A 112,518-nucleotide genomic window follows, 5' to 3' on the forward strand; every position below is an offset into this window, starting at 1 on the left:
CCCCGTCACGGCGCCAAACAACGCGCCACCGATTGCTCTCAGTGCATCACCAGCCATGATTCCTCGCTCGACACGGGCCTGACTGAACCCGCTGCGAGGAGATCATTCACGCCACGACACTGTTAAAACCCAGCGCCGCACGCTACTCCGTTTTGGTGCCGATGAGAGCACGAATTTAATATTTCGTATTAATGTGAGTTGCGTCGATCCTACTGATCTTCATTTGAATTTTTTGCGATATACGGGGCGGTGATGGGCGTGTAGGCATTCGTGCCCCGCCCACCTGACCGCGCCCCTACGTGCGCCCTTACGCCTTACTCAAACGCCTCATCATTCGGATGTGCGTAAGCCTTCTTGATCTGATCGCTCTCCGGCAGGTCGAAGCTGATGTTCTTTGGCGGCACCGGCTTCATGAACCACTTGGCGTAGAGCGTGTTGATCTCGCCGCTGCGCATCAGGCCGGTCATCGCGCCATCCACCACCTGTTTGAAGCCCGGATCGTCCTTGCGCATCATGAAGCCGTACGCTTCGAACGACTGCGGCGTGCCGACCACCACCCAGTCACTGGGGTTGGGCGCCAGCATGCGCGAGCCGGACAGCAGCACGTCGTCCATCATGAACGCGGCCACGCGGCCGGACTGCAGGATCAGGAACGATTCGCCATAATCCTTGGCGCTCTGGATTGTGATGTTGGCGCTCTTCTCGTCGTTGAGCTTGCGCAGGATGCGTTCCGATGTGGTGCCGGCGTTCGTCACCACGGCCTTGCCGGAAAGGTCGCCGAAGTCATGGATCGGGCTGCCCTTCTTGACCAGCAGCCTCGTGCCGGCCACGAAGAACGTCGTCGAGAACGCCACCTGCTGCTGGCGCGATTTCAGGTTGGTGGTCACGCCGCATTCCAGGTCCACCGTGCCGTTCTGCACGAGCGACTGCCGGTTCTGCGATGTCACCGGCACCATGCGCACCTGCAGGTTCGGCGTGCCGGTTTCCTTTTTCACCGCGTCGATCACGCGATCGCAGATGTCCTGCGAGAAGCCGATCACCTTCTGGTTGGCGTCGTAGTAGGAAAACGGGATCGACGACGTGCGGTGGCCGATCGAGATCGTGCCGGTCGACTTGATCTTGCTGAGCGTCGGGCTGGCGGCCACGTCGACTGCCAGCGCCGATCCGGCGCCGAACGACACCGCCATCAGCACGGCGGCACGGATCAGGGAAGACTGGTTCATGGGAACACTCCTGGTGAATGAAAGCGTCAGGTGTTGCAATGCTAGGCATATAGCAACAAGTGTTCCATCATGGATAACCATGAAACAAATGAATTTTCCCCGACTTCGGGCATTGGCTGGCCAATATTGCCCGATGTCGGGGAATGAACGCACCGGCTGATGCCGCTGGTGCGGCTGGAAGGTTAGCGCGCCGGCGGCGTGCGCGGCACCCCCTTCCACATCGCCAGTCCGCTGGCCAGCAGCAGCCCGGCCAGCAGGTACAGCGCGTTGTCCATGCTGCCCGTATGCGCCTTGATCTGGCCGATCACCCAGGGGCTGACGATGCCGCTGGTAATGCCGATGCTGGAAATAAAGGCGATGCCGGTGGCCGCGGTCTGCGCGGGCAGATGGCTTGGCGGCAGCGCCCAGAAGATCGGCAGCGCGGCGAAGATCAGGACGGCAGCCACCGAAAGGATTGCCAGCGACACCCCGAGGCTCGGCACATGCAGCGTCAGTGCCGCCAGCGCCAGCGCACCTCCCGCAGTGCAGCAGAGGAAATGGCCATGGCGTTCGCCAAGCCTGTCCGAGCGCCGCGCGATCAGGATCAGGCCGACCGCACCGATCGCATTCGGGATCACCGAGTAGAGGCTCACGGCCACCACGTCCTGGATACCGAAGTCGCGGATCATCAGTGGCATCCAGAACGACAGCGTCAGCGATCCGCATGTCAGCGCAAAGTAGATGAACGCGAACAGGTACACGCGCGGATTGCACAACGCCTGCCGCAGCGCCTGCATCGAATGCGCGTGGCCACCTGTATTGCGTGACTCCGCCGCATGCTGGGCCACCAGGTAGTCCTGCTCGGCCGGCGTCAGCCAGCGCGCCTGGCGCGGACCGTCAACCAGGCACGTGGCGGCGATCAGCCCGAGCAGCACCGCCGGGGCGCCTTCTATCGCGAACATCCATTGCCAGCCGTGCATGCCAAGCACGCCGGCCATGTCGCGCATGATCCATCCCGACACCAGTCCGCCGAGCACACCCGCCACGGCCACACCGGCAAAGAAGATCGCCATGACAGCCGCACGGCGGCGCGCAGGGAACCAGTAGGTCAGGTACAGCACGATGCCCGGGAAGAAGCCCGCTTCGAACACGCCAAGCAGAAAGCGCAGCACGTAGAAGTGGGATGGCTGCGAGACCAGCATCATGCCGACCGACGCAACGCCCCAAAGCAGCATGATCCGTGTGAACGTGCGGCGCGCGCCGAAGCGCGCCAGCAGCATGTTGCTGGGCACCTCGCACAGCACGTAACCAACGTAGAACACCGCTGCGCCAAGCCCATACATTGCATCGCTGAAGCCGAGGTCCTGCTTCATCTGCAACTGGGCGAAGCCGATGTTGATACGGTCCAGGAACGACACGACGTAGCAGATGAACAGGAACGGGATGATGCGCAGCCAGACCTTGCGATACAGCGCGTCTTCCTGCTGCGTGGGCAGTGCGTGCGGCGCGGTGTGGGGCGAAGCTTCGGGCAAGGCGGGGGCGGCGCCCAGGCTCTGGGTATGCATGGTTGTCTCCGGATAGGGTCGAGTTGGCCCCGGGACGTCTGTCGCGTCCCTGTCGGGTCATCGATGGAAAGGAAGGTCTGGCTAGCTGGCGGCCGGTTCGGCGGCGGCTTCGCGCGCCAGGCGCATTGCCTCGCGCAGTGTGTCGAGATCGCCGATATGGTTGGCCAGCAGCAGGATCAGCCGCGCGTTGACAGCCTGGCTTTCGCCGTCGTCGAGATCGCGGTGCATATCGATCAGCGCCTCGTAGAAGTCGTCGGGGCGCGCAAGATTGGGGGCGGTGTTGAGCGGCATGGGCCTGTCTCCTTGTTGCTGACGATCAGGCCAGTGCCGGCGCGCGTGCCGCGGCTGGCGATTGGGCTGCGGCGGTTGCCGCCGTATTGCATGTGGCGCGTGCGATGGCCTCGGCGATCTGGCTGGCATCAACCGTCCGCCAGCGCGCACAGACATGCTGGTCCGGGCGGATCAGGTAGCAGGTGCCCGCGCGCGCGTCGTAGCGGCTGGCGGCAACACCTTCCGCGTCGCGCAGCACGATCGCGCCGGGCCAGGCTTCGGCCGATGCCGAGATGGCCGCATCGGTCACGAACACCACGCGCAGCGGAATGCCACCCTGCTGCAATTGCATCAGCGCCTGACGGCACGCGACGTCGATACCGGCCGGCGCACCGAAGATCAGCGCGACGAAGTCGTCGCCCAGATGCGGCAGCAGCCACGGCTTGCCTTCCGCGCCCGCCACGGGCGCATCGACGCACGCAGTGCCCGGCACCATCCGGCCGGCGAACGGCTCGGCATCAGCAGTGTTCAGCGGTGAGTCGTGCAGCACCGCAGGCACTGACAGCCGACCGCTGTTGACGAGCTGGCGCGCGAATGCGTGGTCGCGTGCCAACGTCAGCACGGCATCCCGGAAGATACGGCTGACCGCGCTCTTCGGCGTGATGAAGTCAGTCGAACGTGTCGAGTTGAGGATGTTCTCGTCGGCGGCGAACTCGCGCTCGCTGGCGTACGTATCGAGCAGGCTGTCCGGCGCCTTGCCTTGCAGCACGTAGGCGAGCTTCCAGGCGAGGTTCTCGGCATCCTGCACGCCGCTGTTCGCGCCACGTGCGCCGAACGGCGAAACGCAGTGCGCCGCATCGCCCGTGAACAGCACGCGGCCATGGCGGAAGCTGTCCATGCGCACGCACGAGAACGTGTAGACGCTGACCCATTCGAGTTCGAACTTTGCATCGGGCCCCAGCAGCGCCTGCACGCGCGGAATCACGCGCTCGGGCGTCTTCTCGAACGCGGGGTCGGCATCCCAGCCGAGCTGGAAATCGATGCGCCAGACGTTGTCGGGCTGGCGATGCAGCAGTACCGACTGGTTCGGATGGAACGGCGGATCGAACCAGAACCAGCGTTCTGCCGGGAACGGCGCATCCATCTTCACATCGGCGATCAGGAAGCGGTCACGGAACGTGTGGCCGTGGCTTTCCAGACCGAGCATCTTGCGCAGCGGGCTGCGCGAGCCATCGGCGGCCACCACGTAGCGGCCACGCAGCGTGTAGCAGCCGTCTGGCGTCTCCACGGTCAGCGCCACGTGATCCGCCTGCTCCTCGATTGCCACGGCACGGCTCTTCCAGCGGATCTCGATGTTCGGCAGCGCCTGCGCACATTCCAGCAAATAGCCTTCAACGTAGTACTGCTGCAGGTTGATGAAGGCCGGACGCTGATGGCCAGACTCCGGCAGCAGATCGAACGAATACACCTGGCGGTCCTGCAGGAAGACCTTGCCGAGGTGCCAGCGCACACCCTTGTCGACCATGCGGTCGCCGCAGCCAAGCCGATCGAAGATGTCCAGCGTGCGCTTGGCGAAGCAGATTGCGCGCGAGCCGGTAGACAGCGTGCAGTCGTCGTCCACCAACACCACCGGCACGCCGTGGCGGGCCAGGTCAATCGCGGTAGCCAGGCCAATCGGCCCGGCCCCGACCACGATCACAGGATGCGGATTCGCGGCGGCATCCGCCTGTTGCTCGGCGCAGGGGACGTAGTCGTACGTCTGGCGCTGGTAGTCGATCTCGACTTCTGTACTGCTCATGGTGTCTCCGTCCACTTTTAATGTGTGGGTATCTATGCTGTGCGCGCGGGAGACGCCAGCAAAACGAAGCGAAGCGGTTCTGGCTAGGCGCGCGGCCGCAGACAGTACAAGTGGTACGGCAAGGCCGCGCAACGACGCCAGAATCGTTTTGCTGGTGTCTCCTAGTCTTGCAAGGCTGCCCACATCTCCTGGTCACGCTGCGCCGTCCAGATGCGCGGATGCGTGATGCCCGATGCTTCATCGAAAGCGCGCGAGACGTCGAATGGCAGGCAGTGTTCGTAGATGAACACCTCGCCGAACTTCGGGTCCATCGATATGCGCGTATGCGCCATCGCGGCCTTCAGGTCCATCTTGCCGGCCACGGCTTCCTTGCCTGCCTGGAGCAGGGTGGAAACGAAGTCCTTCGTATAGGCCAGGCCTTTGGCCACTTCCTCACGCGTGGTCAGTGCGGGGCCACGGCCCGGTACGAGTTTTTCGGCCTGGAGCGCAGCCAGTGCATCGAGCGTGGCCGGCCATTGTTCTAGCTGGGCGTCGCCGCAGTAGCAGGCTGCGTCGTACTCGACGAGGTCACCCGAGAACAGCACCTTCTGTTGCGGCAGCCACACCACGGTGTCGCCCTTCGTGTGGCCTGCACCCAGATGGGCAATACGTACTTCGAGCTTGCCCATGAACAGCGTCATCTCGCGCTCGAACACGAGCGTCGGCCACGTCAGGCCCGGCACGGTCTCCACGCCGGCGAACAGGCGCGGGAAGCGTTCGATCTCCGACTTCATGTCGGCTTCGCCGCGCTCGACGATCATCTCGTACGTGCCGCGGCTGGCAATGATCTGCTGCGCGCCTTCTGCAAAGTAAGCCGAGGCGCCAAGCACGCGCACCGCGTGGTAGTGCGACAGCACCACGTACTTGATCGGCTTGTCGGTGACCGAGCGGATCTTGGCGATCAGGTCCTGCGCCATGGCCGGGGTGGCCGTGGTGTCGATGATCATCACGCCGTCGTCGCCAATGATCACGCCGGAATTGGGATCGCCCTCTGCCGTATAGGCGTAGGCGTTTTCGGAAAGTTGGGTGAAGGTGATCTGCTTGGCCTCAAGGTCGGCCTGGGATGCAAAAGCTTTTGCCATGTCTGCCTCGTATTGGAATCTTGCGGGGGAATCGTGCGGGGGAAGCGGTAAGGGAATCTTAGGAATACGGCTATTTTTAGTCAATGGCAAATGTAGTTGCTATTTGCTAAATTACCCGCAAAGCCTTGTACGCTCGTGACGTACCTCGGGAAAACCCCCATCCGATGCGACTACCAGGGGCGACTCGCAAGGCGCATCGATTACCATTTGGGCTTTTGAGGCAAGGCACACAGCCATGGCACGCACCCCGGGTGAGGTTTCCGGCAAGACGCAGCGCGGCATCCAGAGCGTGGAGGTCAGCGGCCGCCTGTTGCAGGCGCTGGCCGACGCGCGGCGCCCGTTGCCGCTGGCCGAACTGGCCGCCGCGGCCCAGCTGGCGCCGGCGCAGGCGCATACGTATCTGGTCAGCCTGACCCGGCTCGGCCTGATCAAGCGCGAGCATGTCGATGGCTACTACGAACCGGGCCCGCTGGCGCTGCGGCTCGGCATGCTGCACCTGGACCATGAACCGGCCTACCGTGCCGCCGTGCCGCGCGTGCGCACGCTGGCGGCCGGCATCGGCTTCAATGTGGCGATCAGCCTGCCCACGCCGCAGGGGCCCACCATCGTCCACTACGCAACGGCGGGTACATCGCTGCACGTGAACCTGCACGTCGGCACCGTGATGTCGCTGGCTGCCACCGCCACGGGCCGCACCTATTGCGCGTTCCAGCCCGAAGCGCACTGGCAGCCAATCTGGACCCGCCAGCAGACGCCAGCCACGGCATCCACGCTTCCCGCATTTCTCGACACGCTGGCGGCCATCCGTGCGCGCGGCATGGAACGCAGCATCGATTCCCCGAGCCCGGCCGTCAGCAGCCTGGCAATGCCGCTGATCGACGACGACGGCGCGCTGCGTCTGGTGCTGACCGCGATCGGTCCCACCGGGGCAATCGATGTTGCGTGGGACGGCCCGGTGGCCGGCGCGCTGCGTGCTGCGATTGCCGACATCGCGCACACGATGAAGCAAGGCGACGCATGACTGACGAACCGCAGGCGGACGCCGCCAAACCCCAACGTGGCATCCAGTCGCTCGACAACACGGGGCAACTGCTCGGTGCGCTCGTCGATGCAGGACGGCCGCTTTCGCTCGGAGAACTGGCGCGCGCCGCAGGCATGGTGCCGGCCAAGGCCTTTCCGCATCTGGTCAGCCTGCAGAAGATTGGCCTGCTATCGCGCAACGCCAACGGGGACTTCCAGGCTGGCCCGCTGGGTCTGGAACTTGGATTGATTGCGCTGCAGCGACTCTCGCCAACGCGCGAGGCCGAGCCCGAAGTGATTGCGCTGGCGCACGCCACCGGGCTGTCGGTGGCGATGGCCGTCCAGGGTCCGCTTGGGCCAACCGTGATCCGGCTAGAGGAATCGGCCCGCCCGCAGCACGTGAGCCTGCGCGTGGGCACCGTGCTGTCGATGGTCAATACTGCAATCGGCCGCATGGTCGCCGCGCATCTGCCCGACGATGTCCTGTCCGACGCACTCGCGCAGGACGCAATCCGCATGGCGGGCACGAGGTTCGACGGGACACTACAGACCGAGTACGCGGAGCGGTTGCGCACGATTCGCACCGGCGGCATCGACCACGCCGTGAGCCGGCCCGTGCCCGGCATCGACACACTTGCGGCGCCGGTGTTCGATCACACGGGCGCGCTCGCGCTGGTCATCGCGGTCATGGGCAGCAGCGGCAGCTTTGACAGCAGCCTGGGCAGCGATACGGCTCAGCTGGTCAAACAGGCGGCACAACGGCTGTCCTGGCGATTCGGCGCAAGCGGACCGGCAGGCGCCTGATTCCGCCCACGCAGTTTCCTAGTGCGAATGACGGTGGTGCACGTCCGGATAATGCGGATGCTTGTGCACCATGACCTCATGCTGATGCCAATGCCGGTGCGGCTCCTTGCCATCCCACGGAAAATCGTGCGTGTGCTGGTGATGCGCGTCGTGCCGGTGCGAATGGCTGTGCGCGAGCGGTTCATGCGTGTGCTCGTGCTCGTGCCGCTCGCGCAGATGCAGCCAGACACCCACCCCCATCAGCAGCCCGGCGAGCCAGAACACTAGCCCCGGCATTTCCGGCCACAGGATCAGCGAAATCAGCACGCCAAACAGCGGGGCGATAGAGAAGTACGCGCCTGTGCGCGCGGTGCCAAGCACGCGCAGGCCCACCACGAACAGCACCAGGCTGATGCCGTAGCCCGCGAAGCCAATCAGCATTGCGCTGGCGATGGCCGGCACCGACGGCGCCGCCGCGCCGTACGCCAGCGCCAGGCCGGTGTTGCAAACCCCGGCCACAAGCCCCTTCAGGCAGGCAATCAGCAGCGCGTCGTTGCTGGACACGTTGCGGGTCAGGTTGTTGTCGATGGCCCAGCACAGGCATGCGCCGACGATCAGCAACGCGCCGCCCGACATCCGCATGCTGCCCGGCTGCCACGACAGCAGCAGCCCGCCAACGACGATCACGATCATGCCCAGCACGATCTGACGGTCGGTGTTTTCCTTGAACACCAGCCACGCAATCAGCGCGGTGAACACGCCTTCCACATTGAGCAGCAGCGACGCCGACGCCGCGCTCGTCGAGGCCAGGCCGCTCATCAACAGTGCCGGACCTGCCACGCCGCCAGCGACGATGGCGCCGGCCAGCCACGGCAGTTCGGCGCGCGGAATTCGGGTATCACCGTGCTCCGGTCCCGCACGAAACCACGTGTTGCGGACCAGCAGCACCAGCCCAAGCCCGATGCCACTGCCCAGATAGAGAAGCCCCGCCAGCAGCAGCGGAGACACCGCGCCAATCAGTGCCTTGGCAAGCGGCGTGCTGGCGCCGAACAGCAGCGCCGCCAGCAGTGCGGGGGAAGCCGTACGAATCGACATGACGCGAATCCGGAATGCGTTTCGGAGATCGTTATTGTCGCGCTGCAACGCTCGCGCGTCACGGCATGAATCGGCCATCCACCAGCACTGCAGTCTCGTCGCCAGCACACAACATCAGTAATTCCCCGGGGGATTCGCACCTCGGCAGGAAAGCCGGATGAAGGCTTCGCCCCACTACGATCCAACGGACTGCCCACAGACGGACCTGCCATCGCAAATCCCGCCCGCGGACAGCACGACCGCACCCACAACAAAGCAGAGCCCGAGGAGAAAATCTTGAAGAGCAAGTACACAGCGCTGGCACTGGCCGTCGGCGCCGCCTGCGCCGGCCAGGCGCACGCCCAATCCACCGTCACGCTGTACGGCCTGATCGACTCGACCCTGAGCACGATCAGCAACGCCGATGCCCAGGGCCACCGCCTGACGGGCTATCACCAACCCGCATGGTTCAGCGGCAACCGCTGGGGCCTGACCGGCTCCGAGGATATCGGTGCCCATACGTCAGTCATCTTCAGGCTCGAAAGCGAATTCCAGAGCTATGACGGGGCGATGGACACCCCGGGCGTGCTGTTCAACCGCGACGCCTGGGTCGGCATCGCCAACGACACCGTCGGCAAGATCACGTTTGGCCGCCAGAACGCCATCGCGCGTGACCCCATCGCGTCCGCCATCTATTCCGATCCCTATACCTCGGCCGTGCTGACCACGGAGGAAGGCGGCTATACCAACAACAACAACTTCAAGCAGCTCGTCTTCTACGCGGGCAGCGCCACCGGCACGCGCATGAACAACGGCGTGGTGTGGAAGAAAATCTGGGACAACGGCCTGGTTGCGGGTGCCGGCTACCAGTTCGGCGAAGTGCCGGGCAACCCGTCGACCGGCACCACAGAAAGCGTGACGCTGGGCTACAACGGCAGCAACTTCCACCTGTCCAGCTTTTACACCCAGGCCAAGATCGGCGAACAGTGGCACCGCGCGTATTCGGCTGGCGGCAACTACATCTGGGGCATCGTGCGTGCCAACGCCGGCTACTACCACTACACGGCCGACCAGGGCGCGCTGGGCACGCGCCGGGACGATGCCTACACGGTGTCGTTCAAGATCGCGCCGAAGGGTGCGTTCGACTACGCCATCGGCTACCAGATGATGAAGGCCGGGAATGCCGCGCTCAACGCCGACGGCTTCACGCTGAATGCGTTCACGAACACGTCGGCGTCCACCGCCACGGACAGCGGCCGCAAGAACACGGTCTACGGCTCGATCTTCTATCACTTCTCCAAGCGCACCGAGGTCTACCTGGCGGCCGACTACATGTTCCTGCAGCACGGCTACCACGCTTCGCAGTCCAACGGCTTCGCGCACCAGAGCGAGTTCGCGGTCGGCATGCGCACCCGCTTCTGATCCGACGGCGGCACACGCCGCCTCATGTTTCGGTGCTTCCTTGTCTTTCCTTGTCCCCGGCCCAAAAGGCCGGTTTTTTTATGCGCGGCGCGCCGAAACGCCGCTACAGCCAGCGCCAGATGCCCGCCGCCATCCCACTGAGCGGCATATGCGCCCATGTCGCCACGAGCCAGACCACCAGGCCGCCCAGCAGTGCGTGCAGGCCGAACCCGCCCAGCCGCGCGCGCCCGGCGATGATCGCGGCGAACGGCAGATAGCTCGTCTTCGATTCCCACGCGCGCCAGCGTTCCGGCAGCAGTTGCTCCTTCTTGCGGTCCTGCAATGCGGCGCCGACAAGCGCCAGAACGACAAGCGCCGACGCAAGCACGATGCTCTTGGCTACCGGGTACACCGCGATATGGCACAGACCCCAGAGCGCGAACGCCCACATCATCGGATGCCGCGTCACCGCAAACACGCCCAGTGCCGCTTCTGGCAACGGGCCGGGTCGGCCGGCGGAAACAAGCGCAGGATTGCGAACCAGGGAGCCCATGAAAAGGATCGATGCGATCAACATGACCACGGTCACGATCGCCCAGATACCTTCCCCTACCGGCCATAGCGGCGCCGAAAGCGGTGCGCGGCCGTAGGCTCTGACCATCCAGACGAACGTTACAAGCGCAACTAGCGAATACACACCCTGGAATGGTCTTTCACCAATCGCGCGGACCAGCGGTGCGCGAAGCGGGTGGGACAAGAGAAAGTGGCTGCCCACGAAGGCGGCCGCGGCCACTGCAACTGTGTAGGTGCTTCCCATTGGTACGGCTCCCCAGTCAAGTCGACCCGGCGATCTTATCCCAGTTGCAACGAAAAAAATCCCACGCCTGCAGCCACGGGCGTGGGAAATTGAAACAGAGGTGGAGATGAAAGTGAAAACGAAAGCGGAGACGACCGGAATGCGTTTTAGAGCATGTCTGCGTGGCAGGCGCCTCAGCCTAGCGGGTTCGGCCTCCACTTGAGCAGACGCTTCTCCAGGCTGGTCAGCAGATAGTCCGCGGCAAGCGCCACCACGGCCAGCACGATCATCGCCGCGAACACGCCGCTGGCGTTGAACGCGCCCTGTGCCGTGGCAATCAGCAGCCCGATGCCCTGCTTGGAGCCGAGGAATTCACCGACCACCGCACCCACCAGCGCAAAGCCAAAGCTCACATGCAGGCTGGCCAGGATCCAGCTCAGGGCCGACGGCACCACCACCGAGAACGTAAGCTGCCGCTTCGACGCACCGAGGATCTGCGCATTGGCGATCAGGTAGCGGTCGGCCTCGCGCACGCCCTGGAACGCATTGCCGAACACGACGAAGAACACCATCACCACCGCCAGCGCCACCTTCGACGCCATGCCCAGGCCAAGCGCAATGACGAAGATCGATCCAAGCACCACGCGCGGAATCGAGTTGGCAATCTGGATATAGATGCTGAACACATCGGCCAGCAGCTTGTTGCGCCCCAGCACGATGCCGCACAGCACGCCAGCCACCGAGCCGATCAGGAAGCCCAGCCCGGTTTCTTCCAGCGTGACCCACACCTGGGTCAGCAGCGGCCCTTGCGAGGTGCCGTTCACGAACCAGTCCTGGATCTGGTCAACGATCAGCGATGGCATCGAGAAGAAGAACGGGTCGATCCACTGCAGCCGTCCGGCCAGTTCCCAGCCGCCCAGCACCACCACCAGCAGCATGATGCGCAGCGTGAAGATCACCCAGTAGCGGCGGCGCGCGCGCGCCTTGGCTTCCGCCTCGAAGGCCGCGTCTTGCGCGGCAAATGCGATATTCGCGTCCATGGTCATGTTGTTGGCGTCAGTCAATGTGGACCTCTTCGCGCAGGTCCGCCCAGATTTCCCGTGAAAGCTCCACGAAGCGTTTGTCATAGCGGATCTCGGAGGTCACGCGCGGGCGCGGCAGGTCGATCTCGTAGACCCGCTTGAGCGTGGCCGGGCGCGCTGTCAGCACCAGCACGCGGTCCGCCATCGCAATCGCCTCTTCCAGATCGTGCGTGACGAAGACCACTGAGCCCGCGGTCTGGGACCACAGCTGCAGCAGCTCGTCCTGCATCAGCGTGCGCGTCTGCATGTCGAGCGCGCTGAACGGCTCGTCCATCAGCAGGATCTGCGGGTTGTTGATAAAGGTCTGCGCCAGCGCCACGCGCTTGCGCATGCCACCCGAAAGCTGGTGCGGATAGTGATTGGCGAACTTCGCCAGCCCCACCTTGCGAATCCACTGCTCGGCCAGGTCGTACGCGGCGTCACGCGCGCTGCCACGAAACAGCGGGCCCGCCGCCACGTTGTGCAGCACCGTGCGCCACGGGAACACGGCATCGGCCTGGAACACGAAGCCGATGCGCGGATCGATTCCGCTGACGCGCTTGCCCATCACACGTACTTCGCCGGAACTGGGGCGCAGCAGCCCGGTGATCATGCTCAGCGTGGTGGACTTGCCGCAGCCGGTCGGTCCGACGATCGCCACGAACTCGCCGTTGCCGACGGTCATCGAAAAGTCGCGCAAGGCGACCGTGGCGGAGCCGTCCGGTGCGATAAAGCGACAGGAGACGCGATCGAACTCGATGGCCGGCGTGTCCTGCAATACTGGTTCAGTCATGAAGAAATCCTTGTGGCCGGCCCTCACCGGCTACGCAATCGTGGGTATGGCAATGACAGTGCCGGTGGCGATGGCCTACTTGATCTGGTCGACAAACGCGTTGGTATAGGTGCGGCTCAGCTCGATGTGCTTGCCCTTGACCGTTGGGTCGAACGAGGCCAGCACCTTCAGAACAGTCTCCGGGCCGCCCGCCGGCATCTTTCCGTCGGCTGTGAACATGGGCATCGACGACGCCAGCGCCTTGACGTACAAGTCGCGGTTGTTGCCGTAGTAGTCCTTGGGCATCTTTTGCGCGATCTCATCGGCGGAATGGGTCTTCATGTAGTGCAGCGTTTTGACGAAGGCCCGTGCCAGCTTCTGCACCTGGTCCTTGTGGCTATCGACCCACGCCCGCTGCATGTAGAGGCTAGACGCCGGATAGAGCCCACCCAGTGCCTGTGTGGTGCCCTCCGCGGTGCGCAGATCCACCAGCACCTGCGCCTCGCCGGTCTTCAGCAACTGGGAGACGGTGGGTTCGGTGGTCATGCCCGCATCGATGCGGCCCTGGCGGATCGCGGCGATGAACGTGGTGTCCGCGCCGACCGGCAGCACCGTGAACTGGCTCGATGCCACGCCCGCTCGGAATGCCAGGTACTGCGTCAGGAAGTTGGTGGACGATCCGAGCCCGGTCACGCCAAGCGTCTTGCCCTTGATGTCGGCCATGCTTTTGATCTGGCCTGCAGACCGCGTGGCCACCATCTCCACCTCGCCCGGTACCTGACCGAGCACGACCACGGCTTCGACTTCCTTGCCCTTGCTCTGCAGGTCGATGGTGTGGTCATAGAAACCCACCACGCCCTGCACGGCGCCGGCCAGAAGCTCGTTCTCCGCATCGACGCCGGCCGGCTGCGACTGGATCTCGACGTCCAACCCTTCCTCCTTGAAATAGCCGAGCTGTTCGGTCAGCTTGGCTGGCAGGTAGATGATCTTGGTTGCGCCACCGACCATGATCGTGAGCTTGCCGCTGCCATCCGCTGCAAGTGCAGTACCAGACACCGCCATCAAGGACAGCACGGCGACCAGCGCTTGGGTCCGCAAGAGTTTCATGCCTGTCTCCATCCTTTTCTGTTTTTTGATGTGCGCCGCACAGGAACTGCACGGCGAGGGCCATTCTAGGTAGCCGAAACCTTCACCAAGCTTTCCTCGCGTCCAAGGGAAATCCCCGGTACACCGACCGGCCCTTCCGGGCGTTCACTGTGGGTCCGGAACACGTCCCCCACGTCCCCCCAGAATGCAGAGCGGTTCATGAAGGTATTGCTGATCGAAGACAACGACTCGCTTGTCCACTGGCTTGTCCGGCTGCTGAAGGAAGAGCGTTTCGTGGTCGATACGGCACTTGACGGCGAAGTCGCCGACCAGTTGCTGCTGACCCAGCAGTACGACGTGGTGCTGCTCGACCTGCAGCTTCCCCGGCTGACCGGCAAGAGCGTGCTGCGCCGCCTGCGCGCGCGGCACAACAACGTGCCGGTGCTGATGCTGACCGCCAGCGGCTCCGTCGACGAAAAGGTGGAATGCCTGGGCCTGGGTGCGGACGATTACCTCGTCAAGCCGTTCGAAGTGCGAGAGCTGCTGGCGCGCATCAAGGCCCTTGCACGCCGCCAGCTTGGTGAAAAGCAGGCCGAACTCAGTTGCGGCAACCTCACTTACAACAGCGACACGCGCCAGTTCTTCGTCGAGGGGCAGTTGCTGCCGCTGCGGGTCAAGGAACACGCCACGCTGGAGATCCTGATGCAGCGCCAGGGCAAGACCGTCTCGAAGTCCGCGCTGATGGACGGCATCTACGCCATCGAGGAAGACGCCAGCGAAGATGCCGTGGAGATCTACATCCATCGCATCCGCAAGAAGCTGGAAGGCTGCCAGGCCACCATCATGACGCTGCGCGGGCTTGGCTACCTGCTGCAGCAGAAGCAATGATCCACAGCCTGCGCGCCCGGCTGCTGCTTTGGCTGCTGCTGCCACTGGCGGCGTTCGTCGTCGTTACCGGCTACGCGTCATACCTGCGCGCGGTGGACACCGCCAATCGCGTGCAGGACCGCGCGCTGCAGGCTTCGGCGGAAGTCATCGCCGGTCAGGTCAACTGGTTCGACGGCCGGCTTGTGGTGCATGTGCCCCCGGCAGCCTTGTCGCTGTTCGATTCACCGTTCGGCGACCAGGTGTTCTACAACGTCATCGACGACGCCGGGCGGGTCCTGGCGGGCAACCCGGGGCTGGGGCCGCCGCTTGCGGGTGCCGCCAATCCCGTGTTCTACCCCACCACGTTCCAGGGCCTGCCGGTTCGCGTGGTCCAGCTTTCGCGCCTGATGTTCACCGACGGCCATGCGTACAAGGTCATTGTGACGGTGGGACAGACGCTCAAGGGCAACCGGGACCTGGTTCGCACGTTGAGCACCCCCGCGCTGACGCGCGAGGTCGCCCTGCTGCTGCTGGCGGCGCTGCTGGCGGTGTGCGGCCTCACCGTCGAGCTGCGCCCGCTGCTGCGCGTGCGCGACGAAGTGGCCGGGCGCGATCCGATGGACCTGGAACCGGTCAGGGCCGGCGACCTGCCGCAGGAGCTGCGTCCCATCGTCGAAGCCATCAACCAGTGCATCCAGCGGCTCAACGAACACGTACTGCGGCAGAAGCGCTTTATTGCCGATGCCGCCCACCAGATCCGCACCCCGCTGGCCATCCTCGGTACGCAGCTGCAATACGCCACGCAGATGCAGGACGACAGCCGGCTGCGCGAGATCATCGGCTCGGCCGAGGGCAGCACGCAAACCATGACCGACCTGGTCAACAAGCTGCTGCTGTTGTCGCAGGCAGAGGCACAGAGCGCCAGCGGCCCGGGCATGGGCCAGGCGGTGGCGGACGTGGTGCCGGCCGTAACCGCGGTACTGGAAGACCTGGTGGTGCTGGCCCAGCGCAAGCAGATCGATTTGGGCGCCGACATGCCCGCCGACAGCGTCAAGGTACGCATCAACGAGTGGATGCTCGTTGCGGTGATATCCAACCTGGTCGACAACGCCATTCGCTACACGCCGGACGGCGGCGAGGTCACGGTGGCCGTCTCCGTGGCGCAGGGCTTTGCCATGTTGTCGGTCAGCGACAACGGTCCCGGCATTCCTCCCGAGGCGCGACCCAAGGTGTTCGACCGCTTCTACCGCCACGCCCAGCCGCACCAGCAGGGCAGCGGCCTGGGCCTGGCCATCGTCAAGGAGATCGTGGTGGCGGCGCAGGGCAATATCAGGCTGTTGCCGGGCATCGACGGCAACGGTGTCACGTTTGCGGTAAGCCTGCCGCTGGCGGGCTGAAGCGGCGGCCTACTAGCCGGGCAATGCGAAGCAGGTGATTGCCGGTGCGGTATCCCCGGCCGGATAGGGGCCGCGCGGGCCCGACAGCAGCCGCAGCCGCTGCGTGGCAAGCACCTCAGCTTCCACGCGCTCGTCGGTGGTAAGTGCCGGGGTCGGTACTGGCGGATAGTGCGGTGGCTCGTTCACTGCGCATTGCACCGTGCGGCCATCCCGAATCTGGACGTTGACGGTGTACACGAACTCGCGCGGCACCGCGCTGGCTGGCATCGCGGCAAGCAACGACACGCCCGCCGCGCCCGCAGCACAGAGCGCGTGAACGGTATGCAGTGCAGTGCTGTTCATGACTGACGATCCTTGCGGCCGGCGCCCGGATGGCCTGGCCGCCCTGCAATCAGTCTAGGCAAGAAATCCTGCCCGATACGGCAGCCAGTCGCTGCATTGCGGCACGAAAGCCAGCCTATTCTTAATTCGCGGAAAGCGATCGTTCGCGTGCCGGGGGCCCGCTCCCGGTCACGCGCGCCCCCTGACATCGCAATCCCGTTCGAGGTGATTGCCGTGCGAGGTGCGCAAAATGCCCAACGTTCGATCGATGCTTGTTGCTGCCGGCATTCACGCACTCGCGGGGCTGGCAATGGCGTCTTCAGGACTTTCGCTCGCGGCTGCGCCGCCTGCGCCTGCACCTGCACCCGCTGTGGCCGCGCCCACCGAGAAGCCTCTGGCACCGCCACGTCAGCTTAGCCTGAGCATCAAGCCCTGGACCGGGGATTTCGACGGCATGGTGGAGCGCCGCATGATCCGCGTTCTGGTGCCATACAGCCGCACGTTGTACTTCAACGACCGCGGACGCGAGCGCGGGGTGACGGCTGACACCGTGCGGGACTTCGAACGCTACATCAACAAGACGATGGCCGCCCGTCTCGGCAATCGGCCGATTACGGTCGTCATGATTCCGGTCACACGCGACCGCCTGCTGCCCGACCTGAACGCAGGCCTTGGCGATATTGCCGCCGGCAACCTGACGGTCACCGACGCGCGGCTGAAGCTGGTCGACTTCGTTGCCGGGCAGACCAGCAAGCCAATCCGTGAGCTTGTTATCACGGGCCCAAGATCGCCCACGCTTGCCACGCTCGACGACCTCGCCGGCAAGACCGTGCACGTGCGCCCCAGCAGCAGCTATCACGAAAGCCTGGTGGCGCTGAACAACCGTTTCAAACAGGCCGGCAAGCCGCAAATGCATCTGGTGCTGCTGCCCGATGCGCTGGAAGACGAGGACGCGATGGAAATGCTGAACGCGGGCACGCTGCAGATTCTGGTGGTCGATGACTGGAAAGCGCGCACCTGGGCGCAGATCCTCCCCAAGATCAAGGTCCACGAGGATCTCGCGGTACGGGAAGGCAGCAAGATCGGCTGGGCATTCCGCAAGGGCAGTCCGCAGTTGAACGCCGTCATCACGGACTACTACGTGAACTTCATCAAGAAGCAGGGCCTGGCCGAATATCGGCTGAAGCAGTACATGAAGGTCGTCAAGCAGATCTCGGATAACACCAATGGTGCCGAGATCAAGCGGTTCCAGGACACCATCGCGTTCTTCGAGAAGTATGGCAAGGCCTACCATTTCGACCCGCTGATGCTTGCCGCACAGGGGTACCAGGAATCGCAACTCAACCAGGACGCACGCAGCCACGTGGGAGCGATCGGGATCATGCAGGTGATGCCGGCCACCGGGAAGGAGCTTAACGTGGGCAGCATCAAGGTCACCGAGTCCAACATTCACGCCGGCGCAAAGTACCTGGACCAGTTGATGTCGAAGTACTTCCCCGATGCGAAGTTCTCGGACACCGACCGGCCGCTGTTCGCGTTTGCAAGCTATAACGCCGGCCCGGGAAATATCGCCAAGATGCGCAAGGAAGCGAAGGCACGCGGCCTGGATCCGGACAAGTGGTTCAACAACGTCGAAATCGTGACGTCAGAGCGGATCGGCATAGAGACCACCACGTACGTGCGCAACATCTACAAGTACTACGCGGCCTATCGCCTGATCGAAGACGCGCAGGCCGAGAGAAGCCGGGCCATGCAGAAGGTTGCCAAGTGAGGCCCTGGCGGGTTGCGGTCAGCCATCTGGGCGCCTGTCCCGGCTGGCCTGACGGGCTCCGAGTCATGCCGCCGGGGCCCATAGAGCACGCGACCACGCCGCGACCTTTCCAGGAAAATCCCGAACCAGCGATTGTAGATATCTCTACAACATTGAAGCAGTGACTACGTCCAGCTAAGCTGGGCGCATGAACCCGCTTCCATCCATTTCCGAAACCGCCTGGCTACTGCTCGTCGTCAGCCTGCCGACATCAGCCGCGACGCCACGCATGCGACTCTGGCGCGGCATCAAGTCGTTGGGCGGCGCGGCGTTGCGCGATGGCGCCTACCTGCTGCCCAATCTGGCGGGCTTGCGCGCCCAGCTCCAGGCACTGGCACAGGACGCCGCTAGCGAGGACGGCAAAGTCTGGATTCTTTCAGTTCAGGCTGCCGATGCACAGGAAGATGCCGAGTATCGCGCACTGTTCGACCGCCGCCCCGAATACGCGGCATGGATGGCGGAGCTTTCGGGCGCCCGTGCAACGCTGGGTAGCGCGGACGAAGCGGAGCTGCTGCGCATTGCTCGCCGCCATGGCCGCGGATTCGACGCGATTCGCAAGATCGATTTTTTCCCCAACGACGCATCGGCCCGCGCAGAAGCGCAATGGCGTGATTTCAATGCAGCCATCGACATCATGCTGTCGCCGGGTGAGCCGCACGGCGTGGCGGGCAGCATCCCGCGACGCGACCCCGCCCAATATCAGGGCCGACGCTGGGCGACACGGCGGCACCTCTGGGTCGACCGCGTCGCCTGCGCCTGGCTGATCCGGCGCTTCGTCGATCCCCATGCCACCTTCCTCTGGCTCGATGACGTCCGCGAATGCCCGGACGACGTGCTCGGTTTCGACTTCGATGGCGCGACGTTCACGCATATCGGCGATCGCGTTTCCTTTGAAGTGCTGCTTGCCAGCTTCGGGCTCGATGAGGACAAGGGACTGGCGCGCCTTGGCCAGATGATCCATGTGCTGGACATCGGCGGCACGCCCGTTGCGGAAGCGAGCGGCTTCGAAGCGGTGCTGGCTGGCGCGCGTGAGCGCCTGCCCGATGACGATGCACTGCTGGAAGAAGTCGGCCAAGTCCTCGATTCCCTCCACACGCATTTCTCCAGCCCGCGTAAGCGCTAGGCCGTTGCCAATCCCGGCAGAGTCAGACTTCCCATTCCAAGAGACAAGATGAACTCGCCCCAACCAACTGATACCTCGCCAGTTCCATCACCACACGAACACCCCAGCTACACGTTGCGGCAACTGGTGATGTACTTCCTGCGGCTTGGCGCCATCGGCTTTGGCGGCCCGGTGGCGCTTGCCGGCTATATGCACCGCGATCTGGTGGATGCGCGGCAATGGATCACCGATGGTGACTACAAGGAAGGCCTCGCGCTGGCGCAACTGGCACCCGGACCGCTAGCGGCCCAACTGGCGATCTACCTCGGCTATGTGCACTACCGCATCCTGGGCGCAACGCTGGTCGGCATCGCCTTCGTGCTGCCATCGTTCCTGATGGTGGTGGCGCTCGGTTGGGCCTACGTGCGCTTCGGCGGCCTGACCTGGATGCAGTCGGTGTTCTACGGCGTGGGGGCCGCGGTGATTGGCATCATCGCAATCAGCGCCTACAAGCTGACCAACAAGAGCGTGGGCAAGGACAAGCTCCTGTGGTTTGTCTACCTGGTTCTCGCCGCAGTGACGGTGGTCACCGAATCGGAGGTGGCCTGGCTGTTCCTCGCGGGCGGCATTCTGGTCTGGTTCTGGCGCGCTCCGCCCAAGTGGATTCGGCAAGGCAGGATGAACGCCATTGCGGCGACGCCACTGCCGGCGGCAAGCGGCATGCTGAGTACGGTGGACTGGCCATTGCTTTCGCAGATCGGTGTGTTCTTTACCAAAGCCGGGGCCTTCGTCTTCGGATCCGGGCTTGCCATCGTGCCGTTTCTGTATGGCGGCGTGGTCACCGAACACCATTGGCTGAATGACAAACAGTTCGTCGATGCCGTGGCAGTGGCGATGATCACGCCGGGTCCGGTCGTCATCACGGTTGGCTTCATCGGCTACCTGGTTGCAGGCCTGCCCGGTGCGTGCGTCGCGGCGGCAGGCACGTTCCTGCCGTGCTACCTGTTCACGATCCTGCCGGCACCCTACTTCAAGAAGTACGGCAAGTTGCCTGCGATCCTGGCGTTTGTGGATGGCGTGACGGCTGCGGCAATTGGCGCCATCACCGGTGCGGTCATCGTGCTGGCAAAACGTTCGATCGTCGATATCCCGACCGCGCTGCTGGCGCTTGTCACCGTCGCGCTGCTGCTGAAGTTCAAGAAGCTGACCGAGCCCATGATTGTGGTGGGCGCGGCGTTGATTGGACTGGTGGCCTATCCGATGCTGCACCACTGAGATCCCACAGGAGATTCCTCCCATGACCTATCAGATGAAGCCGCTTGGCATCGCCCGCAAGACCGGTGCGATTCTGTAATCGCGGCCATCCGCATGAAGCTCGCGGGCCTTGTGCTTCCGCCAGGTATCGACGCAAGCGTGATGCCGCTTCTTGTTGGGCGAGCGCTACGCGGATTGTGCGACGGCTATGTTGCGGTACTTTTGCCGGCGTACCTGCTGGGTCTTGGCTTTGGCCAGTTTTCCGTCGGGCTGATCAGTAGTGCCACGCTAATCGGCTCCGCACTCGCCACGATCCTGGTCGGCCTCATTGGTAGTCGCTTTCCACAACGCCGTCTGCTGATCCTGGCAGCAGTGCTGATGGCGGCGACCGGGGCGGGCTTTGCTGGGCTGACGTCGCTCTGGCCACTGTTGATCGTAGCCTTTGTCGGTACGCTGAACCCAAGCTCGGGCGATGTCAGCGTGTTCCTCCCGCTGGAGCAAGCTCGGCTTGCCGACGCAGCGATACCCACCGCGCGTACGGCGCTGTTCGCCCGCTATAGCCTCGTTGGCGCCTTCTCCGCAGCCATCGGCGCCCTGGCCGCCGCCCTGCCGGCCTGGCTCTCCGTGAACGCTGGCGTGTCGTACCTGGCCGCGATACGCCTGATGTTTGTCATCTATGCCTTGACCGGCGTTGTCCTCTGGGCCCTATATGCCAGACTCCCCGCGCACCATCCCCAATCGATTGCAGCAACCACTCCCCTGGGTCCGTCAAGGCGCATCGTCATGCGTCTGGCAATGCTGTTCAGCGTCGACGCATTTGCGGGCGGCCTGGTCGTCAATGCCTTGCTGTCACTCTGGCTGATACAGCGCTTCGGGATGACGCCGGGCGCGGCGGGCCTGTTTTTCTTCTGGGCCGGATTGCTGACAACGGCCTCCCAGCTCGTGGCGGTGCCGCTGGCTCGGAAGATCGGTCTGCTGAACACAATGGTGTTTACGCACATCCCCTCCAGCGCTTTCCTGATCGCCGCTGCCTTCGCACCGTCGTTGACACTGACCCTCCTGCTGTTGCTTGCGCGCAGCGCACTGTCACAAATGGATGTGCCGACCCGGACGGCGTATGTGATGGCGGTGGTGACGCCCGCCGAGCGCACTGCGGCCGCAGGCCTGACAGCAGTTCCCAGGAGCCTGGCCGCTGCCATCAGCCCGGTGCTTGCAGGCGGCCTGATGGCCATGGGCTGGATCGGGGCACCGTTGCTGGCCTGCGGATTGCTGAAGATCGGCTATGACATCGCCATTCTGACTGCCTTCAGGCGTGTCAGGCCACTTAACTGAACAGACATTGGCGTCGAGCCAGGCTCGCTCTATCGACCTGAGGTGTGGGTAATGAAAAAGGCCCGTGTCCTTTCAGAGCACGAGCCTTAATCAACAAGAAAACAATGAAGCAGGTTTTAGAACGGGATGTCGTCGTCCATGTCCTCGAACCCGTTCGACGGGGCTTGCTGCTGGCGGCGCTGGCCGCCTTGCTGGCCACCCTGGCCGCCCTGGCCACCACCCTGACCACGGCCACCGGCATAGCCACCGCCACCACCGCCTTGCGATTCGCGGCTGTAGCCGCCGCCAGCACCACCACCGGCGCCGCCGCCGTAGCCGCCTTCATCGCCACCGCCACCCTGACCGCGGCCGCCCAGCATCTGCATCTGGTCCGCCACGATTTCGGTGCTGTACTTGTCCTGGCCCGCCTGGTCCTGCCACTTGCGCGTGCGGATGCGGCCTTCGATATAGACCGACGATCCCTTCTTCAGGTACTGGCCGGCGATCTCGGCCAGCTTGCCGAAGAACGCGATGCGGTGCCACTCGGTGGCTTCCTTGAATTCGCCGGACTGCTTGTCCTTGTAACGGTCGGTCGTCGCCAGCCGGATGTTGGTCACGGCATCGCCGCTGGGCATGTAGCGTGTTTCCGGGTCGGCGCCCAGATTGCCGACGAGAATGACTTTGTTGACCGATGCCATGTAGATCTCTCCAGAGGACCGCGCCCTTTCAGCGCGGCAATAAACGTAAGGAACGTGTAAATAAAAGACGCTATCAAAATGATTCTGGCGTCGTTGCGCGGCCTTGGCCGTACCACTTGTACTGTCTGCGGCCCCGCGCCTAGCCAGAACCGCTTCGCTTCATTTTGATAGCGCCTCTAAAAGCCGGGACGTAAACGACATCACGCGCCCTTCGGAAAAGTCCGTCAGGCGCGTGTTCATGCTAACGCCAATACAGCGGAAAAGCGTTTCGGGCAGATACCGATACGCAAAATTCTGTGACTAGGCCGCCACCGCAGAAGTGCCGCCATGCCCGCGGGCCGGCGGCGCCTTCATGCTCCACGCGATTATAAGCCAGAGCACCAGTACGACCGCGCAGCCAATGAAGACGGCGCTGCGGCCTTCGTGCTTGAGCAGCCAGCCGCCGACCACGCCGCCAAGGAACAGTCCCATGGCCTGGGTCGTGTTGTAGATCCCCAGCGCGGCGCCACGGCTGGCGGCCGCGTAGCGCGACACCAGCGACGGCTGCATCGCTTCCAGCACATTGAACGCGACGAAGAACAGCAGCAGCACGCCGACGATCGGCCACAGGCCGTGCACCGATGCGAACAGGATCTGGACGACGGTCATCAGCGCCACCGAAGCCAGCAGCACCGGGCGAACCTTGCCGTAGCGCTCGGCGGCCATCATCGGCGCCAGCATCAGCAGGAACGACACCAGCACGACGGGCAGATAGACCTTCCAGTGCTGGTCCAGCGGCATGCCCGCGTCGGTCAGCATGGCCGGGACCACCATGAACATGGCCACCTGGCTTGCATGCAGCGCCAGCACGCCAACGTTCAACCGGACCAAGTCGGCATTCATCAGCACCTGGCGGAACGGAAGCTGCACCGGATGCGGCGGCGGCGGGGTCGGCACCAGGAACAGCGTCACGCCGATCGCCACCACGCCCAGCACGGCCATCAGGCCAAAGATGCCGGACATGCCGATCGAGTGCAGCAGCGGCGAGGCAATCACCAGCGACAACGCGAAGGTCAGGCCGATACTGCCGCCGACCATGGCCATGGCCTTGGTGCGATGGCGTTCACGCGTCAGGTCGGCGATGCAGGCCGTGATGGCCGCGGAAATCGCGCCCATGCCCTGCAACGCGCGGCCGATCGTGATGCCAGTCAGTGTGTCGGCGAACGCCGCGATCAGCGCGCCCGCCACGAACAGCAGCAGCCCGCCGACCATGACCGGCTTGCGCCCGATCCGGTCGGACAGCCAGCCCAGCGGAATGTGCAGGAAAGCTTGCATCAGGCCGTAGATACCCATCGCCAGGCCCACGCGCTGGGCGTCATGCCCATCGGGCAGCGTGTGCGCGTATTCGGCAAAGACCGGCAGGATCAGGAACAGGCCCAGCATGCGCAGGGCAAAGATGCTGGCCAGCGAGAGACTGGCACGCAACTCGCCGCGGGTCATGCGGTCGCGTGCGGCTTCCGCCTGGGCGGGCTCGTTGGCAAGGGTAGCGGGCTGTGGGGAAGGCGGGATCGACGGCATTGCGGTCGTATAAGGAATTCTGGTTCGGTCGGCGACAGCTTCGATCGCCCGAGGGCCGGGAAGTTGCTGACATCGCGCTGTCTCCACCCCGCTGTCATCCCTGTCTGGCGCCGGGCAACCCCGGAAACCGAAGTTCGGTATATTAGCAGGTTTGCTTCCCGCGATTTTCGGATCACCCGCAGCACTTTGCGGTCCGCAAAACGCGTGTCGCGGCAGGCTGGCCGCCGCTTCGGGCGCCACTAGCGCAGCGCAAGGCACTTTGACGGATATGGAAGAAATCAAGATCCGTGGGGCGCGTACCCACAACCTCAAGAACATCAATCTCGACCTGCCGCGCAACAAGCTTGTGGTGATCACGGGGCTGTCGGGGTCCGGGAAGTCGTCGCTGGCGTTCGACACCCTCTACGCCGAGGGCCAGCGCCGCTACGTCGAATCGCTGTCCGCCTACGCCCGCCAGTTCCTGCAACTGATGGAAAAGCCCGACGTCGACCTGATCGAGGGGCTGTCCCCGGCGATCTCGATCGAACAGAAGGCCACCAGCCACAACCCGCGCTCGACCGTCGGCACCGTCACCGAAATCCACGACTACCTGCGCCTGCTCTACGCCCGCGCGGGCACGCCGCACTGCCCCGACCACAATATCGCGCTGCAGGCACAAAGCGTGTCGCAGATGGTCGATGCCGCACTGGCGTTGCCGGAAGACACGAAGCTGATGATCCTTGCGCCCGTGGTATCGGACCGCAAGGGCGAGCACACCGATCTGTTCGAGACGATGCAGGCGCAGGGCTTCGTGCGCTTCCGCATCCGCTCGGGCGGCGGCACCGCCCACGAGGCCGAGGCGAAGGTCTACGAGGTGGACGCGCTGCCCAAGCTCAAGAAGACCGAAAAGCACACGATCGAGGTAGTGGTCGATCGCGTCAAGGTGCGCGCCGATATCAAGCAACGCCTGGCCGAATCGTTCGAAACGGCACTACGCCTGGCCGATGGCCGCGCGATTGCGCTGGAAATGGACACGGGCCGCGAGCACCTGTTCAGCTCGCGCTTTGCGTGCCCGATCTGCTCGTACTCGCTGCAGGAGCTTGAGCCGCGGCTGTTCTCGTTCAACAATCCGATGGGCGCCTGCCCAAGCTGCGACGGCCTGGGCCAGATCACGTTCTTCGATCCGAAGCGCGTGGTGGCCTTTCCGAACCTGTCGCTGGCCTCGGGCGCGATCAAGGGCTGGGACCGGCGCAACCAGTTCTACTTCCAGATGCTGCAGAGCCTGGCGGCGTTCTACGAATTCGATACCGAGACGCCATTCGAGGAACTGCAGCCCGAAGTGCAGCAGGTGGTGCTGCAAGGCTCCGGCGAGCAGGAGATCCCGTTCACCTATATCAACGAGCGCGGCCGCACCACGGTGCGCGCCCACGCGTTCGAAGGGATCATCCCCAACCTCGAACGCCGCTATCGCGAAACCGATTCGGTGGCCGTGCGCGAGGAACTGGCCAAGTACCAGAACAACCAGGCCTGCCCGGCCTGCGAAGGCACGCGCCTGCGCACCGAGGCACGCCACGTGAAGATTGGCGAGGACGACCAGGCGCGCGCGATCTTCGAGATCAACGGCTGGCCGCTGCGCGATGCGCTGACGTACTTCCTGACGCTGAACCTGCACGGCGCCAAGCGCGAGATCGCCGACAAGATCGTCAAGGAGATCACCGCGCGGCTGAACTTCCTGAACAACGTCGGGCTCGATTACCTGTCGCTCGAACGCAGCGCCGATACGCTTTCCGGCGGCGAGGCGCAGCGCATCCGGCTGGCGTCGCAGATCGGCTCGGGCCTGACCGGCGTGATGTACGTGCTGGACGAGCCGTCGATTGGCCTGCACCAGCGCGACAACGACCGGCTGATCGGCACGCTCAAGCACCTGCGCGACATCGGCAACTCGGTACTGGTGGTGGAGCACGACGAGGACATGATCCGCGCGTGCGACTACGTGGTGGACATCGGCCCCGGCGCGGGCGTTCATGGCGGCATGATCGTGGCCGAAGGCACCCCTGACCAGATCGAGGATTCGGCGGCATCGCTGACAGGCCAGTACCTGTCCGGCAAGCGCCGTATCGACGTGCCGAAGAAGCGCGCCTCGCCTGACGATGAGCGCCTGCTGCGCATCGTCAACGCCACGGGCAACAACCTGCGCAACGTCACCGCCGAAGTGCCCGTGGGCCTGCTCACGTGCATCACCGGGGTCTCCGGCTCGGGCAAGTCGACGCTGATCAACGACACGCTCTATCACGCGGTGGCACGCCACCTGTACGGCTCCGCGGCAGAGCCCGCGCCGCACGATCGCATCGAGGGCCTGGAACACTTCGACAAGGTCATCAATGTCGACCAGAGCCCGATCGGCCGTACGCCACGCTCGAACCCGGCCACGTACACGGGCCTGTTCACGCCGATCCGCGAGCTGTTCGCAGGCGTGCCGGCGGCCAAGGAGCGCGGCTACGACCCCGGGCGCTTCTCGTTCAACGTGAAGGGCGGCCGCTGCGAGTCATGCCAGGGCGATGGCGTGATCAAGGTGGAAATGCACTTCCTGCCGGACGTCTACGTGCCATGCGATGTCTGCCACGGGCAGCGCTACAACCGTGAAACGCTGGAAGTGCAATACAAGGGCAAGAGCATTTCTGAAGTGCTCGACCTGACGGTGGAGCAGGCGCACGAGTTCTTCAGCGCCGTGCCTGTGGTGCGCCGCAAGCTGCAGACGCTGCTGGACGTGGGCCTGGGCTACATCCGTCTTGGCCAGTCGGCCACCACGTTGTCGGGCGGCGAGGCGCAGCGCGTCAAGCTGGCGCTGGAGCTTTCCAAGCGCGACACGGGCCGCACGCTCTACATCCTCGACGAGCCGACCACCGGCCTGCACTTCCACGATATCGAGCTGCTGCTGAAGGTCATCCAGAAACTGCGCGACCACGGCAATACGGTCGTGATCATCGAGCACAACCTCGACGTCATCAAGACCGCCGACTGGCTGATCGACATGGGCCCCGAAGGCGGTGCCGGCGGCGGCCAGGTGATCGCAAAGGGAACGCCGGAGGCGGTGGCGGCCAGCAAGGCAAGCTTTACGGGCAAGTACCTGGCGCCGTTACTGCAGCGGAGTTGAGACCGGCAGCGATCGAGACGCCATCGCCCTCCGCTATGCGCTCCCCTCGCCCACGTGCGGGCGATGGGAGCAAACCATCCGCGATCCCTACCCTGCCTCCGCCACGTCGAGCTTCTCCCCCGCATCCTCTTTCATCCTGCTGCGGTTCATCAGCCCCGCCTGCTCCAGCACCGGATACGCCGTGGCACAGAACAGCGAGTTGAGTCGCTTCAGCTCGGCAATCAGATCCAGGTGCAGCGAGCTCGTCTCAATGCTTTCCACGGTCTGCACGGCCACACGCTGCAGGTGCGAACGCGCCAGCTCGCGCTCCAGGTCGCGGAAGGCGGCTTTTTCCCCCATGAGCTGTTGCGCGCTGCGCAGGTCGCCGGTCAGGAACACCGACATTCCGAGCCGCAGGTTAGCCACCACGCGCGCGTGCATCTCCGCGATTTCCTGCATGCCCGCCTCGGAGAACGACAGGTTGTGCGCGATCTTCTTTTCCCTGGCGTCGATGATCACACGCTCGATCAGATCCCCCGCGTGCTCCAGGTTGATCGTCAGCGAAATGATCTCGGTCCAGCGCTGGCCGTCACGCTCGTCCAGCGCCTCGGTGCTGATCTGCGTCAGGTAGAGCTTGATCGCGGTGTAGAGATCGTCTATTTCGTTGTCGATGCGGCAAGTGTTGTTGGCAAGCTTCAGGTCGTTGGTCCGCAGCACGCGCAGCAGGTTGTCGAGCATCTGCTCGACACGATCGCCAATGCGCAGCACTTCACGCGCGGCGTTGGAAAGCGCCAGCGTCGGCGTGGACAGCGCGGATGGATCGAGGTGACGCGGCGTGACCTGGCTGTCGCCGGTATTGCTGCCCGGCAGGATCGCATCGCACAGCCGCGCCAGCGGTGCGGTGGCGCCCAGCAGCAGGATTGCGAGTGCCACGTTGAACAGCAGGTGGAAGTTCACGATCATCCGCTGCGGATCACTGCCGACCAGCGCCAGCAGTTCCTCGGCCTTCGAAAGCAGCGGCAGCGCGATCACACAGCCGAGCAGTCGCGACAGCAGATTGCCCAGCGTCACGCGCTTGCCGGGCTGGTTGTTGCCCGAGGTCGACAGCAACGCGGAGACCCCCGATCCGAGATTGGCGCCCAGTACCAGCGCCATCGCCACGTGGATCGACACCACTCCCGCGGAAGCCAGCGCGCCGCAGAACAGCACCATGGCCAGGCTCGAATAGCAAAGGATGGTCAGCAGCGCACCGATCAACATGTCCAGCGCGGGATCACCGGTCAGCGTGCTGAACAGCACCTTGACGCCGGCCGCCTGCACCACGGGCCGCGTGGCGATGGAAATCAGTTCAAGCGCCAGCGTGATCAGGCCCAGCCCGATCAGCACGCGGCCCACATGTCCGGCCTTGTTGCCCTTCCAGGTCAGATGCAGGATCACGCCGACAAAGATCAGCAGCGGGGACAGCCATGACAGGTCGAGCGAAAACACCTGCACCATCAGCGCGGTACCCACGTTCGCGCCCAGCATGATTGCGAGCGCGGGCGCCACCGCGATCAAACCCTGACCGACGAACGAACTGACGATAACGGCCGTCGCATTGCTGCTCTGGACAAGGCCCGTCACGCCTACCCCCGCAAGGAAGGCGGCAAAACGGTTGGATACGCTGACGGAAAGCACCTGGCGCAGATTGGCGCCGTACACGCGCAGGATGCCGACTTTGACGATATTGGTGCCCCAGATCAGGAGCGCCACGCCGGAGAGAAGATGAAGCAGTACGCCCATTGTGCGGCCCTCATTGTGACCGGTGCCGGCCGGGCAGGTGCGAGGCGTGCAGCCCGGTCATCGCATTGTTATTGCATGGGGGCATTATGCGCCCCGCTGTTACACGGGGCAAATCGCGGCAGGGCGCGCCGGCTCAGTGGCCCGCGAAATCGCAGACCGTGAACAGCGGCAGGCCACTGGCCTGCAGCAGCTTCGAACCGCCAAGCTCCGGCAGGTCGACGATTGCCGCGCCCTCCACCACCGTGGCGCCCAGCCTTTCCAGCAGTTTGCGGCCGGCCATCATCGTGCCGCCCGTGGCAATCAGGTCGTCGATCAGCAGCACGCGGTCGCCCGCCTTGCAGGCATCGGCATGGATCTCCACCGTGGCACTGCCGTACTCGAGCTCGTACTCCTCCGCCACGGTCTGGAACGGCAGCTTGCCCTTCTTGCGGATCGGCACGAAGCCCAGGTTCAGTTCGTACGCGATGATCGAACCAAGGATGAATCCGCGCGCGTCGATGCCGGCCACGAGGTCCAGCTTCTGGTCCATGTAGCGATGCACGAAGACATCGATCAGCACGCGCAGCGTCTTGGGGTTCTGCAGCAGCGGCGTGATGTCGCGGAACATGACACCGGGCTGCGGCCAGTCCGGCACGGTGCGGATGCGGTCACGCAGGTAACCGGAGACATCGCCAAGATCAGGGGACTGGATGATGGAATTCGCCATGAAGAAATACGTGGAATGTGAAATTGCGCGTCATGCGGTAATGGGCTACCACCCATGTCTGGAACCGCCGCCGCACAATGGCCCGGCGATTTGGACATCCGCAACCCGCAAAGATACAGGAGACAGCCATGGGTAAGAAGATTCTGATGCTGGCCGGCGACTTCGCCGAGGACTACGAAACCATGGTGCCGTTCCAGGCGCTGCAGATGGTGGGCCACACGGTTCACGCAGTCTGCCCGGACAAGAAGGCCGGCGACCACTGCGCCACCGCCATCCATGATTTCGAGGGCGACCAGACCTACACGGAAAAGCGCGGCCACAACTTTACGCTGAATGCCACGTTCGCGGACATCGATCCGGCCAGGTATGACGCGCTCGTCATTCCTGGCGGCCGCGCCCCAGAATATCTGCGCCTGAACGCCCGCGTGATCGAGATCGTGCGTCACTTCGCCCAGGCCAACAAGCCGATCGCCGCGGTCTGCCATGGCGCCCAGTTGCTGGCCGCTGCCGGAGTGCTCGAAGGCCGCACGTGTTCCGCCTACCCGGCCTGCGCGCCCGAAGTCCGGCTGGCGGGCGGCAAATATGCCGATATTCCCGTCGACCAGGCCCACACCGACGGCAATCTCGTGACGGCGCCGGCGTGGCCCGCACATCCGGCCTGGCTCGCGCAGTTCCTTGCCGTGCTCGGGACACGGATCGTAGAGTAGAGGCTTCCGAAACGCGGCCTGGCTCGTCGGGCCGGGGCCGCGCCTCACGGGAGTGTCCATGTGTGAGATCTTCGTCCGGGCCAATCCGGACTCGTACCAGACCCAGTCCCGGTCGCTACGCCTGCACGGCATGGCGACCAGCATCCGGCTGGAAACCCTGTTCTGGGAAGTCCTGGAGGAACTGGCGCAGCGCGACGGCATGACCGTCAACCAGTTACTGACACGGCTGCACGACGAACTCGCGGAACATCGCGGCGAGACATCGCTGTCGGCCAATTTCGCCTCGTTCCTGCGTGTGTGCTGCCTGCGTTACCTGCTGCTGCAGAACGAAGGGCGCATCCCATCGGATACGAATGTGCCGATCCGGTCGCTTGATGCGCGGGCCGTGCTGGATAGTTTGCCGGCATCGTGGGTGGAGGCGGATAGCTCCTCTCTCCCACGGCGTGCGAGAGAGGAGCCGGTCCCTAGTCCTTGATCAGCCTTTCCTCAGCCGATTCCAGCGCTTCCGGCGTCCCGCGCAGCACCACGATATCGCCGGGTTCCAGCACCGTGTCGGGCTCCGGGTCAAATGCGCGAATGCCGCGGCGGCGCACCGCAGTAACTTCGGCGCCGATCCTGTCCAGCCCCAGCGCACCCAGCCGACGGCCAACGGCCGTATGCTCTGGCCCGAGCGACACCGCGTGCAGCCGCACCGTGTCGCGCTCGACCATGTCTTCCTCGTCGTCCCGGCCGTGGAAATAGCCGCGCAGCAGGCTGTAGCGCGCGTCACGCGCCTGCTGCACGCCACGCACCACGCGGCGCATCGGCACACCCAGCAGCACCAGCGCGTGCGAGGCCAGCATCAGGCTGCCTTCGATAATCTCCGGCACCACTTCGGTGGCACCAGCCTTCTGCAGCGTATCCAGCTCTGAATCGTCAACCGTCCGCACGATCACCGGCAGCGCGGGTGCCAGTTCCTGCACATGGTGCAGCACCTTCACCGCGGACGGCGTATTCGCATAGGTCACCACCACCAGCGCCGCGCGATGAATACCGGCCGCAATCAGCGCCTCGCGCCGGCCGGCGTCGCCATAGACCACGGTATCGCCCGCCGCCGCGGCGTCGCGCACGCGATCCGGGTCGAGGTCCAGCGCCACATAGGTGATGCCTTCGCGCTCCAGCATGTGGGCCAGGTTCTGGCCGCTGCGCCCGTATCCGCAGATGATGGCGTGCTTTTCGGTTTGCAGGCTCTGCGCCGCAATCCGCGTCATGTTCAGCGACTGCAGCAGCCATTCGTTGGCGGCAAAGCGCAGCACGATGGCATCGCTGTACTGGATCAGGAATGGAGCAGCCAGCATCGACAACAGCATCGACGCCAGGATCACCTGGATCAGCACCGGGTCCACCAGCCCCATGCCGTCGATCTGGTTGAGCAGCACGAAGCCGAACTCGCCGGCCTGCGCCAGACCCAGCCCGGTGCGGATCGCCACCCCTTGCCGGGAGCCGAACACGCGCGCCAGCGCGGCGATCAGCACCAGCTTGAACAGGATCGGCACGACCAGCAGCGCCAGCACCAGCCAGATGTGGTCCAGCACCACGCGGACGTTCAGCAACATGCCGATCGTGACGAAGAACAGGCCGAGCAGCACGTCCCGGAACGGCTTGATGTCCTCCTCCACCTGATGGCGGTAGGGCGTTTCCGAGATCAGCATGCCGGCCATGAACGCGCCGAGCGCCATCGACAGCCCCAGCCGCTCGGTCAGCGCAGCCATGCCCAGCGTCACCAGCAGCAGGTTGAGCATGAAAAGCTCCTGCGACCGGCGTGCCGCCACAACGTGGAACCAGCGGCTCATCAGGCGCTGGCCAAGGAAGAAGATCGCGCCCAGGGCCACGACGATCTTCACGGTGGCCAGCCCCAGCGCAAAGGCCAGCTCGCTGGGATCGCGCGACAACGCGGGGATGACGATCAGCAGCGGCACCACGGCCAGATCCTGGAACAGCAGGATGCTGATGATGTTGCGCCCGTGCTCGCTTTCCAGTTCCATGCGCTCGGCAAGCATCTTGGAGACGATGGCCGTGGACGACATCGCCAGCGCGCCGCCCAGCGCCACCGAGGCCTGCCAGGACATCGGGAACAGCCAGTTGAACAGCCAGCTAGCGGGAATCACGACAAGCATCGACAGGATCACCTGCGAGCCGCCCATCCCGAACACCAGCCGCTTCATCGCACGGAGCTTGGACAGGCTGAACTCGAGCCCGATCGAGAACATCAGGAAGACCACGCCGAATTCGGCCAGGTACTTGGTCTGGTCCGTATCGCTGGCCAGACCCAGCGCGTGCGGGCCGATCAGGATGCCCACCGCCAGGTAGCCAAGCATTGGCGGCAGTTGCAGCATGCGGAATGCCACCACGCCGAACACAGCGGCGGCCAGCAGCACCAGGGTCAGTTCCAGCGGAGAATGCATCGGCAGGCTTGAAAAGGTACCAGCCGGGCACGCGCGCCGTCCCGGCATTTGCGCCCCGCCGGCAAAACACGGCAAGCGCGGCGGTCGTCACGGCCAATGAGGCGGGAAAGCCGGGCCAGACGCCATCGCATTCGTTGGTATACTCCGACGCCATGATAGCCAATTTCGATGCGGATCGAGCACTCCGGCTCGCCCGCCATACTCTTCAGATCGAAGCCGACGCCGTTTCCGCGCTGGCGGGCCGGCTCACGCCCGCGTTCGGGTTGGCAGTCGAGATAATTCTCGGCTGCACGGGCCGCGTGGTCGTGTCCGGCATCGGCAAGTCCGGCCACATCGGCCGCAAGGTGGCAGCCACGCTGGCATCCACCGGCACGCCGTCGTTCTTCGTGCACCCCGCCGAGGCCAGCCATGGCGATCTCGGCATGATCACGCGCGACGACGTGCTGATCGCCTTCTCCAATTCCGGCGAAACGGCCGAACTCCTGTCGATCATCCCGATCGTCAAGCGAATCGGCGCCCGCTTGATTTCGATCACGGGCAATCCCGGGTCCAACCTGGCCAAGCTGTCCGACGCCCATCTAGATGGCGGCGTGGAACAGGAGGCCTGCCCGCTGAACCTGGCCCCGACCGCGAGCACCACCGCCGCGCTGGCACTGGGCGATGCGCTGGCCGTGGCTGTCCTTGACGCGCGCGGCTTCGGCGAGGAAGACTTCGCGCGCTCGCACCCGGGCGGCGCGCTGGGCCGCAAGCTGCTGACCCACGTGCGCGATATCATGCGCACCGGCAACGCCGTTCCCGCAGTCCGCGAAAGCACGCCGCTGGCCCAGGCCCTGATGGAAATCACGCGCAAGGGCATGGCCATGACCGCCGTGGTCGATCCGGACGGCCGTGCCGTGGGCGTATTCACCGACGGCGATCTGCGCCGCCTGCTGGAAACCCCGCGCGACTGGAAGACCGTGCCGATCGGCGAGGTCATGCACCGCAACCCGCACACGGTGCATCTGGACCAGCTCGCCGTGGAAGCCGTGCAGGTCATGGAAACGAACCGCATCAACCAGTTGCTCGTCGTCGATGGCGACGGCCGCCTGGCGGGCGCGCTTCACATCCACGACCTGACCCGCGCCAAGGTCATCTGAGCAATGCCGGAGTTCCTGTCCAGCCTTGTCGGCCTGGTAATGCGGATGCTGCCGCTGCTGCTGATGGCCATCGTGGCCGGCAGCACGTTCTGGCTCGTGCAGATCAACTCTCCGCACGAGGACACCGCGAAGACTCAGGTCAAGCGGCACGTCCCCGACTACTACATGGAACGCTTCTCGGCGACCGAACTGGCCGAGGACGGCAATACCAAGATTCGCTTCACGGGCGTGAAGATGGACCACTTCGAGGACGACCAGACCTACGAAGTGACCACGCCGGCCATGCGCAACTATGCTCCGGACCGCCCGCCTGTCACCGTCAATGCCAAGCGCGGCGTGATGAACGCCGAGGGGTCGATCATCGATCTGTACGGCGATGCGTTCATCGTCCGCCAGGCGGGCGTCGACGTCTCGAAAGACCCGCGCATGACCGCGGCCTCGCAATACTTCCAGCTCCTGGTCAACGACGATATCGTCAAGACCGACAAGCCGGTGGAACTGACGCGCGGCCAGTCGGTGATGACGGCCAACGGCCTGATCTTCAACAACGTCACCCGCGAAGTACAATTGCTGGGTAACGTTCGCGGCACCATCATCATGAATTCGCCGGGGCAGACCAGGACCCAGTGAGATCGGGGAATGTGTCCCGACCTGCGCCTGATCGCCGTCCTTTCCTCATCGCTAGCCAAACATGACTGCTTCCCTGACGACATTGGCATGTCGCCGCACTGCGCCCGCCCTGCTGGCTGCCATCGCCGCTCTCGGCCTGACCCTGGCCCAGCCGGTATTCGCCGAACGTGCGGACCAGACCAAGCCGCTGGTGCTGGAAGCCGACAATGCCAGCTACGATGACGTCAAGCAGATCTACACGCTGACCGGCAACGTGGTGCTGACCAAGGGCACGATGGTGCTGAAGTCCGACGCCGCCGAACTGCGCACCGATCCCGAGGGCTACCAGTACGCCGTGGCCACGTCCAAGCCGGGCCACCAGGCCTATATCCGCCAGAAGCGCGACGGCGTGGACGAATACATCGACGGCTGGGGCGATCGCATCGAATACGACGGCAAGTCGGAGATCAACAAGCTGATCGGCAATGCGCGCGCGGCGCGTGTGTCCGGTGTCGGCGCGAAAATCCTTGACGAAATCCGCGGTGCGGTGATCACCTACGACAGCCGCAACGAGTTCTATACCGCCACGGGCGGCGAAAACAACACGACCGCCGGCAATCAGTCGGGCCGCGTGCGCGCCGTACTGTCGCCGCGCTCGACCCAGGCCAGCGCCCCAGCCGGCGCGCCGGTCGATCTCAGGCCGTCCTCCCAGCCGGCCCAGCCTTGAGGGCTCAGCCAGCCCTGATAGTTTCACGCTCGATCCGTACCTGATGAACGATACCGCCACGCTTGCCGCCCCCGCCTCTTCCGAGCCACTCGCTGACAGCAGCACGCTGGTCGTGCGCCACCTGAAGAAGCGCTACGGCTCGCGCACCGTGGTCAAGGACGTGTCGCTCGACGTCAAGAGCGGCGAAGTCGTGGGTCTGCTGGGCCCCAACGGCGCCGGCAAGACCACGTCCTTCTACATGATCGTGGGCCTGGTCGCGCTTGATGAAGGCGACATCGTGCTCGACGGGCAGCACATCAGCAGCCTGGCCATCCACGAGCGCGCGCGCATGGGTCTTTCCTACCTGCCGCAGGAAGCGTCGGTCTTCCGCAAGCTCAACGTGGAAGAAAACATCCGCGCGGTGCTGGAACTGCAGGTGGTCAATGGCAAGCCGCTGCCCAAGCCGGAAATCGACAGGCGGCTCGACTCGCTGCTGGACGACCTGCAGATCGCCCACCTGCGCAACAACCCGGCGCTGTCGCTGTCTGGCGGCGAGCGCCGCCGTGTGGAAATCGCACGAGCGCTGGCGTCCGCACCGCGCTTCATCCTGCTCGACGAACCGTTCGCCGGCGTGGACCCGATCGCCGTGGGCGAGATCCAGCGCATCGTCAGCTTCCTGAAGGCACGCAACATCGGCGTACTGATCACCGACCACAACGTGCGCGAAACGCTCGGCATCTGCGACCACGCCTACATCATCAGCGAAGGCACCGTGCTGGCCGCCGGCCAGCCCGAGGAAATCATCGCCAACGAGTCCGTACGGCGCGTCTATCTGGGCGAGAACTTCCGCATGTGATGCGGCGGCCGCGACGCCGCCTTGAAGCATTCGTCAACTAGCCGTTGGCGATCACGAAGCTGCAGCGATAGGTGATAGCAATTTCCGTTCCAACAACGGAAAGATGCGCATAGAATAGGTCGAATGAAACCATCGCTTCAGCTTCGACTTTCCCAGCATCTGGCCCTGACTCCGCAACTGCAGCAGTCCATCCGGCTGCTGCAGTTATCCACGCTGGAACTGCAACAGGAAGTCGAACAGGCGCTGACTGAAAACCCGCTGCTTGAACGCGAAAACGACTGGATCGAAAGCCCGCTGCGCGTGGCCGCGGACGGCTCGGTCAATTTGCAGAGTGCCCCTGCCCCTGCACCCGCCGAGCCTCAGGGCAACGGCGAGGATCGCACGAACGGCGCAGGCGCCGGCGAGGACGACAGCTACGACAGTAGCACCGCCGATGACTACGGCAGCGACTGGAGCCTCGACGATTTCGCACGCCGCCCGCAAGGCGACGAAGACGAAAAGACGCCGATGCAGTTGCGCGAAGCCGAGCCCACACTGCGCGAATACCTGATGGAGCAACTCACGCCGCTGAAGATCTCGGCGCGTGACAAGGGCCTGGCAATCTTCCTGATTGAATCCCTGGACGACGACGGTTACCTGAGCGCATCGCTTGAGGAAATCTGCACCGAACTGCCCGAGGAACTCGAGTTCGAGATCGAGGAAGTGCAGGCGATGCTGACGCTGCTGCAAAGCTTCGACCCGCCCGGGGTGGGCGCACGCAATGCGGCGGAATGCCTGAGCCTGCAGTTGCGCCGCCTGCAACATCCGCAACGAGACCTTGCATTATCGATCGTCAACCACCATCTCGAGTTACTGGCCGTACGTGATTACACGCGGCTCAAGAAAGCCCTGCAGGTGGACGAAATTGCATTAAAGGCCGCGCATGAACTGATCCGGTCTCTGGCGCCGTATCCCGGGCACGCCTACAGCCGCCCGGAAGCGGATTTCGTGGTGCCGGACGTATTCGTGCGCAAGAGTGGCAGCGGCTGGATCGCCCAGCTCAATCCCGATGTCATGCCGCGCCTGCGCATCAACGATATGTATGCGCAGATTTTGCGCGGTGCAAAAGGAGAAGCGGGCGCAGCCGGACTGCAGCAGAAGTTGCAGGAGGCGCGGTGGCTTATCAAGAACATTCAGCAGCGATTCGACACGATCCTGCGCGTTTCACAGGCTATTGTGGAACGTCAAAAGAACTTTTTCTCGCACGGCGAAATCGCGATGCGCCCCTTGGTTTTGAGGGAGATTGCCGATACACTGGGTTTACATGAGTCGACCATTTCCCGGGTGACTACGAATAAATACATGGCCACGCCAATGGGTACTTTCGAGCTGAAGTACTTCTTTGGTAGCCACGTCTCCACCGAGACTGGCGGCGCGGCCTCATCCACGGCGATCCGCGCGCTGATCAAGCAACTGATAGGAGCCGAAGAACCCAGGAATCCCCTTTCCGACAGCCGCATCGCCGAGTTGCTGGGCGAACAGGGCTTTGTGGTCGCACGCCGCACGGTGGCCAAGTACCGCGAAGCGCTGAAGATCCCCGCAGTCAATCTCCGCAAGACTTTGTAGCCGAGCCGCAACCGCCTGCCTGGTGCGGCTCTTTTAGAAGGAGAAGCGCTATGAACTTCAAGATCAGTGGACACCACCTCGACATCACGCCGCCGTTGCGTGAGTATGTGGAAACGAAACTGGAGCGAATTGTCAGGCATTTCGATCAGGTCATCGGGGTCAGCGTGCTGCTATCTGTCGACAACCACAAGGAAAAGGACAGGCGCCAGTACGCGGAAATCAACCTGCATCTAAAGGGGAAAGACATCTTCGTAGAAGCGCATCATGAAGACCTGTACGCGGCTATCGACTGTCTGGTCGACAAACTCGATCGTCAGGTGATCCGCTACAAGGACCGCGTGCAAGGGCATGACCGTGAGGCGGTCAAGTATCAGATGGCTGCCGCGCAACTACAGCAGCAATAAAAGGTGGCAACTCACTGAAAGCTGCCCCTGAGAGGATCGATAAGAAGAGCAAAGCCGCGCATCTGCGCGGCTTTTTTGATGGTCGGCCGCCGGGCATGTTCGCGGCGCACGCGTTACCTCCACGCCACGTCCTGCAACATTTGATCGGCCGGGGGTGTTCGCAACGAGCGCTGCTCGGTGTATGCTGCACCATACAAAAACCACTGGCAGAACGGCCCCGGCGCACCGGTCCGGCATATCGCATGAGAATAATCTTGCGGAGGCGGGCGGCAGCATCCGGGTGGGCAAGCCGGCCGGCAAGCTCGCGGCACCACCCGCGGCGCCGGCGCTGCATCGCACAAGTGCGCTGCGGCCCTGCTCTATAATGGCCGGACGCTTCTGATGCGCGTCCACATTTAGCGCTCGATATCCTTGAATGCCCAACGCGGCGGGACGACTCATGCGCGTCGGCTCGTCACTCTGACATTTCGTGCATCGCCCATGAATCGTTTGGCCAAATTGCTGCCACCCGGCAACATTACTCTCGACGTCACCGTCACCAGCAAGAAGCGGGTCTTCGAGCAAGCCGGGCTCCTGTTCGAGAACAACCATGGTGTGGCCCGCGCCACCGTGACCGACAACCTGTTCGCGCGCGAATCCCTCGGATCGACCGGCCTCGGTGCTGGCGTCGCCATTCCGCACGGCCGCATCAAGGGCCTCAAGCAGCCGCTGGCCGCCTTCATGCGCCTGGCCGAGCCGATTCCGTTCGAGTCACCCGACGGCAAACCGGTGTCGCTGCTGATCTTCCTGCTGGTACCGGAACAGGCCACGCAACAGCACCTTGAAATTCTCTCGGAAATCGCCCAACTCCTATCGGACCGAGAAATGCGCGAAGGGCTTGCAACGTTACCCACGCCCGACGCAGTCCACCAACTGCTGACCCAGTGGCACCCATGATCGTCCGCCCACAGGCCAGCGTAGCCTGACGCGATACCCGGATACCGCCCCTCCCGAAAGTCATCCCGCATGGAACTCACCGGCGTCACCTCACAGTCGATCTTCGACGACAACGCGGCCGACATCAAACTCTCATGGGTTGCCGGTCTCGAAGGCGCCGATCGTGCCTTCGATGTCGAATTCGCACGTGAAGCCACATCCGCGGCCGATCTGGTAGGCCACTTGAACCTGATCCACCCGAACCGGATCCAGGTGCTTGGCAAACCCGAGATCCTCTATTACCAGCGGCTCGACGACGAACCGCGCAAGCGCCAGATGGGCGAGCTGATCCTGCTCGAGCCGCCTTTCCTGGTGGTGGCCGACGGCATGGAGCCGCCGCCCGACCTGGAGTTGCGCTGCACGCGCTCGTCGACCCCGCTGTTCACCACCCCGGTGTCGTCGGCGGCGGTCATCGATCACCTGCGCCTGTACCTGTCGCGAATTTCCGCGCCGCGTGTGACCATGCACGGCGTGTTTCTCGACATCCTCGGCATGGGCGTGCTGATCATGGGCGAATCGGGCCTCGGCAAGAGCGAACTGGGCCTGGAACTGATCTCGCGTGGCCACGGCCTGGTGGCCGATGACGCCGTGGACTTCGTACGCCTCGGCCCGGACTTCATTGAAGGCCGTTGCCCGCCACTGCTGCAGAACCTGCTCGAAGTGCGTGGGCTGGGCCTGCTCGATATCAAGACGATCTTCGGTGAAACCGCTGTTCGCCGGAAGATGAAGCTCAAGCTTGTGGTGCAACTGGTGCGCCGCAACGACGGCGAGTTCGAGCGGCTACCGCTCGATTCGCAGTATCTCGATGTGCTCGGCCTGCCGATCCACATGGTCAAGATCCAGGTGGCGGCCGGCCGAAACCTCGCCGTGCTGGTGGAAGCCGCCGTGCGCAACACGATCCTGCGCCTGCGCGGCATCGATACGCTGCGCGACTTCATGGACCGCCAGCGTGCGGCAATGCAAGCCGACGTTGTCTCCCGCGGCCAGGGCCGCCTCCTTTAAAGCCACTAACAAGACGATTCTGGCGTCGTTGCGCGGCCTCGGCCAGTACCACTTGTACTGTCTGCGGCCGCTCCCTTGCAGGGCGCGCATGCGCTCGTAGGCGCATGCCGTTACGCAGGCGGCTCGCTTGGCGAGCCGAAACCCCTGCTTCACCCTAGCCAGAACCGCTTCGCTTCGCCTTGTTAGCGGCTTCTGATTCCCTTCCCTGTGATTTCGGAGCCTGCGGGGGCGCTTTCAATTGCTTACAAGCGCCCCGCTCTCCCTCGTCAACGCGCTTTGGGCGCACACCGTTTTGTGCTTCAATGGGCATCGAGCCCAGTCCGGTACCGCCAGCCGCCACACGTTCAAGAAGTCGGCGCGCGGCCACGATGTGTTTCCACACCAGGAGAGAAGCATGAAAAAACTGATCGCGATGTGTGTGCTGGTTACGCCCTTGTTCGCCACGGGCGCGTTTGCCCAGGGCGCTTCGGCCCCCACTGCCGAGAAATCGGGCAAGGCCCCGACCGCCCAGCAGGAAAAGATGTCGGCCTGCTCCAAGCAGAACAAGGGCAAGAAGGGCGATGACTACAAGAAGGCAATGAGCGACTGCCTGTCCGGCACTGCGGCAGCGTCCGCACCGGCCGCGCCGAAGACCCAGCAGGAAAAGATGTCGGCCTGCTCCAAGGAGAACAAGGGCAAGAAGGGCGACGACTACAAGAAGGCGATGAGCGATTGCCTGTCGAAGCCGGCAGCCTGATCCGCAGAATCTGACAATTCCCCCGAAATGATGGCGAATCGATTGCGATTCGCCATTTTTCCTTGTGGCGCGCTGTCATGACGCCGCCATCACGCGATGCTATGCTTGCATCGCTATGCGGATCATTCTCATCACCGGAATCTCCGGCTCCGGAAAGTCGGTCGCGCTGAACGTGCTGGAAGATGCAGGGTATTACTGCGTCGACAACCTCCCGGCCCAGTTCATCCCCGCGCTCGCCAGCTACCTGGCCGAACAGGGCTATACGCACCTTGGCGTGGCCACCGACATTCGCAGCCGCGAATCGCTCGTGCGCCTGCCCGACACCGTGCGCGAACTGGGCGCCAATCATCAGGTACAGGTCCTGTTCCTGACTGCCAGCACTGATGCCCTGGTTCAGCGTTACTCGGAAACGCGCCGGCGCCACCCGCTGTCGGCGCGCGTAGAAGCCGGTGCGGCAGCCGATACTGGCAGCGATACCTCCCTGATCGAGGCGATCGAGATGGAGCGCGAGCTTCTGAGCCCGCTTGCCGAAACGGCACATCGAATCGACACCAGCAACGTGCGCACCAATACGCTGCGGAGCTGGATCAAGGAACTGATCCACGAGGACAACAGCCAGCAACTGACGCTGCTGTTCGAATCGTTCGGCTTCAAGCACGGTGTGCCCAGCGACGCCGACCTGGTGTTTGACGTACGCTCGCTGCCGAACCCCTACTACGACCTTGCGCTGCGCCCGCTGACGGGTCGTGATGCACCGGTGATCGACTTCCTGCAAAGCCAGCCGATGGTACTGGCGATGGCCGAGGACATCCGCGCCTATGTGGAAAAGTGGCTGCCGAGTTTCATCACCGATAACCGCAGCTACCTGACCGTCGCCATCGGATGCACGGGCGGCCAGCACCGTTCCGTGTTCATTGCGGAAAGACTTGCCAACTATTTCCGGGCCCATGGTAACGTGATGGTCAGACACCGCGAGCTGGCCCCTGCTGGCTGACGCGCGGCCTGACGGACGCGGCGCCCCGCCGCCGTCCTGTTCCTGGAGCCGGCTATCCGCATGTCGACCAATATTCCCGACGCCGCACCCGCGTCCGTGAGCCTGGACGCTCTGCCGCTGTTTCCACTGCATACGGTCCTGTTCCCCGATGGCCGCCTGCCCCTTCGTGTATTCGAGAAACGCTACGTCGACATGGTGCGCAACTGCATGCGCGACCGCGTACCGTTCGGCGTCTGCCTGATTGCCAGTGGCGACGAAGTGGCGCGCCCCGGCCATGCCACCGAGCCGGAATCGATCGGCTGCCTTGCCGAGATTTCCGACTGCAACGTGGAGCAGCTCGGCGTCCTGCTGATCGAAACGCGCGGACGCCAGCGCTTCCGCGTGCTGTCGTATGTCACGCGCGACGACGGCTTGCTGGTGGCCAACGTGGAGTTGATGCCGCCCGATGTCATTGATTGCAAGCTGGAACTGCTTGGCGAGTGCCTTGCCGCGTTACGGCGTATCGTCGCCTCGCTGCATACGGAGCAGCCGGACAAGTCCAAGCTGCCTTTTGCCGAGCCGTATCTTTGGGACGATCCAAGCTGGGTTGCAAACCGGCTGTGCGAACTGCTGCCCGTGCCGGTCAAGGCCAAGCAGATGCTGATGGCGCTGCCCGATGCCGGCATGCGCATCGAGATCGTGCATCGTTATATGCGGCAGCACCACATCGTCTGATTTGGCCGCTCAGAAGAGCCCGAGCTTCGCCTGGTCTTCCAGAAGTCTGCGCACCGGCGCCGGCGTGCCTAGCGCGTCGAGGTCGTCGAGCGAGAGCCAGCGGCTGTTGCCATCGGCGCGCAGTGCAACATCCCCAAGATCGACACGAATCGCGCGAATCAGCAGCCGGAAGTGCGTGAATACATGGGTCAGTTCTGCGGCCAGGTACGCGCGCGTGGGAGAACCATAGGCATTGGCTGACTCCAGCGCCGCCTGCTCCGCGGCTTCCGCGTCAAACGGCACGGTATCGACCAGCATCTCGGGCAGGCTCCACAGGCCGCCCCAGATGCCGCTGGCGGGGCGCAATTGCACAAGCACGTTGCGCCCATGCCGGACGATCAGCATCACGGTGCTGCGCTCCGGAATCGCTGCGCGCGGCTTCGGCGTCGGCAAGACCGCCGTCAGGTTGTCCCGCCGCGCCACGCAATCGGCCGACAGCGGGCAAGCATCAGCATCTGTCAGGCACGCGGGCTTGCCGCGCCCGCAAATCGTCGCACCGAGATCCATCAACCCCTGCGTGTAGGCCACCATGTGCTCGCCCTGATGCGGCCCCGCTGGCGGCAACGCGTGCTCGGCCAGCGCCCACATGCGGTTCTCGACAAGGCGTTCGCCCGGATAGCCGTGTATGCCAAAAACCCGCGCGAATACGCGTTTGACATTGCCGTCGAGGATCGGCGAGCGAACGCCCGCACTGAATGCGGCAATTGCCGCCGCCGTGGAGCGACCGATACCTGGCAACGTCACGAGCACCGCCGGATCGGTCGGGAACACACCGCCGTGGTCGTTCATCACGGATTTGGCGCAGCCATGCAGGTTGCGAGCGCGCGAGTAGTAGCCAAGCCCCGCCCACAGCGCCATCACCTCGTCGGCAGGCGCCGCCGCCAATGCGGCTACCGTCGGCAGCGCCGAAACAAAGCGCTGGTAATACTCGATCACTGCGCTCACCTGCGTCTGCTGCAGCATGATCTCGGACAGCCAGATGCGGTACGGGTCACGCGTGTTTTGCCACGGCAGGTCATGGCGGCCGTGCTGGCGCTGCCATGTCACGACGCGCATGCCGAAATCGTGCGGCACGACGATGGTTTCGGACACGGCGGGGGCAGCAGCAGGCTTGCGGGGCATTACGGGATCTAGAAAAGAAAAAGCGCCGCTCGCAGGCGGCGCCACATGATACCAACGATGCTTGTGATCAGGCGGCGCGCGCGCGGGTCTCCTGCTGCGGCTCCACCAGCTTGCGCGCAAAGCTCTCGATCTTCGTGCTGCGCTCGTCCAGGCCGTTCAGCACCTCCTCCAGTTCGGCGATGCGGGACTCCAGCGTGTCGGTGGCCTCATGGATGCGTTCGATCGAATCGACACGACGGCGCAACTGCTTCTGATGCTCCCGCACCTGAGCCTCCAGCGGCGTCATGACCGACTTGAGCCAGATCTCGATATCGCGATTGAGGTCGCGGAAGTTCTCGAGCACGCGGCTGGCCATCGTCGCAAACGCGTTCTGCACCAGTTGCGGGCGCGAGCGGGTCAGCATGTTCACGGCGCCGAAATGCGCATTCACAAGCTGCAGCGTTTCCTGAAGCTCGGCGGCATAGCGCGCGGTGACGAACTGCATCGGGGACGGCAGCGTGAAGCCGTGTTCGGCATTGAAACGCCGGTACATGCTGTCGACAAGCTGGTGCAGCCCGGCGATCTTCTGGTCCGCGTCAGTGATCAGCCCGGTAAGCTGGGCGAACAGCGCCTCCATGTCCTCGCGCAGGCCACGGGAGAAGAAGCGCTCCTTCATCTGCTCGCGCGCATCGCGCATCGTGCGTCGCACGTCGCGCAGCTGCAGGCTCTTGATGATGTCCGCGCTATGGCGCCCAAAGACCAGACGCAGCGCCTGGAACTTCGCGATGCTCTGCTCGAATTCTTCCTTCTCGCTCTGCACGCGCATCAGCATGTGCTTGACCATCGCGTGGTTCTTGCCACGCAGGCCGCGCAGCTCGAACAACTGCTCGACGATATCGCGGCGGCGGCTTTGCAGCAGTTGCTGCGCCCCGCGCGACATTTCCTGCACCAGGCGCTGGACCTGGTCGGAAACGATATCGCGCCGCTGGGGAATGAGCTGGTCCGACAGCACGTGCTCGAACTGCAGCAGGTTGCTGCGCACGAGCATCGGCTGATCGTGCGTGACCTTGGCCACCAGCCCCTTCTGCGCCGAGACCGGATAGACGCGCCGCTCTTCGATGCCAAGCGTCTGCGCGGTCGTGCGGACCTGGCGCGAGATTTCCATGGCGATCTCGGGCGACGACTTGAGCGGGTCCCACAGCCCGTCGATCTTGTTCAGCACCGCCAGGCAGCCGCGGCGATGGCCGGCGCCCACGTGGGTGCGCCAGAGGTCGAGATCGCTCTTGGTCACGCCGGCATCGGCAGCCAGCACGAACACCACCACATGCGCATCGGGAATCAGGCGCAGCGTCAGTTCCGGTTCGGTACCGATCGCGTTCAGGCCCGGCGTATCCAGGATCACCAGGCCCTGGCGCAGCAGCGGATGGGGGAAGTTGATCACCGCATGGCGCCAGCGCGAGATCTCGACCATGCCATCGGCATCGACGGCCCATGCGGCATCCGGGTCGTTCTCGTTGTACAGGCCCAGCGCCTCGGCATCGGCAGGTGCGACGCGCGTCGTCTCCACGACGTGCCGGAACGCAGCCAGCATGCCCTCGGGCGACGACGGGTCCAGCGGCACAGTAGTCCAGTGCGAGTTGGCCGAGCCGGGCTCCATGAAGTCCGCGGTGGAGGCGTCCTGCAGGCGCGTCTCGATCGGCAGCAGCCGGATGCACGGCGGCTCGTTCTCGTCGTAGCGCAGCTCGGTCGGGCACATCGTCGTGCGGCCCGCCGACGACGGCAGGATGCGCCGGCCATAGTCGGCAAAGAAGATGGCGTTGATCAGTTCGCTCTTGCCGCGCGAGAACTCGGCGATGAACGCAACCTTGAGCCGGTCGCTCTTGAGCACGTTCTGGATGCGCTGCGCGCGGTCTTCCGCGGTAGCGTCATAGAGGTCGTGTTGCTGCAGCCAGGATTGAAAGTCGGCGAGAGATTGAAGAACCCCGGTTCTCCAGGCGCCATATTGTTCGAATTGATGTGCGAGGCTCGTCATGGAGGGGTTCGCTTTTCGGCTCGGATTTATGGTTTCGGGCTCGTACTGCGCGCCTTGCCCTCGGGGTATTCCGCTGACCCTGCAGTCCGTGGCAAGCCGCCGTGCCAGGTCCATGCCCCATCGGCGGGGCGAACCGACACGTTTTGTAACTTTTTATGTCTGCGCACACGATACAGGTTTCTTGTGCGATTTTGTGGAATTCGCGTCCCTTGTTGTATTCCTTTGGCCGGAGTGTTGCGCCGATCCATCGGCAAAGTATTTCAACAATGTACCGGCACCGGTTTGCCAGTCACCGGGCGGCCTGGCGCCCGGTTTGAAGCCGGGGCGGGAAATCAATGCTGACAGTGCGGGCAATAGAACGTGGAGCGCTGTCCCTGCACGATCTGACGGATCGGAGTGCCGCAGACACGACAAGGCTCGCCGGCCCGGTCATAGACAAGGCAGTCGAGCTGGAAGTAGCCGCTGCTGCCGTCGCTGCCGACAAAGTCGCGCAGCGTGGTGCCGCCTCGCGCAATGGCCTCGGCCAGCGTCTCGCGCACCGCCACGGCCAGCTTCTCGCAGCGAGCCAGGCTCAGGCGCCCGGCGGGCGTGGTCGGGCGGATGCCGGCGCGAAACAGGCTCTCCGAGCAATAGATATTGCCGACCCCAACGACAATGTCTCCCGCCAGCAGCGCCTGCTTGATCGCCACGGAGCGCCCGCGCGTCAGGCGATGGAGCCAGGCGCCATCAAAACGCGGATCGAACGGTTCGATGCCGAGCTTGCGCAGCAGCGGGTGCTCGGGCAGGTCCGATTCGGCGAGCGGGGTCCAGAGGATTGCGCCAAAGCGGCGCGGATCGCGGAAGCGCAGGACCATTCGAGGGGCCCCGGCTGCACCGGCTGTACCGCCATCTGGCGCCAGCATCAGGTCCAGGTGGTCATGCGCACCGGGCGCGGGCGGGTCGGGATAGACGCGCAGCGTACCCGTCATGCCCAGGTGCACGAGCAGCCAGCCCGGCGCGGCATCCTGCGGATCAGCGGCATCGCCATCGACGCCGCCACCGGCCCGGGGCAGGCACTCCAGCAGCAGATACTTGCCGCGCCGCTCGACGCGCCCGATCGTGCGGCCTGTCAGGCGCGCCTCCAGTTCCGGCTCGACGGGCCAGCGCAATCCGCGGTGGCGCACCGTCACGTCGACGATGCGGCAACCCACCACATGCGGCACCAGACCGCGCCGCGTGACTTCGACTTCCGGCAATTCAGGCATCGCGCCACGTCTCCCGGCCGGCCTCCGGCCCGCTTCCAACCAAATCCCAAGAACCTCTTGCCTGTTTTTCCGATCCAACGAAGCAGAATTTTCCTGCCTTGGGGCCGAATTTCGGCCGCATTGTGCGGGTTGCCGTACGTAGCCAACCTTCAGGTGGTCTGCACGGCAAGCAGCGCATTGTAGCTGCAGGCTACAATGCCCCCATTCACTGCAACGCCCCCGCGCGCCGGAGCATCGATTACATGCCGGACTATATTTCGTCCTTTCAGGCCATGCGCCCGGAATCCTCGCAAATGAACGCTTTCACCGCCTCCGATCCGACGGGCTCGCCCGCCGGGCGTTTCCGTCGCCATGCGCGCGCCCTGGGCGTGGCTGCGTGCCTGGCGCTCGCTTCGCTTGCCGCCCATGCCGGGCCGGCCACGGTCGCCCAGAACGATGAGGAGATCATCGAGATCCCGGCGCCGGCGGCTCACGCGCAGCGAACGCCGCTGCCGAATGTCGCGCTGTCGCCGGACATTCTCTACCGCGTGCTTGCGGCGGAGATCTCCCTGCAGCGCGGGATGGTCGGCACGGCGTACCGGACCTACGTGGATATGGCCCGTGAAACGCGCGACCCGCGCATGGCCCAGCGCGCCACCGAAATCGCCTTCAACGCGCGCAGCTCCCAGCAGGCTCTGGATGGCGCCCGTCTCTGGGCGGAACTCGCCCCAAAGTCGCCCGCCGCCAGCCAGGTCCTGTCGACGCTGCTCGTGCTCAACGGACGCTGGGAAGAAGCCGAACCGCTGCTGATCCGCCAGCTTGCGGCGGCACCGACCGCACATCGTGGCGACGCCATCCTGCAGTTGCAGCAGCAGATGTCGCGCACGACAGACCCGGCCGGCGCGGTCGGCGTGCTCCAGCGCATTACCGCTGGCGAACCGAAGCTGCCGGAAACCCACCTGGCCCTGGCACGCGCACGCGAGGCCGCTGGCGACAACGCGGGCGCGCAGGCCGAACTCGACGAAGCGCTGCGGATCAAGCCGGACCTTGAAGCTGCCGCGCTGATGTCCGCCGAGATGCAGGCCGATACCGCACCGGACAAGTCGATCGAGGTCGTGAAGCGCTTCCTGGCCAAGTCGCCGTCATCGGTCAACGGTCACATTACGCTGGCGCGGCTCTATTTGCAGCAGAACGACATGGATGCAGCGCGCGCCGAATTCGAGGTGCTGCGCAAGGTGGCCCCTACCGACCCGCGCGTGCCGCTGGCGCTGGGCCTGACCAGCCTGCAGGCGCGCAGCTATGACGATGCCGAACGCTATCTGAAGGAATACCTGCAGATGGCTGAGAAATCGGCGGCAGCCAGTCCCGATATCGCGTACCAGTACCTCGCGCAGATCGCCGAGGAGAAGAAGGACTACGCCACGGCGATTGATTGGCTCGACCGCATCGAGGACAGCCGCCTGCTCCTCGCCGCGCAAGCCAAGCGCGGGCAACTGCTGGCGCGCATGGGCAAGCTCGACGATGCCCAGGCCGTGTTCGGCGACATGCTGGCCGACTCCGAAGACATCCCCGATCCGGTACAGCGCGCCCAGCGCATGGCCGCGATCCGCCAGGCCGAGGTGGCCGCGCTGATGGACAGCAAGGCGTATGACCGCGCCCGCAAGGTGCTGGACGAGCGCGTCAAGGCCGAGCCGGACAACGCCGACTGGATCTACGAACTGGCCATGCTCGACGAGCGCGAGAAGCACTACGAAAGCATGGAGCGCGGCCTGCGCAAGGTCATCGCGCTGCAGCCCGACCAGAAGCAGGGCTACAACGCGCTTGGCTATTCGCTGGCCGACCGCAACGAACGCCTGCCGGAAGCCCGCAAGCTGCTGGAACGCGCATCCGAACTCGGCCCGGACGATCCGTACATCATGGACAGCCTGGCCTGGGTCAAGTATCGCCAGGGCGAACTGCAGCCAGCTGCCGAACTGCTCAAGAGCGCGTTTGCCAAGGCGCCAGAGGCCGAGATCGGCGCGCACCTGGGCGAAGTGCTCTGGCAAATGGGCCAGCGCGACGAAGCGCGCAAGACGTGGAACGAGGCAGCGAAAGTTGAACCCGACAACCAGACGCTGATCGACACGCTGCGCCGCTACAACCAGAACGTTCTGCTTTCGAAGTAATCCGCGAAGTTTTCCGCGACATCCGCATTTGCGGCACGCCGAAGCCCGGGCCACGCGCCCGGGCGCATCGTTCTGGCGCACGCCGCATTTTCCGCCTCATGACCATGCTCCGATCACGTCGCCTGGCTCTGCTCTGCCTGGCCGCACCGCTCTGGCTCGCCGCGTGCGCCAGCGTCACGCCGACACGCAGCTTCGATGCCGGCGAATCCACACGCAGCGAACAGTACACCGGCCGGTTCGCCGCCAACTACGTTCGCTATGGCCGCAACGAAGGCGTACAGGGCAGCTTCCGCTGGCAGGAACAGGGCCGCAACGTACGGCTGGACCTCGTCTCGCCGCTTGGCCAGACGCTTGCCATCGTCACCGCCACACCGTCCGGCGCCACGCTCGACCTGCCCAACGAGGCGCCTCGCAATGCGCCGGAAGTGGACAGCCTGATGGAGCAGGCGCTTGGATTCTCGCTGCCGGTATCGGGCATGCGCGACTGGCTGCACGGCCGCCCCGCGCCGGGCGCGCCGTCAAACATCACGCGCACGGCGGACGGCCGGCCTGACACGCTCAGGCAGAGCGGCTGGACCGTGCGTTACGTGGCCTGGCAGGATGCGGCCGAAGGCACCGCCACATCGTCTACACTGCCACGCCGCATCGACATGGCGCGCGACGGCAACGAATCGCCGCTCTCGGTGCGGCTCGTAATCGACCCGGAGAACAAGCAATGACCGTCGGCGCCGCCCTGCCGCCCCCGGAGCTGCGCGACTGCCCAGCACCAGCCAAGCTCAACCTGTTCCTGCACGTGACCGGGCGCCGCCCGGACGGCTATCACACGCTGCAGACCGTGTTCCAGCTGATCGACTGGTCGGACACGCTGCACTTCCGGCGCCGCGACGACGGCGTGATCGCACGCGTCACCGATATCCCCGGCGTGCCGGCTGACACCGACCTCGTCGTGCGTGCGGCCCGGGCATTGCAGCAGGCCAGCGGTACGCGCTTCGGCGCGGACATCGCCATCGACAAGATCCTGCCCATGGGCGGCGGCATCGGTGGGGGATCGTCGGATGCAGCCACCACGCTGCTGGCGCTGAATCGCCTTTGGGGAGTGAACCTGCCGCGTGCCGAACTGATGCGCATTGGCCTGTCGCTCGGCGCCGACGTGCCCGTGTTCGTGTTCGGTCAAAACGCCTTTGCCGAAGGCGTGGGCGAGGAACTGACGCCCGTGGAACTGCCGGAAAGCTGGTTCGTCGTCATTCATCCGAGGCAGCATGTACCGACTGCATCAATTTTTTCTGATGAACGCTTGACAAGGGATTCACCGGTCTCTATAGTTGCGGACTTCGCTGCTTGCACAAACAAATTCGCTTTCGGTCGCAACGACTTGCAAGCGATAGCAACAGCGAAGTTCGGCGAAGTTGCCCGGGCCCTTGAATGGCTGAGACAATACAGTCCGCATGCAAGGATGACCGGTTCCGGAGCCTGCGTTTTTGCCCGTTTCGAAGACGAGCAGACAGCGCAGAAGGTGATGGAACGGTTGCCATCCGAATGGGATGGCAGGTGTGTGAGAAGTCTGTCACATCACCCGCTCGCAACGTTCGCGTAGCAGGTTTTCGTTTGGCGATGTACTTAAGTTCAGTGCAGCGACAGACGTTAAAGGTTGTGTAGGGGAGTCGCCAAGTTGGTCAAGGCACCGGATTTTGATTCCGGCATTCGAAGGTTCGAATCCTTCTTCCCCTGCCATTACTTCCTATAGTGTCCAAGAACGGACATGCAAAAATTCGCTGCCGGCATCTGCCGGTAGCGCAAAGCTCCCCCAGCAGCAAGACAGGTGCCCCGAATGAGCGTCGAAGGCTTGATGGTATTTACCGGCAATGCCAACCCTAAACTCGCGGAGGCTGTCGTACAGCACCTCGGCATTCCGCTGGGCAAAGCTCTGGTCGGCCGTTTCTCCGACGGTGAAGTCCAGGTAGAAATCCAGGAAAACGTTCGCGGCAAGCACGTCATCGTGCTGCAGTCCACCTGCGCGCCAACCAACGACAACCTGATGGAACTGATGGTGATGGTCGATGCCCTCAAGCGCGCCTCGGCACGCAGCATCACCGCCGCCATGCCCTACTTCGGCTATGCCCGCCAGGATCGCCGCCCGCGTTCGGCGCGCGTGGCCATCTCGGCCAAGATCGTGGCCAACATGCTGGAAGTGGCCGGTGTGGAACGCGTGCTGACGATGGACCTGCACGCCGACCAGATCCAGGGCTTCTTCGATATCCCCGTCGACAACATCTACGCATCGCCGGTCCTGCTGGGCGATCTGCGCGAGAAGAACTACGGCAATCTGCTGGTGGTATCTCCGGACGTTGGCGGCGTGGTGCGCGCACGTGCACTGGCCAAGCAACTCGACTGCGACCTGGCCATCATCGACAAGCGTCGTCCGAAGGCCAATGTGTCCGAGGTGATGAACATCATCGGTGAAGTCGCCGGCCGCAACTGCGTGATCATGGACGACATGATCGACACCGGCGGCACGCTGTGCAAGGCTGCGCAGGTGCTGAAGGAGCGCGGTGCCCAGAAGGTGTTCGCCTACTGTACGCACCCGGTGCTGTCGGGTGGTGCCGTTGCCCGTATCGCCGCGTCGGCACTGGACGAAGTGGTCGTCTGCGATACGATTCCGCTGTCCGACGAAGCCCGCAGTACCGGCAAGATCCGCCAGGTCACGACCGCCCCGCTGCTGGCCGAGACCTTCACCCGCATCGTCAAGGGCGACTCGATCATGTCGCTGTTCGCCGACGCCTGACCGGCATCGGTCGGCGCGGGTCTGGCAGATACCTGCTAGAATTTCACGTTTTACTGCGTTGGCCGCCCTGATTGGGCGGCCAACGTGATTCAGGCGGCGCACAATTTTTGTCGCGTTGCCCACTCGGGGCTGTCTGGTCGCGGACAGCCTTCTTCACATTTGGAGTTGAACATGAAAGTAGTCGCTTTCGAGCGTAGCGTACAGGGAACGGGTGCGAGCCGCCGCCTGCGCAATTCGGGCAAGACCCCCGGCATCATCTACGGCGGCGCCGCCGAGCCGACGATGATCGAACTGGATCACAACGCGCTGTGGCACGCCCTGAAGAAGGAAGCCTTCCACTCGTCGATCCTGGACCTGGAAGTTGCTGGCAAGTCCGAGAAGGCCCTGCTGCGCGCATTCCAGATGCACCCGTTCAAGCCGATGGTGCTGCACGTTGACTTCCAGCGCGTGTCGGCCACGGAAAAGATCCACGTGAAGGTGCCGCTGCACTTCATCAACCAGGAAACCGCTCCTGGCGTGAAGCTGGGCCACGGTATCGTCAGCCACGTCATGAACGACCTGGAAGTGTCGTGCCTGCCGGCCGACCTGCCTGAGTTCATCGAAGTGGATCTGGGCGCAGCCGAACTGAACCAGATCATCCACCTGTCGGACCTGAAGCTGCCGAAGGGCGTCACCGCCATCACCCATGGCGACGAAAACCCGACCATCGCCAGCATCACGCTGCCGGCTGGTGCCCAGACTTCGGAAACTGCCGAAGGCGGCGAAGCTGGCGAAACGCCGGCTGCCTGAGCGTCATCGCGCCGGATGCCGTAGCGGCCACGTTGCCGCTGCCGCATCGAGAAAGACCGCCGGTTCGCCGGCGGTTTTTTTTCGTGCGGCGTTTTCGCGTATCCTGTCTCGCGTCCCGCGGTGCCGTCTGGCACCCGATATCCCGACTTCCGCTTTCACGCATGATCAAGCTCATCGTCGGCCTCGGCAATCCCGGGGCGGAATACGAAGCCACCCGGCATAACGCCGGTTTCTGGCTTGTCGACCAGCTCGCCCGCATGGGCAGCACAACCCTGCGCGTGGAGGGCCGTTTTCACGGCCTGGCCGCCCGTGCACGGCTGTGGGACCAGGACGTCTGGCTGCTAAAGCCGTCCACGTTCATGAACCGTTCCGGACTGTCCGTGGTGTCGCTGGCACGTTTCTACAAGATCCTGCCTGACGAGATCGTGGTCGCGCACGACGAAATGGACCTGCCCTCCGGGGCGGTCAAGCTCAAGCGTGGTGGCGGCTCGGGCGGCCACAACGGTCTCAAGGACATCTCGGCGCACCTGACCACCCAGGATTACTGGCGTCTGCGCATTGGTGTCGGCCATCCTCGCAATGCCCCGGGCGGCGCCGCTGGCGGCCGCGAAGACGTGGTCAACTTCGTGCTGAAGCCCCCGCGCAAGGAAGAGCAGGCTGCCATCGACGAAGCGATCGACCGCTGCATCGGTCCTCTCGGTGTCCTGGCGCGCGGCGAAAGCGAACGCGCGATGATGGAACTGCACACGGGGCGGTAGGCGGTAGGCGGTAGCCTGTCCGGCCTTGATCACATGAAAAAACCCCGCAAACCTTTCGGTTCTGCGGGGTTTCTCTTTTCTGCTTTCTGCCTGTGGGGGCCGGAACCTGTGGGGGCCGGAACGAAAGCGGGCCGGATGAAAGCTCCGGCTCAGGCCGCGTGCTTGGCCGCCGTGAGCAGCCGGTAGCGTTGCATCAGCACCTCGTGCGACTCAACGCGGTTCGGGTCCTTCGGAATGCATGCCACAGGGCAAACCTGCTGGCACTGCGGTTCGTCGAAGTGGCCGACACACTCGGTGCACTTGTTGGGGTCGATCTCGTAGATCTCGGGCCCCATCGAAATAGCCTCGTTCGGGCACTCAGGCTCACAAACGTCGCAATTGATGCAGTCGTCGGTGATCAGTAGCGCCATGATGTTTCCTTCCTGCGACCCGCCCGCGCCCGACTGGCCGCGTCGGCGGGATCGAAGGTCTCTATTCTATTCGGGTTTGCCGATCTTCTCCTGAAGCCAGCGCTCCACGGAGGGGAAGACGAACTTGCTGACGTCGCCGCCCAGCACCGCGATTTCGCGCACGAACGTGCCCGAGATGAACTGGTACTGGTCCGACGGGGTCAGGAACATCGTCTCGACATCGGGCAGCAGGTAGCGGTTCATGCCCGCCATCTGAAACTCGTACTCGAAGTCAGACACAGCGCGAAGGCCCCTTACGATCACCCGCGCGTTGTTCTTGCGGACGAAGTCCTTGAGCAGGCCCGAGAAGCCTTCTACCCGCACGTTCGGGTAGTGGCCCAGCACTTCGCGTGCGATGCTGATGCGCTCTTCAAGCGAAAAGAACGGGCGCTTGTTGGGGCTTTGCGCCACGCCAACCACGAGTTCATCGAAGATGTTCGACGCGCGGCGGACGAGATCCTCGTGTCCCCGGGTCATGGGATCAAATGTACCGGGATAGACGGCGACGACCATGTTTCCTCCTTAGGGCTGCCCGTTGCCGGCCCGCGAAATCGGGGGGCCGATTCAAGGTGATTCTTGCTGCGTGACGAGCGTTGTACAAACAACAGCGGCGTAGTGTAACCCCAAACGAGGCAAATGGAAGTCCGCCAGACCGCCTTTCTGCGGCATTGCAGCACGCCCGCAAACGCTTGCCTGGCGCGGCAAAGACATCGTACGACCAGATTGTGTCAGCCAGCGCCGTTCGTGAGCTTGTGCTGCAGCAGATGGAAATGCACCGCGCCGGCCCGCGCTTGGCGAACGATCTCCAGCGATGCCGGTATCGGGGCGTCCGGCCCGATCAGCGCGCGGTCCGTTTCGACATAGACTGCGCCGCCGGGACGTGACAGACGCGCCGCATGCTCCAGCGCAGGTCCGATCCAGTCTTCGGCAAACGGCGGATCCAGGAACACCACGTCGAAGCTGGCTGCAGGCATCTGCGAGGCCACGGCGAACGCATCGCCCTGGACGACCTTGACCTGCGTGGCATCGAGCCGGTACTGGTTGTCGCGCAACTGCCGCGCCACGCGCGGGTTGGCCTCCACCAGCGTCACGGCGGCTGCGCCGCGCGATGCAGCCTCGAAGCCCAGCGCGCCGGAACCGGCAAACAGATCGAGACAGGTCATGCCGGACAGGTCCTGGCCAAGCCAGTTGAACAGCGTCTCCCGCACACGATCAGGCGTCGGGCGCAGGCCTTCGGCTTCGAGTACAGGCAGCAGCGAACGCTTCCAGCGGCCGCCAATGATTCGCACCTGGGCGGGCGACTGGCGGGGAACAGAAGTTCGCCCGCGCGGTGCGGGCGAAGGTCGGGATTGCGAATTCATGCCGTGATTGTAGAGCCTGCCACGCGCCGGCACAGCGGCGGCACGTGACCGGGCCCACACTCGGCCCGAACTCGGCCCACAAATGCCCCACATTCGACCCGGAATCGACCGACCATCAGGCCGAATTCAGGCGCAACGCATCACTTTTCCGGGCCGCCGACGATCACGGTCGCCATGGCATCGGGATGCACATGGCGCTGGAAAGCCGCACGCACCTGTTCACGCGTGACCTTGTTGATCTGACCGATCCAGGTATCGAGGTAGTCCAGCGGCAGGCCGTACCAGCCGATATTGGCCACGTTGGTCAGCAGCTTGCGGTTGCTGTCGATGCGCAGCGGAAAGCCGTTGATCAGGTTGTCCTTGGCGGCTTTCAGTTCCGCGTCGGTCGGCCCCTGCGCCACGTACTGGGCGACGATCTGGCGCACCAGCGCGAGCGCCTCGTTGGTGTTCTCTTTCTTGGTCTGCAACGTGATGCTGAACGGCCCCGCCTGCTTGGCCGGCGAAAAGTAGCTATCCACGCCGTAGGTGAGTCCGCGCTTTTCCCGTACCTGATCGGTCAGCCGCGAACTGAAGCCGCCACCGCCAAGCACGTAGTTGCCGACCAGCAGCGCGAAGTAATCGGGATCGCCGCGCGCGATGGACGGCTGGGCAATTGCCACGCTGGCCTGTTGGGCCGGATGGGGAATCCGCTGCTCGCTGGCCGGAATCGTCAACTGCACGTTCGGCATGGTCGGCGGCGCGGCGCCCGCGGGCAGGCCCCGCGTCAGTTCCTCTGCAATCTGCTCGGCCTGCTTGCGGTCGATCGCACCGATCAGCGTCACCACGGCGCGCTTCGCCGTGTAGTTGTCCTGCCAGAATTTGAGCAGGTCATCGTGCGTAATTGACCCCACCGATTCTGGTGTGGCTGATACGCCATACGGATGGTTCGGGTAGATCGTCTTGGACAGCTTCTTGTCGGCGATCACGCCCGGCCTTGTATCCCCTTCGCGAATTGCCGTAATCAGGCGCTGCTTCTCGCGCGCGACCACGGCATCGGGATAGGTCGGCGCCTTGATCAGCTGACCGGCCAGGCGCAGTGACTGCTCACGTTCTGGCGATGCGGTCAGCGTGCGCAGACCGATGCCGCCACGGTCGCTGCCCGCCGCGCCGCCAAAATCGGCGCCGGTATCGGCGAACGCGTCGGCAATCTGGGCCTCGTTGCGTGCCGGCTGGCCATCCTGAGCGCCGGCGCCCTTGTCGAGCAGCGCAGCAGTCAGCGTGGCCACGCCGGACTTGCCTGGCGGGTCATAGCGGCTGCCGGCGTCGAAGTCGATATTGACGTCGAGCATCGGAATCGACGGACTCGGCACGAAAAGCACTTTCGCCCCGGTGGAGGCGGTCCAGCTCTCGATCGGAATGCCGGCGTGGGCAACGGCGCCAGCCAGCAGCGCCGCCGCTCCGCAAGCCGCACCGGCAAGCCGGCGCAGAAAGCGCGGGGACGCAATCGTCATGACGGACAGGGACATCGTTGCTCCTTAATGCCGCAGGCCTTCGGGCACAGGGGTCTTGGGCTTGTTGGGGTCGATCGGCTGCGGCAGCAGCGTGGCCACGGTCAGGTTGTCGTCGCTGAAATACTTCCCGGCAACGGCCTGAACCTGGGCCGGCGTGACCTGCTTGATCTTGTCGAGCATGCGGTCGATCTGACGCCACGAGATATCGGAGATCTCGGCCACGCCGATTTCCATGCCCTGGCCGAATACCGAATCACGCTTGTAGATCTGCCCGGCCACGACCTGTGCCTTCACGCGCTTGAGCTCTTCCTCGGAGACGCCGTTCTTTGCGATACGCTGGATCTCCTCGCGCAATGCCTTCTCGATCTCGTCAGTGGTATGGCCGGTGGCCGGCGTGCCATCGAGCACGAACAGCGAGTCCGCGCGATTGATGCTGTCGTAGCCGACGTTCACATCGTCGGCCAGGCGCCGCTCACGCACAAGCTCGCGCGGCAGGCGCGAGTTGTCATAGCCGTTTAGCACCGCGGACAGGACTTCCAGCGCGTATGGGTCCACATCCTTCTCCACGTCGCGCAGGCGCGGCACCTTGTACGCCATCACCATGTACGGGTTCTCGGCCGGCGCCTTGACCCAGATACGCCTGATGCCCTTCTGGGGCGCCTCCGTCTGCGACTTGCGCAACGGCAGCGGACGCGGCTTGAGCTTGCCGTAATAGCGCTCGGCCAGCATGCGGACCTCTTCCGGCTTGACGTCGCCGGTCACGATCACCATCGCATTGTTGGGCACGTACCAGGTCTTGTACCAGTCGTGGACGTCGTCGATCCGCATGTTGACGAGGTCGTCCATCCAGCCGATCACGGGGTGCCGATACGGCATTGCCGTATAGACCGAGGCCAGCAGCTGCTCATAGACCGTGCCGCGCGGCGAGTCGTCGGTACGCAGGCGGCGCTCTTCCATGACCACCTTCATCTCGCGCTCGAACTCGTCCTTCTTGAAGATAACGTTGGCCATGCGGTCGGCCTCAAGTTCCATCATCTTCGGTAGGTACTGCTTCGCGATCTGCTGGTAATAGAGCGTGAAGTCGCGATTGGTCATCGCGTTCTCGCGGCCGCCCAGCAGGGCAATCTGGCGCGAGAACTCGCCCACCGGCACCTTCGGCGTGCCCTTGAACATCATGTGTTCGAGCATGTGGGCCACGCCCGTGGTACCACTGACCTCGTCCAGGCCGCCGACCCGGTAGAAGATCATGTGGGCCACGGTGGGCGCGCGATGGTCTTCCTTGACGATCACGCGCATGCCATTGGACAGCTGGAACTCGGTCGTGCCGGCCTGCGCCTGGCCGATCATCGCCGTCGGCGGCTGGCTTGATGGCGGCCCCTTCGGGGCGGGCGCCGACGTGGCGGTTCTGGAGGATTCGCCCGCTGCCTGAGCCCAGGCAGTGCCGGCCAAGGGGCCGATGAGCGAAGCAAGGACGAGCGTGGAAAGAATGCGCCGCGGAAAAGTTGCGGTGCCAGCCCGAGAAACGTCAGCGCAATTGTGCATGCGACCCCGTCTGCTAGAATTTTGCCGGTTGATTCTACCGGGGTATTGACCCCTTGCCCAATGTTTAGTTTCTGGAAGAAGCGCAAGGCCGAGCCGGCACCCGCGCCCGCCGAGCCGCCGGCCGCTGCGCCGGCGCCGGTCCCTGTCCCGGCCCCGCTTCCCGCCCCCGCTGCTGCGCCCGTCGCCGTAACGATCGCCCCTTCGACGATCGCCCCTCCGGCCCCGGCTCCTGTTGCGGCCCCGATTCCTGTTGCAACGCCGGTCCCGGCGCCTGTTGTGGCGCCTGTTGTGGCGCCCGTTGTGGCACCTGCTGTGGCGCCCGTGTCAGCCCCCGTACACGTCCAGGTTCCGCCACCCGAACCAGCAGCCCCGGCCTACGTGCCGCCTGTGGTCGAGGAACTGGAACTGACCCCGCCGCCCGCGCCCACGGCTGAAGCCAAGCGCGGCTGGATGTCGCGCCTGCGCTCCGGCCTGTCAAAGACCAGCCGCAACATCGGCGTGCTGTTCGTCGGCGTCAAGGTCGACGAGGCCCTGTTCGAGGAACTGGAAACCGCGCTGCTGATGGCCGATGCCGGCGTGGAAGCCACCGAATACCTGCTGGGCGAACTGCGTCGCCGCGTGAAGAGCGACCGCATCGAAACAGCCGAAGGCGTAAAGGCTGCGCTCAAGGACCTGCTGACGCAGCTCCTGAAGCCGCTCGAGAAGACGATGGAACTGGGCCGCGAGCAGCCGCTCGTGATGATGATTGCCGGCGTCAACGGCGCAGGCAAGACCACCAGCATCGGCAAGCTCTGCAAGCATTTCCAGAGCTATCACCAGTCCGTGCTGCTGGCCGCGGGCGACACGTTCCGCGCCGCTGCGCGAGAGCAGCTCACCATCTGGGGCGAACGCAACAACGTGACCGTGGTGGCCCAGGAAAGCGGCGACCCGGCCGCCGTGATCTTCGACGCCGTCAATGCGGCGCGCGCGCGCAAGATCGACATCGTGATGGCCGATACCGCCGGCCGCCTGCCCACGCAGCTGCACCTGATGGAAGAACTGAAGAAGGTCAAGCGCGTGATCGGCAAGTCGATGCCGACGGCACCGCATGAAGTGCTGCTCGTGATCGATGCCAATACGGGCCAGAACGCGCTGGCACAGACGCGCGCATTCGATGACGCGCTCGGCCTGACCGGCCTGATCGTGACCAAGCTCGACGGCACCGCCAAGGGCGGCATACTGGCCGCTATCGCACGGCAGCGCCCGGTGCCGGTGTACTTCATCGGCGTGGGCGAAAAGGTGGAAGACCTGCAGCCGTTCAAGGCGGACGAGTTCGCCGAGGCGCTGTTGGGCTGAGTCCGGCGCCACGCAAAAACAAAAACCCCGGTGGTGACACCGGGGTTTTTGTTTCTGGCAACGCTACCGGTTACTCGCTGTCCGGCTGCGCTCCCGGCGCGGCCTTCTGGAATGCCTCCAGTTCCATGCATGCTGCATGGATGCCCGCGATCGTCGGGAAGCGGCTGACGTCGACGTTGAAGCGCTGCGCGTTGAACACCTGCGGCACCAGGCAGCAATCGACCAGCGTCGGCGTGTCGCCGAACGCGTAGCGGCCAACGCGGCCCAGTTGCGACAGGTTGGTTTCGAGCGACGCAAACCCCTGTTCGATCCAGTGCCGGTACCACGCGTCCTTGGCTTCTTCCGAAACCTTGAGTTCATGCTTGAGGTACTTGAGCACGCGCAGGTTGTTCAGCGGATGGATCTCGCAGGCGATCTCCTGGGCCAGGCCACGCACCACGGCGCGCTCGAACGGGTCCTTCGGCAGCAGCGCCGGTTCCGGATGCGTTTCGTCGAGATACTCGATGATCGCCATCGACTGGATCAGCGGCTTGCCGTCGACCAGAAGCGTCGGCACCACGCCGTCGGCGTTCAATGCGCGATACTCTGGCTGCAGCTGCATGCCGCCTTCCTTGAGCAGATGCACGCCCTTGTAGTCGTACGGCAGGCCCTTCAGGTTCAGCGCGATGCGCACCCGGAACGAAGCCGAGCTGCGGAAGTAGCTATAGAGTTCAAGCATCGCGTCACACCACCTTGACGGTCAGGTCGCCCACACCTTCGATGTGGCATTGCATGACATCGCCCTTGACCACCGGGCCCACGCCTTCGGGCGTGCCGCTGTAGATCAGGTCGCCCGGCTGCAGTTCGAACAGCTTCGACAGGTACGAGACCATCTCCGGCACCGACCAGATCAGGTCCGACAGGTCGCCGCGCTGCTTCTCCACGCCGTTCACGGCCAGCGTCACGGCGCCCTTCGCGGGATGGCCGATGGCGGAAACCGGCACGATCGGGCCAATCGGGGCGGACTCGTCGAACGCCTTGCCGGTCTCCCATGGGCGGCCGGTCTTCTTCGATTCGTTCTGCAGGTCGCGACGCGTCATATCGAGGCCGATTGCATAGCCGTAGACGTGGCTGGCGGCCTGTTCCACCGGGATATCGCGGCCGCCACGGCCGATGGCCACGACCAGTTCCACCTCATAGTGGCAGTTGCCGGTGCCCGGCGGATACGGGAAGGCGCCTTCGACGTTGTCGGCCACGTAGCTGACGGCGTCGGACGGCTTGCAGAAGAAGAACGGAGGCTCGCGGTCTGGGTCCGAACCCATTTCACGGGCATGGGCGGCATAGTTGCGGCCCACGCAGTAGACCCGGCGCACGGGGAAGCTTGCACTGCTGCCACGTACTGGAACGCCGACGGGGGCTTGCGGCGCAAATACGAACTCGGTCATCCAACTCTCCAACTTTCTCTTTTTTGATGGAACGCCGCGCCAGCGCGATCGGTGAGGCGCGGCAGGGGCCAAGCATACACCCTGAGGTCGGCGCCTTGTGACACCTTGTGGCCTACAGTGGAGGCAGACCCGGCGCGAATCTTGCATATTGCACCGCAACCAAGCGCCTGCCATGACCCGCCGCCATCCGCCCCCTTCCGCCAACGCGCCACCTGCCGCAACCACCCGGCCGCTGCGCATCCTGCTGGTCCGTGACCCGCACGACGCCAACCCGCTCAACGTAGAGACGATCCGCGCCGGTCTGGCACAGGCCGGATTCGCCGAGGTACAGACCGTCGATGCCGATCTGCACCTGCCGGACGTCATTTCCGCGAACCAGCCGGACCTGGTCATCATCGCGTCCGAATCAGCCGCACGAGACACGATCGAGCATGTCTGCGTCTCCACCCAGCACGCGCCGCGGCCGATCGTGCTGTTCACGGACAACGACGATTCACAGCGCATCAAGGCCGCGCTGTCGGCCGGCATCACCGCCTATATCGTCGATGGCCTGCGCGCGGAGCGCGTGAAGACCGTGCTCGACGTGGCCTATGCGCGTTTCGAACTCGACCAGCAGTTGCGCGCCGAACTCGACGCAACGAAGCTCAAGCTGGCCGAGCGCAAGACCGTGGAGCGGGCCAAGGGCCTGCTGATGGAAGCGCGCGGCATCAGTGAGGAAGAGGCCTTCAAGCGGCTGCGCTCGATGGCGATGGAGCGCGGCATCAAGCTCGTGGACGCCGCCCAGCGCGTGATCGATGTGATGATTTGAGCACTCATTCTTGTGCGGCTGCGCGGCACGGCGCCGGTGCAATGCACAACTTCGGCGCCATCGCTATTTGCCTGCGCGCACGACTTTGATGTCTGACCGGGAGGATATTGGCCACAAAGCTGCGCGGCACGCACAGTCCCGGCGATTCACGCCTCCAGATTCACGCCTCCAACTAGTGATTTCCTGAAAGTTCACGGCTCATGGTGCAGCGCAACTCGCTGGCATATCGCTTGCGTTAGATTGGCACGGCCAACGACGGCCGGCTGTACCGAAGCACCACAACTTGCGTGCCGACGATCAATGACGATCGCACGGCATAGGACAACGGCGTCCTCGACCGCCGCCCTTTCCGGGCCGACGGTTCGGGACGCCTTTACTTTCGGAGCCTTCTGCAATGCCCTCTCGCCTCAAGATTGCCAAGCCCCTGCGCGCCACTGACACCGCTGCGGCCGATATCGCCCCGGCGAGCCACGGCCGCCGCCGCGCGCTGGCCACCATCGCCGGTGCCAGCGTGATGACGCTGGTCGATCCGATGGTTCGCAGCGGCGCGTGGGCAGCCGGCTCCGATGCGCCGGAAAAGCCCGAGGTAAAGATCGGCTTCATCCCGCTGACCGATTGCGCGTCGGTGGTCATGGCATCGACGCTGGGCCTGGACAAGAAGTACGGCATCAGGATCACGCCGAGCAAGGAAGCGTCCTGGGCCGGTGTGCGCGACAAGCTCGTCAATGGCGAGCTGGACGCCGCGCACGTGCTGTACGGCCTGATCTACGGCGTGCAGCTTGGCATCGGCGGCCCGAAGAAGGACATGGCCGTACTGATGAGCCTGAACCACAACGGCCAGGCCATCACGCTGTCGTCGAAGCTGGCCGAAAAGGGCGCGAAGGATGGCGCGAGCCTCAAGGCGCTGATGGCGAAGGAAAGGCGCGACTACGTCTTTGCACAAACCTTTCCCACCGGCACGCACGCGATGTGGCTCTACTACTGGCTGGCCGCCAACGGCGTCAATCCGATGCAGGACGCCAAGGCCATCACCGTGCCACCGCCGCAGATGGTGGCCAACATGCGCGTGGGCAACATGGATGGTTTCTGCGTTGGCGAACCATGGGGCGCCCGCGCCATCGCGGACAGGATCGGCTTCACCGTCGAGACCACGCAGTCGATCTGGAAGGACCACCCCGAGAAGACGCTCGGCACCACGGCAGAGTTCGTGCAGAAGTATCCGAACACGGCGCGCGCGATGGTGGCTGCTGTGCTCGAAGCGTCGAAGTACATCGATGCATCGGCCTCGAACCGCCGCAAGACCGCTGAGACCATTGCGGCCAAGTCCTACGTCAACACCGACATGGACATCATCCTCGACCGCATGCTGGGCCGATACAGCAACGGCCTTGGAAAGACCTGGGACGATCCTGACTCGATGAAGTTCTACCAGGATGGGGCCGCCAACTATCCGTTCCTGTCGGACGGCATGTGGTTCCTGACACAGCACAAGCGCTGGGGCCTGCTCAAGGACCATCCCGACTATTTGGCCGTGGCGAAGCAGGTGAACCGTATCGACATCTACAAGCAGGCTGCGGCCGCCGCGCAGGTGCCCGTGCCGAAGAGCGACTTCCGCACCGCCAGGCTGATCGACGGCGTGACATGGGATGCCTCCAAGGACCCGAAGGCCTACGCCGACGGCTTCAAGATCAAGGCCTGACGCGCTGCCAGCACTGCCAGCCCGGCCCGCCTGGCCCGGCCCATCCAGCCCCATCACCAGGAGCTTGCCGTGAATGCTTTCGCCCATTCCCCGCCCGAAGGCGCCGCATCGATGAATCCGGAAGCCATCGATCCCGATGCCAGCGAACAGTCGCACCGGCGCGCGCTGGAAATTGCCGCGCGGGAGCGGCAGGCCGCGCGCCGCGATGCACTGGCCGCGTTGATGCGCAAGTGCGTGCCGCCGGTCATCGGCTTTGCGCTGTTCGTGCTGGTGTGGCACGGCATCGCCACGCTGATCCCGGCCATCCCGACACCGGGCGCCACATGGAACGCCGCCGTGCCGCTGTTTGCCGATCCGTTCTATCACAACGGCCCGAACGACCAGGGCATCGGCTGGAACGTGCTGGCTTCGCTGGCGCGCGTGGCCGCCGGTTTTGGACTGGCTGCCGTCGTCGGCATTCCGGCAGGCTTCCTGCTTGGGCGCTTCGCTTTCCTGAACGCGATGGCATCGCCTGTCATCAGCCTGCTGCGTCCGGTGTCTCCGCTGGCATGGCTGCCAATCGGCCTGCTGTTGTTCAAGGCGGCAAACCCCGCCGCGATCTGGGCCATCTTCATCTGCTCGATCTGGCCGATGATCATCAACACCGCTGTGGGCGTGACGCGCGTGCCGCAGGACTACCTGAACGTGGCGCGCGTGCTCGACCTGTCCGAGTGGAAGATCTTTCGCCGCGTGCTGTTCCCGGCCGTGCTGCCGTACATGCTGACCGGCGTGCGGCTCTCGATCGGCACGGCCTGGCTGGTGATCGTCGCTGCGGAGATGCTCACGGGCGGTACCGGCATCGGATTCTGGCTCTGGGACGAATGGAACAACCTCAAGGTCGAGCACATCGTGATCGCGATCTTCATCATCGGCGTGGTGGGTCTGGTGCTCGAGCACCTGCTGCTGGCACTGGCGCGCCGCTTCAGCTACGGCAACACCTGATCCGGAGACGACCGCCATGGACAAGTTCGTCAGCATCGAAAACGTCGGACAGACCTTCAAGACGCGCAAGGGGCCGTTCGTGGCGCTGCGCGAGATCGACCTGTCGATCGCCGAGGGCGAGTTCATTACGCTGATCGGGCACTCGGGCTGCGGCAAATCCACGCTGCTGAACCTGATCGCCGGATTGACCATGCCCACCACCGGCGCGCTGATCTGCGCCGGGCGCGAGATTGCCGGCCCCGGCCCGGAGCGCGCCGTGGTGTTCCAGAACCATTCACTGCTGCCGTGGATGACATGCTTCGAGAACGTCTACCTGGGCGTGGAACGCGTGTTCGGCGGCAGTGAACCCCGGGCACAGCTCAAGGCGCGCACGCACGATGCACTCGCGCTGGTGGGCCTGACACACGCCGAGTCCAGGTACCCGCAAGAAATCTCGGGTGGCATGAAACAGCGCGTGGGCATTGCCCGTGCGCTGGCGATGCAGCCGAAGGTATTGCTGATGGACGAACCGTTCGGCGCGCTGGACGCACTGACGCGTGCGCACCTGCAGGACGCCTTGCTGAAGATCGTTGCGCGCACGAAGAGCACCGTGGTCATGGTCACGCACGATGTGGACGAGGCCGTGCTGCTGGCGGACCGCATCGTCATGATGACCAACGGGCCGGCGGCGACGATCGGCGAGATCCTGCGCGTGGACATCGCGCGCCCGCGCGAGCGCATTACGCTGGCCGACGACAAGGCCTACCATGCGTGCCGCACCGCCGTGCTCGACTTCCTGTATCGCAAGCAGCGCAATCCGGCGCTGCAGGAAGCGGCCTGACGGGGGCCGCCGCGGAAATCCGGCTGCATGGTTCGATGCATTGGGCGAAGCGGCGGGCCTCCGCTATCATGAACCCCAACCCCACGAAACCCGCAGGCATCATGACCACTGCATCCCAATCGCCGTTTCCGGCGGCCAGGTACATCAAGGAAATCGGGCGAGGCGCCAATGGCGCCCGCGCGCTGCCGCGTGAAGACGCCCAGGCGCTGTTCGATGCAATGCTGGCCGGGCGTGTATCCGATATCGAGATGGGCGCCGTGCTGATGGCGTACCGCATCAAGGGCGAGGCGCCGCACGAACTCGCCGGCATGCTCGACGCGGCGCACCAGCATTGCGCGCCCCTGGCCGCGCCGCCCGACAAGCCCGTGGTGGTGATCCCGAGCTACAACGGTGCACGCAAGCAGCCGAACCTGGTGCCGCTGCTGGCAATGCTGCTGGCGCGCGATGGCCTGCCAACGCTGGTCCACGGCACACGCCAGTTCCAGGGCCGCGTGACCAGCATGGCGCTGTTCGAAGCGCTGGGCGTGCCGCTGTGCACCAGCACCCAGGCCGCGCAGGACCAGCTTCGCGCCGCGTCGAATCCGCTGGCGGTGCTGCCCATCGACGTGCTGTCGCCCGCACTGTCTGAACTGCTCGACAAACGCTCGATCGTCGGCTTGCGCAACTCGTCCCACACGGTCGTGAAGATGCTGCAGCCGGTGGGCGCCCATTCGCCCGCCGAGGCGTTGCGGCTCTACAGCTACACCCACCCCGAGTATCGCGAGACGCTGACCGACTATTTCTCGCACGAACCGGCGAACGTACTGCTGGCCCGTGGGACCGAGGGAGAAGTCGTGGCCGATGCGCGCCGCAGCAGCCGGATCGACTGGCTGCACGACGGCCATCAGCGCACGATCGTCGATCCGGTCGGCGGCTCGATCGGCGATGTGCCCGAACTGCCGCAGGGAACAGACGTGGCCGAGACGGCCGCCTGGATTCGCAAGGTGCTCGATGGCGCGGTGCCGGTGCCCGCGCCGATCGCCGCACAGATCGAAGCCATCAAGGAATGCCTGCGACTGGCAACGCGGGTGGCCTGGGCCAGCCCGCTGTAAGAGACTGCTTCGAAACGATCAGGCCCGGCGCGGCGGCAGCGGAATGCGCTCCGTTTCGCCTGGCACATGGGGGAACTGGTCGTCCTGCCATCGCTGGGCGGCCTCCTCGATCGCTTCCTTGCTGCTGGCCACGAAATTCCAGTAGATGAAACGGCGGCCGTCTGTCGGGTCTCCGCCCAGCAACATCACGCGCGACGGCATGGTCGCCTTGATCGTCACCGGCTCGCCGGGCACCAGCACTACCAGGTGCTCTGCCGGCAGCGTCTCGCCATCCAGTTCCAGGTTGCCGTCGACCGGGTAGATCCCACGCTGGACGTGCTCTGGCGGAATCACGAGGCTGGCACCCTCTTCCATTTCGATGGCCACGTAAAGCGTGCGGCTGTACACCCTGACCGGCGACTCGGCGCCAAAGGCGTCGCCGGCAATCACGGTCATGCGCACGCCCGGCAGTTCGAGCTTGGGCAGCGTGGCACCCGGATGATGGTGGAACGAAGGGGGATCGTACTCATGCGCCTTGGGCAGTGCGACCCAGGTCTGAATGCCATGCAGGCGTGGCCCGGCCTGGCGTGCGCCGTCGGGAGAGCGCTCCGAATGTGCAATACCGCGCCCGGCGGTCATCCAGTTCACGTCGCCAGGCCGGATCAACTGCTCGCTGCCGAGGCTGTCGCGGTGCATGATCTCGCCTTCGAACAGGTAGGTAACCGTCGCCAGCCCGATATGCGGATGCGGACGCACATCCATTCCGGCACCGGGTTCCATCACGACGGGCCCCATGTGATCGAAGAAGATGAACGGCCCGACGGTTTGCGTGGTGGCGGCGGGCAGCAGGCGGCGAACGGTGAATTCACCGATGTCTCTCACATGGGGCTTCAGCAAGTGTTCGATAGCAGACATGTGGGGCTCCTGGAGGATGCGGCTGAAGAACAACTTCAGTGTAGCGAATCCTGCAATACAGCATCCCGAATTCGCTGCGAAACCGAATGCGGGCCGGCCCCTCTAATAACAGTGCCCGGCAAAGGCTCCCCGCCAGCCCTTATGGGGCCTGGCCAGGTCACGACAACGAGAACATTTTTGCTATTTAAAAGAATTAGTTGATTGCCTGGAACTATCAACCCTATAAGTCTTCTAACTTAGCACTCATCCGGATCGAGTGCTAATATGCGTTGCAATGCGGTGTCCCCCCGGGACACACCGGCAACCCACCGCCGGATGCGAAAGGAGTCATAGTGAACGCAGTTCTGTCTGCCGATCAAACCCAAGTTTCTCGCCGTCTGCCAACGGCGCCCCAGAGTGCCGCCGCGAATTCCTTCGCGCTGACCTTCCCCGGCACACTGGGCAATCTGGACAGCTACATCCAGGCTGTCCACCGTATTCCGATGCTCACCCCCGAGGAAGAGCTGAGTCTCGCACGCGACCTGCGCGACACCGATTCCGTCGACGCCGCGCGTCGTCTGGTGATGTCCCACCTGCGCCTTGTGGTGTCGATTGCCCGCCAGTACCTGGGCTACGGCCTGCCGCACGCGGACCTGATCCAGGAAGGCAATATCGGCCTGATGAAGGCGGTCAAGCGCTTCGATCCCGAGCAGGGCGTGCGCCTTGTGTCGTATGCGATGCACTGGATCAAGGCCGAGATCCATGAATACGTGCTGAAGAACTGGCGCATGGTCAAGGTGGCTACCACCAAGGCCCAGCGCAAGCTGTTCTTCAACCTGCGCAGCCACAAGCAAGGCTTGCACACCTTCACCCCTGAGCAAGTGGAAGCCGTTGCGCGCGAGCTCAACGTGAAGCCCGAGGAAGTGATGGAGATGGAAACCCGCATGGCGGGTGGCGATCTGGCGCTGGAAGGCCAGGTCGACGACGGCGAGGAAGAATTCGCGCCGATCGCCTATCTCGCGGACAACCACAACGAGCCCACGCAGGTGCTCGAATCCAAGCGCCACGACCGTCTGCAGGTCGAAGGCCTGGAAGAGGCGCTGACCAAACTTGACCCGCGCAGCCGCCGCATCATCGAGGCACGCTGGCTGGACGTCAACGACGACGGCTCGGGCGGCGCCACGCTGCATGAGCTGGCCGACGAGTTCGGTGTGTCGGCCGAGCGGATTCGCCAGATCGAATCGGCAGCGATGAAGAAGATGAAGGGCGCGCTGGCGGCGTTTGCCTGATTGCCTCCCCGCGCAATGAAGAAGGCCGGTCAGTGACCGGCCTTTTCTTTTTCTGCCTGCGACGCCTGCGACGCTTAAGACATCAGCTGCTTGAGGTCATGCGCAATGGGCTCCGGACCCTGTCCGTGGCGGATAAACAGGCGCAACTGGCCGTTCTGGTCGAACACGTAGCTGCCAGCCGAGTGGTCCATCGTGTAGTTTTCCGGTGACGAACCCGGCACCTTGGCGTAGTAGACCTTGAAGTCCTTGGTCACCTTCTTGAGCGCGGCCTCGTCGGCCGGGCGCAGGCCCAGGAAGCGCGAATCGAAGGCCGGCACGTACTGGCCCATCAGCGCCGCCGTATCGCGTTCGGGATCGACGGTCACGAACAGCACCTGAACCTTGTCCGCATCGGGCCCCAACTGCTCCATGACCTGCTTGAGCTCGACCATCGTGGTCGGGCAGACGTCCGGGCAATGGGTGTAGCCGAAGAACATCAGCACCACCTTGCCCTTGAAGTCGGCCAGCGTGCGGGTCTTGCCGGCGGGGTCCAGCAGCGCAAAATCCTTCCCGAACTCGGTGGCGCCCGAGATATCGACATTGCGGAAGGACGGCTTGGGCTGCCCGCAGGCGGCCAGCAGGGCCGTGCACAGCGCGAGCATGCAGAAGCGGCGGAACGCGGCCCAGAGGCCTTGGGAAGAGGTCGACATGCGCATGAATCGGGAGGAGTTGCCCGAAAGTATCGCCGATCGGGCTGGCGATGACTTCCGGGCGCGGCAAGATGCCGCAGGCCGTTCAGGCGTGCGGCACGAACTTGAAGTAGTGATCCACGAGCAGCGCCGCGAACAGTAGCGAGAGGTACAGGATCGAATAGCGGAAGGTGCGCTGCGCCAGCGCGTCCGAATAGTTGCGGAACAGCTTCCAGGCGTAGCCCAGGAATACCAGGCCCAGGCCCAGCGCCGCCGCCAGGTAGATGTAGCCGCTCATGCCGTACACGAACGGCAGCAGCGTGGCGGCGATCATGATCAGCGTGTACAGCAGGATGTGCAGCAGCGTGTAGCGCTCGCCGTGAGTGATCGGCAGCATCGGCAGGCCAGACTTGGCATAGTCGGCACGGCGATAGAGCGCAAGCGCCCAGAAGTGCGGCGGCGTCCACGTGAAGATGATCAGCACCAGGAACCACGCTTCGGCCGGCACCGTGCCCGACACCGCGGACCAGCCCAGCGCGGGCGGCATGGCGCCCGACAGCCCGCCGATGACGATGTTCTGCGGCGTGGCCGGCTTCAGCAGGATCGTGTAGACCACGGCGTAGCCGAGGAACGTGGCGAACGTCAGCCACATCGTCAGGTCATTGGCGAAGAGGTGCAGCAGCCACATGCCCGCGCCGCCGAGGATGGCCGAGAAGATCAGCGTCTGCGTGGTGGTGATCTCGCCGGTGGCGGACGGGCGCCACGCGGTGCGGCGCATCAGCGCGTCGATCTTCTGTTCCACCAGGCAATTGATGGCGAAGGCAGCGCCTGCCAGCAGCCAGATTCCGGCTGCGCCGCCGATCAGGACGGACCACGGCACCATTCCCGGCGTGGCCAGGAACATGCCGATGATGGCGCAGAACACCGCGAGCTGGGTGACGCGCGGCTTGGTGAGGGCGGCGTATTGGCGGGCCAGATGACGTAATCGGCCCACGGACGAGTGGGATTGGGTTGCTGTGACCACGGGGGGCATCTTGTCCTTCATGTGGCGCGCGCGGCAATCGAAGGTTGGGCGGCGGCGCCTGCGGAGCGAGTGGCGAGGCCGATATTGTAGTTGAGACGGAGCAACAGCATCAGCAGCAGGGCTGCTCCACCGTTATGGGCCACCGCGGCAACCAGCGGCCAGTCGAACACGATGTTCGACATGCCCGTGCAGAGCTGCAGCGCCAGCACGGCCAGCAGCCACCGTGCGTGCCGCGCAAGACCCTCCATGCGGCGTGCACGCAGGCCAAACCAGAGCAGATAGCCAAGAACGACAAACGCAAAGCCTCGGTGCACCCAGTGGATGGCCACCAGTGCGGCGTGCGGAATGTAGTCGCCGTCGGCCGTCATGCCAAGCTGGCGCCATAGCGTGAAGCCGTGGCGGAAGTCCATCTCGGGCACGAGCTGGCCATTGCACAGCGGGAAATCGGTACACGCGAGCACCGCGTAGTTGGTGCTGACCCAGCCGCCAAGGAAGATCTGGATCACCAGCAGCGCCAGCCCAAGCAGGCCGGCCCAGCGCAGCGACGCCGCCTGCGGCGCCACGACGTGCGGAGGGTCGTTGCGCGACCCAAGCAGGATCAGCGACGCCAGCAGCGCCATTGCCAGCAGCAGGTGGGTGACCACGATGACCGGCTGCAGCTTCATCGTCACGGTCAGCATGCCGAATGCGCCCTGCAGGCAGACCAGCAGGAACACGCTCGTGGCGAACCATGGCGACTGTTTCAGCTCACGCCGCTTGACCCACGCCAGCACCATCAGCGAGATGATCAGCACGCCCACTGCCATCGCGAAATAGCGATGGGTCATTTCGATCCACGCCTTCATCAGCGTGACCGGGCCACTGGGGAGCGCCGTTTCGGCTGCGCGGATCGGATCCATCGCCGCGTGCGGATTCGAGTGGCCATAGCAGCCGGGCCAGTCCGGGCAGCCCAGCCCGGAATCCGTCAGCCGGGTGAAGCTGCCAAACATGATCAGGTCCAGCGTCAGGAACGCCGTGATCCAGACGAGCTTGCGATATTTGTCGCGATTGCCGCGCACCATCACGTAGGACAGTGGCAGCAACGCGATCAGGATGCCAATGATGGCCAACTGGAGCAGCATGGGAATTCAGCCGATACGGGAGTACTTCAGCAGCTTCTTCAGGTCGCTGCTTACCTTCTTGGGATCCGGGTCGGTGGGCCAGCGCATCATCAGGTTGCCGAGCGGGTCGACCAGATAGATCGAATCTTCCGCGCGGGCACCCGACTCTGCCGGCAGCCACTGGGAAATCGCCGTGTGGTCCATGCGCAGGAAGCGCACGCCTGCATAGGGTTCGTTGTAGGCGGCGGAAAGCCGATCGTCCACATCACCCTGGTCCTGGATCAGCCATACCGGCACGATCCGCTCGCGGTCCTCGCCCTGCCCGGCGCGGATCTGCCGCACCGTGTACAGCCGCTTCGCACAGGCTTCGTCGCAGGCGGAGGGGTTGGTCATCACCATCAGCCACTTGCCGCGCATCGACGCCAGCGGCACCGACTCCTTGCGCTCATTGGTCACCTGCACGGGCGGCATTGGACGCTGCGGATCGATCAGCGCGCCATAGTTGGTGCTGCCGCCCGTCGGCTTGATCACGTAGAACGTGAAGTATGAAAAGAGCACCGGCGACGCGCAGACCAGCAGCAGCATCAGCATCTGCAGCCGGCCGCGGCGCGTGCTCGCGTTGATTCGGGGGTCAGGCGTTGCCGTGGGATCGGGCTGCGGCATGGAATTCGTCTGTACGTTCATCGTTCGGTTATGGATTGCCTTCACCTGCTGCCCGGCCGCTCCTCGCGCGCCGCCAGCCCAGCACGGCCACCAGCACCACGGTCAGCGCCGCCAGGCCAAACCACTGGGCGGCGTAGCCATAGTGGCGGTCCGCGCCGAAATCGGCCGGGGCCCAGTCGCGTGCGAGCCCGTCGCCGGTATCGCTCGTCTGTTCCACCACCACGGGCAGGAGTGGCGTGTCGATCTCTCTGGAAAACGCGGCAAGGTCGATATTCTGACGGATCTTGCGCCCGGCCTCCGCGGAGGCGTCCTGGCCAAGGCTGTAGACGCGCGGCACCGCCGCCAGCGCCGTGCCTTCGACGGTGACCTCGCCCGGCGGCGTCTGGAACGGCGCGATGCGCGTGCGGTCCTGCGCATCGCGCGGCAGCCAGCCACGCAGCACCAGCACAGCGCCGCCATCCGACAGCCGCAGCGGCGTCAAAATCTGGAACCCGGCGCGGCTGTCGGTCCCGTTGCCATGCGGGCGGTTGTCGAGCAGCACGGTCTTGCCTGCATCGAACGTTCCCCGCGCACGGACACGCCGGTCAAGCAGCTGCGACGCATCGGCCTGCCCCGCATGCAGTTCGGCAGGGGCCTGCTTCGCGAGCGAGGCCAGCCGCTCCGCGCGGTCGATCTTCTCGTGCGCGCGGCGCAGTTGCCAGTTGCCCAGCGCGCAGGTCACCGCGATCACCACGAGCGCGGCCACCATCGGCACCGGGCCCGGCGAGCGCCAGAGCGTGCGGGTCGTCACGGGTTTCCTCCGTGCATTGCAGTGCGATAATGAGCGCTTCCCAGAACGAGCCCCCACATGCGCTTCGTCATCCTTGTCGCCTTCATCCTGATCATCGGCAGCCTGGCCTCCGCGCTGTTCTTCATGATGCGCGACCGTGGCCGCACGCCCAACATGATGCGGTCCCTGATGTTCCGCGTCGGCTTCTCGGTGGCGCTGTTCCTGTTCATCCTGTTCTCTCACTGGATGGGCTGGATCCAGAGCACGGGCATTCATACATCGCCCTGACAGGCGTCCCAACAAAAAAAGCGCCGCTGAGGATCTCTCCCGCGGCGCTTTTGCTTCGATACCGCACGCCGCCCGCTGCGCGGCGCGGCGAAATCCTTACAGCCAGTAGACCACCACGTACAGGCCCAGCCAGACCACGTCCACGAAGTGCCAGTACCAGGCGGCGCCTTCGAACGCGAAGTGATGCTCCGGCGTGAAGTGTCCACGCAGCACGCGGATCAGCACCACCGTCAGCATGATCGCGCCCATCGTCACGTGGAAGCCGTGGAAGCCCGTGAGCAGGAAGAACGTCGAACCATAGACACCCGAGGTCAGCTTCAGGTTCAGTTCGCTGTAGGCGTGCATGTATTCGTAGGCTTGCAGGCACATGAAGATCGCGCCCAGCACGATCGTCAGGACCAGGCCCTGGATCAGCTGGCTGCGCTTGCCGGCCAGCAGCGCGTGGTGTGCCCACGTCAGCGTGACGCCCGAGGTCAGCAGCAGCGCCGTGTTGATCGTCGGGATCGGCCACGGGCCCATCGTCTGGAAGGTCTCCACGGTGCCGGCGGGGCCCGTGTTCGGCCACACGGCCGCGAAATCCGGCCAGATGATCTTGTTGTTCAGGTCGCCCAGCCACGGCATGGCGATCGTGCGCGCATAGAACAGCGCGCCGAAGAATGCCGCGAAGAACATCACCTCGGAGAAGATGAACCAGCCCATCGACCAGCGGAACGACGTGTCGATGTTCTTGCCGTACATGCCGCCTTCCGATTCGCGGATGGCGTCGCCAAACCAGCTCCTGAGCACGAAGATGAACCACAACAGGCCGAAACCGCACAGGTACGGCGCCCACGGCTGCCCGTTGACCCATCCGGCAGCTCCCGCTCCGGTCATCAGCAGGCCAAACGCCGCCGTGATCGGATGGCGCGACGGGCCCGGCACGAAGTAGTACGGGGCGTTAGCGCGATTCGCACTCATTCTTCTATCTCCAGCTCAGAGTCTTTGATTCAGTTATTCGCACATCCGGCCCCGACATCTGACCGGCGGCGTCCTCGCTTCCTGTAACTTCCTGTCCCTACCCTGCTTACGACTGACTCACCACGGTGCGCACGATCAGGATCAGCACCGTCACGAACACAGCCGCCGCAATCAGCCCGGCGATGATCACGTGCACCGGGTTCAGCCGCGCCATGTCGGATTCATGCTCCGACCCCTTGCGCAGCCCGATGAACGACCACAGCACCGCGCGCACCGTCTGCACGAAGGATGCCTTGCGATGCACCGGATCTTCGCCGCCAGCCATCGTCAGCTTCCCTTGCGCGCCGGCGCGTCTTCGCCCAGCGGCGCCTGCGCAACCGGCGTACCCACTTCGAAGAACGTGTACGACAGCGTGATGGTCTTCACGTCCTTCGGCAGCTTTGGATCGATCACGAACACCACTGGCATTTCGCGCGCCTCCTTCGACTTGAGCGTCTGCTGCTTGAAGCAGAAGCACTCGATCTTCTTGAAGTACTCGGTGGCCTGCTTCGGTGCGTAGCTGGGGATCGCCTGCGCCGAAATATCGCGCGACTGCCCGTTGGCCACCTCGTACACGATCGTCGTCAGCTCGCCCGGATGCACTTCCATCGAGTTCTTGACCGGACGGAACGCGAACGGCCCGCGCGAGTTGGAATCGAACTCGACCGTGATCGTGCGGCTCTTGTCGACCTGCGAATTCTTCAGCGAACCGGAGCCATACAGGTCGCGCGTGGTCAGCACGTTGATGCCGGTCACCTCGCAGATCGCCTTGTACAGCGGTACCAGCGCATAGCCAAAGCCGAACATCAGCGTCACCACCACCAGCAGGCGCAACATCATGCCGCGGTTGAATCGCTTCTCGATTGCCTTGTCCTGCGCGTCCACGCTTCTCTCTCCTACTGCATTGTTCCGATCAGAGCCTCAGCTGCCAAGGAACATCGTCTTGGCTACGAATCCCAGAAAGAAGACCACCACGATGGATAGCAGAATCCACCCCAGGCGGCGATTGGCGGCCCGCTGGGCGGCGCGGCGATCCTGCGGTGATGGGCTTGTTTCCGAGGGCTGCATGTGCTTCTCTTTGCGGGCCGGATGCTCTTCACTTGGGAGAACATCCGGCCGGTATGGCTTGATTACTTGACGACCGGCGGTTCTTCGAACGTGTGGAACGGTGCCGGCGACGGCACGGTCCACTCGAGGCCTTCCGCGCCATCCCACGGCTTGTCGCTGGCGGCCTGGCCGCCACGGTACGACGGCAGCACCACGCAGAAGAAGAAGTACACCTGCATCAGGCCGAAGCCCAGCGCACCGATCGATGCGATCGCGTTGAAGTCCGTGAACTGGGTCGGGTAGTCCGCGTAGCGACGCGGCATGCCGGCCAGGCCCAGGAAGTGCATCGGGAAGAACGTCACGTTGAAGAAGATCAGCGAGCCCCAGAAATGGATCTTGCCGCGCATCTCGTCATACATGAACCCGCTCCACTTCGGACCCCAGTAGTAGAAGCCCGCGAACAGCGCGAACAGCGAGCCCGCCACCAGCACGTAGTGGAAGTGCGCCACGATGAAGTAGGTGTCCTGGAGCTGGATGTCGATCGGTGCAACAGCCGGCATCAGGCCCGTGAAGCCGCCGATCGTGAACACGAAGATGAAGCCGATCGCGAACAGCATCGGGGTCTCGAACGTCATCGAGCCGCGCCACATCGTGGCGATCCAGTTGAAGATCTTCACGGCCGTCGGCACCGCGATCAGCATCGTCGCGTACATGAAGAACAGCTGGCCCGTCACCGGCATGCCCGTGGTGAACATGTGGTGTGCCCACACGATGAACGACAGAATCGCGATCGAGGCCGTGGCGTACACCATCGAGCTGTAGCCGAACAGGCGCTTGCGCGCGAAGGTCGGCACGACGTGCGAGATGATCCCGAACGCCGGCAAGATCATGATGTAGACCTCGGGGTGCCCGAAGAACCAGAAGATGTGCTGGTACATCACCGGGTCACCACCACCGGCGGCCGAGAAGAAGCTCGTGCCGAAGTGGCGGTCGGTCAGCACCATCGTGATCGCGCCAGCCAGCACCGGCATCACGGCGATCAGCAGGTAGGCGGTGATCAGCCACGTCCAGCAGAACATCGGCATCTTCATCAGCGTCATGCCAGGCGCGCGCATGTTGAGGATGGTCACGATGATGTTGATCGAGCCCATGATCGACGACGCGCCCATGATGTGCATGGCGAAAATGGCCATGTCCATGCCCGGGCCCATCTGCACCGACAGCGGCGCGTAGAGCGTCCAGCCCGCGGCGGTGGCGCCGCCCGGCACGAAGAACGAGCCGACCAGCAGCATCGCGGCCGGCGGCATCAGCCAGAAGCTGAAGTTGTTCATGCGTGCGAACGCCATGTCCGACGCGCCGATCTGCAGCGGGATCATCCAGTTCGCGAAGCCGACGAACGCCGGCATGATCGCGCCGAACACCATGATCAGGCCATGCATCGTGGTGAACTGGTTGAACAGTTCGGGGCGGAAGAACTGCAGGCCCGGCTCGAACAGCTCCAGGCGGATCAGCAGCGCCAGCACGCCGCCCGACAGCAGCATCGTGAACGAGAACAGCAGGTACAGCGTACCGATGTCCTTGTGGTTGGTCGCAAACAGCCAGCGGCGCCAGCCATGCGGGTGATCGTGCGCATGATCGTGATCGTGCGCGTGGTCGTGCGGATGGCCCAGTGTCTCCGGGGTAGCGCTACTCATCGCAATGACTCCATCAATTCCTGAATGCGGGGCTGCCGCGGGTCAGCCTGCGACGCGGTTGCCCGCGAGGCTGGCCTGCTTTTCGGGGGTGGCGGCGGGCGTGGCTGCCTTGGGAGCGGCATCGCCTGCGCCGGTTTGTGCGCCGCCGCCTTCCGGGAACTTGCCCGTGCGGGCGTTCGCGAAGTCGGACGGCTGGATCACTTCACCGGTCTTGTTGCCCCAGCTATTGCGCGTGTACGTCATGGCCGCAGCCAGGTCCGTATCGGAGAGCTGCTTCCACGACGGCATGCCGTTGCGGCCTTCCAGCAGCACGTGCATCTGGCCGGCCTTCGGGCCGTTGACGACCTTCGAGCCGTCCAGCGCCGGGAACGGACCGCCGCCCTTGCCGGTCGGCTGGTGGCAGACCGCGCAGTTGGACGTGTAGACCTTCTCGCCGCGCGCCTTGATTTCGTCGAGCGTCCAGACCTTGTTGGGGTCGTCCGCGGCGGCGGCCAGCGCCTTCTTCTTTTCGTCCACCCACTTCGTGTAGTCGGCGTCGGACACCACGCGCACCACGATCGGCATGAACGCGTGTTCCTTGCCGCACAGTTCGGCGCACTGGCCGCGGTAGATGCCGGTCTTCTCGGCACGGAACCACGTGTCGCGCACGAAGCCCGGGATCGCGTCCTGCTTGACGCCGAACGCCGGGATCATCCAGGCGTGGATCACGTCATTGGCAGTGGTGACGATGCGGATCTTCTTGTTGACGGGCACCACCAGCTCGTTGTCCACCTCCATCAGGTAGGTGTTCGACTTTTCCTGCTGGTTGTTGATCTGCTCGCGCGGCGTGGTCAGCGTGGACACGAACGAGATGCCCTCGCCCTGGCCCTTGAGGTAGTCGTAACCCCACTTCCACTGGTAGCCGGTGGCCTTGATCGTGATGTCGGAGTTCGTGGTGTCCTTCATCGCCACCACCGTCTTGGTGGCCGGCAGCGCCATGGCGATCACGATCAGGAACGGCACGATCGTCCAGACCACTTCCACTGTGATGCTCTCGTGGAACGAGGCTGCCTTCGCACCCTTGCTCTTCCGGTGCTTGAAGATGGAATAGAACATCACGCCGAACACGGCGACAAAGATCACCGTGCAGATGATCAGCATCATCCAGTTCAGCCAGTGAATCTGTTCGGCGATTTTTGTAACGGGTTCGGCCAGGTTGAGCTGTCGGACGGCGGGGCCGCCTGGCATGTCACTGACCGCGGAGGCCGCCTGGCTGACAAGCAGGGACGCGCCTGCCAGACATGCTGCGGATGCCTTCTTCCACATTTTCATTGTTTATCTACCCAATTTACAGATTCAAATCTGTCCCCGCCCTGCCCTGCGCCATGTCCGTTCAGACACGTTGCAGGGCCGCTGCGAGTTCCTGCGCGAACTTGCGCCGCCGGTACGGGACCAGATACGACCCGACCTGCACGGTGCGCTTGTCCGACCGCAAGACCACCAGCGCCCGGAACGATTCACCCAGTTCAACCCGCACCCAGCGCGGGTTGAATACTTCCCGCGTGATCCGGCTGGCGCTGGCTGTCTCCACGACCAGCATGCCGTCGGTCAAACTCACGCGTTCATAATCCGCCGCATGGCGCGCATGCACCAGCAGGGCAATCCCCAGCCCGAGCAATTCCAGGCCGGCAAACGGCAACACAAGCCAGGCCCCCTGCCACGCGACAAGAAACCCCGCGATAGCAGTCGAGAAACATACGATGGAGAAGTAGAACCAGCCGACCTGGCGTGGAGAGAGCGAGCAATTCCGCTTCATCAGCCAGTCGTAGTTCGGCATGGGGGCGCGTCCGTCGGGATTTCCGCCGGAGTCACCAACTGCCGTCTGGAACGCGATACCCAAGTCTTGCATCGCCAACCACTCCGCATCGGATGCACACCCGGGACGAATTGCGCCGAAGGGTTGCACGTGCGAAGTGCATGCCTGAGGCGTCTTGTGCCAGGGGACCACTGCGACAAACTGGCGCATTATATGGCGCTTCGCATACCTGAACAAGGTAGGATTTGACCGAAGTGCTTGCCAGCTTCAAGTTTTTGTGCATTGTCCGTGCGACCCCAATTGACAACACAATCGGCGCGCCGAAATTGTTGCGCAACCATGCCCGGCGCCGCATTCAGGGGCGCGGTTTTGCGCGTCCGATGCTGTCGACCGGCACGACTGCGCGGCCCTGATCGTCGGTGGCCTGCCTGCCGCGCGGCGCAAGCTTCCATGCGTGGCCGTAGACAATTTCGAACGTCAATGGAATCACGCCGTCGGCGTTGCGCTGGCGATCGAGCGCGGCCAGCACGGCGCGGTGCCAGCGCCTGCCGCGCAGCCCCGCCGGCCCCGGCCTGCGCAGGCCGCCGAAGCTCTGCACTTCGCGCAGCAGCGTCTCGGCCGATTCGTAGGTGACGGTCAGCGTTTCCATGTCCATCACGGGCGTGGACCAGCCGCTGTGCACGAGCATGTCGCCAATGTCATGCATATCGACAAAGCGCAGCGTGTGCGCGTCGAGATCGACATCGGCAAACGCCGTGCGCAGTTCCTTTAGCGTGTCGGGACCAAACAGCGAGAACATCACGAGCCCCTCGTCGCTGGTCACGCGATGCCATTCGGGAAATACGCGATGCGGCTCCGGGTGCCAGTGCAACGCCAGGTTCGACCACAGCAGATCGAAGCTGGCGGCGCCGAACGGCAATGTGGCAAGATCGCCCTGCACCAGGTCGAACATCGGCCGCTTGCCAAGCAGGCGCCCGATCCATCCGGGCCGCCGCTGCGGATCGCGCTGGCCGGCCTGTTGCAGCATCGCGCCGGATATGTCGAGACCGGCGATCTGGGCGTCGGGAAAGCGTGCGCGCAATCCCGCCAGGCCCTGCCCGTGGCCGCAGCCGATATCGAGCGCGCGGCGCGGCGTCAGCTTGATCACCTCCATCCGTTCCTGCATGCGCTGCCCGATCTCGCCCAGCAGGAAATCAAGCTGGCCGAACCGGGCGCTACGGCGGTCAAAGGCAAGCCGGGTCAGCCGCGCGGGCGGCAACCAGGCATCTGGGGAATCGGTGACATGCAGGGACACGGACAGAAGGGGCGGAATCAGTGGGATCGGCAGGCGGTGCGGCATTGTGTCGCACCCCCGGGGCAGCCGGCCGCGAGCGGCGGGCCAACAGAAACAACAGGAAGCGAAGTATACGCGCCTGCCCGGCCGCTCGCCGGGCGTGCCCTCGGGGCCGCCCGCGGGGTAGCCCACGGGGTTGCCCATCTATGGTCCGCGCTGCTGCCGTCGGCGTGCCTGATCTGCGCGAAGGTCCAGCGCGATGTGGTCTGCGCGGGCTGCACCCGGTCACTGCTGCAAACCGTGCCGCGCTGCCCGCGCTGTGCCATGCCTGGCACATTGCCGGGGCAATGTGACGCCTGTGTCTGTGATAACCCCGGCGATAGCCCCGGCGACCGCCCCGGCAATGCCCCCATCGACGCCACCCTGACACTCGGAGACTACGTCGAGCCGTTCGACAGGCTGGTACTGCAGCTCAAGTTCGGCGGGCGGCTGCCCGCGGCGGGCTGGATCGCCGCGCAGTTGGCGGCGCGGATGCAATCGTCCGGCTGCAGGCCGGACCTGCTGGTGCCGGTTCCGCTGGCGCCGGCGCGGCTGACCGAGCGAGGCTTCAACCAGGCCTGGGAGATCGCCCGCCCGCTTGCGCGGCAGCTTGGCGTCGCGGCATCGCCCACGCTGCTGGCCCGGCAGCGCGATACGGTCAGCCAGCGCGCGCTCGATCTGCCCGCGCGGCAGGCAAACCTGCACGATGCATTCGTCGTGGCCGATCCGCACCGGCTCGACGGCCTGCATATCGGGCTGGTCGACGATGTCATGACCACCGGCGCCACGCTGCGCGAAGCGGCGCGCGTGCTGAAAGCGCATGGCGCCGCACGGGTCACCGCACTGCCGGCGCTGCGCACGCCGTGACACTGGCGGCCGTAAGCGGTAAGCTGCGCTCCGGTTTTTGCATATCCCGCCCATGTTCAACGTCGTCCTTGTCGAACCCGAAATCCCGCCGAATACAGGCAATGTGATTCGCCTGTGTGCCAACACGGGCGCACAGCTTCACCTGGTCAAACCACTGGGATTTCCGCTGGAGGATGCCCGCATGCGGCGCGCGGGGCTCGATTATCACGAGTACGCGACGATGCGCGTGCATGAAAGCTGGGACGCATTGATGACCGCCGAACAGCCAGACCCGACGCGCATGTTCGCGCTGACCACGCACGGCTCCACGCCGTTTGGCCAGGTCAGCTTTGCTCCGGGCGACTGGTTCGTGTTCGGCTCGGAAACGCGCGGCCTTGCCCCGGAACGCCGCGAGTGGTTCCCGCCCGCGCAGCGCATCCGCCTGCCGATGCGCCCCAACAACCGCAGCCTGAACCTGTCGAACACGGTGGCTGTGGTCGTGTTCGAGGCGTGGCGCCAGAACGGATTTGCGGGCGGCGCCTGATTCAGCCCGCTAGCCTTCCGGCTGCACGCCGGCTGCGCGGATCACCTTGTCCCAGCGCACCTTCTCGCTGGCCATGGTCTCTCGCAGCGAAGCCGGCGCAGTACCTGCAGGCACGAAATACTGCGCGCGCATCTTTTCACGGACGTCGTCGCTGCCGATGATCCGCACCAGTTCGCGGTAGAGCCGGTCGATGATCGGCGCCGGCGTCCCGGCCGGGGCCAGGATCGCCTGCCATGAGATCGCCTCGAAGCCCGGGTAGCCCGATTCGGCCACGGTCGGAATCGACGGCAGCAGCGAAGTCCGGCCCGTGCTGGTCACGGCCAGGATGCGCAGCTTGCCGGCGTTGACCATCGGCATGGCAATCGCCGGCACCATGAATCCGGCCTGCACCTGGCCGCCCACCATCGCCGTGGTGATCTGCGGAAAGCCCGGATACGGCACGTGCTGCAGATCGATGCCCGCCATCGCCTTCAACTGCTCCATCGCCAGATGCGCGGCACTGCCGTTGCCGACCGAGCCATAGTTCAGCGCGCCCGGCTTTGACTTGGCCAACGCAACGAACTCGCGCAGCGTGTGCACGGGCAGCCGCGCGTCCACCACCAGCACGTTCGGTGAAGTGGCCACCAGCGTGACGGGCGCAAGCTGCTTCACGGGGTCATAGCTCAGATGGCGATACAGCGACGGCGCCGTGACGAGCGGGCCGTTGATCGTGAACAGCAGCGTATAGCCATCCGGCGCGGCCTTGGCGACCGCACCGGTGCCGATATTGCCGCCCGCACCGGGGCGATTTTCGACAACCACCGGCTGGCCCAGCACCGTGGCGAGCTTCTCAGTGACGATGCGTGCGATCAGGTCCGGCGAGGAGCCGGGCGGGAACGGCACAATCATGCGGATCGGCCTGGCGGGCCAGGTGTCGGCGCGGGTGACAGCGGGCCAGGTGGCGGCTGCGCCTGAGGCAATGAGGGCGCGGATGACTTGGCGGCGAGTGGTCATGAAGTGGTTGGCATTGGATGCGCTGGCCCTCTTCCCCAGCCCCTCCTGCAAGCGGGAGAGGGGAGCGAACCCGAGGCGTTTTATATGTCGTCGGTGTTCTCCCCTCTCCCGCGCGCGGGAGAGGGGTCGGGGGAGAGGGCCAGCGGTTGGCGTGCGATAGCGTTACTCGTCCCGCGCATCGCGTTGAAGCAACTGCGCGACCGCATCGGCAACCGGCAAACCCTCGAACAGCACGGCACACACGGCTCGCGTGATCGGCATTTCCACGCCGACACGCGCCGCCAGCGCGGCCACGGCCTGCGCGCAGCGCACGCCTTCGGCCACGTGGCCGAGGTCGGCCAGGATCTGGTCGAGTGTCTTGCCACCGGCCAGTTGCTGCCCAACCTTGCGATTGCGCGACAGGTCTCCGGTTGCCGTGAGAATCAGGTCGCCCATGCCGGCCAGGCCCATGAAGGTTTCCATGCGGCCGCCGAGCGCAAGGCCCAGCCGCGTCATTTCGGCCAGACCGCGCGTGATCAGCGCCGCGCGCGCGTTAAGGCCGAGCCCGAGCGCGTCACTGGCCCCGGTGGCGATCGCCAGTACATTCTTCACCGCGCCGCCGACTTCGACGCCGATCAGGTCATCGCTGCCATAAATGCGCATCGCGTGGTGGTGAAACGCGGCCTGTGCGCGATCGATCAGTACATGCGCGGTACCGGCCACCGTCAGCGCGCACGGCATACCCTGCGCCACTTCCTTCGCAAAGCTCGGGCCCGTCAGCACGCCGTACTCGATCTCGCCTGGCGCCACGCCAAGCGCGTCCAGTTCTTCGCGCACCATCTGGTGTGGCATCGCATGCGTCTGGGCCTCGAAGCCCTTGCAGAGCCAGAGCATCGCCAGCGGCCCCTTGCGGCGCTGGGCCAGCCGGCGCGCCATCTCGCGCAGGCCCGATACGGGCGTGGCGATGACAATCAGCCCTTCCGGGTCCGACAGCGCGTGATCGACGGCCAGGTCGAAATCAGGCTCGCAGACGAGCTTCTGCGACAGGTTCACGCCAGGCAGATAGGTGGCGTTGATCCCCGTTGCAGCGATGGCGGCAAGCTGCGCCGGATCACGCCCCCAGAGCACCACATCGTGATTGGCGGCAGCGGTGGCTGCATGGCTCGCCAGCGCGGTACCCCATGCGCCGGCGCCGAGAATGGTCAGTTTCATGGCAGGCCTGTGAAGTCAGCGAAAAGCGCTGTCGTCGAGACAGTATGAACTTTGGCGCCCTGCAGAAACACCAAACGGGGCCGAAGCCCCGTTCTGGTGATCCGACAGGCAGTTGCCGATCAGTGGCGGGCCTGGCTGCCGTCAGGCATCACGATGCCCGACTCGCCGCCCTGGCCTTGCGCTTCTTCCATCGCGGCCTGCATGCGTTGCTCGTACAGCGCCTGGAAGTTGATTTCCGACAGGTGGATTGCCTGGAAGCCGGCACGCGTGATCACGTCGGCGATATTGCCGCGCAGGTACGGGTACAGGATGGTCGGGCAGGCGATGCCCAGCAGCGGGTCCAGCTGCTCCACCGGCACGTTGCGGATGTCGAAGATGCCGGCCTGGTGCGCTTCCACCAGGAAAGCCACCTTGTCCTGCACCTTGGTCGTCACGGTGCCGGTAACGACCACTTCGAAGATGCCTTCCTGCAGTTGCGCCGCGCCCACGTTGACCTGGACTTCCACCGACGGCGCTTCCGATTCGAGGAAGATCGCCGGCGAGTTCGGCTGCTCCAGCGACATGTCCTTCAGGTACACGCGCTGAATGTTGAAGAAGGGCTGGTCTTCCTGCTGGGTGGCTTGTTGCTGGTCGCTCATGAAAGGCTTCCGGATTGTTCGGTTTGGGCGCGGTGCGCCATGCGACAGCCAGCGGTGTAGCTCACCCGGCTGCCGGTTGGAAAGCGCATATGGTACATGACGCGGGTAGCGATTTCACCCGGAGCCAATGCAATGGGGTCAGACTTTGATCTCGTCCGCCGGAGGCCGGGTTCAGGCCGCCAGCAGCGGCGCCAGCCCGCCCTGGCGGTCCAGCGCGGAGAGGTCGTCGAATCCGCCGACATGCGTCTCGTCGATGTAGATCTGCGGCACGGTGCGGCGGCCGGTGCGCGTCATCATCTCTTCGCGCCTGCCGGGTTCGCGGTCGATCAGGATCTTCTCGATCGAATCTACGCCACGCTGCTTGAGCAGCCGTTCAGCCATCTGGCAGTAGGGACACACCACCGTGCTGTACATGACGACGCGGGCCATGCGGGATCTCCTTGACTTCAAAACAACGGCGCGGACCGCCCGGGGGCGATTCCGCGCCGCGACTGCATCGATATGGGCCGCCAGCAAAACGATTCTGGCCGCTCCGTTTGGGGCTTTACTTGATGACCGGAAGACCGGCCTGCTGCCAGGCAGCCATGCCGCCCTCCAGCGCGTAGACCTCACTGTACCCGGCTTCCTTCAACGCTGCTTGAGCCTTGCCCGAGCGCTGGCCGTTCTGGCATATCACAATGATCGGGACCGATTTATCCTTTGCAAGACCGCCCGCGCGTGTGCCCAGGTCATCAAGTGGCGCGCTCTTCGCTTGCGGCAGGTGGCCCTTGGCAAATTCGGCGGCGTCGCGGATATCTACCACCACGGCATTGCGCTTGTTGATCAGCTGCGTGGCGGCTACCGCGTTGACGCGCTTGCCGCCCGTACCGCTCTTGATCGTCGGCCAGGCCAGCAGGCCACCGGAGACCACGGCAATGGCGATCAGGGCCAGGTTGTTGTAATCGGTGAAGAAATTCACGTTGGCATTCCGTTGGGTTGGGTCGGCGGCATTATAAAATACGCGGTTTCGCGCCCGCGCCGATATTTGTTTCGGCGCCGCCTGCCACCCCGGCAACCCCGGCCGTGTGGCGGCCAACGCGCAGCGCAGGTCATTTACTCCCTGGAAGCAGCATGTACAAGCTCGTTCTCATCCGCCACGGCGAATCCACGTGGAACCTCGAAAACCGCTTCACCGGCTGGGTCGACGTCGACCTGACCGAAACTGGCGCGGCCCAGGCCAAACAGGCCGGCCAGTTGCTCAAGGAAGCCGGTTTCGCCTTTGATGTGGCCTACACGTCCGTGCTCAAGCGCGCCATCCGCACGCTCTGGCACGTGCAGGACGAAATGGACCAGATGTGGATTCCGGTGCGCAATGAATGGCGCCTGAACGAACGTCACTATGGCGCGCTGGCCGGCCTGAACAAGGCGGAAACGGCCAAGAAGTACGGCGACGAGCAGGTGCTGGTGTGGCGCCGCAGCTACGACACCCCGCCGCCCGCGCTGGAGCCGACCGACGAGCGCGCCTCGTTCAACGACCCGCGCTACGCAAATGTGCCGCGCAAGGACATTCCGCTGACCGAGTGCCTGAAGGATACGGTGGCCCGCGTGCTGCCGCTATGGAACGAATCGATTGCTCCTGACATCAAATCCGGCAAGCGTGTGGTGATCGCCGCCCATGGCAACAGCATCCGCGCGCTCGTGAAGTACCTGGATCAGATCTCGGATGACGACATCGTCGGCCTCAACATTCCCAACGGCACCCCGCTCGTGTACGAGCTGGACGCCGACCTGCGCCCGCTGCGCCACTACTACCTGGGCGACCAGGAAGCCATCGCCGCATCGCTGGCCGCCGTGGCCAGCCAGGGCAAGGCCCGCTGACAGCCGGTGCGCGAGCGCGCCGGCCCGGGCCGCATCCGGGTAGGCGCGCCCCCCCTTTTGTGTGGCCGCCCCCACCATGGAATGGCGGCCCTCAGGTCTTTTTCTCCGCACCCTCTTATACTGTCGGTCAAATCCGCCCCGGGTCGCCCCCTGTCCCGGCACGGACATGACCCTTGCATAATCCTCACACGTTCAGGCTGCCCTCATGCGTAAGACGCTCAAGAACATTAGCCTTGTCTCAATTGGCGTCGTTGCCGGCGTGCTTGCCACGCTGCAGATTTCGGCGACGGCCCAGAATGCTACCGGGCCGCTGCCACTAGACCAGTTGCGGCTGATGGCCGATATCTTCGGGCAGATCAAGCGCGAATATGTGGAACCGGTCGATGACAAGAAGCTGCTGACCGAAGCCATCAAGGGCATGGTCGCCAGCCTCGATCCGCACTCGGCCTACCTTGATGAAAAGGACTTCAAGGAGTTGCAGGAGGGCACGCGCGGGCGCTTTGCCGGCCTGGGCATCGAGATCTCCCAGGAAGAAGGCCTGGTCAAGGTCATCAACCCGATCGAGGACACCCCTGCCTTCCGCGCCGGTATCCAGCCGGGCGACCTGATTACCCGCATTGACGACAAGCCCGTGCGCGGCCTGCCGCTTGAGCAGGCGGTCAAGCGCATGCGCGGCGAGCCGGGCACCAAGGTCACGCTGACCATTTACCGCAAGAGCGAGGAACGCACGTTCCCGGTGTCGATCACTCGCGCGGAAATCCGCGTGCAGTCGGTCAAGACCAAGATGCTCGACAACAACACCATCGCCTGGGTGCGCCTGACCAGCTTCCAGGAACGCACGGTGGCCGACCTGGGCCGTCGCCTGAAGGAGATCGGCGAAAAGAACCCGAACCTGCGCGGCATCATCCTGGACCTGCGCAATAACGGTGGCGGCGTGCTGCAGGGCGCCGTGGGCGTGGCCGCGGCCTTCCTGCCCGAGGACTCGACCGTCGTGTCGACCAACGGCCAGGTGCCCGACGCCAAGCGCGTCTACAAGGCGACGTTCAGCAACTACCGCCTGTCGTCGATCGAGGACGATCCGCTCAAGGACCTGCCGGCGGAGTTCAAGAAGGTGCCGATGATCGTGCTGACCAACGCCTACTCGGCCTCGGCTTCGGAAATCGTGGCTGGCGCGCTGCAGGACCACAAGCGCGCGCTGATCATGGGCAAGACGACGTTCGGCAAGGGTTCGGTCCAGACCGTGCGCCCGCTGACCAACGACACCGGTATCAAGCTGACGATCGCGTACTACTACACGCCGTCGGGCAAGTCGATCCAGGCCAAGGGTATCCGTCCGGATATCCCGGTCGACCAGAACCCCGAAGGTGATCCGGACGATGCGCTGATCACGCGTGAGATCGACACCGAGCGCCACCTGCACAACAAGCAGGAATCGGAAGAGCCGGAAATGAACGAACGCGAGCAGCGCCGTGTGGAAGAACTGCGCCGCCTGGAAGAAGAAAACGCCAAGAAGACTCCGGAAGAGCGCGAGAAGGAACGCAAGAAGAAGCCGGTGGAGTTCGGCACGGCCGACGACTTCATGCTGCAGCAGGCCATCGCGCAACTCGATGGCAAGCCGGTGCAACGTTCGAAGTCGCGCCTGGAAGCCACGGGCAGCGCCGGCAAGCCGGACAGCACCGACGATCCGAAGCCGGCCAGCAAGGCTCCGGCCAAGCCGGCAGCCAAGCCGGCCCCGGCGAAGCCTTCGAGCCAGCCGCCCGCGAGCGCCCCGATCGGCGACCCGCTGGGTACGCCGACCGGCAAGAAGTAATGCGGTAACGGAGCGCGCGCAGCGCCAGTCGGCGCGGCGCTCTCCCGATCCAGTCCTGCGGCCCGCGGTATTGCACCGACGGGCCGCTTTAGTTTCCGCCTTTCTGTATCCACGGGGACCATGAACGACGATCAGCTTTTGCGCTACTCGCGCCATATCCTGCTGGACGAGCTCGGCATCGAGGGCCAGGAGCGCCTGCTGGCCGGCCATGCGCTGGTGATCGGCGCGGGCGGGCTTGGCGCGGCCGCCCTGCCGTATCTGGCATCGGCCGGCGTAGGCAGGATCACGATTGTTGACAACGACGATGTCGACCTGACCAACCTGCAGCGCCAGATCCTGCACACCACGGCCAATGTCGGGCGGCTCAAGGTTGAGTCGGCCAGGGAGGGATTGCTGCGCATCAACCCGGACATCGACATCACGCTGGTGCCGCAACGCGTGGGCGATGTGGAACTCGATGCGCTGGTCGCCCGGGCCGATGTGGTGCTGGACTGTTGCGACAACTTCTCCACGCGCCAGGCCGTGAACCGCGCCTGCCTGAAGCACCGCAAGCCGCTGGTGTCAGGCGCCGCGCTGCGCTTCGACGGCCAGGTGAGCGTGTTCGACCTGCGCCACGCCGATGCGCCGTGCTACGGCTGTCTGTTCCCGCCGTCCGAGCCAGCCCCGGAAACCGCCTGCGCCACGATGGGCGTATTCGCGCCGCTGGTTGGCATGATCGGCACGGTGCAGGCCGCGGAAGCGTTGAAACTGCTGGCAGGGGTGGGCGAAACGCTGGCCGGCCGCCTGCTGATGGTCGATGCGATGACGATGGAATGGACGACGATGCGCCTGGCCCGTGCGCCAGATTGCGAGGTTTGCGGCGCCCATTGCTGAGCGCCGCCGGGCATCGCCGCCGCTGGCGGGCTTACTGCTCGCCAGGTGCCATCTGCGACTGCAGGTAGTTCTGCAGGCCGACCTTGTCGATCAGGTCGATCTGCGTCTCCAGGTACTCGATGTGTTCCTCGGTATCCGTGAGGATATCGACCAGGATTTCGCGGCTGACGTAGTCGCCCACCGATTCGCAGTAGGCGATGCCTTCCTTGACGGTAGCGTGCGCGGTCTGCTCGAGCTTCAGGTCGCACTTGAGCATCTCGGGCGTGTCCTCGCCAAGCAGCAGCTTGTGCAGGTCCTGCAGGTTGGGCAGGCCGTCCAGCATCAGGATGCGGTCGATCAGGCGGTCGGCATGCTTCATTTCGCCGATCGACTCCTTGTACTCGACGTCGCCGAGCTTCTTCAGCCCCCAGTGGCGGTACATGCGAGCATGCAGGAAGTATTGGTTGATCGCGGTGAGCTCGTTCTTGAGCTGCGCGTTCAGATGCTGGATGACCTTCTTGTCACCTTTCATTCAGGGCTCCTGTTGCAAACGACAGCGAGCCCGGCAGCGGGCACGAATGTGCAAGTCACAAATGCAAGAAAGCGCGCCCGCGGACGTAAGTCCGAGGCGCGCTCTCAATGCACGCGTTCTTGGGTAATTCAGCGGTATCTGAATCAGGCAACCAGCGCGGTGCGCCGATCGTTCGCGACTGCCGGGTCCCGAGCGTCCATTATGGCATGTGACGCAGCAGGCGAACAGGCCGAAATCTCGACCACCTGGATGGTGGAAATGCTGGAGGACTTCATGTTCCTGACGGCGGCCACACCTTCGCACAGCACTTGTTGCGCGCACTCGCGGCAACGGCCGCAGCATGTCCCGACGCCGAGCGTTTCTGCCAGCTCATCCATCGTCGACACGCCGAGATGGGCGGCGCCGTGGATCTCATGATCGGTGACCTGGTTGCAGATGCAGACGTACACAAAAGCCTCCTTGGGGGCGGCGTCGGCACCGGCATGCCGTACGCGATGAGAGGCAGAATAACAGAGATCGAAAATGATAACAATTCCCATTAAATCACATGGGGCTTATCCAGCCTACGTGCCATTTACGAGGGAATTCAGGCAGTGATCACGCCACTTCGCAGGCTGCGAAGTGGCGCATAAGGTGTACGGCTGAAGGCAAGAAACCCTGGGGATCCCAGGGTTTCTTCATGCCGACAACTGCTTCAGCGCGGCCGCCAGTTCATCCGGTTCGTAGCAAGTGAGAATCTGCTCGACAATCTTGCTCAGGCGCCCGCAGTCTGAATGAATGACTTCCTGCTTCACGCGCAGCAATTGGGCCGGGTGCATGGAGAATTCGCGCAGACCCATGCCAAGCAGCAGCCGGGTCATTGCGGGGTCGCCAGCCATTTCTCCGCAGACGGCCACGGGAACGCCCGCGTGGTTGGCCTCGCGGATCGTGCGGGCGACCAGTTGCAGCACGGCTGGGTGCAAAGGATCGTAAAGATGCGCCACGGCATTGTCGGCGCGGTCGATCGCCAGCGTGTACTGGATCAGGTCGTTGGTGCCGATGGACAGGAAGTCCATGCGCCTGAGGAACAGCGGCAGCAGAAGCACGGCCGCCGGGATCTCGATCATCGCGCCAACTTTTACGCCCGGGTCGTACGGCAAGCCGCGTTCGTCGAGTTGCCGCTTGGCCTGTTCGATCAGGTCCAGCGTCTGGTCGATCTCGCTCGCGTGCGCCAGCATCGGGATCAGCAACCGCACCGGACCGAACGCCGACGCCCGCAACAGTGCGCGCAACTGGGTCAGGAACATCGCCGGTTCGGACAGCGACCAGCGGATCGCACGCAGACCGAGCGCAGGGTTCAGCGCCGTTTCAAAATCCACGTCACGGCCATCGAGCGGCTTGTCGGCGCCGATGTCGATCGTGCGAATCGTCACGGGCAACCCGTGCATTGCCTCCACGGCATTGCGGTACGCGTGGAACTGCTCTTCCTCGTCCGGCAGTTCGTCACGGCGATTCATGAACAGGAACTCGGAGCGGAACAGCCCCACCCCGACGGCGCCTGCGGCCAGCGCCGCGCCGGCGTCCTCTGCCATCTCGATATTGGCCAGCAGTTCGATCTCGAGCCCGTCCAGCGTCACCGCCGGCATATGGCGCAGCCGCTGCAGCCGCTTCTTTTCCAGCGCGCGTTCGCTCTGGCGGTGCCGGTATTCCTCGAGGATGATGGCCGACGGATCGACGATCACCAGCCCGGCATCGCCGTCGATGATGATCCAGTCGTCCTGACGGATCAGCTCGCTCGCGCTCTTCACGCCCACGGCGGCGGGAATGTCGAGACTGCGCGCGACGATCGCCGTATGCGACGTGCGGCCACCGAGGTCCGTCACGAAACCGTGGAACACGGTGTGCTTGAACTGGAGCATGTCCGCCGGGCCGATATCGTGGGCCACGACAATCACACCCGGTGCGGCCTCGCCATCGGGAGCCAGTACCGGTACCGGTGCGGGTGCCAGCACGGGCGCGCCGGCCAGCACCTTCAGGATTCGCTCCACCACCTGCTGGATGTCGGCCTTGCGCTCGCGCAGGTACTCGTCCTCGATCTCGTCGAACTGACGCATCAGTTCCTCGAGTCGCGTGGTCAGTGCCCACTCGGCGTTGTAGCGACGCTGGAGAATCAGCTCCTCGGGTTCGCGCGACAACGCCTCGTCGTCGAGGATCATCGCGTGGACATCGAGAAATGCGCCCATTTCCTCGGGCGCATCGCGCGGCAGGTCGCGCTTGAGCGTGATCAGCTCGGCCCGCACGGCTGCGCGCGCCGCGCGCAATCGCTCTACCTCGGCGTCAAGCCGGTCTTCGTCGACCAGGTAGTGCGACACATCCAGCGCAGCCGGCGCAAGGATATGGGCTCGCCCGATGGCGACCCCACGCGAAACCGGAATGCCGTGCAAGGCAAAGGGCATGAACCGCTCCGTCAGGAACGTTTAGAAAAGCCTGTTAGCAGGCCGAACTTCACTCGCCTTCGCCGAAGCGGTTGGCGATCAGCGCCAGCAGCGCGTCCATCGCCTCCTGCTCGTCGGGGCCGTCGGTCTCGATCGTGACCGTCGATCCAATCCCGGCTGCCAGCATCATCACACCCATGATGCTTTTGGCGTCGACCTGGCGGCCGTTACGGGACATCTTGACCTGGCTGTTGAAGCTGCCCGCCAGTTGCGTGAGCTTGGCGGACGCACGGGCATGTAACCCGAGCTTATTGATGATGGTTGTGTCCCTCTGCAGCATATTTGTCGGGATGATTTGCGGTTTGGTTCTGGACTGCGGTCGTGCCAACCTGCAGCACGCCCTGGGCGCCTCCGGCCAGTGCCTTGGTGGCAAGCTGGTCGAGTTTCTCCGTGCGATAGCAGATAGCGCGCACAAGCATCGGCAGGTTGACACCGGCCAGCACCTTGACCCTGCCCGGCTCGGCAAGCCGCGCGGCGATGTTGGCAGGCGTGGCGCCAAAAATGTCGGTCAGCACCAGGGCGCCGTTGTCTTCGCAGACGGCCGCCAGGCGCTTGCGCGCCTCGGCAAGCACCGCTGCGGGGTCGGCATCGGCAATGACGTCGATGGCCTCGAGCCGCTGCGGCTGGCCGCAGTAGACGTGGGCAGCGCAATCGCGTAACGCCGAAGCCAGCGGCGCATGCGCGATGATCAGAATTCCTGCCATGATGGTGAATCCGTTGGACTGCCACGATTGTAGCAGGCAGCCTCAGGGCCTCATTCCAGGTTTCCGGCCGCGCCGGCGACTGTGGCGCCCGAGCATCGGCATCAAGTGCGCTCAGCGGCGATCCGCGGCGACTGCCTGCTCCAGCGCGTCAACGAACATCGCAGCAACGTTGAAGCCCGTCTGCTGGGTGATCTCCTGGAAACAGGTCGGACTCGTCACATTCACTTCGGTCAGATAGTCTCCGATCACATCCAGCCCCACCAGCAACAACCCCTGCTTCCACAGCCCCGGCGCCAGCGTCTCGGCGATCTCGCGATCGCGTGCGCTCAACTCCTGTGCGCGCCCCAGCCCGCCAGCCGCCAGGTTGCCGCGAATTTCGCTGCCCTGCGGGATGCGCGCCAGCGCATAAGGCACCGGCTTGCCGCCAATCAGCAGGATGCGCTTGTCGCCGTCCTTGATGGCCGGGATATAGCGCTGGACCATCAGCGTGCGCGCGCCATCGTTGCCAAGCGTCTCCACGATCGCGCCCAGGTTCATGGCATCGGCGCCCACGCGGAAAATGCCCATGCCGCCCATGCCGTCGAGCGGCTTGACGATGATGTCCTTGTGCTCGGCATGGAACGCGCGGATGCGCCCTGCGTCGCGGGTCACCAGCGTTGGCGTGATGAACTGGGGGTGCTGGCCGATCGCCAGCTTTTCCGAATGATCGCGAATCGCACGCGGCTTGTTGAAGACGCGCGCGCCCTGCGCTTCGGCCAGTTCCAGCAGCCAGGTGCTGGTCACGTACTCCATGTCGAACGGCGGGTCCTTGCGCATGATGACCGCGTCGAACTGGGACAGCGGCGTCAGCGCGGCCTCGCCCAGCCGGTACCAGGCCTGGGCGTCGTCGGTCAGTTCCAGCGGCTGCGCCACGGCTTCCACGACGTTCGCGGACAGCGACAGCTGCGACTGCAGGCAGAAGTACAACTCGTGCCCACGCGCCGCCGCCTCGGTCATCATGGCGAAGGTGGAATCCTTGTACGTCTTGAAGGTCTCCAGCGGGTCGGTAATGAACAGAATGCGCATGGTTGCCAGGGCGTTACGGATCAGATGGTCGGGTTCGGGTCGGTCTTCTCAAGCTCCAGCGATGCGGCCAGCAGCGCCAGCCGCGCCACCACGCCATACATGTAGAAGCGGTTCGGCACGGCCGCGCCGGGCTTGGCATGGCTGTCCGGAATGCCGTTCGGCGCAAAGGCCAGCGGCACGAAGTGCATGCCCGGTGCGTTCAGGTTCTCGTCGTTGCCACGGCCCGTGTGCACGCGGTAGAAGCCGCCCACCACGTAGCGGTCGATCATGTAGACCACCGGCTCGGCCACGGCCTCATTGACCTTCTCAAACGTGTGGACGCCTTCCTGGATGATCACGTCGGAGACCTCGAGGCCTTCCTTCACGACGCTCATCTTGTTCCGTTCCTTGCGGTTCAGGCCCTTTATCTCGGACGGGTCGCGTACGGTCATGATGCCCATGCCGTAGGTGCCCGCGTCGGCCTTCACCACCACGTACGGCGTTTCCTTGATACCGTACTCGCGATACTTCTTCGCAATCTTCTTGAGCACGCCTTCCACGGCATCGGCCAGTTCCTCTTCGCCAATGCGCTCGTGGAAGTTCACACCGGTCGTCCGCGCGAAGTACGGGTTCACCATCCACGGATCGATGTCGATCAGCTTGGCGAACTTCTTGGCAACCTCGTCATAGGCGGCGAAGTGGCTGCTCTTGCGGCGGGTGGACCAGCCGGCATGCAACGGCGGCAGCAGATACTGCTCGTGGATGTTTTCCAGGATCGGGGGGATGCCGGCAGACAGGTCGTTGTTCAGCAGGATCGAACACGGATCGAAGTCCTTGAGGCCCAGCCGGCGACCCTTGGTGCCCAGGCGTGCGAGCGGCTCCACCACCAGCGTCTGGCCGTCGGGCAGCTCGATCGGGGTCGGCTCGGTGATTTCCTCGGACAGCGAACCCAGGCGCACGTTCAGCCCCGCCTGACGCATGATCAGCGACAGCCGCGCCACATTCTGCAGATAGAACATGTTGCGCGTGTGGCGCTCCGGGATCAGCAGCAGGTTCTTGGCGTCCGGGCAGATCTTCTCGATCGCGGCCATGGCGGCCTGGACGGCCAGTGGCAGCATTTCGGGCGCGAGGTTGTTGAAACCGCCTGGAAACAGGTTGGTATCGACCGGCGCCAGCTTGAAGCCGGCGTTGCGCAGGTCTACGGAACAATAGAACGGCGGAGTATGCTCCTGCCATTCCAGCCTGAACCAGCGCTCGATGGACGGGGTGGCGTCCAGGATCTTCTTCTCGAGTTCGAGCAGCGGACCGTTCAGCGCGGTGATGAGATGCGGGACCATATCCATCCTAGAGAATCAGCTTTATTGTCCGCCCCGATTGTAGAGGAACGGCCATGAGGCTGCAGGCGCCCCTTGCATAAGCATATGCAGACGCCAGCATAAGGGATGTCGATATGGGGATGGTTCGTGCAATTCAAAGGCCCGGGGTGACGGCGCCCCGCCCTGGACGAAAAAAAAAGCGCGGCGTGGTGCCGCGCTTTCAAATGGCCTGACAGATACGGGGAGCGTTCTGCAGGTGGAGGAAACTGCCTCACTGGCACTCTATGCCCGCAGCCCCCCAAAGACAATTGAGACTTTTTAAGATCCGATTTAAGCACCCTGCGAATACTGACGGCCGTTTGAAATGCACGTGCGTCAACAAATAAAAAAACCCCGGCGCAAGGCCGGGGCAATACTCCTGAGAGAAGATTCCCAATCAGCTCTCCAGCACAACGCTTTTGCGGATATCAGGCTTCGTACGCGGTTTCGCCGTGCGAGGTGATATCCAGGCCTTCGCGCTCTTCTTCTTCCGGGACGCGCAGGCCAATCAGCATGTCCACCAGCTTGTAGGCCACCAGGGCCACCACGCCCGACCACACGATCGTGGTCAGCACGCCCTGGAACTGGATCCAGACCTGCCCGGCGATCGAGTAGTCGTCGGCCACCTTGTTGGTAACGTAGTCGTAGATGCCGGTGCCGCCCAGGCTCGGCGAGGCGAACACGCCGGTCAGCAGCGCGCCGAGGATACCGCCCACGCCGTGCACGCCGAACACGTCCAGCGAGTCGTCCATGCCCAGCATGCGCTTCAGGCCGGTCACGCCCCACAGGCACATCAGGCCAGCGATCAGGCCAAGCGCGATCGAACCCATCGGGCCGACGAAGCCGGCTGCCGGGGTGATCGCCACGAGGCCGGCCACGGCACCCGAGGCACCGCCGAGCATCGACGGCTTGCCCTTGCCGATCCATTCACCGAACGTCCACGACAGCACTGCGGCAGCGGTGGCCAGCAGCGTGTTGACGAAGGCCAGTGCGGCGCTGCCGTTGGCTTCCAGGGCCGAGCCGGCGTTGAAGCCGAACCAGCCGAACCACAGCAGCGAGGCGCCCACCATCGTGAAGGTCAGGCTGTGCGGACGGATTGCCTCGCGGCCGAAGCCGATACGCTTGCCGAACATGAACGCACCGACCAGGCCCGCCACGGCGGCGTTGATATGCACCACGGTGCCGCCCGCGAAGTCGAGCGCGCCCTTCTGGAACAGCCAGCCGGACTTGGCGGTGGCAGCCGTACCAGCCGCAGCGTCGGTGTAAGCGTCAGGGCCGGGCCAGAACCAGACCATGTGCGCCATCGGGATATAGGCGAACGTGAACCAGATCACCACGAACACCAGCACCGCCGAGAACTTGGCGCGCTCGGCGAACGCACCGATGATCAGGCTGCAGGTGATCGCCGCGAACGCACACTGGAACGCGAAGTAGCCCAGTTCCGGCACCACCACGCCCTTGCTGAACGTGGCGGCCACGGCGTCAACCGTCAGGCCCTTCATGAACAGCCGGTCCGTGCCGCCGAAGAATGCGTTGCCTTCGGTGAACGCGAAGCTGTAGCCGTAGATGGCCCACAGGATCGAGATCACCGAGAAGATCACCAGACACTGCATCAGCACCGACAGCATGTTCTTCGAGCGGACCAGACCGCCGTAGAACAGCGCCAGGCCCGGCAGCGTCATCAGGATCACGAACGCCGTGGAGATCAGCAGCCAGGCGGTATCGCCCTTGTTCGGCACCGGAGCGGCCGGCGCAGCAGCGGCTTCGGCAGGTGCTGCTGCAGGGGCGGCAGCGGCAGCCGCGGCGGGTGCGGCAGCGGGTGCAGCGGCGGGGGCCGCAGCCGGTGCGGCAGCCGCCGTCGCGGCCGATGCTTCGGCTGCGGGCTTGTCCTGCGCCACGGCGTGGGTGGATACGCCGAGGCCGGCCGTGCCGAGCGCCAGCGTCATCGCGCCGGCCGTCAGGAATCGCTTGAACCAGGTTTTCATGTGCTTAACCTCTGTGAGGGGTGTCTCGTGTCACAGTGCATCGCTGCCGGTCTCGCCGGTGCGGATGCGAATGACTTGTTCTATTGGTGCGACGAAGATCTTGCCGTCGCCGATCTTGCCGGTGCGAGCCGACTTTTCCACTGCCTCGATGGCGCGTTCCACCACCTCGTCCGGCACCGCCACTTCGATCTTCACCTTGGGCAGGAAGTCGACGATGTACTCGGCGCCGCGATACAGCTCCGTGTGACCCTTCTGGCGGCCGAAGCCCTTGACCTCGGTCACGGTGATGCCGGACACGCCCACGTCCGAGAGAGCTTCGCGCACCTCGTCGAGCTTGAACGGCTTGATGACTGCAATGATGAGTTTCATCGGTTATCTCCTGTGGGCAGGCCAGCGTCGGCCCGCCCTGGCTGACGCTCAATTAGAAAGTCTTGGAAAGCGAGACCCACGCGGTGTTGTTGCCGACGTTGTGGTTGTAGCTGTTCGTATAGAACGACTCCTTCGCATTGGTGCCGATATAGGCCACTGCCAGCGCGAAGCCCTTGCCCAGGTCCTTGGTCAGGCCGAGCTTCCAGTCCAGATACGAAGCGGCGCTGATGTGCTGGACATTCTGGTAGCCGATATGCGCGTTCAGCGTGAGGTCCCACACGTTCAGCGGATAGTTGACGGCGAGGTCGATATAGCTGCTGTACTGGCTGTTGGCGATGCCGAACAGGTTGGTCAGGGCCTGCGAGTACTTCAGGAACACCGGACCGTAGCCGATGCCTGCATACACCTCGGTGGTGTACGGACGCGGCGTGGAGTAGCCGCCCGGGTAGAAGTACTGCAGCGCGCCGACGTCATAGTTGAACTCGAGGCCGCTCGCCTTGAACGTGTTCTTGAAGCCGCCGTAGAAGTCCATCTCGATCGGCGCCGACACGCTCTTGTCGGCATCCGAGATCCAGCTGATGTTCGAGTTCCAGTTGCCGATGTAGAAGCCGCTCTCGTGCGAATAGTCGAATCCGCCCTGGATGGCCGGACGGCGGTTGGTCTGCGTGAGACCGCGATAGCGGTAGTCGGACGCCAGCGCCACGTTGGCCGTGAAGGTGTGTGGCGATGCCGGCTCGGCGGCGGCAGGTGCGGCTGCCGCCGCCGGGTCCGCTGCCGGTGCCGGTGCGCTCTGTGCGAACGCGACCGGGGCGGCAAGGCTGAGCAGGGCCGCAGCGGCGTTGACTGCGAGGCTCGACTTCTTCATCTGTTTTTCTCCTTTTCCTTTGCGTTCTTCGCTGGCTCGTAAACAAGAAGGGACTGCTGCTTGGCTTGGTGGCTTGCTGCCTTATGGTGGTGACGCTCCCGGTTGCTGTACTGCAACAGCCGTGCCAGCCCCGGCGCCCCGTCCCGACGCACCGCTGACGGCCCCGGTCGGACGGGCGCCACGCGTTGGCAGAGCGTGGTTTGCACCACTTTTTTGACGATCGGCGGAGACCAGCGCCTACCAATGAACGCATCGAAAATCCGTTAAAAGATGTGAACAAGCCTTGTCGGAGCTTTCATGGCGGGCGCCGAAGCGCCATAATCCGCGTCATGCAGGGTCAAGTGCTGCGTGCTTGGCGCGTCCCGGGTTCGGCGATGCGGCCAGCCACACGTGCCAACCGCCCGGCCACGCGTCTCGCCCCAGAGCAGTGCAGCATCGATGCGGGTATGCCCGGGGTGCGCGCCGCCTGGACGCCCCACTACGGTGCAAACATGGCGCTGGGGCCGCAGCGGGCCTTGGCGGACCACGACGCGCGGCAGCCTGACCCCAGACGATCCAAAAATTGGTCACCACAGGAGTTCCACCATGAAACCGACCGATCTCTTCAACGACCTGCAGAACAAGGTCAGCGAAGCGCTGCGCAACTCGCCGGCCAAGGACATCGAGAAAAACGTGCGCAGCATGATGACGCAGGGCTTTGCGCGCCTGGACCTGGTCACGCGCGAGGAATTCGACGTCCAGTCGCAGGTGCTGGCGCGCACGCGCGCACGGCTCGAGGAACTCGAAGCCCGCGTGGTGGAACTTGAGCGCCGCGCTGGCGGCACCCCGACCGGCGGAGCATGACCAGGCGCACGCGCCTCTCCTTCCATCGCCAGAAAGGCCACCGCAACCCGGTGGCCTTTTTCGTTAACACTTCCGCAAAACCATGAGCCTGGCAGTCCTGCGCAGCCGCGCCCTGACCGGAATCGAGGCGCTGCCCGTCTCGGTCGAGATCCACCTTGCGAACGGCCTGCCGGCCTTCAATATCGTCGGGCTGGCCGACACCGAGGTCCGCGAAAGCCGCGAACGCGTGCGCGCGGCGCTGCTCAACAGCGAGTTCGAGTTCCCCAACCGGCGCATCACGGTCAACCTGGCGCCCGCCGACCTGCCCAAGGAATCCGGCCGCTTCGACCTGGCGATTGCACTGGGCATCCTGGCCGCCAGCGGGCAGTTGCCGGCCGACGCGCTCGACGCCTTCGAATTTGCCGGCGAGCTATCGCTGGCAGGCGATCTGCGCCCCGTGCGCGGCGCGCTGGCAATGGCGATGGGGCTGGCGCGCGACAACGCACAGCGTGCCGGGCAGGACCACGCACCGCGCGCGTTCATCGTGGCGAGCGAGAACGGCCAGGAAGCGGCGCTGGTGGAAGCGGTAGCGGTCTATGCAGGGAATACGCTGCGCGACGTCTGCCACCATGTCGGCCTGCTGCCCGAGCGGCCGCTGCCGCGCGCGCAGCCGCCGGCCCCCAGTGCGGCGCCCGCCGACGGACCCGACATGCGCGACGTTCGCGGCCAGGTACAGGCCCGCCGCGCCATGGAGATCGCCGCCGCGGGGCAGCATTCGGTCCTGCTGGTTGGCCCGCCGGGCACGGGAAAGTCGATGCTAGCCCAGCGCTTTCCGGCCTTGCTGCCGCCGATGACCGAGGCCGAGGCGCTGGAGGCAGCGGCGGTGCAAAGCCTGACTGCGGGCGGCTTCCAGCCATCCCGGTGGGGCCGGCGGCCATTCCGCAGCCCGCACCACACGGCCAGCGCCCCGGCCCTGGTCGGCGGTGGCGGCACGCCACGGCCGGGGGAAATCTCGCTGGCCCATCATGGCGTGCTCTTCCTCGACGAACTGCCGGAATTCGAGCGGCGCGTGCTCGAAGTCCTGCGCGAACCGCTGGAAACAGGCCGCATCACGATCTCGCGCGCGACGGCGCAGGCCGATTTCCCGGCGCGCTTTCAGTTTGTGGCGGCGATGAATCCGTGCCCGTGTGGCTATCTCGGACATCCCACCCGCATGTGCCGCTGCACGCCCGACCAGATTCAGCGCTATCAGGCACGCATTTCGGGACCATTGCTCGATCGAGTGGACCTGCAGATCGAGGTGCCCGCCCAGAGCCAGCAGGAGATCTTCGACGGCCCGCCCGGGGAACCGAGCGACGCCGTACGTGCCCGGGCCGTGGCCGCCCGCGAACGCCAGATGGCGCGGCAAGGCACGCCGAACAGCGAACTGGCAGGCCGCGCGATCGACACGCACTGCCCGCTCGACACCGAAGCGCAGACCCTGCTGCGCGGCGCGATGCAGAAACTGGGCTGGTCAACGCGCGCGTACTTTCGCGTGCTGAAGGTGGCAAGAACGATTGCCGACCTCGATGGCGCGGAAGTCCTGACGGCCACCCACGTGGCCGAGGCCATCCAGTACCGGCGGGTGCTGCGAACGGCCTAGGAATGACAAAGGCCCGCAATGTTGCGGGCCTTCTGCGCTTCAAATCCGTTTCGGTGCCGTTTCAGTGCCACTCAAACCGGGGGCTCCACCGGTGGCGGCGGCGGTTCCTCGATTGGCGGCTGGTCGGCCGGGAAGCCGGGCGGGGTCGGTTCATCGGGAGGCGGCTCCCTGTGAGCACCCTCCCTGTGAGCACCATAAGGGACGTGCAGGTGGATGACGGCGCGCATGGTGGCCTCCATGATTTCCTGGTCACTCCTCATTGAAGCAAACCCGGCGGCCATGCGCTACCTGCCGTGCACTCAGGCGTGGTGCCGGCGCACGAAGAACAGCGCAGTCCCCACCGCCACCAGCACGCTGCCGAAGAACCGGTTCTGCCAGCGCACGGCACGCGCATTGCGGAACAGGCCCTGCATGCGCGACGCCAGCAGCGCGTAGCCATGCATCACGATCAGATCGACAAAGCACATCGTCGCGGCCAGGATGGCCAGTTGCGGCCCGAGTTGATGGGCCGGATCGATGAACTGCGGCAGCACGGCCACCATGAAAATGATGCCCTTGGGGTTGGTGACGTTGGTCAGCAAGCCGGTGGCAAAGCGCCGGCGCCGGCTCATGACGGCCACGCGCACGGTCTTGTCCTGGGCGTCCTGCTGGTTCGTCTCGACCTTCGAGCGCCATTGCTGGATGCCCAGGTAGATCAGGTACATCGCGCCAATCGTCTTGACGATCAGGAACGCTTCCTCCGATGCCAGCAGCAACGCGCCAAGGCCACCACCGGCAATCAGCAGGATGATGACCAGCCCGGTCTGCAGGCCCATGATCGTCGTCGACGTCTTCTTCAACCCGTAGGACAGGCCATGGCTCATCGACAGCACGGCACCCGACCCGGGCGAAACCGCGATTACCCAGCACGCGGCAAAATAAGCCAGCCAGACTTCCCAACGCATTGCAGACTCCTTGATTGATATAACTAAGAAACCGCTTCGGAATGAAGCGAAGCGGTTCTGGCTAGGCGCGCGGCCGCAGACAGTACAAGTAGTACGGCAAGGCCGCGCAACGACGCCAGAATCATTCCGAAACGGTTTCTAAAAGGGGTGAAAACTGGTCAGAAACTGATCCACCTGCTCAGCCTGCCGCGCATCCCGCGCCGCATCGCCAGCTTCAACCACCACGGCCTGATAGACACGCGCTCCCGAAGCCACCAGACGGGCGGTCAGCCTGCGCGGCGACTTGTCCTGCAGCGATACGCCGGCAACCGACACCTCCACGCCGTCGAGCGCAACGGGCGGCTGGGCGGCTGACATGACGGTGACCGGGCGCGACCGCGCAGGCGAATCGGGATGAGCGCCAAGGTTGGCAACGAGGCCGGCCTGCATCGACGCCAGTGCCTCGCGCCGCAGTTCGGCGTCATCGCCGGGCAGGGTGACCACGCCAACGGCGAACAGCGTGTTGTCGATCCGCGCGGCCTCCATGCGCATCGGCAGCTTGCGCCCGGCGATGGCCACGTCGCGCGCGGCGCTGGTTGGCTTGTCCGGGTACATCGCCGCGTACTGGCCATCGTTCGAGACGATCGTGCGCCAGTCGTAGCGCGGCGAGCAGCCGGCCAGGGCCAGCAGGAGGGCAGCAAGCAGCAGGTGGAATCGAGAGATCAGGGGGCGCATGGGGATGTCGGCGCAATCTGGCGCAAGCCGGTATTATCCGGGAAGCCGCGCGCATCCGCACGACGTCATACGCAACGTCACAAGCAGCGTCACAAGCAACGTCACACGCCGCGCCCATTACCGAGACTCCAGCATGTCGCCCCGTCACCCCCTGCTCCGTCCCGCATTGCATCTGTTCGCCGCGCTGGCGCTGCTGGCCGGCGCTGGCGCGTCGATGGCCGCGAGTCACCTGCCGCCCGTCACCGATATTGCCGCGCAATCCGCCGCGGCTGCGCAACAGGGCGAACCACTCGTCATACTGGTCAGCCTGCCCGACTGCACATTTTGCGAGACAGCTCGACGCAACTATCTGGCGCCGCAGACTGCCGCTGGCGAGATCACCGCGCGCGAACTCGACATGACGGCCGACACGCCGATACGCGACGCCGACGGCACCATGACCACCGCGAAGCAGTGGGCGCGCGCCCGCAATATCTCGGTAGCCCCGACCGTGCTGTTCCTGGACCGCAATGGCCGCAACCTGGCCGCGCCGCTGCGCGGCATGCAGGGGGACTTCTACGGCGCCTATCTCGAACAGGCCATGGATACGGCACGCGCGAAGCTTGCGGAACGGCCGGCTGCGGCAAAGTAGCCCGAATTAGCCCAACGCCGCCGCTTGCGGCGAAATGACGCAGATAATGCGCATTTGATCGGCCATGCTGCTTCCCGGCACATGCGGCAGTAGAATGGCCGCTGTCAATCGATGGCTTCCCCCGGGACCGTAATTCCATGTCCAATACCGCCACCCCTGCCACCCCATCTAGCAAGAAGCGCTGGCCGATTGCCGTTGCAATCGTGATCGTCGCGCTGCTCGGCTTCTTCGGCTACCGCGCGATGACGCCGGCCAATACCGTCCCCGATGCCACATTCACGCTGCTTTCGGGCGAGAAGATCAGCACCGGCGACCTCAAGGGCAAGGTGTACCTGATCAACTTCTGGGCCACGAGCTGCGCCACCTGCGTCAAGGAAATGCCGCAGATGGTCAGCACCTACAAGGAGTTCAAGGATAAGGGACTGGACTTCGTGGCCGTGGCGATGAACTACGACCCGCCGATGTACGTGATGAACTACGCCAAGACCCGCGAACTGCCCTTCAAGGTGGCGATGGACGCAGACGGCGCGGCAGCCAAGGCCTTCGGTAACGTCCAGCTCACGCCGACCACCTTCGTGGTGGACAAGAACGGCAAGATCCTCAAGCGCTACGTGGGCGAGCCCGAGTGGGACGCGCTGCACAAGCTGCTCGATGGCGCACTGGCCAGCGGGGCCTGAACATCCCCGATCTTCATCGAAAAGGTGCCCATGCGGCACCTTTTTTGTTGCCATGCTGTCACGGACGGCCAGGGCGCTTGCCTGTCATAGCTGTATGGATATACAGTGAGCGCCAGATTTTTCTCATCCCGTCCGACTCCCTTCCCTGCCGTGTTACCGGATCTCGCCCCCGAAGCTGACGCCGACGTTGCCGCCGAAGCCACCGACACCCGCGCCTACCTGTCCCGGTTGAACCCGGAGCAGCGCGCCGCCGTGGAATTTGACGGTGATGCCCCGCTGCTGATCATCGCGGGTGCGGGTTCGGGCAAGACCAACACGCTTGCGCATCGCGTGGCTCATCTGGTGGTGAATGGCGCGGACCCGCGCCGCATCCTGCTGCTGACGTTCTCGCGCCGTGCGGCCTCCGAAATGGGCCGTCGCGTGGAGCGTATCGTCGATCAGGCACTTGGCATCCAGACCGGCGCAGGCCGCGCCGCGCTGCAGTGGTCGGGCACGTTCCACGCCATCGGCGCGCGCCTGCTTCGCGAGTACGCTGAAACGCTCGGGCTGGCCCCCACGTTCACGATCAGCGACCGTGGCGATTCTGCCGACCTGATGCACGTGGTGCGCCACGACCTCGGGCTGTCGGAGCAGACATCGCGCTTCCCGCGCAAGGAGACCTGCCTCGCGATCTACTCGCGCGCGGTCAACACGCAGTTGCCGCTGGAAGTGGTGCTGAAAACGCAGTTTCCGCGCTACGCGATGTGGGCCGACGCGCTCAAGGGCCTGTTCGCTGCCTATGTGGAAGCCAAGCAGAAGCAGCAGGTGCTCGACTACGACGACCTGCTGCTCTACTGGGCGCAGGCGATGACCGAGCCCGCGCTGGCGCAGGACATGGGCGCGCGCTTCGACCATGTGCTGGTCGACGAGTACCAGGACACCAATGCGCTGCAGGCGTCGATCCTGCTGGCACTGAAGCCCGATGGCCGGGGCCTGACCGTGGTGGGCGACGACGCCCAGTCGATCTATGCATTCCGCGGCGCCACGGTGCGCAATATCCTCGACTTCCCGACGCAATTCTCGCCGCCTGCCGAGCAGGTCACGCTGTCACAGAACTACCGTTCGACGCAGCCGATCCTGCACGCGGCCAACGCCGTGATCGGCCTGGCGGCAGAGCGCTTCACCAAGGATCTCTGGTCGCTGCGCGAATCGGCGGAGAAGCCCGGCGTGGTGGTGGTCAACGACGAGGCCGACCAGGCGCGCTTCGTTGTCGAACAGGTGCTGGCGCGCCGCGAGGCAGGACTGACACTGATGTCGCAGGCGGTGCTGTTCCGGGCCGCCGACCACAGCGCGCAGGTGGAGATCGAACTGGCGCGGCGCAATATCCCGTTCGTGAAATTCGGCGGGCTGAAGTTTCTGGAATCGACCCACGTCAAGGACGTGATGGCCGTGGTGCGCTGGCTGGAAAACCCGCGCGACCGCATGGCTGGTTTCCGCACGCTGCAGCTGCTGCCCGGCATCGGCCCGAAGACCGCCGCACGCGTGCTTGAAGGGCTGGAAGCGGCCACCGAGCCGCTGGTTGCGCTCGACGCGTTCGAGCCGCCACCGGCGGCCGGTCCCGCATGGGATGAGCTGCTGACGCTGGCACGCGCGCTGATGGCGCCCGCTTCGCCATGGCCGTCGGAATTCGAACAGGTGATTGCCTGGTATATGCCGCATCTGGAACGGATGCACGACGATGCCGCCGCGCGGCAGGCCGACCTGCAGCAGATCGAACGCATCGCGGCCACCTATGCGTCGCGCGAACGCTTTCTGACCGAACTGACACTCGACCCGCCCAGCGCATCGAGCGACGAATCGGGCGTCCCCTCGCGCGACGAGGACTACCTGATCCTGTCGACGATCCATTCGGCCAAAGGTCAGGAATGGAAGGCCGTGTACGTGCTCAATGCCGTCGATGGCTGCATGCCGTCCGACCTTGCCACCGGCACCACTGAAGAAATCGAGGAAGAGCGGCGCCTGATGTACGTGGCGATGACGCGTGCGCGCGACCACCTCGACATCGTCGTGCCGCAGCGCTTCTATGTGCACAACCAGGTTGGCTTTGGCGACCGCCACGTCTATGCATCGCGCACGCGCTTCCTGCCCAATCGCGTGATGCCGAACTTCTACAGCCGCTCGTGGCCGCCCGCGCCGATGCCGGGCGAAGGCCAGGCAAAACCCGCTCTGCCGCAGGTAGATCTCGCCACCCGCATGCGCGGCATGTGGAAGTAGCGGCCAGCCCGCGTCAGTTCAGTTCGATGCCCGCGCGCCGCACGACGTCGACCAGCGCGCCCTGCCGCAGCAGCGCGGCGATCAATTCGATGTCGTCGGTCATGTAGCGATCCATCGACAGGAACGGCACCCGCTCGCGCACGAACGCAAATACCGCGCGCCCGGCTGGCGCCAGTTGCTCGACGGCCCCGGCCAGTTCGGCTGCCTGGCATGCCGCCAGCAGTTCCAGCGCCAGGATGTACTGGTTATTGTCGAGGATGCGGCGTGCATTGCGCGCGGCGATCAGCCCCATGCTGACCACATCCTGGTTGTCGCCGTTCGACGGCACGCTCTGAATGCTGGCCGGGCTGCAGATCGTGCGGTTCTCGGCGATCAGCGCCGTGGCCGGGTACTGCGCGCCGGCAAACCCGCAAGACAGCCCTTCGTTCGCAGCCGCCAGAAACGCGGGCAGATTGTTGTTCAGGTGCGGGCTCAGCAGACGGTTCAGGCGGCGCTCGGACAGCACGCCCAGTTGCGTTGCGGCGATGGCCAGGAAGTCCATCGCGAATGCCACCTGCTGGCCGTGGAAGTTGCCGCCGTGAAACAGCGCGCCGTCCTCGAAGAACAGCGGGTTGTCGTTCGATGAATTGAGTTCGCGCTCTACCACGCTCGCGCAATGGTCAAGCGTATCGCGCACCGCGCCGAGCACCTGCGGAATGCAGCGCAGCGAGTAGGCCTTCTGGATGAAAACGCCCGTGCCGGTGTTCTTGGCATCGCCCGCGCGCGACTTCATTTCCGTGGACAACTCGCCGTGACCGGACAGCCGCGTGGAATCGGCCAGCAGCGCACGCATATTCGCCGCGGAACTGATCTGCCCCGGGTGCGGCTTGGCGATGTCGTGCCCATTCGCCATGAACGCATCGGCCGACGCGGACAAGCCTTCCAGCGCCAGTGCGGCGATGACCTCAGCCTGGCGGACCTGCGCGCGCAGCGTCTCCAGCAGCAGGCATGACACCCCGGTCATCGCCGAGGTACCGTTGATCAGCGCCAGCCCTTCCTTGTAGGCCAGAGCGATCGGTTCGATGCCGTGCGCACGCAGCACTTCGGCCGTGGGCGCCGTGCCGCCGTCGGCGGTCAGTACCTTGCCTTCGCCAATCAGCGTGATGGCCACATGCGACAGCGGCGCGAGGTCCCCGCTTGCGCCCAGCGAGCCCACCTGCGGCACGGCCGGCGTGATGCCGGCGTCCAGGTACTTCAGCAGTTGTTCGATGACGATGGGGCGCACCGCCGAATACCCGCGCGACAGCGCATTGGCTCGCGCCACCATCATCGCGCGCACTTCGTCGCGCGAGAACAGCGGGCCCACGCCCGCGCAGTGGCTGCGCAGCAGGTTCTCCTGCAGCGCCCGGCCATGCTCGATATCGACCCAGTTGTGCACCAGTTCGCCGAAGCCCGTGGACACGCCATAGATCGGCACGTTGGCGGCGGCCAACTGCTCGAAACGGGCGCGGGCGTCGCCGACCTTGTCGAGGACGGCGCCGGGCACGTGGGCAGCACGTTCGCCACGCGCGATGGCTGTGACAGCGTCGGGGGTCAGGTTGTAGCCGTCGATATCGGCTGGATGTGCGGCGTTGGACATGGGTCGGGGCGGTAGCTGTGGAGACGCTTGCCCTCTCCCCCGCCCCTCTCCCGCGCGCGGGAGAGGGGAGCAAACCACCAGCAATTGAAATGCCTTCGGTGTACTCCCCTCTCCCGCATGGCGGGAGAGGGGCCGGGGGAGAGGGCCGGGCCAGAGTGTACCGACCTCCGAATCCGCGGAGTGCGGACGTTACAGTCCGTATCGTTTGATCTTGTCGTAAAGCGTCGCCTTGCCCACTTGCAGCAGGTCGGCGGCCTGGCTGACCGCGCCGCCGGTGCGGGCCAGCGTATCGGCAATAACGGCACGCTCGTAGCGCTCCATCCGCTCGCGCAGCGGGGTCGATTCGTCGGCTGAATCAGGTTTGCCGCCAGTCTGTCCGCCCTCCGGCACGCCCAGAATCAGCCGGTCCGCCGCGTTGCGCAGTTCACGCACGTTGCCGGGCCAGGGCCGCTGCATTAGTTGCTGGCGCTGCATCTCGGAAAGGATCGGCGCCGGGCGCTGGTAGCGCACGGCAGCCACGAGCATGAAGTGCTCGAACAGCGGCACGATATCCTCGCGCCGTTCGCGCAATGGCGGCAGCGGAATCGTCACCACGTTGAGCCGGTACAACAGGTCCTGACGGAACAAGCCCTGCGCCACCAGCCCCTCCATGTCGCCCTTGGCCGCGGCGATGATGCGCACGTCGATCGGCACCGACGTATTCGATCCCAGGCGTTCCAGCGTGCCCTCCTGCAGCACGCGCAGCAGCTTTACCTGCAGCGCCAGCGGCATGCTCTCGATCTCGTCCAGGAACAGCGTGCCGCCCGACGCATGTTCGAGCTTGCCAATGCGGCGCTTGCCCGCGCCGGTGAAGGCACCTGACTCGTGGCCGAACATTTCGCTCTCGAAAATCGCCTCCGGCACGGCGCCGCAGTTCAGCGCGATAAACGGGGCGTCGGCCCGCGTGGACAACGCGTGCAGGCTGCGCGCCACCAGCTCCTTGCCGGTGCCGGTTTCGCCGTTGATCATCACCGGCACGTCGGTGGCCGCCACGTTGGCAATCAGGTCGCGCACCTGCGCGATGGCCGGCGAACGTCCGATGATCCGCGTACCTGCTGCCGGGCCGGCCAGTTCGCGGCGCAGCGCGCGGTTTTCGAGTTCTAGCGCGCGGCGTTCCAGCGCGCGGCGCACGGTTTCGGTCAGGCGGTCGGCGCCGAACGGCTTCTCGATGAAGTCATAGGCGCCCTCGCGCATCGCCTGCACGGCCATCGTGATATCGCCGTGCCCCGTGACCAGGATCACCGGCACGCCGGGCGCCGCGTTACGGCAGTGCTGCAGCAGGTCAAGCCCGCTCGCGCCGGACAGGCGCACATCGGTCACCAGCACCCCGGGAAACTCGGCGCTCAGGTGTGGCATCGCCGCCTCGGCGGATGGCAGCGCCAGCACCGTGAATCCGGCCAGTTCCAGGCTCTGCGCCGTGGCCTGGCGCACCAGCGGTTCGTCCTCGACGAACAGCACCCGCAATCCGTCCTGCATCGCAATCATGAATTTACCTGCCTTCCTTCAGGCCGTTTTCAGGCCGGGACCGTCTGGCGCGTGCGCCGCAACGTCACAACGAATTCCGCACCGCCACCTTCGACATTGCCGGCTGTCAGTTGTCCGCCGAATTCCCGCACGATCGATGACGAGATCGCCAGCCCAAGGCCGAGCCCCTGCCCGATTTCCTTGGTCGTGAAGAACGGTTCGAACAGACGCGGCAGCGCATCCGGGGCGATCCCGGCGCCATTGTCGCGCACGGCCAGCGTCACGGTCTCTTCCGTGGCGCCCACGGTGATATCCACGCGGCCATCATGCGCCCCACTTGCGGCAATGGCGTCTAGCGCATTGCCGACGAGATTCAGCAGCACCTGTTCGAGCTTGAGCTCGTCGGCCCATACCGCCAGGTCGGCGGCCTCGCCATCGAGTCCGCGCACTCTCAGCATCACGTGCCCCAGGCGCGGGGCAGTCAGCTGCAGCACGTGATCGATGGCGCCACGTACGCGGACCGCGTTGCGGCGCTGGCGTGCCTTGCCGGCAAACAGCTTGAGCTGACCCGTGATCTTGCCCATCCGCTCGGTCAGGTCGGCGATGGCGGAAAGATTGCCGGTGGCTGCGTCGAGCTGGCCACGCTCCAGCAGCACGCGCGTGTTGTCCGAGAACGTGCGCAGTGCCGCCAGCGGCTGGTTCAGTTCATGCGTGATGCCGGCCGCCATCTGTCCGAGCGCAGCCAGCTTGCTGGCCTGCACCAGTTCGTCCTGCGTGGCGCGCAGCTCGCTCTCGGCGCGCGTGCGCTCGGCCACTTCGCCTTCAAGCTGCTCGTTGATCGCCATCAGGTCGGCCGTGCGCGCTTCCACGCGGCGTTCGAGTTCGTCATAGGCGGCTTCCAGCAGCCGGCGGCTGTACTGCATGTCGCGCGCACGCTGACGGCGCTGGCGCAGGTTCACCAGCAGCAGGCAGATACAGGCATAGGCCAGCGCCGCGCCGATCGTCGCGCTGCGCGCGTTCGCCAGCACCGGGTCCAGCGGCGCCATTACCTGCATGTTCCAGCCGGCCGGCCCCACGGCACGATTGATCTCCAGGTAGCGGTCCGCGCCATCACCGGACAAGCCGAAGTGCGCATTCTCCGGGTCGATCCCATTCGGCGCCCTTGGGCCGGCGTCCCTGCCCGCCGGGCCCACGCGCACCAGCCGCTCGCCGTCGTTGAGCGTGGTGCTGGCCAGCCAGCGCGAGACCGGCGAATCAAGCGGCTGCATCGGCAACGGCGTGACGTCGACATCGTGATACTGGCGCGTCTTGTGCAACTCGGCCTGCAGTGCGGGGGGCACGGGCCGCAGCGTGCGGTACTGCCAGCCCGGCACCGAGGACAGGAAGATCACACCATGGTCGTCGGACACCATCAGCGGCTCGGTGCTGCCCGCGCCGGCACGCTGGAACCACTCCAGGTTCAGCTTCACCACGGTCACGCCGATCACCTTGCCAGCCGATTCGATCGGCTGGGCGATGTAGTACCCCGGTTCGTCGCTGGTGACGCCGATCGCGTAGAAGCGGCCGATCTGGCCGTGCGAGGCCATCTGGAAGTACGGGCGGAAGCGATAGTCGGTGCCGACGAAGCTGCCCGGCTCGCCATGGTTGCTGGCGGCCAGCGCCAGGCCGTCGGCGGCAATCACATAGGTGGCTGACGCGCGGGCCCGGCTGTTGACCTCGGTGAGATAGTCATTGACCGCGGCAATGCGGGCCGGGTCTTTGGGCGACGCCAGCAGCGCGCGCACCGAAGGGTGCAGCGATACCAGCGCAGGAAGGAATTCGTAGCGGTCCAGCGTCGATTCGAGCGTGGCCGCATAGCGATCCGCGCGCATTGCCGTGGACTGCTGCAATGCCGCGATGCCGCGCTGTACCGAGAACAGCCAGGTCAGCGAGCACAATGCCAGCAGGCCAACCAGCAGCGCGGCGGCAAACCCCCACCAGCGCGTGCTCGACTCCGGCGCGTGCACCGGACCGGGCGCGGCAGGGTCATGCACGGCAAGGAAGTCGTCGGAATGGGGCATCGGCGCGCGCGGAAGTTCTCGCGCCGATGATACCCGCTGGCCGGAGGTGCCGGCGGGTTCATCCGGGATAGCGCCGGCGGCACCCTCCGGGGGTGCGCCGGTCGCTTTCCGGGTCACGTCAGCGGGTGCTGGCGTCGGCGAGGGTACCTGCGTCATCTTCGCCCCGCAGCACGCGGCTCAGGCGGGCGCGGTCAAGTTCATGTTCCCAGGCCGACACCACCACGGTGGCCACGCCATTGCCGACGATGTTGGTCAGCGCGCGGCATTCGCTCATGAAGCGGTCGATACCGAGGATCAGCACCATGCCGGCCACCGGAATCGTCGGCACCACGGCCAGCGTGGCGGCCAGCGTGATAAAGCCCGAGCCGGTCACGCCACTGGCGCCCTTCGACGTCACCATGGCCACGGCCAGGATCGTCAGCTGCTGCATCAGCGTCAGCTCGATGTTCATGGCCTGGGCGATAAATACCACCGCCATCGTCATGTAGATGTTGGTGCCATCCAAGTTGAACGAGTAGCCGGTCGGCACGACCAGACCCACCACCGACTTCGAGCAGCCCAGCTTCTCCATCTTCTCCATCAGGTGCGGCAGCGCGGCTTCCGAGGAGCTGGTGCCGAGCACGATCAGCAGCTCTTCCTTGATGTACGAGAGGAAGCGGAGGATCGAGAAGCCGGTCAGGCGCGCCACGGTGCCCAGCACCACCAGCACGAACACGATGGCCGTGAAGTAGAACGTGCCGATCAGCTTGAGCAGCGGAATCAGCGAACCCAGGCCGTACTTGCCGATCGTGAATGCCATGGCGCCGAACGCGCCGATCGGGGCCACCTTGGTAATCACGTGAACGATGTGGAAGAACACCTTCGACACCTGGTCCACCATCTCGTGGATGACACGTGCGCGGTCACCCACCACGGCCAGCGCCGATCCGAAGAACAGCGAGACCAGCAGGATCTGCAGGATGTCGCCATTGGAAAACGCGCTGAAGAGCGTGTCCGGGATGATGTGCATGAAGAACTCGACCGTGCTCTGGCCGTGCGCCTTCGTCACGTATTGCGAGATCGCCTTCGCATCCAGCGTGGCCGGATCGATGTTGAAACCCACGCCGGGCTTGAGCGCGTGCGATGCGATCAGGCCGATCAGCAGCGCGAAGGTCGAGACGATCTCGAAGTACAGCAGCGCCTTGCCGCCCACGCGGCCCACCTTCTTCATGTCGCGCATGCCGGCAATGCCGGACACCACGGTACAGAAGATGATCGGACCGATGATCATCTTGATCAGCTTGATGAAGGCGTCGCCCAGCGGCTTCATTTCCACGCCGGTGTCGGGCCAGAAATGGCCCAGCAGGATGCCCACGAAAATCGCGAACAGGACCTGCACGTACAGGATCTTGTAAAAGGGTTTCCTCATGATGTCGTCCTCGGTGTTTTGACCGG

General features: G+C 64.6%; 108 protein-coding genes and 1 tRNA gene. 48 read left to right on the forward strand and 61 right to left on the reverse strand.

Translation table 11 applies throughout. The features are described from left to right. Window positions 1-314: 314 nt before the first annotated feature. The 5 genes from B552_RS0113825 to B552_RS0113845 all read right to left on the reverse strand — a co-directional run bounded on the left by B552_RS0113825 (window position 315) and on the right by B552_RS0113845 (window position 5,956). Window positions 315-1,223, reverse strand: coding sequence for a glutamate/aspartate ABC transporter substrate-binding protein (locus B552_RS0113825; RefSeq protein ID WP_019449621.1), 909 nt, complete (start codon window positions 1,221-1,223; stop codon window positions 315-317). Between the two features lie 182 nt (window positions 1,224-1,405). Next, complete coding sequence (locus B552_RS0113830; RefSeq protein WP_019449622.1) at window positions 1,406-2,767, reverse strand: MFS transporter; 1,362 nt, start codon at window positions 2,765-2,767, stop codon at window positions 1,406-1,408. 81 nt (window positions 2,768-2,848) lie between these two features. Next, window positions 2,849-3,058: a DUF2783 domain-containing protein gene (locus tag B552_RS0113835; protein WP_019449623.1), complete on the reverse strand. Its 210-nt coding sequence runs from the start codon at window positions 3,056-3,058 to the stop codon at window positions 2,849-2,851. A 25-nt stretch (window positions 3,059-3,083) separates the two neighbouring features. Further along, the gene (locus B552_RS0113840; protein ID WP_019449624.1) at window positions 3,084-4,835 is read right to left on the reverse strand and encodes an FAD-dependent oxidoreductase; all 1,752 of its coding nucleotides are present in this window, start codon (window positions 4,833-4,835) and stop codon (window positions 3,084-3,086) included. Between the two features lie 161 nt (window positions 4,836-4,996). Further along, window positions 4,997-5,956: an MBL fold metallo-hydrolase gene (locus B552_RS0113845; protein ID WP_019449625.1), complete on the reverse strand. Its 960-nt coding sequence runs from the start codon at window positions 5,954-5,956 to the stop codon at window positions 4,997-4,999. A 235-nt stretch (window positions 5,957-6,191) separates the two neighbouring features. On the opposite strand from B552_RS0113845, the gene B552_RS0113850 reads away from it, so the two are divergent. Both B552_RS0113850 and B552_RS0113855 read left to right on the forward strand, forming a co-directional pair. Then, the gene (locus B552_RS0113850; RefSeq protein WP_019449626.1) at window positions 6,192-6,977 is read left to right on the forward strand and encodes a helix-turn-helix domain-containing protein; all 786 of its coding nucleotides are present in this window, start codon (window positions 6,192-6,194) and stop codon (window positions 6,975-6,977) included. After that, window positions 6,974-7,780 (forward strand): IclR family transcriptional regulator, encoded by an 807-nt coding sequence (locus tag B552_RS0113855; protein WP_019449627.1) that lies wholly within the window; start codon window positions 6,974-6,976, stop codon window positions 7,778-7,780. Before B552_RS0113850 ends, B552_RS0113855 begins: the two co-directional genes overlap by 4 nt. A gap of 18 nt (window positions 7,781-7,798) precedes the next feature. Here B552_RS0113855 and B552_RS0113860 read toward each other — a convergent pair whose 3' ends face one another. Next, entirely contained in the window at window positions 7,799-8,854 is a 1,056-nt protein-coding gene (locus B552_RS0113860; RefSeq protein ID WP_019449628.1) for a DMT family transporter, read from the reverse strand. Between the two features lie 276 nt (window positions 8,855-9,130). Between B552_RS0113860 and B552_RS0113865 the strand changes: the two genes are divergently transcribed. Further along, window positions 9,131-10,255 (forward strand): porin, encoded by a 1,125-nt coding sequence (locus B552_RS0113865; protein WP_019449629.1) that lies wholly within the window; start codon window positions 9,131-9,133, stop codon window positions 10,253-10,255. Window positions 10,256-10,358: 103 nt separating this feature from the next. Here the strand turns inward: B552_RS0113865 and B552_RS0113870 are convergent, their stop codons facing one another. The 4 genes from B552_RS0113870 to B552_RS0113885 form a co-directional block, all read right to left on the reverse strand. Then, window positions 10,359-11,051: an NnrU family protein gene (locus tag B552_RS0113870; RefSeq protein WP_019449630.1), complete on the reverse strand. Its 693-nt coding sequence runs from the start codon at window positions 11,049-11,051 to the stop codon at window positions 10,359-10,361. 173 nt (window positions 11,052-11,224) lie between these two features. Continuing rightward, entirely contained in the window at window positions 11,225-12,070 is an 846-nt protein-coding gene (locus B552_RS0113875) for an ABC transporter permease (RefSeq protein WP_085958779.1), read from the reverse strand. A 16-nt stretch (window positions 12,071-12,086) separates the two neighbouring features. Then, window positions 12,087-12,884, reverse strand: coding sequence for an ABC transporter ATP-binding protein (locus tag B552_RS0113880; protein ID WP_026035642.1), 798 nt, complete (start codon window positions 12,882-12,884; stop codon window positions 12,087-12,089). 75 nt (window positions 12,885-12,959) lie between these two features. Further along, entirely contained in the window at window positions 12,960-13,961 is a 1,002-nt protein-coding gene (locus tag B552_RS0113885) for an ABC transporter substrate-binding protein (protein ID WP_026035643.1), read from the reverse strand. Window positions 13,962-14,168: 207 nt separating this feature from the next. On the opposite strand from B552_RS0113885, the gene B552_RS0113890 reads away from it, so the two are divergent. Next, entirely contained in the window at window positions 14,169-14,837 is a 669-nt protein-coding gene (locus tag B552_RS0113890; RefSeq protein WP_019449634.1) for a response regulator, read from the forward strand. Continuing rightward, a complete protein-coding gene (locus B552_RS0113895) occupies window positions 14,834-16,213 on the forward strand; it encodes a sensor histidine kinase (protein WP_019449635.1) in 1,380 nt (459 codons plus the stop codon). Before B552_RS0113890 ends, B552_RS0113895 begins: the two co-directional genes overlap by 4 nt. A gap of 12 nt (window positions 16,214-16,225) precedes the next feature. Here the strand turns inward: B552_RS0113895 and B552_RS27495 are convergent, their stop codons facing one another. After that, a complete protein-coding gene (locus tag B552_RS27495; RefSeq protein ID WP_019449636.1) occupies window positions 16,226-16,555 on the reverse strand; it encodes a hypothetical protein in 330 nt (109 codons plus the stop codon). A gap of 289 nt (window positions 16,556-16,844) precedes the next feature. On the opposite strand from B552_RS27495, the gene B552_RS0113905 reads away from it, so the two are divergent. From B552_RS0113905 to B552_RS0113920, 4 genes are all read left to right on the forward strand, one after another. After that, on the forward strand, window positions 16,845-18,305 hold the full coding sequence (locus B552_RS0113905) for a lytic transglycosylase F (protein WP_237718217.1): 1,461 nt from the start codon (window positions 16,845-16,847) through the stop codon (window positions 18,303-18,305). A gap of 187 nt (window positions 18,306-18,492) precedes the next feature. After that, window positions 18,493-19,467: a chromate resistance protein ChrB domain-containing protein gene (locus tag B552_RS0113910; RefSeq protein WP_019449638.1), complete on the forward strand. Its 975-nt coding sequence runs from the start codon at window positions 18,493-18,495 to the stop codon at window positions 19,465-19,467. Window positions 19,468-19,515: 48 nt separating this feature from the next. Then, window positions 19,516-20,721, forward strand: coding sequence for a chromate transporter (locus B552_RS0113915; RefSeq protein ID WP_026035645.1), 1,206 nt, complete (start codon window positions 19,516-19,518; stop codon window positions 20,719-20,721). A gap of 93 nt (window positions 20,722-20,814) precedes the next feature. After that, the gene (locus tag B552_RS0113920; RefSeq protein ID WP_019449640.1) at window positions 20,815-22,032 is read left to right on the forward strand and encodes an MFS transporter; all 1,218 of its coding nucleotides are present in this window, start codon (window positions 20,815-20,817) and stop codon (window positions 22,030-22,032) included. 116 nt (window positions 22,033-22,148) lie between these two features. Here the strand turns inward: B552_RS0113920 and B552_RS0113925 are convergent, their stop codons facing one another. Continuing rightward, window positions 22,149-22,709: a single-stranded DNA-binding protein gene (locus tag B552_RS0113925; protein WP_019449641.1), complete on the reverse strand. Its 561-nt coding sequence runs from the start codon at window positions 22,707-22,709 to the stop codon at window positions 22,149-22,151. A 300-nt stretch (window positions 22,710-23,009) separates the two neighbouring features. Further along, entirely contained in the window at window positions 23,010-24,266 is a 1,257-nt protein-coding gene (locus B552_RS0113930; RefSeq protein WP_019449642.1) for an MFS transporter, read from the reverse strand. A 268-nt stretch (window positions 24,267-24,534) separates the two neighbouring features. Between B552_RS0113930 and uvrA the strand changes: the two genes are divergently transcribed. Next, window positions 24,535-27,399, forward strand: a complete 2,865-nt coding sequence (gene uvrA, locus B552_RS0113935) for an excinuclease ABC subunit UvrA (protein ID WP_019449643.1) — start codon at window positions 24,535-24,537, stop codon at window positions 27,397-27,399. 87 nt (window positions 27,400-27,486) lie between these two features. Here uvrA and B552_RS0113940 read toward each other — a convergent pair whose 3' ends face one another. Next, on the reverse strand, window positions 27,487-29,160 hold the full coding sequence (locus tag B552_RS0113940) for a Na/Pi cotransporter family protein (protein ID WP_019449644.1): 1,674 nt from the start codon (window positions 29,158-29,160) through the stop codon (window positions 27,487-27,489). A gap of 133 nt (window positions 29,161-29,293) precedes the next feature. Then, window positions 29,294-29,866, reverse strand: a complete 573-nt coding sequence (locus B552_RS0113945; RefSeq protein WP_019449645.1) for an adenine phosphoribosyltransferase — start codon at window positions 29,864-29,866, stop codon at window positions 29,294-29,296. 128 nt (window positions 29,867-29,994) lie between these two features. On the opposite strand from B552_RS0113945, the gene B552_RS0113950 reads away from it, so the two are divergent. Both B552_RS0113950 and B552_RS0113955 read left to right on the forward strand, forming a co-directional pair. Beyond that, the gene (locus B552_RS0113950; protein WP_019449646.1) at window positions 29,995-30,573 is read left to right on the forward strand and encodes a DJ-1/PfpI family protein; all 579 of its coding nucleotides are present in this window, start codon (window positions 29,995-29,997) and stop codon (window positions 30,571-30,573) included. A gap of 58 nt (window positions 30,574-30,631) precedes the next feature. Next, on the forward strand, window positions 30,632-31,048 hold the full coding sequence (locus B552_RS0113955) for a ribbon-helix-helix domain-containing protein (protein ID WP_019449647.1): 417 nt from the start codon (window positions 30,632-30,634) through the stop codon (window positions 31,046-31,048). On the opposite strand, the gene B552_RS0113960 is transcribed toward B552_RS0113955, so the two are convergent. Continuing rightward, on the reverse strand, window positions 31,038-33,017 hold the full coding sequence (locus tag B552_RS0113960; protein WP_019449648.1) for a monovalent cation:proton antiporter family protein: 1,980 nt from the start codon (window positions 33,015-33,017) through the stop codon (window positions 31,038-31,040). The two genes, B552_RS0113955 and B552_RS0113960, sit on opposite strands and share 11 nt — an antisense overlap. A gap of 152 nt (window positions 33,018-33,169) precedes the next feature. Here B552_RS0113960 and B552_RS0113965 point away from each other — a divergent pair, with 152 nt between their 5' ends. The 11 genes from B552_RS0113965 (at window position 33,170) to B552_RS0114020 (ending at window position 42,754) form a co-directional block, all read left to right on the forward strand. Beyond that, the gene (locus B552_RS0113965) at window positions 33,170-34,153 is read left to right on the forward strand and encodes a KpsF/GutQ family sugar-phosphate isomerase (RefSeq protein WP_026035647.1); all 984 of its coding nucleotides are present in this window, start codon (window positions 33,170-33,172) and stop codon (window positions 34,151-34,153) included. Between the two features lie 3 nt (window positions 34,154-34,156). Next, window positions 34,157-34,783 carry an LPS export ABC transporter periplasmic protein LptC gene (lptC, locus tag B552_RS0113970; RefSeq protein WP_019449650.1) on the forward strand — a complete coding sequence of 209 codons (627 nt, stop codon included), beginning with the start codon at window positions 34,157-34,159 and terminating at the stop codon, window positions 34,781-34,783. Between the two features lie 61 nt (window positions 34,784-34,844). After that, on the forward strand, window positions 34,845-35,489 hold the full coding sequence (gene lptA / locus B552_RS0113975; protein WP_019449651.1) for a lipopolysaccharide transport periplasmic protein LptA: 645 nt from the start codon (window positions 34,845-34,847) through the stop codon (window positions 35,487-35,489). Between the two features lie 43 nt (window positions 35,490-35,532). After that, window positions 35,533-36,324, forward strand: coding sequence for an LPS export ABC transporter ATP-binding protein (lptB, locus tag B552_RS0113980; RefSeq protein ID WP_019449652.1), 792 nt, complete (start codon window positions 35,533-35,535; stop codon window positions 36,322-36,324). Between the two features lie 123 nt (window positions 36,325-36,447). Continuing rightward, entirely contained in the window at window positions 36,448-37,929 is a 1,482-nt protein-coding gene (locus B552_RS0113990; RefSeq protein WP_019449654.1) for an RNA polymerase factor sigma-54, read from the forward strand. A 50-nt stretch (window positions 37,930-37,979) separates the two neighbouring features. Continuing rightward, on the forward strand, window positions 37,980-38,333 hold the full coding sequence (gene raiA, locus B552_RS0113995) for a ribosome-associated translation inhibitor RaiA (protein WP_019449655.1): 354 nt from the start codon (window positions 37,980-37,982) through the stop codon (window positions 38,331-38,333). A gap of 480 nt (window positions 38,334-38,813) precedes the next feature. Further along, window positions 38,814-39,269 carry a PTS IIA-like nitrogen regulatory protein PtsN gene (gene ptsN, locus B552_RS0114000; RefSeq protein WP_019449656.1) on the forward strand — a complete coding sequence of 152 codons (456 nt, stop codon included), beginning with the start codon at window positions 38,814-38,816 and terminating at the stop codon, window positions 39,267-39,269. Window positions 39,270-39,338: 69 nt separating this feature from the next. Then, window positions 39,339-40,310, forward strand: coding sequence for an HPr(Ser) kinase/phosphatase (gene hprK, locus B552_RS0114005; protein ID WP_008650955.1), 972 nt, complete (start codon window positions 39,339-39,341; stop codon window positions 40,308-40,310). A gap of 394 nt (window positions 40,311-40,704) precedes the next feature. Next, window positions 40,705-41,046 (forward strand): PsiF family protein, encoded by a 342-nt coding sequence (locus B552_RS0114010; RefSeq protein WP_019449657.1) that lies wholly within the window; start codon window positions 40,705-40,707, stop codon window positions 41,044-41,046. A 115-nt stretch (window positions 41,047-41,161) separates the two neighbouring features. After that, window positions 41,162-42,040 carry an RNase adapter RapZ gene (gene rapZ, locus B552_RS0114015; RefSeq protein WP_019449658.1) on the forward strand — a complete coding sequence of 293 codons (879 nt, stop codon included), beginning with the start codon at window positions 41,162-41,164 and terminating at the stop codon, window positions 42,038-42,040. 60 nt (window positions 42,041-42,100) lie between these two features. After that, window positions 42,101-42,754, forward strand: a complete 654-nt coding sequence (locus B552_RS0114020; RefSeq protein ID WP_019449659.1) for an LON peptidase substrate-binding domain-containing protein — start codon at window positions 42,101-42,103, stop codon at window positions 42,752-42,754. 9 nt (window positions 42,755-42,763) lie between these two features. Here the strand turns inward: B552_RS0114020 and mutY are convergent, their stop codons facing one another. The 3 genes from mutY to mutM form a co-directional block, all read right to left on the reverse strand. Further along, window positions 42,764-43,915, reverse strand: coding sequence for an A/G-specific adenine glycosylase (gene mutY, locus B552_RS0114025; RefSeq protein WP_019449660.1), 1,152 nt, complete (start codon window positions 43,913-43,915; stop codon window positions 42,764-42,766). A gap of 67 nt (window positions 43,916-43,982) precedes the next feature. Next, window positions 43,983-45,926, reverse strand: a complete 1,944-nt coding sequence (locus B552_RS0114030) for a dynamin family protein (RefSeq protein ID WP_019449661.1) — start codon at window positions 45,924-45,926, stop codon at window positions 43,983-43,985. 332 nt (window positions 45,927-46,258) lie between these two features. Next, the gene (gene mutM, locus B552_RS0114035) at window positions 46,259-47,170 is read right to left on the reverse strand and encodes a bifunctional DNA-formamidopyrimidine glycosylase/DNA-(apurinic or apyrimidinic site) lyase (protein ID WP_019449662.1); all 912 of its coding nucleotides are present in this window, start codon (window positions 47,168-47,170) and stop codon (window positions 46,259-46,261) included. A gap of 293 nt (window positions 47,171-47,463) precedes the next feature. Between mutM and B552_RS0114040 the strand changes: the two genes are divergently transcribed. From B552_RS0114040 to pth, 7 genes are all read left to right on the forward strand, one after another. Continuing rightward, window positions 47,464-49,314, forward strand: coding sequence for a tetratricopeptide repeat protein (locus tag B552_RS0114040; RefSeq protein WP_237718215.1), 1,851 nt, complete (start codon window positions 47,464-47,466; stop codon window positions 49,312-49,314). A 104-nt stretch (window positions 49,315-49,418) separates the two neighbouring features. Then, on the forward strand, window positions 49,419-50,033 hold the full coding sequence (gene lolB, locus B552_RS0114045; protein WP_026035648.1) for a lipoprotein insertase outer membrane protein LolB: 615 nt from the start codon (window positions 49,419-49,421) through the stop codon (window positions 50,031-50,033). Next, window positions 50,030-50,908 (forward strand): 4-(cytidine 5'-diphospho)-2-C-methyl-D-erythritol kinase, encoded by an 879-nt coding sequence (gene ispE, locus B552_RS0114050; RefSeq protein WP_019449665.1) that lies wholly within the window; start codon window positions 50,030-50,032, stop codon window positions 50,906-50,908. The genes lolB and ispE overlap by 4 nt, the downstream gene beginning before the upstream one ends. A gap of 60 nt (window positions 50,909-50,968) precedes the next feature. After that, window positions 50,969-51,045: transfer RNA gene (locus B552_RS0114055), tRNA-Gln, on the forward strand. Between the two features lie 97 nt (window positions 51,046-51,142). Beyond that, window positions 51,143-52,096 (forward strand): ribose-phosphate pyrophosphokinase, encoded by a 954-nt coding sequence (locus B552_RS0114060; RefSeq protein WP_019449666.1) that lies wholly within the window; start codon window positions 51,143-51,145, stop codon window positions 52,094-52,096. A gap of 171 nt (window positions 52,097-52,267) precedes the next feature. Further along, on the forward strand, window positions 52,268-52,885 hold the full coding sequence (locus B552_RS0114065) for a 50S ribosomal protein L25/general stress protein Ctc (RefSeq protein WP_019449667.1): 618 nt from the start codon (window positions 52,268-52,270) through the stop codon (window positions 52,883-52,885). A 161-nt stretch (window positions 52,886-53,046) separates the two neighbouring features. Beyond that, window positions 53,047-53,643: an aminoacyl-tRNA hydrolase gene (pth, locus tag B552_RS0114070; RefSeq protein WP_019449668.1), complete on the forward strand. Its 597-nt coding sequence runs from the start codon at window positions 53,047-53,049 to the stop codon at window positions 53,641-53,643. 149 nt (window positions 53,644-53,792) lie between these two features. Here the strand turns inward: pth and B552_RS0114075 are convergent, their stop codons facing one another. The 5 genes from B552_RS0114075 to B552_RS0114095 form a co-directional block, all read right to left on the reverse strand. Then, window positions 53,793-54,053, reverse strand: coding sequence for a YfhL family 4Fe-4S dicluster ferredoxin (locus B552_RS0114075; protein ID WP_019449669.1), 261 nt, complete (start codon window positions 54,051-54,053; stop codon window positions 53,793-53,795). A 66-nt stretch (window positions 54,054-54,119) separates the two neighbouring features. Next, a complete protein-coding gene (gene coaD, locus B552_RS0114080) occupies window positions 54,120-54,605 on the reverse strand; it encodes a pantetheine-phosphate adenylyltransferase (RefSeq protein WP_019449670.1) in 486 nt (161 codons plus the stop codon). 215 nt (window positions 54,606-54,820) lie between these two features. After that, window positions 54,821-55,453 (reverse strand): 16S rRNA (guanine(966)-N(2))-methyltransferase RsmD, encoded by a 633-nt coding sequence (gene rsmD / locus B552_RS0114085; protein ID WP_026035649.1) that lies wholly within the window; start codon window positions 55,451-55,453, stop codon window positions 54,821-54,823. Between the two features lie 140 nt (window positions 55,454-55,593). Then, on the reverse strand, window positions 55,594-56,958 hold the full coding sequence (locus tag B552_RS0114090; RefSeq protein ID WP_019449672.1) for a pitrilysin family protein: 1,365 nt from the start codon (window positions 56,956-56,958) through the stop codon (window positions 55,594-55,596). A gap of 9 nt (window positions 56,959-56,967) precedes the next feature. After that, window positions 56,968-58,290, reverse strand: a complete 1,323-nt coding sequence (locus B552_RS0114095) for a pitrilysin family protein (RefSeq protein ID WP_019449673.1) — start codon at window positions 58,288-58,290, stop codon at window positions 56,968-56,970. Window positions 58,291-58,545: 255 nt separating this feature from the next. On the opposite strand from B552_RS0114095, the gene ftsY reads away from it, so the two are divergent. Beyond that, window positions 58,546-59,820: a signal recognition particle-docking protein FtsY gene (ftsY, locus tag B552_RS0114100; protein ID WP_026035651.1), complete on the forward strand. Its 1,275-nt coding sequence runs from the start codon at window positions 58,546-58,548 to the stop codon at window positions 59,818-59,820. Window positions 59,821-59,890: 70 nt separating this feature from the next. Here ftsY and maiA read toward each other — a convergent pair whose 3' ends face one another. Next, on the reverse strand, window positions 59,891-60,538 hold the full coding sequence (gene maiA, locus B552_RS0114105; protein ID WP_019449675.1) for a maleylacetoacetate isomerase: 648 nt from the start codon (window positions 60,536-60,538) through the stop codon (window positions 59,891-59,893). Between the two features lie 4 nt (window positions 60,539-60,542). Then, window positions 60,543-61,244, reverse strand: a complete 702-nt coding sequence (locus B552_RS0114110) for a fumarylacetoacetate hydrolase family protein (RefSeq protein ID WP_019449676.1) — start codon at window positions 61,242-61,244, stop codon at window positions 60,543-60,545. 172 nt (window positions 61,245-61,416) lie between these two features. On the opposite strand from B552_RS0114110, the gene B552_RS0114115 reads away from it, so the two are divergent. The 5 genes from B552_RS0114115 to ybiB all read left to right on the forward strand — a co-directional run bounded on the left by B552_RS0114115 (window position 61,417) and on the right by ybiB (window position 66,643). After that, complete coding sequence (locus B552_RS0114115; protein ID WP_019449677.1) at window positions 61,417-62,052, forward strand: ANTAR domain-containing protein; 636 nt, start codon at window positions 61,417-61,419, stop codon at window positions 62,050-62,052. A 394-nt stretch (window positions 62,053-62,446) separates the two neighbouring features. Beyond that, window positions 62,447-63,751: a CmpA/NrtA family ABC transporter substrate-binding protein gene (locus tag B552_RS0114120; protein ID WP_019449678.1), complete on the forward strand. Its 1,305-nt coding sequence runs from the start codon at window positions 62,447-62,449 to the stop codon at window positions 63,749-63,751. Between the two features lie 69 nt (window positions 63,752-63,820). Beyond that, window positions 63,821-64,732 (forward strand): nitrate ABC transporter permease, encoded by a 912-nt coding sequence (gene ntrB / locus B552_RS0114125; RefSeq protein ID WP_019449679.1) that lies wholly within the window; start codon window positions 63,821-63,823, stop codon window positions 64,730-64,732. Window positions 64,733-64,748: 16 nt separating this feature from the next. Continuing rightward, on the forward strand, window positions 64,749-65,552 hold the full coding sequence (locus B552_RS0114130; protein ID WP_019449680.1) for an ABC transporter ATP-binding protein: 804 nt from the start codon (window positions 64,749-64,751) through the stop codon (window positions 65,550-65,552). 101 nt (window positions 65,553-65,653) lie between these two features. Beyond that, the gene (ybiB, locus tag B552_RS0114135) at window positions 65,654-66,643 is read left to right on the forward strand and encodes a DNA-binding protein YbiB (RefSeq protein WP_026035652.1); all 990 of its coding nucleotides are present in this window, start codon (window positions 65,654-65,656) and stop codon (window positions 66,641-66,643) included. Between the two features lie 18 nt (window positions 66,644-66,661). Here ybiB and B552_RS0114140 read toward each other — a convergent pair whose 3' ends face one another. Then, a complete protein-coding gene (locus tag B552_RS0114140; RefSeq protein ID WP_019449682.1) occupies window positions 66,662-67,537 on the reverse strand; it encodes a pirin family protein in 876 nt (291 codons plus the stop codon). 332 nt (window positions 67,538-67,869) lie between these two features. Between B552_RS0114140 and rpoH the strand changes: the two genes are divergently transcribed. Further along, window positions 67,870-68,805 (forward strand): RNA polymerase sigma factor RpoH, encoded by a 936-nt coding sequence (gene rpoH, locus B552_RS0114145; protein WP_019449683.1) that lies wholly within the window; start codon window positions 67,870-67,872, stop codon window positions 68,803-68,805. Between the two features lie 74 nt (window positions 68,806-68,879). Here the strand turns inward: rpoH and B552_RS0114150 are convergent, their stop codons facing one another. From B552_RS0114150 to B552_RS0114170, 5 genes are all read right to left on the reverse strand, one after another. Beyond that, window positions 68,880-69,500 (reverse strand): SCO family protein, encoded by a 621-nt coding sequence (locus B552_RS0114150; protein WP_019449684.1) that lies wholly within the window; start codon window positions 69,498-69,500, stop codon window positions 68,880-68,882. Window positions 69,501-69,579: 79 nt separating this feature from the next. Further along, window positions 69,580-70,506: a heme o synthase gene (gene cyoE, locus B552_RS0114155; RefSeq protein ID WP_083860293.1), complete on the reverse strand. Its 927-nt coding sequence runs from the start codon at window positions 70,504-70,506 to the stop codon at window positions 69,580-69,582. 8 nt (window positions 70,507-70,514) lie between these two features. Next, a complete protein-coding gene (locus B552_RS0114160) occupies window positions 70,515-71,618 on the reverse strand; it encodes a COX15/CtaA family protein (RefSeq protein ID WP_019449686.1) in 1,104 nt (367 codons plus the stop codon). Between the two features lie 6 nt (window positions 71,619-71,624). Beyond that, window positions 71,625-72,281 (reverse strand): hypothetical protein, encoded by a 657-nt coding sequence (locus tag B552_RS0114165; RefSeq protein WP_019449687.1) that lies wholly within the window; start codon window positions 72,279-72,281, stop codon window positions 71,625-71,627. Window positions 72,282-72,288: 7 nt separating this feature from the next. Further along, window positions 72,289-73,008 (reverse strand): SURF1 family protein, encoded by a 720-nt coding sequence (locus tag B552_RS0114170; RefSeq protein WP_083860294.1) that lies wholly within the window; start codon window positions 73,006-73,008, stop codon window positions 72,289-72,291. 99 nt (window positions 73,009-73,107) lie between these two features. On the opposite strand from B552_RS0114170, the gene B552_RS0114175 reads away from it, so the two are divergent. Next, complete coding sequence (locus B552_RS0114175) at window positions 73,108-73,317, forward strand: twin transmembrane helix small protein (protein ID WP_008642681.1); 210 nt, start codon at window positions 73,108-73,110, stop codon at window positions 73,315-73,317. Between the two features lie 96 nt (window positions 73,318-73,413). Here B552_RS0114175 and B552_RS0114180 read toward each other — a convergent pair whose 3' ends face one another. The 8 genes from B552_RS0114180 to B552_RS0114215 form a co-directional block, all read right to left on the reverse strand. Continuing rightward, the gene (locus tag B552_RS0114180) at window positions 73,414-74,274 is read right to left on the reverse strand and encodes a cytochrome c oxidase subunit 3 (RefSeq protein WP_019449689.1); all 861 of its coding nucleotides are present in this window, start codon (window positions 74,272-74,274) and stop codon (window positions 73,414-73,416) included. A gap of 106 nt (window positions 74,275-74,380) precedes the next feature. Next, window positions 74,381-74,599: a DUF2970 domain-containing protein gene (locus B552_RS0114185; RefSeq protein WP_019449690.1), complete on the reverse strand. Its 219-nt coding sequence runs from the start codon at window positions 74,597-74,599 to the stop codon at window positions 74,381-74,383. Window positions 74,600-74,601: 2 nt separating this feature from the next. Further along, window positions 74,602-75,153, reverse strand: coding sequence for a cytochrome c oxidase assembly protein (locus tag B552_RS0114190; RefSeq protein WP_237718218.1), 552 nt, complete (start codon window positions 75,151-75,153; stop codon window positions 74,602-74,604). An 81-nt stretch (window positions 75,154-75,234) separates the two neighbouring features. Further along, window positions 75,235-75,381, reverse strand: a complete 147-nt coding sequence (locus tag B552_RS29075; RefSeq protein ID WP_019449692.1) for a cytochrome oxidase small assembly protein — start codon at window positions 75,379-75,381, stop codon at window positions 75,235-75,237. A gap of 62 nt (window positions 75,382-75,443) precedes the next feature. Beyond that, the gene (gene ctaD / locus B552_RS0114200; protein ID WP_019449693.1) at window positions 75,444-77,054 is read right to left on the reverse strand and encodes a cytochrome c oxidase subunit I; all 1,611 of its coding nucleotides are present in this window, start codon (window positions 77,052-77,054) and stop codon (window positions 75,444-75,446) included. A 42-nt stretch (window positions 77,055-77,096) separates the two neighbouring features. Then, window positions 77,097-78,365, reverse strand: coding sequence for a cytochrome c oxidase subunit II (gene coxB / locus B552_RS0114205; RefSeq protein ID WP_026035653.1), 1,269 nt, complete (start codon window positions 78,363-78,365; stop codon window positions 77,097-77,099). A 61-nt stretch (window positions 78,366-78,426) separates the two neighbouring features. After that, the gene (locus B552_RS0114210; RefSeq protein ID WP_026035654.1) at window positions 78,427-78,942 is read right to left on the reverse strand and encodes a DUF2244 domain-containing protein; all 516 of its coding nucleotides are present in this window, start codon (window positions 78,940-78,942) and stop codon (window positions 78,427-78,429) included. A 262-nt stretch (window positions 78,943-79,204) separates the two neighbouring features. Beyond that, the gene (locus B552_RS0114215; RefSeq protein WP_019449696.1) at window positions 79,205-80,188 is read right to left on the reverse strand and encodes a methyltransferase domain-containing protein; all 984 of its coding nucleotides are present in this window, start codon (window positions 80,186-80,188) and stop codon (window positions 79,205-79,207) included. A gap of 258 nt (window positions 80,189-80,446) precedes the next feature. On the opposite strand from B552_RS0114215, the gene B552_RS29435 reads away from it, so the two are divergent. Together B552_RS29435 and trmL are read left to right on the forward strand one after the other, a co-directional pair. Then, entirely contained in the window at window positions 80,447-81,028 is a 582-nt protein-coding gene (locus B552_RS29435) for a phosphoribosyltransferase family protein (RefSeq protein WP_019449697.1), read from the forward strand. Window positions 81,029-81,080: 52 nt separating this feature from the next. Further along, on the forward strand, window positions 81,081-81,551 hold the full coding sequence (gene trmL / locus B552_RS0114225) for a tRNA (uridine(34)/cytosine(34)/5-carboxymethylaminomethyluridine(34)-2'-O)-methyltransferase TrmL (RefSeq protein WP_019449698.1): 471 nt from the start codon (window positions 81,081-81,083) through the stop codon (window positions 81,549-81,551). 9 nt (window positions 81,552-81,560) lie between these two features. On the opposite strand, the gene B552_RS0114230 is transcribed toward trmL, so the two are convergent. The 5 genes from B552_RS0114230 to B552_RS0114250 form a co-directional block, all read right to left on the reverse strand. Continuing rightward, window positions 81,561-82,544: a tripartite tricarboxylate transporter substrate binding protein gene (locus B552_RS0114230; protein ID WP_019449699.1), complete on the reverse strand. Its 984-nt coding sequence runs from the start codon at window positions 82,542-82,544 to the stop codon at window positions 81,561-81,563. A 162-nt stretch (window positions 82,545-82,706) separates the two neighbouring features. After that, on the reverse strand, window positions 82,707-83,735 hold the full coding sequence (locus B552_RS0114235) for an NAD(P)H-dependent glycerol-3-phosphate dehydrogenase (RefSeq protein WP_019449700.1): 1,029 nt from the start codon (window positions 83,733-83,735) through the stop codon (window positions 82,707-82,709). A 119-nt stretch (window positions 83,736-83,854) separates the two neighbouring features. After that, complete coding sequence (secB, locus tag B552_RS0114240; RefSeq protein WP_019449701.1) at window positions 83,855-84,373, reverse strand: protein-export chaperone SecB; 519 nt, start codon at window positions 84,371-84,373, stop codon at window positions 83,855-83,857. A gap of 171 nt (window positions 84,374-84,544) precedes the next feature. Beyond that, window positions 84,545-84,802 (reverse strand): glutaredoxin 3, encoded by a 258-nt coding sequence (gene grxC / locus B552_RS0114245; RefSeq protein ID WP_019449702.1) that lies wholly within the window; start codon window positions 84,800-84,802, stop codon window positions 84,545-84,547. A 115-nt stretch (window positions 84,803-84,917) separates the two neighbouring features. Further along, window positions 84,918-85,331: a rhodanese-like domain-containing protein gene (locus B552_RS0114250; RefSeq protein WP_019449703.1), complete on the reverse strand. Its 414-nt coding sequence runs from the start codon at window positions 85,329-85,331 to the stop codon at window positions 84,918-84,920. Window positions 85,332-85,483: 152 nt separating this feature from the next. Between B552_RS0114250 and gpmA the strand changes: the two genes are divergently transcribed. From gpmA to moeB, 3 genes are all read left to right on the forward strand, one after another. Continuing rightward, entirely contained in the window at window positions 85,484-86,230 is a 747-nt protein-coding gene (gpmA, locus tag B552_RS0114255; RefSeq protein WP_019449704.1) for a 2,3-diphosphoglycerate-dependent phosphoglycerate mutase, read from the forward strand. Between the two features lie 205 nt (window positions 86,231-86,435). After that, window positions 86,436-88,040, forward strand: a complete 1,605-nt coding sequence (locus B552_RS0114260; protein ID WP_019449705.1) for a S41 family peptidase — start codon at window positions 86,436-86,438, stop codon at window positions 88,038-88,040. A 120-nt stretch (window positions 88,041-88,160) separates the two neighbouring features. After that, complete coding sequence (gene moeB / locus B552_RS0114265) at window positions 88,161-88,913, forward strand: molybdopterin-synthase adenylyltransferase MoeB (protein ID WP_019449706.1); 753 nt, start codon at window positions 88,161-88,163, stop codon at window positions 88,911-88,913. Window positions 88,914-88,944: 31 nt separating this feature from the next. Here moeB and bfr read toward each other — a convergent pair whose 3' ends face one another. The 10 genes from bfr to B552_RS0114315 form a co-directional block, all read right to left on the reverse strand. After that, window positions 88,945-89,424 (reverse strand): bacterioferritin, encoded by a 480-nt coding sequence (gene bfr, locus B552_RS0114270; protein ID WP_019449707.1) that lies wholly within the window; start codon window positions 89,422-89,424, stop codon window positions 88,945-88,947. 143 nt (window positions 89,425-89,567) lie between these two features. Continuing rightward, a complete protein-coding gene (locus B552_RS0114275; RefSeq protein ID WP_026035656.1) occupies window positions 89,568-89,873 on the reverse strand; it encodes a (2Fe-2S)-binding protein in 306 nt (101 codons plus the stop codon). A 228-nt stretch (window positions 89,874-90,101) separates the two neighbouring features. Next, complete coding sequence (gene ptsP / locus B552_RS0114280) at window positions 90,102-91,859, reverse strand: phosphoenolpyruvate--protein phosphotransferase (protein ID WP_019449709.1); 1,758 nt, start codon at window positions 91,857-91,859, stop codon at window positions 90,102-90,104. A 49-nt stretch (window positions 91,860-91,908) separates the two neighbouring features. Further along, window positions 91,909-92,178 (reverse strand): HPr family phosphocarrier protein, encoded by a 270-nt coding sequence (locus tag B552_RS0114285; RefSeq protein WP_019449710.1) that lies wholly within the window; start codon window positions 92,176-92,178, stop codon window positions 91,909-91,911. Continuing rightward, window positions 92,147-92,602 (reverse strand): PTS sugar transporter subunit IIA, encoded by a 456-nt coding sequence (locus B552_RS0114290; RefSeq protein ID WP_019449711.1) that lies wholly within the window; start codon window positions 92,600-92,602, stop codon window positions 92,147-92,149. The genes B552_RS0114285 and B552_RS0114290 overlap by 32 nt, the downstream gene beginning before the upstream one ends. 111 nt (window positions 92,603-92,713) lie before the next feature. Beyond that, a complete protein-coding gene (gene gshB / locus B552_RS0114295) occupies window positions 92,714-93,667 on the reverse strand; it encodes a glutathione synthase (protein ID WP_019449712.1) in 954 nt (317 codons plus the stop codon). A 20-nt stretch (window positions 93,668-93,687) separates the two neighbouring features. Then, complete coding sequence (gshA, locus tag B552_RS0114300; RefSeq protein WP_026035657.1) at window positions 93,688-94,983, reverse strand: glutamate--cysteine ligase; 1,296 nt, start codon at window positions 94,981-94,983, stop codon at window positions 93,688-93,690. Between the two features lie 446 nt (window positions 94,984-95,429). Next, window positions 95,430-96,986: an ammonium transporter gene (amt, locus tag B552_RS0114305; protein ID WP_019449714.1), complete on the reverse strand. Its 1,557-nt coding sequence runs from the start codon at window positions 96,984-96,986 to the stop codon at window positions 95,430-95,432. 30 nt (window positions 96,987-97,016) lie between these two features. Continuing rightward, a complete protein-coding gene (locus B552_RS0114310; RefSeq protein WP_019449715.1) occupies window positions 97,017-97,355 on the reverse strand; it encodes a P-II family nitrogen regulator in 339 nt (112 codons plus the stop codon). A gap of 52 nt (window positions 97,356-97,407) precedes the next feature. After that, complete coding sequence (locus B552_RS0114315; RefSeq protein ID WP_019449716.1) at window positions 97,408-98,220, reverse strand: TorF family putative porin; 813 nt, start codon at window positions 98,218-98,220, stop codon at window positions 97,408-97,410. A 585-nt stretch (window positions 98,221-98,805) separates the two neighbouring features. On the opposite strand from B552_RS0114315, the gene B552_RS0114320 reads away from it, so the two are divergent. Continuing rightward, entirely contained in the window at window positions 98,806-99,063 is a 258-nt protein-coding gene (locus B552_RS0114320; RefSeq protein WP_019449717.1) for an accessory factor UbiK family protein, read from the forward strand. Window positions 99,064-99,145: 82 nt separating this feature from the next. Beyond that, window positions 99,146-100,684 carry a YifB family Mg chelatase-like AAA ATPase gene (locus B552_RS0114325; RefSeq protein WP_019449718.1) on the forward strand — a complete coding sequence of 513 codons (1,539 nt, stop codon included), beginning with the start codon at window positions 99,146-99,148 and terminating at the stop codon, window positions 100,682-100,684. A gap of 299 nt (window positions 100,685-100,983) precedes the next feature. Here the strand turns inward: B552_RS0114325 and B552_RS0114335 are convergent, their stop codons facing one another. Both B552_RS0114335 and B552_RS0114340 read right to left on the reverse strand, forming a co-directional pair. Continuing rightward, entirely contained in the window at window positions 100,984-101,628 is a 645-nt protein-coding gene (locus tag B552_RS0114335; protein WP_019449720.1) for a LysE family transporter, read from the reverse strand. Window positions 101,629-101,766: 138 nt separating this feature from the next. Continuing rightward, complete coding sequence (locus tag B552_RS0114340; protein WP_019449721.1) at window positions 101,767-102,342, reverse strand: hypothetical protein; 576 nt, start codon at window positions 102,340-102,342, stop codon at window positions 101,767-101,769. A 133-nt stretch (window positions 102,343-102,475) separates the two neighbouring features. On the opposite strand from B552_RS0114340, the gene B552_RS0114345 reads away from it, so the two are divergent. From B552_RS0114345 to B552_RS0114355, 3 genes are all read left to right on the forward strand, one after another. Then, entirely contained in the window at window positions 102,476-102,973 is a 498-nt protein-coding gene (locus tag B552_RS0114345; RefSeq protein WP_019449722.1) for a thioredoxin, read from the forward strand. Between the two features lie 137 nt (window positions 102,974-103,110). Next, window positions 103,111-103,650 carry a TlpA disulfide reductase family protein gene (locus tag B552_RS0114350; protein WP_019449723.1) on the forward strand — a complete coding sequence of 180 codons (540 nt, stop codon included), beginning with the start codon at window positions 103,111-103,113 and terminating at the stop codon, window positions 103,648-103,650. A gap of 150 nt (window positions 103,651-103,800) precedes the next feature. Further along, on the forward strand, window positions 103,801-105,903 hold the full coding sequence (locus tag B552_RS0114355; protein WP_019449724.1) for an ATP-dependent helicase: 2,103 nt from the start codon (window positions 103,801-103,803) through the stop codon (window positions 105,901-105,903). A 13-nt stretch (window positions 105,904-105,916) separates the two neighbouring features. On the opposite strand, the gene cmdF is transcribed toward B552_RS0114355, so the two are convergent. From cmdF to B552_RS0114375, 4 genes are all read right to left on the reverse strand, one after another. After that, entirely contained in the window at window positions 105,917-107,521 is a 1,605-nt protein-coding gene (gene cmdF, locus B552_RS0114360) for a tyrosine 2,3-aminomutase (RefSeq protein ID WP_019449725.1), read from the reverse strand. 189 nt (window positions 107,522-107,710) lie between these two features. Further along, window positions 107,711-109,036: a sigma-54 dependent transcriptional regulator gene (locus B552_RS0114365; RefSeq protein ID WP_026035658.1), complete on the reverse strand. Its 1,326-nt coding sequence runs from the start codon at window positions 109,034-109,036 to the stop codon at window positions 107,711-107,713. Between the two features lie 38 nt (window positions 109,037-109,074). Next, entirely contained in the window at window positions 109,075-111,084 is a 2,010-nt protein-coding gene (locus B552_RS0114370; RefSeq protein ID WP_019449727.1) for a sensor histidine kinase, read from the reverse strand. A gap of 118 nt (window positions 111,085-111,202) precedes the next feature. After that, window positions 111,203-112,492, reverse strand: coding sequence for a dicarboxylate/amino acid:cation symporter (locus B552_RS0114375; protein ID WP_019449728.1), 1,290 nt, complete (start codon window positions 112,490-112,492; stop codon window positions 111,203-111,205). Window positions 112,493-112,518: the final 26 nt, after the last annotated feature.

It is taken from the genome of Cupriavidus sp. BIS7, from assembly GCF_000292345.1.
GTDB lineage: Bacteria > Pseudomonadota > Gammaproteobacteria > Burkholderiales > Burkholderiaceae > Cupriavidus.

What these genes read in the sequence shown, in the direction of transcription:
- B552_RS0113965 (WP_026035647.1), top strand. Translation starts at nt 33,170, where the DNA reads ATGATAGCCAATTTCGATGCGGATCGAGCACTCCGGCTCGCCCGCCAT.
- B552_RS0113880 (WP_026035642.1), bottom strand. Translation starts at nt 12,884, where the DNA reads ATGACTGAACCAGTATTGCAGGACACGCCGGCCATCGAGTTCGATCGC.
- B552_RS0114175 (WP_008642681.1), top strand. Translation starts at nt 73,108, where the DNA reads ATGCGCTTCGTCATCCTTGTCGCCTTCATCCTGATCATCGGCAGCCTG.
- gshA (WP_026035657.1), bottom strand. Translation starts at nt 94,983, where the DNA reads ATGGTCCCGCATCTCATCACCGCGCTGAACGGTCCGCTGCTCGAACTC.
- B552_RS0114065 (WP_019449667.1), top strand. Translation starts at nt 52,268, where the DNA reads ATGAAAGTAGTCGCTTTCGAGCGTAGCGTACAGGGAACGGGTGCGAGC.
- B552_RS0114290 (WP_019449711.1), bottom strand. Translation starts at nt 92,602, where the DNA reads ATGGCAGGAATTCTGATCATCGCGCATGCGCCGCTGGCTTCGGCGTTA.
- ispE (WP_019449665.1), top strand. Translation starts at nt 50,030, where the DNA reads ATGACCGTCGGCGCCGCCCTGCCGCCCCCGGAGCTGCGCGACTGCCCA.
- B552_RS0113830 (WP_019449622.1), bottom strand. Translation starts at nt 2,767, where the DNA reads ATGCATACCCAGAGCCTGGGCGCCGCCCCCGCCTTGCCCGAAGCTTCG.
- B552_RS0114230 (WP_019449699.1), bottom strand. Translation starts at nt 82,544, where the DNA reads ATGACCACTCGCCGCCAAGTCATCCGCGCCCTCATTGCCTCAGGCGCA.
- B552_RS0113890 (WP_019449634.1), top strand. Translation starts at nt 14,169, where the DNA reads ATGAAGGTATTGCTGATCGAAGACAACGACTCGCTTGTCCACTGGCTT.
- B552_RS0113925 (WP_019449641.1), bottom strand. Translation starts at nt 22,709, where the DNA reads ATGGCATCGGTCAACAAAGTCATTCTCGTCGGCAATCTGGGCGCCGAC.
- B552_RS0113955 (WP_019449647.1), top strand. Translation starts at nt 30,632, where the DNA reads ATGTGTGAGATCTTCGTCCGGGCCAATCCGGACTCGTACCAGACCCAG.
- ybiB (WP_026035652.1), top strand. Translation starts at nt 65,654, where the DNA reads ATGACCACTGCATCCCAATCGCCGTTTCCGGCGGCCAGGTACATCAAG.
- B552_RS0113875 (WP_085958779.1), bottom strand. Translation starts at nt 12,070, where the DNA reads ATGGACGCGAATATCGCATTTGCCGCGCAAGACGCGGCCTTCGAGGCG.
- B552_RS0113840 (WP_019449624.1), bottom strand. Translation starts at nt 4,835, where the DNA reads ATGAGCAGTACAGAAGTCGAGATCGACTACCAGCGCCAGACGTACGAC.
- amt (WP_019449714.1), bottom strand. Translation starts at nt 96,986, where the DNA reads ATGAAAACCTGGTTCAAGCGATTCCTGACGGCCGGCGCGATGACGCTG.
- B552_RS0114350 (WP_019449723.1), top strand. Translation starts at nt 103,111, where the DNA reads ATGTCCAATACCGCCACCCCTGCCACCCCATCTAGCAAGAAGCGCTGG.
- B552_RS0114310 (WP_019449715.1), bottom strand. Translation starts at nt 97,355, where the DNA reads ATGAAACTCATCATTGCAGTCATCAAGCCGTTCAAGCTCGACGAGGTG.
- B552_RS0114110 (WP_019449676.1), bottom strand. Translation starts at nt 61,244, where the DNA reads ATGACCGAGTTCGTATTTGCGCCGCAAGCCCCCGTCGGCGTTCCAGTA.
- B552_RS0113855 (WP_019449627.1), top strand. Translation starts at nt 6,974, where the DNA reads ATGACTGACGAACCGCAGGCGGACGCCGCCAAACCCCAACGTGGCATC.
- B552_RS0114170 (WP_083860294.1), bottom strand. Translation starts at nt 73,008, where the DNA reads ATGGTGGCCGCGCTCGTGGTGATCGCGGTGACCTGCGCGCTGGGCAAC.
- B552_RS0114120 (WP_019449678.1), top strand. Translation starts at nt 62,447, where the DNA reads ATGCCCTCTCGCCTCAAGATTGCCAAGCCCCTGCGCGCCACTGACACC.
- B552_RS0113920 (WP_019449640.1), top strand. Translation starts at nt 20,815, where the DNA reads ATGAAGCTCGCGGGCCTTGTGCTTCCGCCAGGTATCGACGCAAGCGTG.
- lptA (WP_019449651.1), top strand. Translation starts at nt 34,845, where the DNA reads ATGACTGCTTCCCTGACGACATTGGCATGTCGCCGCACTGCGCCCGCC.
- B552_RS0113950 (WP_019449646.1), top strand. Translation starts at nt 29,995, where the DNA reads ATGGGTAAGAAGATTCTGATGCTGGCCGGCGACTTCGCCGAGGACTAC.
- maiA (WP_019449675.1), bottom strand. Translation starts at nt 60,538, where the DNA reads ATGCTTGAACTCTATAGCTACTTCCGCAGCTCGGCTTCGTTCCGGGTG.
- B552_RS0113940 (WP_019449644.1), bottom strand. Translation starts at nt 29,160, where the DNA reads ATGGGCGTACTGCTTCATCTTCTCTCCGGCGTGGCGCTCCTGATCTGG.
- lptB (WP_019449652.1), top strand. Translation starts at nt 35,533, where the DNA reads ATGAACGATACCGCCACGCTTGCCGCCCCCGCCTCTTCCGAGCCACTC.
- mutM (WP_019449662.1), bottom strand. Translation starts at nt 47,170, where the DNA reads ATGCCTGAATTGCCGGAAGTCGAAGTCACGCGGCGCGGTCTGGTGCCG.
- bfr (WP_019449707.1), bottom strand. Translation starts at nt 89,424, where the DNA reads ATGAAAGGTGACAAGAAGGTCATCCAGCATCTGAACGCGCAGCTCAAG.
- B552_RS0113915 (WP_026035645.1), top strand. Translation starts at nt 19,516, where the DNA reads ATGAACTCGCCCCAACCAACTGATACCTCGCCAGTTCCATCACCACAC.
- B552_RS0114090 (WP_019449672.1), bottom strand. Translation starts at nt 56,958, where the DNA reads ATGTCCCTGTCCGTCATGACGATTGCGTCCCCGCGCTTTCTGCGCCGG.
- B552_RS29075 (WP_019449692.1), bottom strand. Translation starts at nt 75,381, where the DNA reads ATGCAGCCCTCGGAAACAAGCCCATCACCGCAGGATCGCCGCGCCGCC.
- B552_RS0114365 (WP_026035658.1), bottom strand. Translation starts at nt 109,036, where the DNA reads ATGCAGGACGGATTGCGGGTGCTGTTCGTCGAGGACGAACCGCTGGTG.
- cyoE (WP_083860293.1), bottom strand. Translation starts at nt 70,506, where the DNA reads ATGCCCCCCGTGGTCACAGCAACCCAATCCCACTCGTCCGTGGGCCGA.
- uvrA (WP_019449643.1), top strand. Translation starts at nt 24,535, where the DNA reads ATGGAAGAAATCAAGATCCGTGGGGCGCGTACCCACAACCTCAAGAAC.
- B552_RS0113990 (WP_019449654.1), top strand. Translation starts at nt 36,448, where the DNA reads ATGAAACCATCGCTTCAGCTTCGACTTTCCCAGCATCTGGCCCTGACT.
- B552_RS0114030 (WP_019449661.1), bottom strand. Translation starts at nt 45,926, where the DNA reads ATGACGAGCCTCGCACATCAATTCGAACAATATGGCGCCTGGAGAACC.
- B552_RS0113825 (WP_019449621.1), bottom strand. Translation starts at nt 1,223, where the DNA reads ATGAACCAGTCTTCCCTGATCCGTGCCGCCGTGCTGATGGCGGTGTCG.
- ftsY (WP_026035651.1), top strand. Translation starts at nt 58,546, where the DNA reads ATGTTTAGTTTCTGGAAGAAGCGCAAGGCCGAGCCGGCACCCGCGCCC.
- grxC (WP_019449702.1), bottom strand. Translation starts at nt 84,802, where the DNA reads ATGGCCCGCGTCGTCATGTACAGCACGGTGGTGTGTCCCTACTGCCAG.
- B552_RS0114060 (WP_019449666.1), top strand. Translation starts at nt 51,143, where the DNA reads ATGAGCGTCGAAGGCTTGATGGTATTTACCGGCAATGCCAACCCTAAA.
- B552_RS0113910 (WP_019449638.1), top strand. Translation starts at nt 18,493, where the DNA reads ATGAACCCGCTTCCATCCATTTCCGAAACCGCCTGGCTACTGCTCGTC.
- B552_RS0114115 (WP_019449677.1), top strand. Translation starts at nt 61,417, where the DNA reads ATGACCCGCCGCCATCCGCCCCCTTCCGCCAACGCGCCACCTGCCGCA.
- B552_RS0114165 (WP_019449687.1), bottom strand. Translation starts at nt 72,281, where the DNA reads ATGAACGTACAGACGAATTCCATGCCGCAGCCCGATCCCACGGCAACG.
- lolB (WP_026035648.1), top strand. Translation starts at nt 49,419, where the DNA reads ATGCTCCGATCACGTCGCCTGGCTCTGCTCTGCCTGGCCGCACCGCTC.
- B552_RS0114375 (WP_019449728.1), bottom strand. Translation starts at nt 112,492, where the DNA reads ATGAGGAAACCCTTTTACAAGATCCTGTACGTGCAGGTCCTGTTCGCG.
- B552_RS0113905 (WP_237718217.1), top strand. Translation starts at nt 16,845, where the DNA reads ATGGCGTCTTCAGGACTTTCGCTCGCGGCTGCGCCGCCTGCGCCTGCA.
- B552_RS0114285 (WP_019449710.1), bottom strand. Translation starts at nt 92,178, where the DNA reads ATGCTGCAGAGGGACACAACCATCATCAATAAGCTCGGGTTACATGCC.
- B552_RS0114370 (WP_019449727.1), bottom strand. Translation starts at nt 111,084, where the DNA reads ATGCCCCATTCCGACGACTTCCTTGCCGTGCATGACCCTGCCGCGCCC.
- B552_RS0114140 (WP_019449682.1), bottom strand. Translation starts at nt 67,537, where the DNA reads ATGTCTGCTATCGAACACTTGCTGAAGCCCCATGTGAGAGACATCGGT.
- B552_RS0113845 (WP_019449625.1), bottom strand. Translation starts at nt 5,956, where the DNA reads ATGGCAAAAGCTTTTGCATCCCAGGCCGACCTTGAGGCCAAGCAGATC.
- B552_RS0114335 (WP_019449720.1), bottom strand. Translation starts at nt 101,628, where the DNA reads ATGCGTTGGGAAGTCTGGCTGGCTTATTTTGCCGCGTGCTGGGTAATC.
- rapZ (WP_019449658.1), top strand. Translation starts at nt 41,162, where the DNA reads ATGCGGATCATTCTCATCACCGGAATCTCCGGCTCCGGAAAGTCGGTC.
- rsmD (WP_026035649.1), bottom strand. Translation starts at nt 55,453, where the DNA reads ATGAATTCGCAATCCCGACCTTCGCCCGCACCGCGCGGGCGAACTTCT.
- B552_RS0114130 (WP_019449680.1), top strand. Translation starts at nt 64,749, where the DNA reads ATGGACAAGTTCGTCAGCATCGAAAACGTCGGACAGACCTTCAAGACG.
- ptsP (WP_019449709.1), bottom strand. Translation starts at nt 91,859, where the DNA reads ATGCCCTTTGCCTTGCACGGCATTCCGGTTTCGCGTGGGGTCGCCATC.
- B552_RS0114095 (WP_019449673.1), bottom strand. Translation starts at nt 58,290, where the DNA reads ATGATCGGCCAGGCGCAGGCCGGCACGACCGAGTTCCAGCTGTCCAAT.
- lptC (WP_019449650.1), top strand. Translation starts at nt 34,157, where the DNA reads ATGCCGGAGTTCCTGTCCAGCCTTGTCGGCCTGGTAATGCGGATGCTG.
- trmL (WP_019449698.1), top strand. Translation starts at nt 81,081, where the DNA reads ATGTTCAACGTCGTCCTTGTCGAACCCGAAATCCCGCCGAATACAGGC.
- moeB (WP_019449706.1), top strand. Translation starts at nt 88,161, where the DNA reads ATGAACGACGATCAGCTTTTGCGCTACTCGCGCCATATCCTGCTGGAC.
- B552_RS0113860 (WP_019449628.1), bottom strand. Translation starts at nt 8,854, where the DNA reads ATGTCGATTCGTACGGCTTCCCCCGCACTGCTGGCGGCGCTGCTGTTC.
- B552_RS0113835 (WP_019449623.1), bottom strand. Translation starts at nt 3,058, where the DNA reads ATGCCGCTCAACACCGCCCCCAATCTTGCGCGCCCCGACGACTTCTAC.
- ptsN (WP_019449656.1), top strand. Translation starts at nt 38,814, where the DNA reads ATGAATCGTTTGGCCAAATTGCTGCCACCCGGCAACATTACTCTCGAC.
- B552_RS0114340 (WP_019449721.1), bottom strand. Translation starts at nt 102,342, where the DNA reads ATGCGCCCCCTGATCTCTCGATTCCACCTGCTGCTTGCTGCCCTCCTG.
- coxB (WP_026035653.1), bottom strand. Translation starts at nt 78,365, where the DNA reads ATGAAAATGTGGAAGAAGGCATCCGCAGCATGTCTGGCAGGCGCGTCC.
- B552_RS0113895 (WP_019449635.1), top strand. Translation starts at nt 14,834, where the DNA reads ATGATCCACAGCCTGCGCGCCCGGCTGCTGCTTTGGCTGCTGCTGCCA.
- raiA (WP_019449655.1), top strand. Translation starts at nt 37,980, where the DNA reads ATGAACTTCAAGATCAGTGGACACCACCTCGACATCACGCCGCCGTTG.
- B552_RS0114210 (WP_026035654.1), bottom strand. Translation starts at nt 78,942, where the DNA reads ATGCAAGACTTGGGTATCGCGTTCCAGACGGCAGTTGGTGACTCCGGC.
- B552_RS0114150 (WP_019449684.1), bottom strand. Translation starts at nt 69,500, where the DNA reads ATGCGCATGTCGACCTCTTCCCAAGGCCTCTGGGCCGCGTTCCGCCGC.
- B552_RS0113960 (WP_019449648.1), bottom strand. Translation starts at nt 33,017, where the DNA reads ATGCATTCTCCGCTGGAACTGACCCTGGTGCTGCTGGCCGCCGCTGTG.
- gpmA (WP_019449704.1), top strand. Translation starts at nt 85,484, where the DNA reads ATGTACAAGCTCGTTCTCATCCGCCACGGCGAATCCACGTGGAACCTC.
- B552_RS0114185 (WP_019449690.1), bottom strand. Translation starts at nt 74,599, where the DNA reads ATGGCTGGCGGCGAAGATCCGGTGCATCGCAAGGCATCCTTCGTGCAG.
- B552_RS0113930 (WP_019449642.1), bottom strand. Translation starts at nt 24,266, where the DNA reads ATGCCGTCGATCCCGCCTTCCCCACAGCCCGCTACCCTTGCCAACGAG.
- B552_RS0114190 (WP_237718218.1), bottom strand. Translation starts at nt 75,153, where the DNA reads ATGATGTTGCGCCTGCTGGTGGTGGTGACGCTGATGTTCGGCTTTGGC.
- B552_RS27495 (WP_019449636.1), bottom strand. Translation starts at nt 16,555, where the DNA reads ATGAACAGCACTGCACTGCATACCGTTCACGCGCTCTGTGCTGCGGGC.
- B552_RS0114315 (WP_019449716.1), bottom strand. Translation starts at nt 98,220, where the DNA reads ATGAAGAAGTCGAGCCTCGCAGTCAACGCCGCTGCGGCCCTGCTCAGC.
- hprK (WP_008650955.1), top strand. Translation starts at nt 39,339, where the DNA reads ATGGAACTCACCGGCGTCACCTCACAGTCGATCTTCGACGACAACGCG.
- B552_RS29435 (WP_019449697.1), top strand. Translation starts at nt 80,447, where the DNA reads ATGCCTGGCACATTGCCGGGGCAATGTGACGCCTGTGTCTGTGATAAC.
- B552_RS0114235 (WP_019449700.1), bottom strand. Translation starts at nt 83,735, where the DNA reads ATGAAACTGACCATTCTCGGCGCCGGCGCATGGGGTACCGCGCTGGCG.
- coaD (WP_019449670.1), bottom strand. Translation starts at nt 54,605, where the DNA reads ATGGTCGTCGCCGTCTATCCCGGTACATTTGATCCCATGACCCGGGGA.
- B552_RS0114345 (WP_019449722.1), top strand. Translation starts at nt 102,476, where the DNA reads ATGTCGCCCCGTCACCCCCTGCTCCGTCCCGCATTGCATCTGTTCGCC.
- B552_RS0114020 (WP_019449659.1), top strand. Translation starts at nt 42,101, where the DNA reads ATGTCGACCAATATTCCCGACGCCGCACCCGCGTCCGTGAGCCTGGAC.
- mutY (WP_019449660.1), bottom strand. Translation starts at nt 43,915, where the DNA reads ATGCCCCGCAAGCCTGCTGCTGCCCCCGCCGTGTCCGAAACCATCGTC.
- B552_RS0114320 (WP_019449717.1), top strand. Translation starts at nt 98,806, where the DNA reads ATGAAACCGACCGATCTCTTCAACGACCTGCAGAACAAGGTCAGCGAA.
- ctaD (WP_019449693.1), bottom strand. Translation starts at nt 77,054, where the DNA reads ATGAGTAGCGCTACCCCGGAGACACTGGGCCATCCGCACGACCACGCG.
- B552_RS0114215 (WP_019449696.1), bottom strand. Translation starts at nt 80,188, where the DNA reads ATGCCGCACCGCCTGCCGATCCCACTGATTCCGCCCCTTCTGTCCGTG.
- B552_RS0114075 (WP_019449669.1), bottom strand. Translation starts at nt 54,053, where the DNA reads ATGGCGCTACTGATCACCGACGACTGCATCAATTGCGACGTTTGTGAG.
- B552_RS0114180 (WP_019449689.1), bottom strand. Translation starts at nt 74,274, where the DNA reads ATGAGTGCGAATCGCGCTAACGCCCCGTACTACTTCGTGCCGGGCCCG.
- B552_RS0114325 (WP_019449718.1), top strand. Translation starts at nt 99,146, where the DNA reads ATGAGCCTGGCAGTCCTGCGCAGCCGCGCCCTGACCGGAATCGAGGCG.
- B552_RS0114010 (WP_019449657.1), top strand. Translation starts at nt 40,705, where the DNA reads ATGAAAAAACTGATCGCGATGTGTGTGCTGGTTACGCCCTTGTTCGCC.
- B552_RS0114040 (WP_237718215.1), top strand. Translation starts at nt 47,464, where the DNA reads ATGAACGCTTTCACCGCCTCCGATCCGACGGGCTCGCCCGCCGGGCGT.
- B552_RS0113945 (WP_019449645.1), bottom strand. Translation starts at nt 29,866, where the DNA reads ATGGCGAATTCCATCATCCAGTCCCCTGATCTTGGCGATGTCTCCGGT.
- B552_RS0113850 (WP_019449626.1), top strand. Translation starts at nt 6,192, where the DNA reads ATGGCACGCACCCCGGGTGAGGTTTCCGGCAAGACGCAGCGCGGCATC.
- cmdF (WP_019449725.1), bottom strand. Translation starts at nt 107,521, where the DNA reads ATGTCCAACGCCGCACATCCAGCCGATATCGACGGCTACAACCTGACC.
- gshB (WP_019449712.1), bottom strand. Translation starts at nt 93,667, where the DNA reads ATGCGCATTCTGTTCATTACCGACCCGCTGGAGACCTTCAAGACGTAC.
- pth (WP_019449668.1), top strand. Translation starts at nt 53,047, where the DNA reads ATGATCAAGCTCATCGTCGGCCTCGGCAATCCCGGGGCGGAATACGAA.
- B552_RS0114260 (WP_019449705.1), top strand. Translation starts at nt 86,436, where the DNA reads ATGCGTAAGACGCTCAAGAACATTAGCCTTGTCTCAATTGGCGTCGTT.
- B552_RS0114160 (WP_019449686.1), bottom strand. Translation starts at nt 71,618, where the DNA reads ATGCTGCTCCAGTTGGCCATCATTGGCATCCTGATCGCGTTGCTGCCA.
- B552_RS0113870 (WP_019449630.1), bottom strand. Translation starts at nt 11,051, where the DNA reads ATGGGAAGCACCTACACAGTTGCAGTGGCCGCGGCCGCCTTCGTGGGC.
- secB (WP_019449701.1), bottom strand. Translation starts at nt 84,373, where the DNA reads ATGAGCGACCAGCAACAAGCCACCCAGCAGGAAGACCAGCCCTTCTTC.